Annotated in this window: 89 protein-coding genes and 11 pseudogenes (1 of these 100 running past the window's edge); 59 read left to right on the top strand and 41 right to left on the bottom strand. The window is 44.1% G+C overall.

The features are described 5' to 3' along the window. On the bottom strand, positions 1 to 727 hold the 5' portion of the coding sequence (locus NBH14_RS15005; RefSeq protein ID WP_004312659.1) for an IS1380-like element ISBfi1 family transposase. 560 nt of this gene lie to the left of the window's left edge; the window shows 727 of its 1287 coding nt (coding positions 1-727); it begins with the start codon at positions 725 to 727; its stop codon lies off the left edge, out of view. Between the two features lie 177 nt (positions 728 to 904). Here NBH14_RS15005 and NBH14_RS15000 point away from each other — a divergent pair, with 177 nt between their 5' ends. The 13 genes and pseudogenes from NBH14_RS15000 to NBH14_RS14940 all read left to right on the top strand — a co-directional run bounded on the left by NBH14_RS15000 (position 905) and on the right by NBH14_RS14940 (position 20044). Continuing rightward, positions 905 to 2032: an AraC family transcriptional regulator gene (locus NBH14_RS15000; RefSeq protein ID WP_004312658.1), complete on the top strand. Its 1128-nt coding sequence runs from the start codon at positions 905 to 907 to the stop codon at positions 2030 to 2032. 629 nt (positions 2033 to 2661) lie between these two features. Beyond that, positions 2662 to 4710, top strand: a complete 2049-nt coding sequence (locus tag NBH14_RS14995; protein ID WP_004318649.1) for a hypothetical protein — start codon at positions 2662 to 2664, stop codon at positions 4708 to 4710. Between the two features lie 72 nt (positions 4711 to 4782). Next, the gene (locus NBH14_RS14990; RefSeq protein WP_250817609.1) at positions 4783 to 8751 is read left to right on the top strand and encodes a two-component regulator propeller domain-containing protein; all 3969 of its coding nucleotides are present in this window, start codon (positions 4783 to 4785) and stop codon (positions 8749 to 8751) included. 391 nt (positions 8752 to 9142) lie between these two features. Then, on the top strand, positions 9143 to 12301 hold the full coding sequence (locus NBH14_RS14985; protein WP_250817607.1) for a SusC/RagA family TonB-linked outer membrane protein: 3159 nt from the start codon (positions 9143 to 9145) through the stop codon (positions 12299 to 12301). 18 nt (positions 12302 to 12319) lie between these two features. Continuing rightward, positions 12320 to 14212: a RagB/SusD family nutrient uptake outer membrane protein gene (locus tag NBH14_RS14980; RefSeq protein WP_004318653.1), complete on the top strand. Its 1893-nt coding sequence runs from the start codon at positions 12320 to 12322 to the stop codon at positions 14210 to 14212. Between the two features lie 43 nt (positions 14213 to 14255). Beyond that, positions 14256 to 15017, top strand: a complete 762-nt coding sequence (locus NBH14_RS14975) for a glycerophosphodiester phosphodiesterase family protein (protein WP_004308129.1) — start codon at positions 14256 to 14258, stop codon at positions 15015 to 15017. A gap of 971 nt (positions 15018 to 15988) precedes the next feature. After that, positions 15989 to 16339, top strand: a complete 351-nt coding sequence (locus NBH14_RS14970) for a reverse transcriptase N-terminal domain-containing protein (protein WP_250817605.1) — start codon at positions 15989 to 15991, stop codon at positions 16337 to 16339. Next, positions 16317 to 16514, top strand: coding sequence for a reverse transcriptase domain-containing protein (locus NBH14_RS14965; protein ID WP_008775183.1), 198 nt, complete (start codon positions 16317 to 16319; stop codon positions 16512 to 16514). Before NBH14_RS14970 ends, NBH14_RS14965 begins: the two co-directional genes overlap by 23 nt. Positions 16515 to 16634: 120 nt before the next feature. Beyond that, positions 16635 to 16998 (top strand): annotated as a pseudogene (locus NBH14_RS14960) (helix-turn-helix domain-containing protein); the annotation flags it as partial. A gap of 263 nt (positions 16999 to 17261) precedes the next feature. Continuing rightward, a complete protein-coding gene (locus NBH14_RS14955; RefSeq protein WP_004308132.1) occupies positions 17262 to 18542 on the top strand; it encodes a fimbrillin family protein in 1281 nt (426 codons plus the stop codon). A 189-nt stretch (positions 18543 to 18731) separates the two neighbouring features. Further along, positions 18732 to 19076, top strand: a complete 345-nt coding sequence (locus NBH14_RS14950) for a fimbrillin family protein (RefSeq protein ID WP_224262686.1) — start codon at positions 18732 to 18734, stop codon at positions 19074 to 19076. A 92-nt stretch (positions 19077 to 19168) separates the two neighbouring features. Beyond that, on the top strand, positions 19169 to 19570 hold the full coding sequence (locus NBH14_RS14945) for an Lcl C-terminal domain-containing protein (protein ID WP_225483526.1): 402 nt from the start codon (positions 19169 to 19171) through the stop codon (positions 19568 to 19570). 270 nt (positions 19571 to 19840) lie between these two features. Next, positions 19841 to 20044, top strand: coding sequence for a hypothetical protein (locus NBH14_RS14940; RefSeq protein ID WP_157998589.1), 204 nt, complete (start codon positions 19841 to 19843; stop codon positions 20042 to 20044). Positions 20045 to 20141: 97 nt separating this feature from the next. Here NBH14_RS14940 and NBH14_RS14935 read toward each other — a convergent pair whose 3' ends face one another. Next, positions 20142 to 24107 (bottom strand): hybrid sensor histidine kinase/response regulator transcription factor, encoded by a 3966-nt coding sequence (locus tag NBH14_RS14935; protein ID WP_055173489.1) that lies wholly within the window; start codon positions 24105 to 24107, stop codon positions 20142 to 20144. A gap of 195 nt (positions 24108 to 24302) precedes the next feature. Continuing rightward, a complete protein-coding gene (locus NBH14_RS14930) occupies positions 24303 to 24473 on the bottom strand; it encodes a hypothetical protein (RefSeq protein ID WP_008643590.1) in 171 nt (56 codons plus the stop codon). 536 nt (positions 24474 to 25009) lie between these two features. Between NBH14_RS14930 and tnpA the strand changes: the two genes are divergently transcribed. From tnpA to tnpC, 3 genes and pseudogenes are all read left to right on the top strand, one after another. After that, positions 25010 to 25444 carry an IS66 family insertion sequence element accessory protein TnpA gene (gene tnpA / locus NBH14_RS14925; protein WP_004308135.1) on the top strand — a complete coding sequence of 145 codons (435 nt, stop codon included), beginning with the start codon at positions 25010 to 25012 and terminating at the stop codon, positions 25442 to 25444. Between the two features lie 4 nt (positions 25445 to 25448). Further along, complete coding sequence (tnpB, locus tag NBH14_RS14920) at positions 25449 to 25793, top strand: IS66 family insertion sequence element accessory protein TnpB (protein WP_074759520.1); 345 nt, start codon at positions 25449 to 25451, stop codon at positions 25791 to 25793. A gap of 82 nt (positions 25794 to 25875) precedes the next feature. Next, positions 25876 to 27461 (top strand): annotated as a pseudogene (tnpC, locus tag NBH14_RS28940) (IS66 family transposase). 274 nt (positions 27462 to 27735) lie between these two features. Here the strand turns inward: tnpC and NBH14_RS14905 are convergent. Continuing rightward, positions 27736 to 27897, bottom strand: coding sequence for a hypothetical protein (locus NBH14_RS14905; RefSeq protein WP_004314566.1), 162 nt, complete (start codon positions 27895 to 27897; stop codon positions 27736 to 27738). Positions 27898 to 27907: 10 nt separating this feature from the next. Here NBH14_RS14905 and NBH14_RS14900 point away from each other — a divergent pair. From NBH14_RS14900 to NBH14_RS28820, 5 genes and pseudogenes are all read left to right on the top strand, one after another. Continuing rightward, positions 27908 to 28357, top strand: a pseudogene (locus tag NBH14_RS14900) (hypothetical protein); the annotation flags it as partial. Positions 28358 to 28564: 207 nt separating this feature from the next. After that, positions 28565 to 29689, top strand: a complete 1125-nt coding sequence (locus tag NBH14_RS14895) for a helix-turn-helix transcriptional regulator (protein ID WP_004318663.1) — start codon at positions 28565 to 28567, stop codon at positions 29687 to 29689. Between the two features lie 346 nt (positions 29690 to 30035). Then, positions 30036 to 31241, top strand: a complete 1206-nt coding sequence (locus tag NBH14_RS14890) for a hypothetical protein (protein WP_250817600.1) — start codon at positions 30036 to 30038, stop codon at positions 31239 to 31241. Positions 31242 to 31337: 96 nt separating this feature from the next. Beyond that, a complete protein-coding gene (locus NBH14_RS14885) occupies positions 31338 to 31544 on the top strand; it encodes a hypothetical protein (RefSeq protein WP_224202417.1) in 207 nt (68 codons plus the stop codon). 65 nt (positions 31545 to 31609) lie between these two features. Continuing rightward, positions 31610 to 32738, top strand: a pseudogene (locus NBH14_RS28820) (transposase); the annotation flags it as partial. Between the two features lie 154 nt (positions 32739 to 32892). Here the strand turns inward: NBH14_RS28820 and NBH14_RS14870 are convergent. From NBH14_RS14870 to NBH14_RS14840, 7 genes are all read right to left on the bottom strand, one after another. Then, positions 32893 to 35052: a BACON domain-containing protein gene (locus tag NBH14_RS14870; RefSeq protein WP_004308145.1), complete on the bottom strand. Its 2160-nt coding sequence runs from the start codon at positions 35050 to 35052 to the stop codon at positions 32893 to 32895. 83 nt (positions 35053 to 35135) lie between these two features. After that, on the bottom strand, positions 35136 to 36026 hold the full coding sequence (locus NBH14_RS14865; protein ID WP_004308146.1) for an Lcl C-terminal domain-containing protein: 891 nt from the start codon (positions 36024 to 36026) through the stop codon (positions 35136 to 35138). Between the two features lie 54 nt (positions 36027 to 36080). Continuing rightward, a complete protein-coding gene (locus NBH14_RS14860; protein ID WP_224202419.1) occupies positions 36081 to 36524 on the bottom strand; it encodes a hypothetical protein in 444 nt (147 codons plus the stop codon). Between the two features lie 63 nt (positions 36525 to 36587). Further along, positions 36588 to 37496 (bottom strand): fimbrial protein, encoded by a 909-nt coding sequence (locus NBH14_RS14855; protein ID WP_004308148.1) that lies wholly within the window; start codon positions 37494 to 37496, stop codon positions 36588 to 36590. Positions 37497 to 37543: 47 nt separating this feature from the next. Continuing rightward, positions 37544 to 38437, bottom strand: coding sequence for a FimB/Mfa2 family fimbrial subunit (locus tag NBH14_RS14850; RefSeq protein ID WP_232304475.1), 894 nt, complete (start codon positions 38435 to 38437; stop codon positions 37544 to 37546). 268 nt (positions 38438 to 38705) lie between these two features. Next, positions 38706 to 39866 carry a hypothetical protein gene (locus NBH14_RS14845; RefSeq protein WP_004318672.1) on the bottom strand — a complete coding sequence of 387 codons (1161 nt, stop codon included), beginning with the start codon at positions 39864 to 39866 and terminating at the stop codon, positions 38706 to 38708. A 108-nt stretch (positions 39867 to 39974) separates the two neighbouring features. Continuing rightward, positions 39975 to 40802 (bottom strand): hypothetical protein, encoded by an 828-nt coding sequence (locus tag NBH14_RS14840; RefSeq protein ID WP_225693909.1) that lies wholly within the window; start codon positions 40800 to 40802, stop codon positions 39975 to 39977. A 419-nt stretch (positions 40803 to 41221) separates the two neighbouring features. Between NBH14_RS14840 and NBH14_RS14835 the strand changes: the two genes are divergently transcribed. Next, the gene (locus tag NBH14_RS14835) at positions 41222 to 41734 is read left to right on the top strand and encodes a hypothetical protein (RefSeq protein ID WP_171033839.1); all 513 of its coding nucleotides are present in this window, start codon (positions 41222 to 41224) and stop codon (positions 41732 to 41734) included. 7 nt (positions 41735 to 41741) lie between these two features. Here the strand turns inward: NBH14_RS14835 and NBH14_RS14830 are convergent, their stop codons facing one another. From NBH14_RS14830 to NBH14_RS14770, 12 genes and pseudogenes are all read right to left on the bottom strand, one after another. Further along, on the bottom strand, positions 41742 to 42308 hold the full coding sequence (locus NBH14_RS14830) for a DUF3575 domain-containing protein (protein ID WP_055173484.1): 567 nt from the start codon (positions 42306 to 42308) through the stop codon (positions 41742 to 41744). Positions 42309 to 42889: 581 nt separating this feature from the next. Further along, entirely contained in the window at positions 42890 to 44542 is a 1653-nt protein-coding gene (locus NBH14_RS14825) for a tetratricopeptide repeat protein (RefSeq protein WP_138343251.1), read from the bottom strand. 236 nt (positions 44543 to 44778) lie between these two features. Beyond that, positions 44779 to 45966 carry a clostripain-related cysteine peptidase gene (locus NBH14_RS14820; protein WP_008771494.1) on the bottom strand — a complete coding sequence of 396 codons (1188 nt, stop codon included), beginning with the start codon at positions 45964 to 45966 and terminating at the stop codon, positions 44779 to 44781. A gap of 399 nt (positions 45967 to 46365) precedes the next feature. Beyond that, a complete protein-coding gene (locus NBH14_RS14815; RefSeq protein WP_004313753.1) occupies positions 46366 to 47382 on the bottom strand; it encodes a hypothetical protein in 1017 nt (338 codons plus the stop codon). A gap of 35 nt (positions 47383 to 47417) precedes the next feature. Beyond that, complete coding sequence (locus tag NBH14_RS14810; protein ID WP_004318683.1) at positions 47418 to 49757, bottom strand: TonB-dependent receptor; 2340 nt, start codon at positions 49755 to 49757, stop codon at positions 47418 to 47420. Positions 49758 to 49830: 73 nt separating this feature from the next. Next, positions 49831 to 50196 carry a hypothetical protein gene (locus NBH14_RS14805; protein ID WP_008017067.1) on the bottom strand — a complete coding sequence of 122 codons (366 nt, stop codon included), beginning with the start codon at positions 50194 to 50196 and terminating at the stop codon, positions 49831 to 49833. Positions 50197 to 50482: 286 nt separating this feature from the next. After that, positions 50483 to 50782 (bottom strand): annotated as a pseudogene (locus NBH14_RS14800) (hypothetical protein); the annotation flags it as partial. Positions 50783 to 50986: 204 nt separating this feature from the next. Next, positions 50987 to 52390, bottom strand: coding sequence for a hypothetical protein (locus NBH14_RS14795; protein WP_172681121.1), 1404 nt, complete (start codon positions 52388 to 52390; stop codon positions 50987 to 50989). Next, positions 52390 to 52827: a copper resistance protein NlpE gene (locus NBH14_RS14790; RefSeq protein WP_004318689.1), complete on the bottom strand. Its 438-nt coding sequence runs from the start codon at positions 52825 to 52827 to the stop codon at positions 52390 to 52392. The genes NBH14_RS14795 and NBH14_RS14790 overlap by 1 nt, the downstream gene beginning before the upstream one ends. A 151-nt stretch (positions 52828 to 52978) precedes the next feature. After that, positions 52979 to 53563 carry a pilus assembly protein N-terminal domain-containing protein gene (locus NBH14_RS14785; protein ID WP_004318691.1) on the bottom strand — a complete coding sequence of 195 codons (585 nt, stop codon included), beginning with the start codon at positions 53561 to 53563 and terminating at the stop codon, positions 52979 to 52981. Between the two features lie 2788 nt (positions 53564 to 56351). After that, positions 56352 to 57293, bottom strand: a complete 942-nt coding sequence (locus tag NBH14_RS14775; RefSeq protein WP_004311519.1) for a SecDF P1 head subdomain-containing protein — start codon at positions 57291 to 57293, stop codon at positions 56352 to 56354. A 299-nt stretch (positions 57294 to 57592) separates the two neighbouring features. Further along, positions 57593 to 59245: a tetratricopeptide repeat protein gene (locus NBH14_RS14770; RefSeq protein ID WP_062694790.1), complete on the bottom strand. Its 1653-nt coding sequence runs from the start codon at positions 59243 to 59245 to the stop codon at positions 57593 to 57595. Between the two features lie 458 nt (positions 59246 to 59703). On the opposite strand from NBH14_RS14770, the pseudogene NBH14_RS14760 reads away from it, so the two are divergent. Then, a pseudogene (locus NBH14_RS14760) lies at positions 59704 to 60832 on the top strand (OmpA family protein). Between the two features lie 182 nt (positions 60833 to 61014). Here the strand turns inward: NBH14_RS14760 and NBH14_RS14755 are convergent. Next, a complete protein-coding gene (locus NBH14_RS14755) occupies positions 61015 to 61176 on the bottom strand; it encodes a hypothetical protein (protein WP_004318703.1) in 162 nt (53 codons plus the stop codon). Between the two features lie 259 nt (positions 61177 to 61435). Between NBH14_RS14755 and NBH14_RS14750 the strand changes: the two genes are divergently transcribed. The 12 genes from NBH14_RS14750 (at position 61436) to NBH14_RS14695 (ending at position 75991) form a co-directional block, all read left to right on the top strand. Continuing rightward, positions 61436 to 62062: a TetR/AcrR family transcriptional regulator gene (locus NBH14_RS14750; protein ID WP_055173482.1), complete on the top strand. Its 627-nt coding sequence runs from the start codon at positions 61436 to 61438 to the stop codon at positions 62060 to 62062. Next, the gene (locus tag NBH14_RS14745) at positions 62059 to 62292 is read left to right on the top strand and encodes a hypothetical protein (RefSeq protein ID WP_004318707.1); all 234 of its coding nucleotides are present in this window, start codon (positions 62059 to 62061) and stop codon (positions 62290 to 62292) included. Before NBH14_RS14750 ends, NBH14_RS14745 begins: the two co-directional genes overlap by 4 nt. 56 nt (positions 62293 to 62348) lie before the next feature. After that, a complete protein-coding gene (locus NBH14_RS14740; protein WP_004309916.1) occupies positions 62349 to 62579 on the top strand; it encodes a hypothetical protein in 231 nt (76 codons plus the stop codon). Positions 62580 to 62693: 114 nt separating this feature from the next. Further along, the gene (gene zupT, locus NBH14_RS14735) at positions 62694 to 63509 is read left to right on the top strand and encodes a zinc transporter ZupT (protein ID WP_004309915.1); all 816 of its coding nucleotides are present in this window, start codon (positions 62694 to 62696) and stop codon (positions 63507 to 63509) included. Between the two features lie 213 nt (positions 63510 to 63722). Further along, positions 63723 to 66089, top strand: coding sequence for an efflux RND transporter permease subunit (locus tag NBH14_RS14730; protein WP_055173478.1), 2367 nt, complete (start codon positions 63723 to 63725; stop codon positions 66087 to 66089). 1 nt (position 66090) lies between these two features. Then, positions 66091 to 67845, top strand: a complete 1755-nt coding sequence (locus NBH14_RS14725; RefSeq protein ID WP_004309913.1) for an ABC transporter ATP-binding protein — start codon at positions 66091 to 66093, stop codon at positions 67843 to 67845. Between the two features lie 18 nt (positions 67846 to 67863). Further along, the gene (locus NBH14_RS14720; protein ID WP_004309912.1) at positions 67864 to 69606 is read left to right on the top strand and encodes an ABC transporter ATP-binding protein; all 1743 of its coding nucleotides are present in this window, start codon (positions 67864 to 67866) and stop codon (positions 69604 to 69606) included. A 39-nt stretch (positions 69607 to 69645) separates the two neighbouring features. Next, a complete protein-coding gene (locus tag NBH14_RS14715) occupies positions 69646 to 70431 on the top strand; it encodes an outer membrane lipoprotein-sorting protein (protein ID WP_250817598.1) in 786 nt (261 codons plus the stop codon). After that, the gene (locus NBH14_RS14710; RefSeq protein WP_004309910.1) at positions 70431 to 71690 is read left to right on the top strand and encodes a DUF1302 family protein; all 1260 of its coding nucleotides are present in this window, start codon (positions 70431 to 70433) and stop codon (positions 71688 to 71690) included. Before NBH14_RS14715 ends, NBH14_RS14710 begins: the two co-directional genes overlap by 1 nt. Positions 71691 to 71905: 215 nt before the next feature. Further along, the gene (locus NBH14_RS14705) at positions 71906 to 72361 is read left to right on the top strand and encodes an HU family DNA-binding protein (protein WP_004318713.1); all 456 of its coding nucleotides are present in this window, start codon (positions 71906 to 71908) and stop codon (positions 72359 to 72361) included. An 18-nt stretch (positions 72362 to 72379) separates the two neighbouring features. Beyond that, the gene (locus NBH14_RS14700) at positions 72380 to 74722 is read left to right on the top strand and encodes a TonB-dependent receptor (RefSeq protein WP_004309908.1); all 2343 of its coding nucleotides are present in this window, start codon (positions 72380 to 72382) and stop codon (positions 74720 to 74722) included. Between the two features lie 30 nt (positions 74723 to 74752). After that, the gene (locus NBH14_RS14695) at positions 74753 to 75991 is read left to right on the top strand and encodes a DUF4374 domain-containing protein (RefSeq protein ID WP_007761592.1); all 1239 of its coding nucleotides are present in this window, start codon (positions 74753 to 74755) and stop codon (positions 75989 to 75991) included. A gap of 92 nt (positions 75992 to 76083) precedes the next feature. On the opposite strand, the gene NBH14_RS28935 is transcribed toward NBH14_RS14695, so the two are convergent. Then, positions 76084 to 76263 carry an IS3 family transposase gene (locus NBH14_RS28935; RefSeq protein ID WP_029425493.1) on the bottom strand — a complete coding sequence of 60 codons (180 nt, stop codon included), beginning with the start codon at positions 76261 to 76263 and terminating at the stop codon, positions 76084 to 76086. A gap of 983 nt (positions 76264 to 77246) precedes the next feature. Here NBH14_RS28935 and NBH14_RS14685 point away from each other — a divergent pair. Further along, on the top strand, positions 77247 to 78086 hold the full coding sequence (locus NBH14_RS14685; protein ID WP_004309905.1) for a hypothetical protein: 840 nt from the start codon (positions 77247 to 77249) through the stop codon (positions 78084 to 78086). 303 nt (positions 78087 to 78389) lie between these two features. Here NBH14_RS14685 and NBH14_RS14680 read toward each other — a convergent pair whose 3' ends face one another. Next, positions 78390 to 78545, bottom strand: a complete 156-nt coding sequence (locus NBH14_RS14680) for a hypothetical protein (RefSeq protein ID WP_004309904.1) — start codon at positions 78543 to 78545, stop codon at positions 78390 to 78392. Between the two features lie 1491 nt (positions 78546 to 80036). Continuing rightward, positions 80037 to 80576: a phosphodiesterase gene (yfcE, locus tag NBH14_RS14675; protein WP_007217342.1), complete on the bottom strand. Its 540-nt coding sequence runs from the start codon at positions 80574 to 80576 to the stop codon at positions 80037 to 80039. Between the two features lie 285 nt (positions 80577 to 80861). On the opposite strand from yfcE, the gene NBH14_RS14670 reads away from it, so the two are divergent. The 21 genes and pseudogenes from NBH14_RS14670 to NBH14_RS14570 all read left to right on the top strand — a co-directional run bounded on the left by NBH14_RS14670 (position 80862) and on the right by NBH14_RS14570 (position 97220). Next, entirely contained in the window at positions 80862 to 81797 is a 936-nt protein-coding gene (locus NBH14_RS14670; RefSeq protein WP_005680110.1) for an amidoligase family protein, read from the top strand. Further along, a complete protein-coding gene (locus tag NBH14_RS14665) occupies positions 81794 to 82021 on the top strand; it encodes a hypothetical protein (protein ID WP_004309901.1) in 228 nt (75 codons plus the stop codon). Before NBH14_RS14670 ends, NBH14_RS14665 begins: the two co-directional genes overlap by 4 nt. A 250-nt stretch (positions 82022 to 82271) precedes the next feature. Further along, on the top strand, positions 82272 to 83051 hold the full coding sequence (locus tag NBH14_RS14660) for a ParA family protein (RefSeq protein WP_004309900.1): 780 nt from the start codon (positions 82272 to 82274) through the stop codon (positions 83049 to 83051). 11 nt (positions 83052 to 83062) lie between these two features. Further along, the gene (locus NBH14_RS14655) at positions 83063 to 83476 is read left to right on the top strand and encodes a DUF3408 domain-containing protein (protein ID WP_004309899.1); all 414 of its coding nucleotides are present in this window, start codon (positions 83063 to 83065) and stop codon (positions 83474 to 83476) included. A gap of 4 nt (positions 83477 to 83480) precedes the next feature. Then, entirely contained in the window at positions 83481 to 84233 is a 753-nt protein-coding gene (locus NBH14_RS14650; RefSeq protein ID WP_004309898.1) for a hypothetical protein, read from the top strand. A gap of 451 nt (positions 84234 to 84684) precedes the next feature. Beyond that, entirely contained in the window at positions 84685 to 84951 is a 267-nt protein-coding gene (locus NBH14_RS14645; RefSeq protein ID WP_029425492.1) for a DUF4134 domain-containing protein, read from the top strand. Positions 84952 to 84962: 11 nt separating this feature from the next. Beyond that, complete coding sequence (locus NBH14_RS14640) at positions 84963 to 85313, top strand: DUF4133 domain-containing protein (RefSeq protein WP_007761616.1); 351 nt, start codon at positions 84963 to 84965, stop codon at positions 85311 to 85313. Beyond that, positions 85276 to 87360 (top strand): annotated as a pseudogene (locus NBH14_RS14635) (TraG family conjugative transposon ATPase); the annotation flags it as partial. The gene NBH14_RS14640 and the pseudogene NBH14_RS14635, both read left to right, overlap by 38 nt. Positions 87361 to 87918: 558 nt before the next feature. Further along, positions 87919 to 89730: a reverse transcriptase/maturase family protein gene (locus tag NBH14_RS14630; protein WP_004318718.1), complete on the top strand. Its 1812-nt coding sequence runs from the start codon at positions 87919 to 87921 to the stop codon at positions 89728 to 89730. A gap of 89 nt (positions 89731 to 89819) precedes the next feature. After that, positions 89820 to 90266, top strand: a pseudogene (locus NBH14_RS14625) (TraG/VirB4 family ATPase); the annotation flags it as partial. A 20-nt stretch (positions 90267 to 90286) separates the two neighbouring features. After that, positions 90287 to 90919, top strand: coding sequence for a DUF4141 domain-containing protein (locus NBH14_RS14620; RefSeq protein ID WP_004318720.1), 633 nt, complete (start codon positions 90287 to 90289; stop codon positions 90917 to 90919). Positions 90920 to 90943: 24 nt separating this feature from the next. After that, positions 90944 to 91963, top strand: coding sequence for a conjugative transposon protein TraJ (traJ, locus tag NBH14_RS14615; protein ID WP_004308042.1), 1020 nt, complete (start codon positions 90944 to 90946; stop codon positions 91961 to 91963). Between the two features lie 21 nt (positions 91964 to 91984). Next, positions 91985 to 92608 (top strand): annotated as a pseudogene (gene traK, locus NBH14_RS14610) (conjugative transposon protein TraK). A 12-nt stretch (positions 92609 to 92620) separates the two neighbouring features. Then, positions 92621 to 92881 carry a hypothetical protein gene (locus NBH14_RS14605; RefSeq protein WP_004318726.1) on the top strand — a complete coding sequence of 87 codons (261 nt, stop codon included), beginning with the start codon at positions 92621 to 92623 and terminating at the stop codon, positions 92879 to 92881. Next, entirely contained in the window at positions 92881 to 93069 is a 189-nt protein-coding gene (locus NBH14_RS14600; protein ID WP_004308045.1) for a hypothetical protein, read from the top strand. Before NBH14_RS14605 ends, NBH14_RS14600 begins: the two co-directional genes overlap by 1 nt. Next, positions 93070 to 94188, top strand: coding sequence for a conjugative transposon protein TraM (gene traM, locus NBH14_RS14595; protein WP_072067469.1), 1119 nt, complete (start codon positions 93070 to 93072; stop codon positions 94186 to 94188). Between the two features lie 33 nt (positions 94189 to 94221). Further along, positions 94222 to 95121, top strand: a complete 900-nt coding sequence (gene traN / locus NBH14_RS14590; RefSeq protein WP_004308047.1) for a conjugative transposon protein TraN — start codon at positions 94222 to 94224, stop codon at positions 95119 to 95121. Positions 95122 to 95123: 2 nt separating this feature from the next. Continuing rightward, the gene (locus NBH14_RS14585) at positions 95124 to 95708 is read left to right on the top strand and encodes a conjugal transfer protein TraO (protein WP_004308048.1); all 585 of its coding nucleotides are present in this window, start codon (positions 95124 to 95126) and stop codon (positions 95706 to 95708) included. 10 nt (positions 95709 to 95718) lie between these two features. Next, on the top strand, positions 95719 to 96207 hold the full coding sequence (locus NBH14_RS14580; protein WP_004308049.1) for a hypothetical protein: 489 nt from the start codon (positions 95719 to 95721) through the stop codon (positions 96205 to 96207). Between the two features lie 51 nt (positions 96208 to 96258). Beyond that, positions 96259 to 96723, top strand: coding sequence for a TraQ conjugal transfer family protein (locus NBH14_RS14575; RefSeq protein ID WP_004308050.1), 465 nt, complete (start codon positions 96259 to 96261; stop codon positions 96721 to 96723). Between the two features lie 11 nt (positions 96724 to 96734). Continuing rightward, positions 96735 to 97220: a hypothetical protein gene (locus tag NBH14_RS14570; protein WP_007217340.1), complete on the top strand. Its 486-nt coding sequence runs from the start codon at positions 96735 to 96737 to the stop codon at positions 97218 to 97220. 78 nt (positions 97221 to 97298) lie between these two features. On the opposite strand, the gene NBH14_RS14565 is transcribed toward NBH14_RS14570, so the two are convergent. Continuing rightward, positions 97299 to 98072: a phage antirepressor KilAC domain-containing protein gene (locus NBH14_RS14565; RefSeq protein WP_004308051.1), complete on the bottom strand. Its 774-nt coding sequence runs from the start codon at positions 98070 to 98072 to the stop codon at positions 97299 to 97301. 48 nt (positions 98073 to 98120) lie between these two features. After that, positions 98121 to 98696, bottom strand: a pseudogene (locus NBH14_RS14560) (hypothetical protein); the annotation flags it as partial. Between the two features lie 369 nt (positions 98697 to 99065). Between NBH14_RS14560 and NBH14_RS14555 the strand changes: the two are divergent. Both NBH14_RS14555 and NBH14_RS14550 read left to right on the top strand, forming a co-directional pair. Continuing rightward, on the top strand, positions 99066 to 99524 hold the full coding sequence (locus NBH14_RS14555; RefSeq protein WP_250817596.1) for a hypothetical protein: 459 nt from the start codon (positions 99066 to 99068) through the stop codon (positions 99522 to 99524). Further along, positions 99521 to 100648, top strand: a complete 1128-nt coding sequence (locus tag NBH14_RS14550; protein WP_032591945.1) for a DUF6575 domain-containing protein — start codon at positions 99521 to 99523, stop codon at positions 100646 to 100648. Before NBH14_RS14555 ends, NBH14_RS14550 begins: the two co-directional genes overlap by 4 nt. Positions 100649 to 100776: 128 nt before the next feature. Here NBH14_RS14550 and NBH14_RS14545 read toward each other — a convergent pair. The 12 genes and pseudogenes from NBH14_RS14545 to NBH14_RS14490 form a co-directional block, all read right to left on the bottom strand. Further along, positions 100777 to 105798 (bottom strand): annotated as a pseudogene (locus NBH14_RS14545) (DEAD/DEAH box helicase). A gap of 229 nt (positions 105799 to 106027) precedes the next feature. Continuing rightward, positions 106028 to 107239, bottom strand: coding sequence for a tyrosine-type recombinase/integrase (locus tag NBH14_RS14540; protein WP_032584239.1), 1212 nt, complete (start codon positions 107237 to 107239; stop codon positions 106028 to 106030). A 5-nt stretch (positions 107240 to 107244) separates the two neighbouring features. Further along, on the bottom strand, positions 107245 to 108033 hold the full coding sequence (locus tag NBH14_RS14535; RefSeq protein ID WP_055170330.1) for a hypothetical protein: 789 nt from the start codon (positions 108031 to 108033) through the stop codon (positions 107245 to 107247). Continuing rightward, entirely contained in the window at positions 108030 to 109082 is a 1053-nt protein-coding gene (locus NBH14_RS14530) for a relaxase/mobilization nuclease domain-containing protein (protein WP_032584234.1), read from the bottom strand. The genes NBH14_RS14535 and NBH14_RS14530 overlap by 4 nt, the downstream gene beginning before the upstream one ends. Continuing rightward, complete coding sequence (locus tag NBH14_RS14525) at positions 109079 to 109429, bottom strand: plasmid mobilization protein (RefSeq protein ID WP_032584232.1); 351 nt, start codon at positions 109427 to 109429, stop codon at positions 109079 to 109081. Before NBH14_RS14525 ends, NBH14_RS14530 begins: the two co-directional genes overlap by 4 nt. Positions 109430 to 109605: 176 nt before the next feature. Next, complete coding sequence (locus NBH14_RS14520; RefSeq protein ID WP_062694783.1) at positions 109606 to 110325, bottom strand: hypothetical protein; 720 nt, start codon at positions 110323 to 110325, stop codon at positions 109606 to 109608. 34 nt (positions 110326 to 110359) lie between these two features. Further along, positions 110360 to 110605 carry a helix-turn-helix domain-containing protein gene (locus NBH14_RS14515; protein ID WP_230583851.1) on the bottom strand — a complete coding sequence of 82 codons (246 nt, stop codon included), beginning with the start codon at positions 110603 to 110605 and terminating at the stop codon, positions 110360 to 110362. A 239-nt stretch (positions 110606 to 110844) separates the two neighbouring features. Beyond that, a complete protein-coding gene (locus NBH14_RS14510) occupies positions 110845 to 112035 on the bottom strand; it encodes a hypothetical protein (protein ID WP_032584224.1) in 1191 nt (396 codons plus the stop codon). A gap of 10 nt (positions 112036 to 112045) precedes the next feature. Beyond that, positions 112046 to 113416, bottom strand: coding sequence for a site-specific integrase (locus NBH14_RS14505; protein WP_055170335.1), 1371 nt, complete (start codon positions 113414 to 113416; stop codon positions 112046 to 112048). Between the two features lie 79 nt (positions 113417 to 113495). After that, positions 113496 to 114107 (bottom strand): DNA cytosine methyltransferase, encoded by a 612-nt coding sequence (locus tag NBH14_RS14500; protein ID WP_234093466.1) that lies wholly within the window; start codon positions 114105 to 114107, stop codon positions 113496 to 113498. A gap of 99 nt (positions 114108 to 114206) precedes the next feature. After that, positions 114207 to 114554 (bottom strand): hypothetical protein, encoded by a 348-nt coding sequence (locus tag NBH14_RS14495; protein WP_004313787.1) that lies wholly within the window; start codon positions 114552 to 114554, stop codon positions 114207 to 114209. 12 nt (positions 114555 to 114566) lie between these two features. Further along, the gene (locus tag NBH14_RS14490) at positions 114567 to 114887 is read right to left on the bottom strand and encodes a helix-turn-helix domain-containing protein (RefSeq protein ID WP_004308054.1); all 321 of its coding nucleotides are present in this window, start codon (positions 114885 to 114887) and stop codon (positions 114567 to 114569) included. Positions 114888 to 115343: the final 456 nt, after the last annotated feature.

The following is a 115343-nucleotide window of genomic DNA, read 5'->3' as shown; positions in this document are numbered from 1 at the left end:
ACCTGTTTGCGCGGATATAAAAATGCCGACTGTGCTTCTCCACCATTTCCACCATAGCCTCAGAGCATGAGCCACAATCCATCCTCGCACGGTTTATATGTATTCTGGCATTCTCCAAACGCTCAAAAATACGTTTTAGAGTGTCTTCCTGATGGAAACGGACATTGGTATTGCCGTCGCGGTTCTCTATCCCGACGATGACATCGCCGACCGTTGCTATTCCTGGACTGTAACCGGTAAACTTCTTGTAGGTTATTTTTGCGTCAAATTTCTCCGTCTCAATGAACTGGTGGTCAAAATCAAAGTCATATTCATTGTCTGGCAGCAACTGTCCAGTTGCCAGCAATGCATTGACAAGCAGATTGTTAAGGTCGGAAGCCACGTTGAAGTCGTAGCTTTTGCCCGAATCAGACCTGTAGGTCAGATTCGGTGTGGTCAATTCACGAATGGCCCTAAGTATTGTGTCTGCGCTGCATGTACGGAGGGGTGGATGCAAGCAAAGTGCTTCCATAAGGTGTGAGGTCACGTCTTCGACACATGACCCTCCACAGAAATATACGCACATCAGAGAACGTATTATCTCGCTATATTGATAGCCATACACTTTGCTACGCAAACCTAAAGTAGAGTCTATTGTACAAGACAACATCCTGTCGAATTTCTCCATAATTGGAAATATACCACCAAAAGATGTGAGTTTCTCGGATTTTATTTGTACTTTTACCATGCTTGATGAGGTTTTGTTTGACTATTTTTGCAACACTAAGTTAAGTGAATCCTTTGACATGACAAAATCCTGAGCCGCTCGGCTTTGCCGCTTGGCTTGTCCAAGAACTTTTTGTTGTTCAGGATATTATAAAAGTTAAAATTTATAGTGTTGCGGAATTAAGGTAATAACAATACTATGAAATCGTTATTCATATTACAACTTGTATGTTGCGTCATTACAGCCATGCTAGCATTGCAATTAGCCATGGCAAGTTTGCAGGTGAGATGGAAGGTGTGGCGCTACGAAATATCAAGATGGATTCTCGTTGCATCCATGCTATTCTTCTCCGTCCACTACCTCTTACAGATGATTCATGGACTCCGTGCACAAGGTACCGATGTGGGCGCAGCATTCAACATATTGTTCTATACTCCAGTGGCATTTGCCATCACTCTCTCCATAATCAACATAGAGAGCACAGGCAACAAAGTGCGACGGTATTGTTTACGTGGTATGATGGCATACATACTCATCGCCATAGTTTTCGTCATTGGCATGTTCAAAAGTCAAAGTTTACACATTGGCAATATGCTCTATGTGATGCTCGGTCTTTTTGTGGCTAGCATGGCATATTTTATTCTTATCATTCGCAAAGAAACAAAAGCCCGAAAGCAGAAGCTCATGGAGAATTTCGGAATCGACTTGATTCCATACGTGCGCTATTCGCAAGCCAGCATCATTTTGCTATACTTTGCTGCTGGACTCCTTCCTGTAGCAATCCTCTTCAATACCTTATTATATATAATAGGTCCCTTGATATTACTCTCTGTCATCTTTTTCGTCCACACTTTCATTGCTATGGGCTATTACATCACACCCAAAGAAGTCATTCCTGAGGAAAATGACGCAGAAGCAAAAGTCACGGAAGCAGAAGACATGAAAGACGGCAAGAACACTCATGGCACAAATATCTTGACAGCTAATAGAAAGATGGAAATAGAATTAGCCCTCAAGAAATGGTGTGAAGAGGGATTTTATAAGGACTATGAAGTTAACATCTATTCGCTAGCTACCAAGTTGGGATACAAGAAAAACGAACTGACAGAATACTTCAATCAGTCAGAATACACCAATTTTAGAACCTGGCTTAGCGACATTCGTTTTAATGAGGCTGTTCGCATGATGAAAGCCAACCCCGAATATAGCATTGACGCTATTTCCACAGAGTGCGGTTTCTCATCCCACACATGGATTTATCGTATATTCAAACAAAAAACGGGCATGTCACCTAGCCAATGGCGCAAACAGTTTGCCTCCATCTAAATGCGTATTTTTGTAATTTCGCATTAAATAGCATTTAAAAGAGGTGTGTCAGCGTTTTGACACAACCTCTACTTAAAAGATTTAATTTACAATAGTATTGCGGAATTAAGGTACATGAAACCGATAACCTGTCATAGTGGCATTGGGAAAAGCCGTTCAGACGATCCGCATCATGGTCGGCAAAAGATCTAAAGTGACCTCTTTGGCTGTCTTGCGCTTGGAGACATGAATCATTTCAAGCACCTTTATGACGTCTTCAGACTTCGTGCCACGTATCATGGTCACAAGTGTACCTCTGCCACCACGTCCCGCACGATTAGTGACAACAGTATATAATTCTCCGCAGCTTAAAGAAGTCTCGTCAATACAAAGGCTAGGGACCTGAGGTTGTGCCCGCATTCTGACACATTTACATTTGTAGTATTAAATATCCCAATAAAAATATAAGTGTATATTGTAATGGGATCTTAATAGAGGATTAAAAAATAAATACTTAATGGGCTGTTTCTTATGAATTCTACTGAAATCTTATAATAATTGCTCAAAAAATCACATTCTTTGTATACGTAATATCCTAATTTTGGAACGCAAATTAAAAGAATATTAATAAACTAAATTATCTGATTTATATGACAAAATTAAGATGTATGCTTTGTTGCCTGATGATCTGTACTATTACTATTGATGCTAGGACTGTTAATGATATATATAAAAGAATATCTGCACAAGTCTCCTTGAAGGTTCCCGGTAATCAATCACGAAACTATTCCCTTGCTTTTCAAGGAGCCGTTGATGATAAGGGAATCTATCTGTTAGAGTCTGAAGAAAAAATACCATTAATCATTACAGAGAGAATAGAACGTGACAATGTTAAATGTGTAATGGTAGTAAGTATTACGGCATTGGAAGACGTGTACTTTAATTATCAACAACAGTTGAAAACAGGCTTCCGACATAATGACTGTATGTTTTATCTACCAGGATTCTGGTATAGTCGCAATTTACGTTCTCCTAAAGGTGCTCCTTCATTTCATATATCAGAGAGTTGGCTGGTACGTGAGGATCGTCTGAGCTCACCCCTTACCGGTATCTTCAATCAGAAAGATGGACGTTATATGACTGTGGCACGCAAGGACGATTTTCAATGGGATGCCCTTGCTACCCACCAAACAGGCGAAATCATCCTCTCGGGCAAAACGTCCCTAGGGTTCACCGGCTTTGAGAGCCATGACGGAACATCAACACTATCTTTTGGATTTCCTTACCGAGAAGCTCCTAAAACCTATATTCGTAAGTTGACGCTGGCTCCGGAGGTTACATCTTTCCAATATCTAAAAAAAGGAGAAACAGTACTCCTGACCTGGGAATTTATCGAGGGGCAGGCTACAGACTACTCAGATTTTATTTGCCATACTTGGGAATATTGTTATGATACATACCGTCCCCAACCTGTGAAAATACCTTTTTCTCCAGAAGAGATAAAAGGAGTGCTGAGCAATTATTTTGTGGAAAGTTTTGTTGGGGACAAAGCTCTTGCCTATTACTCCAGCCCTGAAATGAAAGTGGCAGCCTGTGCCAACATGAATGTAGCAGAGATAGGTTTTGTCGGTCGCGTACTTCTAAACGCTTTCAATGCATGGGAGTTTGGCAATGAGAATGGACGTGATGACCTTGCAGCTAGCAGTAAAAAGATATTTGATAGTTACTTAGAAAATGGCTTTACGGAAACCGGTTATTTGCGTGAATGGGTAAATCTGGAAAATGATAGTGATGTGAAAGAAGAACGCCCAGTGCATAGCATACGTCGTCAGTCGGAAGGAATTTATGCCATGTTTCATTATCTGAATTATGAACAGAAGTATAAACGTCACCATCCTGATTGGGAACAACGCTTAAAGAAAATGCTCGATATGTTCTTGCAACTGCAAAATCCAGATGGAAGTTTTCCACGTAAATTCCATGATGACTTTACAGTTGTTGACGGAAGTGGAGGAAGTACTCCATCCGCTACATTACCTCTGGTTATGGGATATAAATATTTTAAGGACAAACGCTATCTGTCCGCTGCCCGGCGTACTGCGGAATATCTGGAAAAAGAGCTTATATCAAAGGCTGACTATTTCTCCTCTACGCTGGATGCAAACTGTGAGGATAAGGAAGCTTCCCTCTATACCGCTACGGCAACTTACTATTTATCATTGATAACAAATGGTACGGAACATAACCACTATGCCTCTCTGACACGAAAAGCGGCTTATTTTGCCTTGTCCTGGTATTACGTCTGGGACGTTCCGTTTGCTCCCGGGCAGATGTTGGGTGATATCGGTCTGAAAACTCGCGGCTGGGGAAATGTCTCGGTGGAGAATAATCATATTGATGTATTTATTTTTGAATTTGCCGATGTGCTCCGTTGGCTTTCCAAAGAGTATAATGAACCTCGTTTCTCTGATTTTGCTGAAGTCATTTCTACTTCCATGTGCCAGTTACTTCCTTATAAAGGACATATGTGTGGAGTGATAAAAGTTGGTTATTATCCGGAAGTGATCCAGCACACCAACTGGGATTATGGAAGGAATGGAAAAGGATATTATAATGACATGTTTGCTCCCGGTTGGACGGTAGCATCCCTTTGGGAATTGCTGACACCGGGACGTACTGAGAATATACTGTTGAAATAGCTCTGATATCCACTTTTCAGGATATTCTTATATCCTGTTGTATGTTAATTAATGAAACTAACAATTAAGACAATGCAGAGACTACGTATTTTAGTTATATTAATACTTCTTTCTTTGATGCCTCTTTATTCCCTTGCCGTTCTGAATGAAGGACAATATGCATTCCGTTCACTTGATATCAATAATGGATTATCCCAGAATACGGTCCATGCCATCCTTCAGGATAAACAAGGATTTATGTGGTTTGGGACGAAGGATGGTCTTGACCGGTATGATGGTATCTCTTTTCGGACTTTCATGAAAGAATCCGGAACCTTGGGCAATAATTTCATCACTTCTTTGTATGAAGACAATCTTGGGCAAATATGGATTGGGACAGACGTAGGCCTATATGTCTATTGCCCACAAATGGAAAAGGTCAGGCATTTTACTCTGATAAGTAATCCAAACATAGATATAGACTGTACGGTCAATCTGATAACTGGGGACCAGAAAGGAGGTATCTGGGTTGTAACTCAGACGCGGGGAATCTTCTATTACAATCCCCAGGATAGCCAGTTGGTTAATTATCAGTCGGACGGGTCCGGTACTCTGAACCTTAAAACTTCCGGCCAACTCTATTTTGATTCGGACGATGTCTGCTGGTTGGACATACGTGATGGAAATCTGTATTATTCAAAAGACAAGCTTAAAACTTTAACTCCGATTTTTCCAGAAGATTCAAAAGTGTCTTTCAGAGATGAATACATCTATAAATTGCTCCCCGGACCCTATAATTGCATGTATGTGGGAACTGTATTCGGACTGAAAGAAGTGAACCTAACTAATAAGACTATCCGTACCCTTCTTTCCAAGGATGAATTGGGAGGTGATATTTATATCAGGGAACTTGCATTTTATTCAGATGACGAATTATGGATAGGAACCGAATCGGGACTTTATATCTATAATCTGCACACGGCAAAAATCATCCACTTGCAGAACGTCAACGGTGATCCCTATTCAATCTCTGACAATGCCATCTATTCGATTCTCAAAGACCGTGAAGGCGGAATGTGGATAGGGACTTATTTTGGGGGTGTGAATTATTACCCCCGGCAATATACCTACTTTGATAAAGTCTATCCCCAGAAAGAATCAAACAAAATGGGAAAAAGGGTGCGGGAGTTTTGTGCCGCCCATGACGGCACACTCTGGATAGGTACAGAAGATAAGGGGCTTTTCCATTATTATCCTAGTACTGGAAAAATCGAACCGTTCATTCATCCGGATATTTATCATAATGTTCACGGATTGTATTTGGACGGAGATTATCTGTGGGTTGGGAATTTTGCAAAAGGATTGAAGCGTATTGATTTGAGGACATACGCTGTAAAGCACTATGATAATATTGCAAGTGATATCTTTTCTATCTGCCGGATAACTGCGGGCGATCTGTATCTTGGAACAACAATAGGATTGTTTCGGTACAACCCAGATACGGAACGTTTTAAACGCGTCCCCGAACTTGGGTGGACGTTTGTTTATTATATAAAGGAGGATAAGCAGGGGAATTTATGGCTGGCAACTTATGCCGATGGCGTCTATAAAAAGAATGTCCGTACAGGTGGTTGGGAACATTTCGTACATGAGGAAGCAGACTCGTCCACCCTTCCATCCAATAAGGTGCTGAGTATTTTTGAAGACAGTCAAAATCAGCTATGGTTTACCACACAAGGAGGTGGCTTCTGCCGCTTTGTGCCTTCCGCCAACACCTTTGTCCGTTATGACGGTATCGGTCTGCCAAGCAACGTCATTTATCGGATTGAAGAAGATGAAAAGGGATTGTTCTGGGTTTCAACCAATAAAGGGCTGGTGCATTTTAACCCGAAGAATTCCAGTTTTAAAGTGTATACAGTTGCTAATGGGTTGCTGAGTAACCAGTTTAATTACCAGTCCAGCTATAAGGATAAGAATGGACGGATTTATTTTGGCTGTATTAACGGTTTCATCTCCTTTGCCCCCTCCTCCTTTATTGATAATGATTTTTTACCCTCTGTTTTGATTACCGATTTTATGCTCTTTAATAAAAAGGTGGTAGTCGGAGAAAAAGGCTCTCCATTGAAACAAAGTATCACTTTGTCAAACCATATCGAACTTCAGTCAAATCAGAATTCGTTCTCCTTCAGGATAGCTGCGACAAGTTATCAGTCACCGAGCATGAATACACTGCTATATAGACTGGAAGGGTATGATTCCGAATGGCATACAGCGGGTAAGGGCCCTATTACGTATTCCAATTTACCTTATGGGACATACATGTTACGCGTGAAAGGTGCGAATAGTGATGGTGTATGGAATCCAGATGTACGCACATTGGGGATCAGGATATTGCCCCCGTTTTATTTATCCGTATGGGCATACCTGATTTATATCCTATTGATACTCGGTACATTTTTCGCCCTCTTCTTTTATTTAAGGAAGCGTACTATTGAAAAGCAGCGTAAAGAGATGGAGAAGTTCGAACAGGAAAAGGAGCAGGAACTCTACACCACTAAGATAGATTTCTTTACAAATGTGGCACACGAAATCCGTACTCCTTTAACACTGATAAAGTGCCCATTGGAGAATGTACTTGCTGATAGGGAACTCTCCGAAAATGTAAGGATGGAATTGGAAATTATGGATCAGAACGTGGAGAGGTTACTGAACCTGATAAACCAATTACTTGATTTCCGTAAAGCGGAAAATAAAGGTTTTAAATTGAATCCGAAAGAATATAATATCGGTACTATCGTCCACTCTGTTTATAAGTATTTCACCACTTTGGCAAAGCAAAGGGGAATTAAATTTGAAGTAGAAGTTCCAGAGGAAGAATTGTTGGCTTCTGTTGACAAAGAGGCTTTGACCAAAATTCTCAGTAATCTGTTTGCTAATGCATTGAAATATGCCCGGACATACGTTTATCTCCATTTGTCTGTTGATGAGAAGAATGAGGTGTTCACTATCTCTATGAGTAATGATGGGAATATAGTCCCTATCGAAATGCGTGAAAATATTTTTAAAGCCTTTGTCCAATACCGGGACGGGAAAGATATTGTCTCGGGCACAGGCATCGGATTAGCTATGGCTCGTTACTTGGCAGAGTTGCATCAAGGTATGCTGGTGATGGACCGGGAGCTAGATTGTAACCGTTTCATTCTTTCCATTCCAATATTACACCAGACACTTCCGGATGATTCGGAAGAACAACATAAGAAACCTGGGTATGATGATGAAGATCGTGAAGTTTCTGATAAAGATAAAAGAGAGGTTGCTTCCATATTGGTTGTAGAAGATAATAAGGATATGCTTGCTTTTGTGTTCAGGCAATTGTCTTCATTGTATCATGTACTGATTGCGGAAAATGGGGTCGAGGCGTTGGACGTTCTTGAACAGAAATCTGTGGATCTGATAATAAGTGACATTATGATGCCTCTGATGGACGGGGTTGAATTATGCAAGCATCTGAAACAAAATCTGGACTATAGTCATATTCCTGTAATATTATTGACAGCTAAAACTAATCTGGAATCAAGAATCGAAGGACTTGAAGAAGGGGCGGATGCGTATATTGAAAAGCCGTTTTCTATGGAGTATCTTCGTGCCAATGTAGCAAATCTGTTGAGTAATCGGGAAAGATTACGCCGTCACTTTATTGAATTTCCTTTTATCAAAGCAGATGCAATGGCGCAGACAAAGGCCGATGAGATGTTTATTAGCAAGTTAAATGAGTATGTATTACGCCATCTTGATAATACGGACCTGCAAATTGATGATATAGCGGATGCAATGAATATGGGACGTTCCAACTTTTACCGGAAATTGAAAGGAATCCTAAATATGAGTCCGAACGAATATCTCCGCCTTTTCCGTTTGAAGCAGGCAGCTTCCATACTGAAAGAAGGAACCTATGGAGTGGTGGAAGTCTCTTACATGGTAGGGTTCAGTACCCCCTCCTATTTTTCAAGCTGTTTTAAAAAACAGTTCGGAGTACTGCCTAAAGATTTCATATCGCACTAGTAATATGTATTTTGCTTTAAATTTTATAATATCAGGTCATTTTCTGATATTTTATCCGAGTTGTTCCGGGTAATTTTGCAAATATATTAACAACTAAATTTGATGTATGACAAGGTATTTACTTTTTTTTGCCAGCCAGCCTTCGGGCGGAAGAGAGAGTTGTTTTCCTATCGTATATATAAACGATTCTTAGTTTGAGAATTTGTACTGTAATTTATATAAAGTCAAAGAAATAATTATAAAATAAATTGCACACACAATGAATAATAGAAAAGAAAATGAACAGAGTTGTATAGTAATGAATAAAAAAGAGGGTACATCGTGCATTACGACACACCTCCCTGTATTTCAGAGAAAAATCTACACTACTAATCAAAAAATCTATTGATATATGAACTGTAAAGTAAAACAAGGATGCCTTACCAGCGAAAGCTGTTGCATCCTGTTATGGTTAGCCTTCACATTATTTCCCGTTTCCGTTGTAACGGCGGCAGATAATAGAAAGATCGACGAGAGCCAGCAAAAAGAAGTAAAAGCAGAAATGAAAGGATATGTGGGAGACGAAAACGGAGAGCCTGTTATTGGAGCTACCGTATTGGAAAGTGGAACGCAGAACGGGGTTATAACAGATGTGGACGGTATATTCACTATACAGTTGGCAAAGAACGCATCATTGACCATTTCATATGTTGGGTACCAGAAGAAAACGGTAGTGGTAAAAGATAAGAAGTTCATTTCCGTTAATTTGACTCCGGACAGGAGTATGATGCTGGATGAAGTGGTCGTGGTCGGTTTTGGCAAACAAAAGAAAGAATCCCTCGTGGGAGCTGTGCAGGCAGTGAAGCCGGAAGACCTGAAGATGACATCCAGTAATCTTAGTACTTCATTTGCCGGGAACGTTCCAGGTATCATCGCCGTACAAACACAGGGTGAACCAGGCTCTGATGAGGCGAAATTCTATATACGTGGTATATCAACTTTTGGTTCGAATACCTCACCGCTGATCATACTTGACGGTGTGGAAATCAACGCTACGATGATGAACAATATTCCTCCAGAATCTATCGCGTCGTTTTCTGTGCTGAAAGATGCTACGGCAACGTCCCTATACGGCTCACGGGGGGCTAACGGAGTTATCATCGTTACTACCAAGCAAGGACAGCTTTCCGAGAAAATGTCTGTAGATATCCGCTTTGATAATACTTTCTCCATGCCTACCTATGTGCAGAAAATGGCAGATGGCCCGACTTACATGGATATGTATAATGAAGCCGTTTATAATCAGGCTATTGCCAATAACCAAGAGTATGAGCCTTTCTATAGCCGGGATAAGATAGATAAAACACGTGCCAATGCAAATCCCTACCTGTTCCCAAACAATGACTGGTACAGTATGTTGTTCAAAGACTTCGCCGTTAATCAGAATTTGAATATCTCCATCAAGGGCGGAAGCAAAAATGTGGATTACTTCCTGAATGCTGGAATCTTCTATGAAAATGGTATCATCCGGCAACCCAAGGAAGATAAGCTTGATGTGGGTATGCGCAACAAGAAATACCTGTTTCAGAGTAATGTGACAGCCCGTGTTACCTCTACGACGAAAGTGGGGCTAAATATGAATACGCAGTTGTTCTACCACCATGCCCCCAAAACAAGTACCCGGAATTTGTTCGCCTATTCCATGCATGGGAATCCCGTACGTTTTCCTGCTACACTTCCTGCTGAACCAGGGGATACATACATCCGCTACGGTAGCAATGATCCGTGGGATGTGGGAAAATCAGAGCCGAATCCTTACGCCAAATTGAGTGAAGGTTATACGGAACGAAATTATGTCTATATGACGACCGCTTTCAATCTCGAACAGGACTTGAAGTTTGTCACACCAGGGTTAAAACTCACCGGACTGGCATCTTTCTATAATTACAGTTTTAACTGGCTGGATCATTGGATTGTACCTTTCTACTATAAAGTATCTGATGACTATACGATGGATGATCAGGGAAACTACCTTTATAAGACTTCGACTATCGGTGAGCCGGGAGAACCTTATCTGAAGAGCAATTCCGGGCGTGATCCGACAGAGAGTGTCTGGTCTTTACAGGGAGCGCTGGACTACTCACGCCAGTTTGGTGGACATGATGTGGGAGCTACCCTTGTTTACCACATGAAAGAAACCAAGAAAGTGAAGGACGGCGGAGCTGAAAAAGATCTTCTTCCTTACCGTGAGCAAGGGATGGCCGGACGTCTGACCTACAGTTTTGGTCAGCGTTACCTGCTTGAGGCTACCTTTGGTTATAATGGCTCGGAGAATTTCAGAAGCGGGCATCGTTTCGGATTCTTCCCTGCGATTGCCCTAGGATGGACTATTTCTAATGAAAAGTTTTTCCAACCGTTAAAAAAAACAGTTTCCACTCTGAAAATCCGAGCTACTTATGGATTGACCGGAAATGATGCGCTTGCCACTCGCTTTCCCTATGTAACAGAAGTCAGTATGAATAATAATTTGGATTGGTGGACTGGTAGCGGTACCCGCGTGAATGGGCCGCTTGTAAATATTTATGGTAATGCGAACGCTACATGGGAGAAATCGAAAAAGCTGAATTTAGGTGTCGATATGACCCTTCTTGAATCTATGGATATAACCATTGATTATTTCAAGGAAGACCGTAGTGGAATTTTTATGCAACGTTCGTCCGTCCCTTCAACAATGGGAGTGACAAGTATGCTGCCTTATGCCAACATTGGCTCGGTAAAGAATAAGGGTGTGGATATGAGTGTAGCATACAGCAAAGTAATTGGCAAAGATTGGGTGCTCCGCCTGAACGGTAGTCTGACCTATGCACATAATGAGATTACAGAGATAGACGAACCGGTGAATGTAGAACCCTATTCTTCAAGAATCGGACACCCGATAAACAGTATTATGGGATATGTGTCTGACGGATTGTTTACTTCTCAGGAGGAAATAGACAGATCTCCCAAACAGTCGTTCGGAAATTATACGGTGGGAGATATTAAATATAAAGATCTGAATGGTGATAACGTGGTGAATGGTTATGACAGGACGATTATCGGCAATCCTGAAATTCCGGAGATTATCTATGGTTTTGGAGGAACGTTGAAGTATAAAAAGTGGGATTTGTCTCTGTTTTTCCAGGGAGTGGCCAAAGTCAGTTTAATGATGAGCGATATTCATCCGTTCAGCGAAGCGGGCCATAAAGGATATAACATTGCACAGTATATCGTTGATGACCACTGGTCGGAAAGCAATAATGTAGCCGGTGCCGCCTATCCCCGATTATCACCCGAATTTATCACGAACAATGCGCAAACCAGCACTTATTACCTACGTAACGCAGCTTTCCTGCGCCTGAAGAATGCCGAACTGGGCTATTCCTTCTTCCCGTGGCTGCGTGTGTATGCAGCAGGTACTAATTTGCTGACATTCTCTCCGTTCAGTACCTGGGATCCTGAAATGGGAAGTGGGAATGGTTTGAAATATCCGCTACAGCGCACGGCCAAGATCGGGATTCAGTTTCATTATTAATTAAGAACAGAATAAGTTATGAAAAATATATATACAAAGTTATGCCTGTCGGCAATCGGCTGTTTAATGATGGCATCATGTGATTTTCTTGATGTGGTTCCGCAAGGTACTGCTACCGTGGATGATATCTACCGGACACAATATCAGGCTGAAGGAATGGTACTGTCTTGCTACGCGAATATCCCTAACTATTTCCATCCCCAACAATTTCCTGATTTTACCGGAGGAAACGAAATCATAACGAGCAAAGGAGGAACAACGCGCTGGTTTCATTTCCGCAGTCTGGTTTATGGGGAAGAATCCCCAACAACGACTTATTACTCATTATGGAGCAATACAGCAAAATCTTATCCGCAGGGTGCTGTGAAGAAAGCAGTATGGGAAAGTATCCGCAATTGCTATAATGTGCTTAATAATCTGGATAGGGTATCGGACATTACCCCCGAAAACCTGAGCTGGTGGAAAGGTGAAGCGCTGTTTTTGATCGGGTATTATCATCAGATCATGCTGGAGTACTATGGACCGATAGTTATTATTGACAAGGAAATACCAATGGAAAGTTCTCCGGCCGAGATGATGACCTCCCGTTCTCCTTATGATACATGTGTCGATTTCATTGCCAATAAATATTCGGAAGCAGCTAGATTACTTCCTGGCGTATGGGATTCAAGTAAGAGAAACAGGGCTACCTCTTCTGCTGCCTTGGCTTTCAAGGCTCGGCTGTTGCTTTATGCCGCCTCGCCGTTAGTCAATGGGAATAGTGAGTTTTATTCCGACTTTAAAAACCCCGACGGCACTTTTCTGATTAACCAGACTTATGACCGGGAAAAGTGGAAGAGAGCGATGGATGCTGCCAAAGAGGCCATAGACCTTTGCGAAGAGAACGGTTACAAACTTTATGGAAATTCGACCAATGACTTGGAGCAAGGGAAGAAAAACTATCATGAAGCCTTTGTCGGTGATGGGATCAGTGGTAGCGGATTTAACTGGAATGAAGTCCTGTTTGGCTTTGCTGAACAGGGAACTATTTCCTACTGTATCAAGAATATGGCTCCTCGTGTTGAATTTACAAGTTATTCGACCAAAGGTTTTAGAGGGTCCTTATTCCCGACGTGGGATTGTGTGAGTAGGTATTATACCAAGAACGGTCTACCTTGGGCAGATGATCCCGAGACTAAGAAGCTTGATCCGTATTCCATTGCACCAGGTGATAGTACGGTACGTTTTCACAGGAATCGTGATCCGCGCTTTTATGCCTCTATTGGCTTTGATCGTGGAAATTATGACGTGCAGGGAAAGACAATAGTGCTCAAATGCAGACGTGGTGAAATGCAGCAGAATAATGGCAATGCCAAGGATGAGTATCAAACGGACAACGGTTATTATTGTCAGAAATGGGTGTCTAAATATGATACCTATAATAGGACTACCGATCAAATAACCTACAACCGTTGGTGCTTTCCTTATATGCGTCTGGCCGAACTCTATCTGAGTTATGCAGAAGCGGATTTCGAATATAGCGGCACACTGAGTACTGCCAGTCTGTCCTATTTGAATAAAGTACGTGAACGTTGCGGATTACCTACCTTTGCAGATTCATGGGCAAAAGCCGGTGGTATTCCTTCAGGAGAGAAGTTGCGCGAAATATTACATGATGAACGCTCCATTGAATTGGCTATGGAAGGCAGACGTTTCCATGATATGCGCCGTTGGAAAATTGCCCATACTGAAATGATGCGTTATCAGAAATCCTGGACATTATCCGGAAAAACCGCTGATAGTTTTTATAAACTTACGGACATGAAAGAAACCGGCGTTCGTAATTTTACCGCTCCCAAGAACTATTGGCTTGCTATTCCACAAGATCAGATAGAAGTAAATCCCAATCTAGTGCAGAATCCGGGATACTAGAGAATCAGCTCTTATATAACTAACAATTAGAGGAAAGGACAAAATGAAAAAGGTAATGTGTTTATTGGCAATTATGTTTATGATTGCCAATACTTCGGCACAAACACGGGTGATTGCCCATCGTGGTTTCTGGAAAACCCAAGGATCAGCACAGAATAGCATTACATCTTTGTTGAAAGCGGATTCTATAGGATGTTATGGTTCGGAGTTTGATGTCTGGCTGACAAAAGATAATGGTTTGGTGGTTAGCCATGATGGGATTATTCAAGGGCATAAGGTTGAAGAGTCCACTCTGAAGGAATTAACCGGGTTATGGTTAGCGAATGGAGAATGCGTACCCTCCTTAAAAGAGCTTCTGGAAACAGCTAAGCGGAAAACATCTTTGAAGCTGGTGCTGGAGTTGAAAGCTCATAGTAAACCCGAACGGGAGATAAAAGCTGTTGAAGAGATCGTTTCGATGATAAAGAAGATGGGACTCGAACCCCGGATGATATATATCACCTTTTCGTCTCACGCATTAAAGGAACTGATCCGTCAGGCTCCCACAAGCACTCCTGTATATTATCTGAAAGGGGACTTATCTCCACAACAACTGAAAGAATTGGGTAGTGCCGGACCGGATTATCACTTCTCTGAATTTTACCGTTATACCGATTGGATTGAAAGTTGCCATGCCTTGGGGCTAAAAGTGAATGTATGGACGGTTAATAAAAAAGAGGACATGCAATACTTTTGGGATAAAGTCGACTTTATCACTACAGATGAGCCGTTGGGACTGTTGAAAGATATAATGAAGGTCAAATAGATATATTTTCTGAGATAATGTATAGTCCAACTGATTACCTTTAATAATCTGTTGATTATTTATGTTTTTGGAAAATGAGTTTCAAGTTTTCAAACGACTGTTCATGTTGATACAGTTGAATGCTGATTGAAAACAAAACAATAGCGGAAACAATGAATGTCAATCTTGTATAAGAAGGCAAACGTCCAAATTTATAGTTCAGCTCCATTAATCGAACTGAATAGGGGTATTTATTAAATAATATAAAATTAGCCAACTAATTCATAGCCAAATTATTGCGAATTAGTTGGCCTTTTTGTATCTTTAGGTATTCCGTGCGACAAGAAGTCGTACAAGTAATTGTTCAGCACTGTGCCTGAACCTATTGTTCTGTCAATAGTAGTCTAAAGAGGCGTGCTTTACCAGTCATGGTTTAGTGCGAAGCCCTCTTGACAATGCAGTCCTTTACAGAAATATCCAATGTATAGGCTGTTAGGCTGACTGATATGAGTAACATATGTGAATCGCTACACCATCGTAATAAAGAAATAGCTTACGGATATTTATAAGCTATAGCCAAAAGGTGGGTAGTCAGGATAGTCTTTTGGGAATGTAAGGCTACACGGACATCATACTGGCGGTGGAGGGGCGGGCTCTAAGTCGGGCGTCAGTTACTTGTACGGAACTTGGTAAACCCGTATTTCTCCTGTCTATGTCAGGCAGGTAAGCCAATTGCAAGAAAAGCCGAATGTGGTGCGGGTAAAGGATTGCGGAGAAAGTGAATGATTCTGTGTAATGCGGAGGATAGAGGTTTAAACATCACCCCATGCGAAATCAGGCAGACTTCCGCAGGGTAATTCTTTATGAAACGATTGTAGAACTTTAATAAAATGAAGAAACTGCAAATGAGCAAGGCAAAAGCCGAGTGTGCATCTTTAACCGTACGAAACACGACATGAAAAGATATCGATTCTTCCAAATATGAGCGTAAGGTGAGAAAACTGCAGGTCCGAATAGCAAAGGCCCACAAAGAAAAGAGGTACAACAAGGTAAAGGCCTTACGGTACCTACTTGCCACTTCCTACGAAGCCAAGGCATTGGCGATAAGGAAAGTAACTTCCAATAAAGGTAAACGTACGGCAGGGGTTGACCATATGAAGTGGGACACTGATGCCAAGAAAATAGAAGCTATATGTTTATTGAGAAGGAGAGGATATAAGGCCTTCCCGCTGAGGAAGGTCAACATAGCCAAAGCAAATGGCAAGACAAGATCTTTGGGAATACCAACCATGAAGGACAGAGCCGTGCAGGATATATCTTATGGCTTTAGAACTTATAACTGAAAGTGAAGCGGATGCGAACTCATATGGGTTCAGAAAGTTTAGAAGTACTGCGGATGCAATAGACGCACTTCATAGATGGTTGAGTAGAGACTGTTTACCACAATGGATACTGGAAGGTGACATTAAGGGTTGTTTTGATCATATTAATCATGAATGGCTTCTCAACAATGTGTAGATTGACAGGCTGGTATTAAGGAGATGGCTGAAAAGCGGAGTAGTATTTAATTGCAAAGTATCAATAGATACGCTACACTTTTTCTTTTCGTTGGCAAATCTTAATCCGTATCTTCGTAGCATGAAAGAAGATATACGGATGCGCCAAAAATGGCTTGAGCTATACGTCGAAACGGGTTCTGTGACAAAAACTGCCCTTCGGTGCGGGATTACCCGTTCCACGTTATACCGTTGGATAAATTGCGAGAAAGAACAAGGCAAGTCGGAATTGTCCGATAAGTCTAAACGTTCATCAAGACTTGCCAATATGAAGATAACACCTGAAATTGAAACCATTATCCTTAATCTGTGCGTGAGACAAGAAGATGGGGAGCGCAACGGATTGCCAACTATCTGCTTAGGAAGAGAATAAAGCTCTCAGGCATGACGGTGTGGCGTGTGTTGAAAAGCATCAGGTCAAAGCTGTTGTGAAACGTTGCGAGAAATTTATTTCTTCTTCCAGCCGATTTTTTCCATCGGCAACATCCGGATAACCATATACCCCCGCCGTTGTTCATAGCGGCAGGAAAAACATGCCTGACGGCGATACGTGACGCGCGGCACTCAAACCCTCTATTCCAACGTGAAACTGACCGCAGAGAGGGATGCCGCCACGGGCGACCTCGTGTGGAAGTCCAAGGACAACACGACACTTGTGGGGGGATTGTCGGATGAGCACTACTACCTCTACTATCCCTACTAAACGGATATGAGCGGAAAGACTGCCACTCCCACAGGCTCAGCCTTGACCGACACGGAATTCTTCGCCCCGTTGGTTTCCGCTTGGCAGCCTCAGGACGACCAAAGTACTCATGCGGCATATACCGCCTCCGACTTGATGACTGCCGAAGGCTCCGCAACGACAGGGGAAGACAACACCCTCCACCTCTCTTTCACCATGAACCATCGTATGGCATTGGCCGTCATCGAGATGCCGAATACCGTTAAATACAAGTTTACCGACGAGAGGATTCCTGATTACGCCGTGTCACCCGCCACTACATTCTCTGGCATTGCCCAGCCGCTGCGCGTGAACGATGGTACATACCGCTACTTGGTGAATCACGCGACTCCCGCACCGACTATCGAAGGACATTATGACGAGGGAAGCAAGGAGTTCACCATAACCCCGTCCGGCCTTTCTACCGGCAGTTACAAGAGATACAAGGTGGACGGCGCGGTGACAACTGTAAAGGACTACACGATGCAACGGGGAGATTACCTGCTCGCCGACGGCAACCTGCTGCCTAAGGGTACTACCCTGACCGAGGAGCAGAAGGCAAGCGTGGCGGCCATCGTCTTCTGGACACCGGCAGAGACCAATCCTGAAGGACGGATCACGCCGGCGTCTCTGGATTTCGACAAGATTATGGTGAAAGAACATCCCAATTGCACCCATGGCCTTGCCGTGTCGATTAAAGATGCTCCGGGCAACGTCTCGTGGCAAAACGTTAACGACTGGGTGGCGGATTTTCAAAGAGGAACAGATTTCAATCCTGTCGATAAGGATGAGTACGTAAACATTGCCACTGGTTTCGATGCGACCGGCAACATAAACAGGATACTCGGTTACCAGAACACGAAAGTGCTGTGGGCGTATAACGGATATTGCAAGACAAACGGCAAAACCGATGCCTTGGTCAATCCTGCTGAGGTCCTGAAAACATTTATCGCAAATAATCCAGCCCCGGCAAACAGCACCGGATGGTTCTTGCCGTCGGTAAAGGAACTGCACATGCTATGTTATAAGGATGTCGATAATATTGCGTACACACGGGACAACACAGAGACGAGGGATATAGTCGAAGTCTCCATCTCCGCCGTTGGCGGTGACGCATTGTCACCGCGCAATAACCATAAACGTTTCTGGTCTTCTTCGGAGAGCCCCAGTAATAAGAATGGCGCTTTTAGCGTGTATTTCTACAATGCCTTCGCACAGCTCAGCGAAAAGGACGGCGCACTCAATGTGCGTGCCGTGTGCGCTTTCTAACCACATAAAACAAAGAAAAATAACGATGTGAAAGGAACAGGATATTCCGGACGATGGATGCGCATCAGCGGCTGGTAGCCGATGTTGATGCTCGCGGGCGGGCTACTCGTCTCTTGCGGCAAGATGGAAACGGGAGAATCTACTACACGTTTACCCGATGGCAAGTACCCATTGCGACTGACAGCGGAGGTGGCGCAACCGCACCCCCGTGCCGGCGGCAAGGAGATAGGAGTGATGCTGGATGGCATGCTCAGCCTCCAAAGGTACGTAATGGACGCCTCGGGCAATACTGTCCCAAAGGATGCTGAAAACACCATTTACCGGAAGAGCACTACCGAGACATGTGTCACGGCACGGACTCCGAATGCCGATATCGACCAAAGTGGTGGGTATGCCGGCTTCGGCCTTCTATACGTCACCGTAGTGGGAGGTTATGACCAAGCCGTCAGCCTCCGTTTCAACCACCGCATGGCAAAAGTAGAGTTCACGCTCATGGCGGGCGAAGGTGTCACGGAGGAAAAACGAATGAAATAGACGTGGTGCAGACGGTGCCGGGCAACACCTGGATTGATGGCGGCGAGGAGAATGTGGCGGTAGCCAAAACAATACACTACACTGCCGATGAAGTGAAGGCTGGGGACTACATCTATTCGGGCAGGAGCACTTCGGACGGCGGACTGCGCAAACGCTATCCCAATGGGAAAGCTCAGGTCATCGCAGACCCGAAGCCGCAATCCGTAGCGGGCAAGACGGTCGCCGGTGTCGTCTTCTGTATACCGAAAGACACTGACCCCACAGGCAGACTAACCCCAGCCCGACTTACTGATGATAAGATTATGATGAAAGATTTTCCGAATGCCGAAATTTGGAATTATATAGTCAACCCATCCCTCGTCGCTGCCGGCGGTCCGACACCAATTTATACCACCTCTTACTGGTCGTCTACGGAGGCATATTATAGCCCTAACAATGCATATGCCATACACTTTCCAGATGCCACTCTGGAAAGTAATGATAAGTACTTATAAAGTTAGGTTTCTGGCCGTGTGCGCTTTTTAATCACATTAAAAAGAAAGAAACTGTAGCAAAGCATTCTACATTCGATTCCGGCGGCGGTGCTCCTATCGCTTGCCGCCTGTACGCAAGAAGAGCTCCCGGGCAACCAAGACAAGGCGCAGCAACTTACTTTCTCCGTTACCGATGGTGGATATACGTCGGCTGTTCGCAAAACCACCCGTACTGTGGAGAATGGCTGCCAAACCAAGTTTTCCGAAGGCGGGGCCTGCGGCCTATACGTGGTGCGGGGCACTCAAACAGTCTATTCCAACGTGAAACTGACAGCCGAGAGGGATGCCGACACGGGCGGTCTCGTATGGAAAACTGAAAGTCCGACACCGCTCACAGGCGGGCTGTTGGACGAACACTATTATTTCTACTATCCCTATCAGGCACGAGCCTCAATACTGGGGCAGGGCGGCTGTTCGCCTTCATCATTACGGTGAACGAGTTAACCGTGCCCGGCTTGTCGGTGCGGAGCGAAACATACACCATCTCCGACAATAAGACCTGCCATATCCTGGAGTCTGTCTGCCCGTGATGTTATCCTCTCATCGAATTCCTGTACTCACTCGGGCTCATTCCATAGTACTTCCTGAACACCTCCCTGAAATATCTGACATCGGAGAACCCCGAGTCATCCGAGATTTCCGTTATCGAACAGTCTTTTTCCCTAAGCAGTTGTGCCGCATATTGCAGCCGCATGGAGCGGATATAGTCAGCCGGGGCATGGCCGGTGAGCGCCTTCAACTTGTTGAAAAATCCGGTGCGGCTCATGTTCTGCATGCCACAGAGCATGTCCACACAGAAACCGGGGTTGTCGATATTCTTCATGACGCATTCCCTTACGGAGGCCATGAATTTCCAGTCCCGGGTATTGTGGCAGTCCGGCGGAACCTGTCCGACTCCGTCCTCAAGACCGGCGTATGCCCGTTTGAGCAGTGCCCGGTTTGCCAGTATGTTCCTGATATTCGTCCTGAGCACGTTTATGCTAAACGGTTTGGTGATATAGGCGTCAGCTCCGTTTTCCAGCCCCTCCAGCATGTCCTTCTCATCTCCCAAGGCGGTCAGCAGCATGACCGGGATATGGGATGTCTCAATATCGGATTTGACGGACGCGCAAAGTTCGTCCCCTCCCATTTCAGGCATCATAACGTCCGAAAGTATCAGGTCCGGATTGTATTCTCTCGCCACAAGCAGCGCGTCCCGTCCGTTGGAACAGGTTTGGACCAGGTATTCCTCTTTCAGCAGCCCCTCAAGGTAGGTCCGCAAATCGTCATTGTCCTCCACAATAAGAATACGCTGCCGGTCCCCGCCGGTCATTGTTGGAAGGATCTCACGCATGGGGCCGCAATCCGGTCCCATGCGGGTTTTCCCGGTATCCTGTTTCCTGGGCGAAGCAACGGGGCATGCCTTGTCAAGGCGTCTGCTCCTCAGGGGAAAAATAACACATACCATGGTCCCCTTCCCCTCGGTACTGGTAACGCGGACCCTGCCTCCGTGCAGCCTTACCAGCCTATGTACCATCATCAGTCCGACACCGTTTCCCGCCACTTGCAGATTGACGGCATTACTGCCCCTGAAATGGTTCCTGAACAGTTTCTTCCGTTCCTCAGGTGGAATGCCAATCCCCGTGTCTTCCACTTCCACACCCCATACATGCCGGTCCGCGAAGGCACGGACCTGGATACTCCCGCCCCGTGGAGTGTACTTCAGTGCGTTGGACAGTATATTCTTCAATATAGAGTCCATTTTGTCCTTGTCAAACCGGACATTCAGGTAAGGGAAGCCGCTCTCACGGGTGATATCGATGTCCCTGATGGAGGCATATGTGCGGAATGCCTCACAGGTCGTCTCCAGATAACTGTTGAGCTCATATTCCGAGACATGAAGTCTCAAGGTGTAGTTGTCCGTACTCTCGAAATCTATCAGGCTGGTGACCAATCCCAGAAGTCCGTCCACGCTTTTCAGGGCCATCCGTACATTGTCCATCCCCTCCGCCTTCACCATGTCTTTCTCCACCACCTCTTCCAGCGGAGCCTTGATCAGCGTAAGCGGAGTACGGACATCATGGGCAGTATGTATGAAGAAGCACGTCTTTTCGTCTGATATCCTTTTCTGCCTGCGCAACATGGCAACGCGAAAAGACACCACCCCAGCCAACACACACAATGACGCATATCCGGCAATGGCCCATGTACCCGCCCACAGCGGCCGGGCGACACTCAGACCGAGGCTTCTTTCCTCATACACCTTGTATTTCTCCTCATTGGAGACGGCACGGATACGCAGGGTGTAGTTGCCTGGGGGCAGGCTCGTGAACTGTATCCGCCCGCTCTGGACCGGATGGCTCCAGCCCTCGTAGAGCCCCTCCAATTTCCATGAATATAGGATGTTCGAGGGATAGTCGTAGTTGATGGAGACAGCTTCCAGGGAGAAGGTATTCTGGTCATATGCAAGTTCCAGCCTGACGGTATTGTCAATATCCTCCCTCAAGGGGGATCCCTTGTCCCCGGGATAGACGGGGCGGTAGGAGATCATGAAATCCCGCAGGAGCATCCGAGAAAAATGCGGGGCGGGTATCCTCATGTCGGAGGGGAACATGACGGCTCCGGTGTTACTCCCGAACACGAAGCTTTCCCCGTGCCGGAAAGTGGATACCCCGGCATTGAGGCATACGCTTGCCAGCCCTTGTTCTGCCGTCCAGTTTCTGAAAGTGCCGCTCTCACGCCGGAACAGGGCCACGCTGTTTTCGGTCCCCAGTAGCAGGGTGCCGTCCGCACGGGGGACAATGGTATGGATGTTATTGGATATCAGGGCGCAGTTCTCGGTCTGGTATTGGCGGACGAACCTGTCCTCCACGCTGTCATAGACGAGAAGTCCCGCCCCGCCGGTGCCGATATACAGGAGCCCGTCCGGTGCCTGGTACAGTGCATAGACATGAACCGCCTCGACTGGAAAGGCGATATGTCTGCAGGTCCCCCCGTGCCCGTCAAGCAGGTACAACCCCATGCCGGTACCGATCCACATCCATTCCGGAGCCTTCTCCAGTATGGCGGTGATGGGGCCCGGGACCGGGTACAGGCGTACTGTGCCGTCATGGGGATCGAAACGTTTGAGATTGTGGCAGCCCCCTGTCCATATACATCCTCCGGAATCTTTTCCGATGTCATTGATATACTGGTCTGGACGCCCCTCTGCTGCAAAGGAGGGGGGAAAGTATTCCACCCTCCCGGTTTTCTTTTCGATCCTGTACAGGCCCGAAGCGTACCCGCCGGCGCAGATGACACCCGGCGAGACCTCGCAGAGCGTCAGGAAGATATGGTTCCCGCCATCCTGTATCCCATCGGACCGGCTGAGAAAGGAGCGCCACCGTCCTACCGCAGGCTGCAGCAGGCTGATCCCGTTGCTGGTGGCGAACCACAAGTCGCCTTCGCTGTCTTCGATGACATCATGCACCTGATCGTTAACCAGCGACCGGCTGTTGCCCGGTGAGTGCCGGAACCATTCATAGCTCTGGTAGCGGTTATTCCGGATTGTGACTCCGGCGGGGTAGTTGGCAAGCCAGATACGGTCCCCGCCATCCACATAAATGTCATTGATATTGTCTCCGTTCATGCCGTTGTGGCTGGCGTAGTCGGCGGTTATATAGGGTTTGGGCACTAGCGAGTCCATATCCATCCTGTATACCCCCCTTCCGCCCGTGGCTATCAGCAGCTCCCGGTCATTGAGAGGGGTGATCCGGTTGACGGCCACATTCCGCAGCGTACTGCCTGCGGACACTCCGTATACAAGTATGCCCTTCCTGAAGGTTCCCACGAACAGTTTCTTCGAACCGGGGTGGTAGTAGAGTTCGCTGACCGGCGTCCGGATGCTGTCCGTGTCCGCAAGCGCCTCAAGGACACCGTCCCTTTCCCGTACCGGAAAAAGTCCGTTCACGGTACCGATGAAAAGGTTTGTACCGTCCGTCTCGCTGATAGCGGTTATATCACCTCTTAAACGGGAGACCAGCCGCTGCGCAATGCCTGTGCGGGTGTCATAGCGGATGATATGGTCACCCTGACAGAGCCATATGCGGTCTCCACGGTCCATATAGGCGTAACAGAGCATGCCCGTGGCGAAGTCATCCTGAAGACCGGGTATCCTGTATACCATCCGGAAACGGTCATGGAGGGTGTCGTAATGGAAAATACGGCCTTTCCTTCCCACAACCCACAGCGTGTTCTCCGTGTCGGTGTAGAGCCAGTTCAGATTGACTTGCGGGGCCACCTTCAGATTGCCGTCAAGAACAGTGTAATGCCTGATCCGCTTGCCGTCATAACGGTCCATCCCCTCCTGGGTGAGGAACCACATGTATCCCCTCCCGTCTTTTTGGATACGGTAAATCCTCCGGTTACTCAATCCGTCCTCTATTCCCAAGTATTTATATATCTGGGCTCCGCACATGGAGGAAATTCCCAGCATGAGGAATGCGGACAGTATTCTTCCCATATTCCGAACACGTGTCATTCTGATGTAAATTAGACAACAACTGTTGCAAATATATAAAAATATAAATTAATATACAAATTTAAACATAACCTCGGATGTCGGCATCAGGCGGTATGTCCTCAATGTCATGTACCCCGGAAAATAGCTGCATACGGGACCGGCCCATGATATGAACATATTCCGAGAGGCGGTTGTTCAATTGACCCGACGGAATTATGGCTTGCCGGGCTCGGGACTGTCCGCAAGGGTACGTTGGTCCGGTGTGCGGAATACCATCCATACCTCCGGTCCGAATTTATATCCGCGGGTGGTACAGGTGCCGGTCGAGGTTTGGCAGCCCCCAATAAAGCGGGCCGAATTGTTTGTAAGCACTCTTACCCTCATGCCCGATTTATAGATAATCTTCCAACAGTAAGAAGTTATAATTCGCATTTAAGAACAATGGCGGGCATTTCTTGTTAATATTATAATCATATAAAAGAGGCGCATCCGTTAGTGCCAGATTTGTTCACCACTTTCATCGTTGCGTATCGTATTGCGAGTTGTCCGTATCAGATGTTTATCCCCTCTTTCTTAAGACTTCCTGAGAACTGCCTGGGAAAGGACGGCTTTCCGCATTGCGACTTCATCCACAGCCCTTGGCGGTATAGCCATGCCTTTCACGGGGACTACGGTTGATTCATGCGACACAGCAGATTCCGGTGCTATAACAGGGTTGCCTACATACTTGTGCCTCTTTTCAGCTTGCTGTCCAGATCCGAGTTGCGCACTTTACCCGCAGGTTGGACGGTTGTACATAACAATATTGATCTTTTTGGGGGCTAAAAGTCGAATATCCCCTTAAAGTAAGCGCCTGAGTAAGTACATCTTCTACAGTTCATTTTCCCTCCTTACTTTTGCTGCAAAAAAAATAATATCCTATGATGCAGCGACGTAAACACATGATGAGCAGAGAAAAATTTATCTCCGTTCTTTTCCGTCAGCAGCAGAGTGGTTTGTCCATTGCTGATTTTTGTGAGAATGAAGGTTATAGCCGTAGTAGATTCTATCTTTGGAAACAAAAATACGGTATAACGGAGCGGGAGTTATTGGCAGAAGCCTCCCGCTTAGGGGTTAAAGACAGCTTTGTCCCCATAGTAATCAATGGCGACACGCCATCCCCCGGTATATCTCACGAGGCTCCCCTGCCATCTCCCCAGCCTAGCGTCCCCTTTCCCTTGAAAGGAAAGGACAGCTCTGAAATATCCTTGGAATTACCCAACGGATTGAAGTTGAAGTTTAAAGGGTCTTCCGGCTGTGAAGCTGCCCTGAATCTGATCTCTAAAATATATAATGCCAATGTTCTGCCTAAATGACAGCATGAGATATTTCCTGTGCCCCGGTTATACGGACATGAGGAAAGGTATGTTCACTCTTTGCGGCCTTGTGCATGAGAGGATGGGAGGCGACATCAGAAGTGGGGAGGTATTCATTTTCTACAACCGTTTCCGGACCAAGATAAAATTGCTCCATGCCGAACCGGGCGGTCTGGTCCTTTATGAGAAACTGCTTGAAGAAGGCACCTTCAAGATACCCGCCTATAATCCTGCCACCCGTTCTTACCCCATGACCTGGAGTGACCTGGTCGTTATGGTGGAAGGCATCAATGAAGATGTCAGCAAAGGCAGGCAAAGACGGCTTTCCAATTTGAAAAAGCATTGGTAAAACAGTTGTAAACAAACAGCTTGAAGGCTTGTTTTTCTTGTTGTTTTTGACTATCTTTATATCATCAAAAAAAAGATATTGAATGGCAAAAGAAGATGCAACCGGACAAGCTGTGGAACCCTCAATGGAGCAGCTGCTGGATATCAACCGTAAACAGAGTGAGATCATCTCAGCCCAGGCAAGGACCATAGAAGAACTCCGGGGTACGATAGTTGAGTTGAACGCCTCCCTGGCATGGCTGAAGAGGAAGGTGTTCGGAAAGATGAGTGAGAAATGCAAGCCTGTCGATAACGGAGACCCGAAGCTCCCTTTTGACTATGGCGACCTGGAACAGATAGAGGCGGAAATCGAAGATGCCCGGAGCAGGGCGGCTGAACAGATTACCGTCCCCAAGTCCCGAGCCGCCAATAAAACGCCGCGCCGTAACCGGGTCGTCATGGATAACCTTCCGGTTGTAACAGTCGTCATCGAACCGGAGAATGTCGATTTAAGCAGATACGTCAAGATAGGCGAGGAACATACCAGGACCCTTGAGATGAAACCCGGCTACCTCTATGTGAAAGACACGGTACGTCCCACATACGCCCTGAAAAATGAAATGGAGGCCGTTGATAACGGAGAAAAGGCTGTAATAACCGCTCCCATGCCACTGATGCCCATATATAAAGGTATGCCAGGGGCTTCCATGCTCGCTGAGGTCCTTTTACAGAAATACGAATATCATGTCCCGTTCTACCGACAAGTGAAACAGCTGGAACATCTGGGTGTGAAACTGTCCAAAAACACATTGGACGGCTGGTTCAGACCGGTCTGCGAGCTTCTCAGGCCACTTTATCTGGAACTCAGGAAGAAAGTACTGGCCGCAGATTACTTCCAGGTTGACGAGACCACGCTTCCGGTTATAAACCACGACAGGCATAAAGCCGTAAAAGAATACATCTGGATAGTCCGAGCGGCTGTGCCGCGTCTGCCTTCTTCCATTACGACAACGGATCGCGTTCACAAAAAGTTGCGGTCAGGCTTTTGAAAAACTTCAAAGGATATCTCCAAAGTGACGGCCATCCCATTTATGACGCCTTTGAGGATGGGGAGGACGTATGTCTGTGTGGGTGTCTCGCGCATATCCGCAGACATATAGAGCTGTGCAAGGAAGAAAATCTGGAATATGCCATGCAGGGACTCAAATTTATCCAGGATATGTATAATGTGGAATACATGGCGGATAAACAGGAACTCCCGTATGAAGGACGTGCTGAATTACGCCAACGTCTATCCAAGCCGATGCTTGACAGCTTTGAACTCTGGCTTAAAAACACATACCCTAAAGTTCTAAAACGAAGTCTTATGGGAAAAGCCATAGCCTATGCCTACTCCCTGCTGCCAAGAATGAAACCGTATCTCCATGACGGAAGAATTTTCATTGACAACAATCGCTGTGAGAATGCCCTGAGGCCACTGGTCATATCAAGAAAGAACATGCTGTTCTGCGGAAACCACGAAGCGGCTGAGAATACGGCTATAATCTGTTCCTTGCTTGGCTCATGTAAGGAACGTGGTGTCAACCCCAGAGAGTGGCTGAATGATGTGATCAGTAAACTCCCCTATTATCTGGCTCCCAAATCAGACAGAGACCTGAAGGAACTGCTACCGGATGTATGGAGAAAATAATCAGGACAGTTCCGGGAAAATGCAGGAAAAAACGGGAAAAAGCGAGACTGACACTCAATGACAACCCTGAGATAAGTTGGTATATGGAAATTGAGATGCACTTACAATGGAGTGCATCCCACTGAAAAATTGAATGCACAAGATGTAGTTGAGCAGTCGCTTACCCCTTAAAAACAAGGAGCTGACGCATGTGTACAGCCCCTTATTTTTTGTATAGCCCGGCCTCCTCTGGCATATTGCCGTTGCTTCCATCTGTAACAAGCAAAATCAGAATCTATATGCGGAACTTTTTGTTCCCGTAGCTGAGAAAGTCCTTCGTGGCATATTTCACACTGAATGGTCCGTAGTCACCGAGAGCCGAATGCGCAATTTGCTTGTCCGGTTCTGTCACATGCTCGACAGGTTCTCCCGTAGTATCAGTATCCTTGTATGACATAGGCTGCATGCTGGCGATGGCTGACCCGGTAGCCGCCGCACGCAATTTCCTGAACGCATTGGAGAGGATTCCGTCCATCATTGACCAGTACAAGGCGAAGAACGAGGTGCAGGAAAAGGAGGTCTCACAGTTGTAGGAGATAGCCGGGAAGGTATGGAAGAAGGAGGACGAACTGAAACAGTTGAAGTCCGAACTTGCAGCACTCGACCGAAAGATACAGTTGGAGCTTGAGCCGCCTACGCCCGAAGTCGCCGAAAAGGAGAATGACGGACAGGAGGTCAAACCGGATGCGGAAGGTGTACGAAACGTATCTCCACAACACACCGAAGATGTGCCGCAGATACGCAGCTCGGTGAATGAACGCAGTCCGTCTGGCAATTTTATTGCCGACCACATCATCATCGGGCGGCCGGGATTCAACGTCCGTGACGAGTGCAAACCGAAAGGTATAAAAATGTGAACGAGTGTGCGGATATATATGGCAGGATTGGGAACATACCATTCCTTTTCCTGCTTTTTCCATCAATATGACATAATGGCAAGGATACCATACAACAAGCCCTCGATTATATCAAAATAGGGTGTTGAAAGTAAATCGTCATGGCAAATCCGCCATATATTCAGTATTTTCGCTAATTTTGCATTCAAAATAGTTAGGCATAATAAAATGGAACCATCTATATACAGTTATTCACTTTGTATTGCGCTACCGTTGATGTTGTTCTTCGGCTTTTATTTTTTGTTGGCTCCAACCTCGGAAAAAGCCATTTTCAATAATTATCTGCGTTCCCGGCGAATTATGGGGGTAGCCATACTGTTACTCGCCGCCAACTATTCGGTACATTTCTTTTTTGGAATCAGGTTCAAGAATACCGATGCCGCCATCCTGATGAACCTGTCCACCTATTTTTTGTGCTACTGGTTGTTCAGTTCGGCCCTCACCACTCTGCTTGACCGCTTTTATATCACCAAACGTCGGTTACGGACGCATATCTGTCTATGGATACTGTTTTCCATCCTTTCCGGCATCGTTCTGCTGTTGTTACCAAAAGGTGGTTTACAGACAACGGTGATGTTTGCCTTGGCCGCATGGTTGGTTATCTATGGGCTGTTCTTGACCCGTAGGCTTCTCCGAGCCTATCACAGGGTCATCCGCATTTTCGATGACACCCGTGCGGACGACATCGGTGCCTATATCAAATGGCTTTCCATTTTCACCTACTGGGCTGTCACATTCGGGGTGGGATGCGGACTGCTGACATTCCTGCCTGATGAATACGTCTATATCTGGATTCTGTCATCGGTACCGTTTTACATTTATCTCTTCCTTTGCTATCTGAACTATCTGCTGTTTTACGAACAGGTGGAAAACGCGATGGAAGATGGCATGACTTCTGAAGAGGAAGACCTGTGTGACACCACAAACCGGGAACAGGCACAGAGGCAGGATACTCCTTTTTTCCATGCCGAAATAGCGAAAAAAATCAAAGGTTGTATCGATGCGGACGGTTATATCCGGCCCGGCCTTACCATAAAGGAGCTTTCAGATGTGCTTCATACCAACCGTACCTACCTGTCCGGGTACATCAAAACTACGTATGACATGTCGTTCCGCGATTGGATTATCGGACTTCGTATAGAATATGCGAAACGTCTGCTTGCGCGATATCCGAGGTTGACGGTTGCCGACATCTCCGAGAAATCCGGTTTTTTGTCACCAAGCCATTTTATAAGGCTGTTCAAGGAAAATGCGGGCTGTACCCCTAAATGGAGGAAAACAGAGGCGGAATAATACGGTGTGTTATGGATGGAGGAATAGCCCAAACGACAAAAAATAGCCTAAACTACAAAACTAAAATGTTCTAAACCACAAAGATGTGCGATTCTGACAATTGAGACAATTTTTATAGGCAAGAATCGGGCTGAATTTAAATCTTTTCGCTTATTTTGCACTTGTCGGTTGAGCCTGCGTCATCTCCAAAAAGAGTAAAACAGGGTTTTATGGGTGATTTTAACGTGTGTAAAAGAAAATGCTACCCAAATAACTTCAAATAAAGACAACTCTATTTCAAGCGGCAAATGAGTTCTACAGCTTGAATTTGAATAATACAAACAATAGGATTCTCCTTTAAAAAGTCATGAAAAAGATTCATTTACTTCATTACTTATTGTTGTGCTACATGGTTCTTGCGGTAGCTACATCGTGCGGCGATGACGAGGATGACTACGCCCCCGACAATGTAAATGATCCCGAGAAACTAACTGATCCTTTGCCTACTACCGACCAGTTAGGCGTAACACACAACAACACGCTTTATTACCTTTCGTTCTGGAGCAAAGAAGACCATATGATATCCGAGAACATGATAAACCGTTACAAGGAGGCGGTTCCTTATGCTCCGGGAAAGAAGATGGAGGTTGGCGACACGTTCTTCTTTACCCGGCAGGACATTGACCGGATTCAGTCGGATACCGATTTGCTGGCTGACATCAAGGATATGTTCCATAAGCGGAGCATCGTGATGATGATGGAGGGAGGAACGAACGAGGATTTTAATACCGTCTGCACGTTGCTGGATTGCTATAATCCTTATGCGAAGGAAGATGAGTCTTATTCGGACGAACTGCCGCTGTGGGTATTTTCTGGACCGCTTCCGTCGGCGAGCGGATTCTATTCCAAGCTCAATGCGCTCAGTACTGCTACCGGAGCTGATGGCAAAGAATCTGTACAGACGATTAATGAATACGGGCAGGGATTTCATTGCGACATGACAAGTCAAAGTTTACAAAGAGCCCTGGAACCGAAAGCTCCGTCAAACGGTTCGTCGGATTTGAAAAACTTGATATCTGCCTATATCGTTATCGGTCAAAATAGCTATACCGCACCTCCTGTTCATGGACATGAAGGTAAAGGGACAACCGATAATTTTCAAGTAGAAGCTAAGATATGGACCGCTTATAGCAAAGAGCGGAAAGAACATTTTTATTTGGTAAATCTGGGTTTTATAGCCTATGTAGAACCTTCTTTTTATGGAGAATGGCATACCAAGGTCAGTACTCTGAAAATGAAAGGGTATGGCTTTTGCCTGACTGACGTAAATTTGGAATTCGCTCCGGTTCACCCGAATGGTGCCATTATTCATGCACATTCCCCGCAAACTACGGAACGCCAGAGCTCTTATACCAGCAGTGTCTCTTTCGAGTTAGGAGGAAGTGTCAGTGTCACTGGACCAGAGATTTCAGGAGGAATAAGCATTTCCAATAGCCATACGGAAACAATAAATGATATTGAAGTTATCAATAGAACCAATCCGGCCCAAGGAAGCCCACAGCTTAGGTGGTAGTTTAATTTACGCGAACCTTCTTCACATTTTAATATGTTTTGTTACGCGTCGAGTGCTGTCAATGGAGGTGCTAAGGCCGGGATAACCACTTGTAGCTTGTCCACAGATTTTATTATTTCTGTACCTGATGGAGCTGACAACGAATGGAAAGTAAGCATGTATCCAACACTGAAAACATATTTCTTTAGTGACCTTTTTGGATTCCATGATCAATATGAAACGCTATTTGATGATGCGGCAGAAAGCTGGATTGGCATCGAAAAAGTTTTTAACTTGCCGACTGTCGATCTGAAAGATGAATGATTTGTTACGTTGATATTAATAATTTCTAAAGTTATTGGATTATGAGAAAAACATTCTTGGTGATGAGCAGGCTTATCGATTTATTTGTGGATATCTTGCCTATAGATGAGCTTGGGTTTAAACATGTCAAACTTCAATCAGAAGGGAGACCACCGTATAATCCTGCAACATTACTAAAATTGTATTTATATGGTTATAAGCACTCAATAAGATCATCAAGAAAGTTGGAACACTTCCTGTAAAGTAAATGTGGAATTATGGTGGCTATTAGGAGGCTTAATGCCCTCTTTTCGGACAATTGCTTATTTAAAAAAAAATAATGCGGAGGCTTTTAGAAAAGTCTTTAGGCAGTTTGTCCTTATGCTAAAGGATATGGGTCTGATAGAAGGCGAAACCATAGGTATAGATTCTTTCAAGATATTTGCCCAAAATAGTCTCAGAAACAATTATACACAAAAGAAGATAGACAGACATCTTGAATATATAGATAACCGTATTGAAGAATTTGAAGTAGCTTTAGATAAGACTGATAAAGAAGAAGAAAAAGAACTTCTTAAATCTAAGATTAAATTACAACAAGACAGGCGTAAGAAATACGAAACTCTTGATACGGAATTGAAGAATAGTAATGATACTCAAATAAGTCTAACAGACAAAGATTCAAGAGCATTAATGTTAACCAATAATGTATCAGGAGTTGAATATGCGGTTCAAGCAGCCTTTGATAGTAAACACAAATTATTGGTTCACTCTCATATTGGAGCATCAACTGATAAAAGAGAACTATCAACAGCGGCATTGACCGTCCAGGAACTACTACAATTAGATTCGTTCAACACACTTAGCGATGCCGGTTATACTAGCGGCGACCAACTACAAGCCTGTAAATATTCAGGAATATGTACTTATTCATCGCCTATGCCATCAACATCACCTAATTCGAATTCCATACCACTGGCTGAATTTCATTATATAAATGACGGAGATTATTATATCTGCCCTTGTGGAGAACAAATGACAACAACAGGGAAATGGAGAATCCGTCCCAATTATAGATCAAAAGTATATAAAACATCAGCTTGTGTAAATTGCTCAATAAGAGAAAAATGTACTCAAAATCAAAATGGCAGAGTAATAGAAAGAAGTGAATATCAAGATGTAATAGATGAAAATAACGCCAGAGTTATGAATCATCTGTTGCAAGGGCGCGCAGCAGACATTCGTAATGTCGCACAACTTCCGCCTCTTCACCGCCCTGACGGGAACTGCCACAGCCCCCCAAAAACAGTCCAAACAAAAAGACTAAAACAGTTGATCGTTTCATGGTGCTGTTTGTTTAATGGTTAAATTACTGGTCATGCACACAACGGACACTACCGCCCAGCAGATAATGATAACCATAATATTCATTAAACCCTGCAGGTAACCCGGCCGGACTATGAATGTCATTACCGGCACCATGCATTAAGGCCCATCTATTACGATTAACCCTATATGTGGGCGCTGTTTTTCCAGCTCCGATATCAGGATTCCAATATATTCCTGTATGTAATACAGAGGCAGGAGAATGTCGTTGAGGTGATGAATATATCATTGGAGTTTGTGTCCAGATAGCTAAAACGCCTTCTTCATATCCACCATCGGGGGCAGATATGGCTGGAAAAGACTTAGCTATTCCCGCACCGCTTTCTATCAATCGAGTAAATACAACAGGATAAGAGCCTGTTATAGACTGTATCAGATTAATAACCTCCCAAGCCGTAGGGAGTCGCCAGCCATCGGGGCAGGCACGTTGGGGAATACTGCCATAATAAATGGGTCCGACCATAGCTGGTGCCAAAGAATATGAACGAGGACGAGCAGCCATATTAGGACCTCCTTCCCTACTGGCGTCTATCATCCAACAAACACCACCATTACCCATACGGGTAGTCTGATAGTTACTGCCACCGATACGCATAAGTTTCATGGAATTTCCGAAACCACAAGCCGGTTGCTGGCTTACATGCAAACGATATTCCAATTCGTTAGCAGAATTTCCTGTTCGTATGGAAAGGACAGCACTACGCATATTCTGGGTAAAGTTCTTACTGTTTGCCGAAATAGTAACCGTGGCTGGTACTCCCGCTGTACCCGAGGTTTGGCTGAGTGAAATCCATGAAGGTTTTCCGGTTATTTGCCAATTGGTATTCTCTGTAGTTATATTTACGGGTAATGAAGCGACACCTATTTGGATATCACCGTCAAAAGCAAACACCCGTTTGTCCACCGTCAGCCGTTTGTTCCCTCGTACTATTACTTCTTCTTGTACCTCGTTCCACGGCACGATACGGCATTTAAGGGTATGGTTTCCTTTGAAAGCTTCCTCGGGAGTTTGGGCCGGCAACCCGTCCACACTTTCCACTTGTACTTTATATTCATGATTACGCAGAATATCCATCGGCACTCCCGAACCGTAGTCCTTGAAGTCGAGGCGGTAGTAACCGTCTACCGACGGCTTAGAGCCGGTGAGATACGGCTTCACGTGCATAACCAGACAAAGGTCGTCCAGCGCATTCCCGCCCGAGGGGCGGTTCTTGTTGTCCACCTCGCACAGGTAGAACGTCTTTTGTGAGCCGTTGAAAATACCGATATTCCCGGGTGACACATCGCTGTTCAATGAGGTGAATGTACCCCGTGTCTGCCGTGCCCCGACGGGTACGGTGGGAGTATTCACTTGCTTGCCCGTCACATTATAGTTGTCCGGTGCAATGCGTCCTTTTGCCCGGTAATTGTACAGCCGCAGATCGTTGTAATAATAGAAAAAGCCTTTTAGGTCGGATTCAAGAGGATTGATAAGCGTGAACTTAGCTACCGCACGTATCATCGTCACCTCTTGGGGAGCGCCAGAGGGAGAGAAACCTTCGCCCACCGCTTGGTTGGGAAGCTCGCCCCACATGGGTATGCCATTCGTAAAGTCGGGTGCGGCATCCGTTCCGACATCGAATGCCAGGCGGTTCATTACCCCCTCTTTCTGTTCTCCGAATGCAGCAGCAAGGGTATTCACCTGCTCACGGACATTGGCAAGCACCACGAGTGTCTGATGTTCGGGAGCTCCCATCAGCTGTACACGTACGGTTTGTGTGCCGATATCGTATGTACCCTGTGCACGGTAGAAGAATGTACCTTTCTTTATATTCGTAGGATCTGCAGGATCAACCTTGAATGAAAGTACATCTACAGTATTGATTCCATTTTCATCTATAGCACGTGTCAGCGGCGCACGCGTTTCGGAACTTTGCGAGGTGTTCATTTCAGCAGCCTGTTTTGAAGCACCGGTTTTAAAGTTCAGGTAAATAACGGCTGTATGTCCGTTCGCTTGCGGCACCGACTGCTCCGCATCATCACTGCAAGCGGTCGGAAGGAGCGCCGCCATTGCAATCCACAGCACAGCTGAGGCATGTCGCCTCCACAGATATGCCACACGGGTGAAACCGGATAAACCGGAAGTCTGAAATCCTATATTCATTTTTCTTCTTTTTTTAGTAATATATCTATTTTTTATATCAACTTTCTTACAAACTAAATTGCATCGGTCATATACCGTCTTACTTATTTATCGGCGAACAGACGAACGGAAAACCCGTGGTGTTTAACGTCTCTGTAGTTCGCGAACGCAGAGTACGAGTAGAAAGACACGTTCCAAGCATTGCCGAGGAGGCTGGGAAACTCCGTGCTCGACCAATACCGACCATATTCGCCTCGGGCTTCGAGCAAACCACTCGAAATGAACGTTGGGAAGGAGATATAACCGGCAGCCGGAAAAATACGAACGACAGCCTCGGAAGTATGGCTATCCCACCAAGAATCATTATTGATAGTGCTAATGTTTCCTGTAAATGCGCTGCCCAAGTAAACACAATCCACTTTCAATAGGGAAGTAAAGTCATGGTTGGCAAACGAACCCACGCGGGTGTAACGGTAAGCACAAACCATATTATTATCAGTAGCAAGAGGGAAATCGGATAGGGAAGAATCATCGATAGGATTACCGGTACCTTGTTTGAAACGCAGAGCGTAACAAACACCGTTACCCGAAGAGAAATAATCGTTGGCGAAAGTTTTTTTGATGCCACCGAACTCAATAGCCTCGTTGACATTAGAAGTATTAGTAGGGGAATCATATTGGGTATTACCGCTGTAGGAGAAAACGCCCGTCAACTCCCAGCGGGAAGGCAGGTGGTAACCATAACCGGGATGCCCCAGTTTAAAAAAGACATCATCAAAGAGCTTCTTGGCATTTGGATTGTAAGTATCATTATTCTCTCCTGTGAGCACGTACCAATTATAATAACCGGATTGGTCATTGCTATGGCTCGAAGCCCAATGAAGATTAGGGTCAGTCTGGGCTGCAGTGGGAGAAATACCCGGAGGAACGGAAGAAATGAAAGGAGAATTATAGATAGAGCCACCGGCGAGGTTATATTCGGCAACATAATCCAAAGGCGTACCGATCTGCTTAATATTGATTTTAGTATAAAGTCGTCCAGCCCGTATCTACAGATAACCATCCTTGAATCCCTTGCCATTCGTGATGGCCTGCAATTCCTCCGTAACCGGATTGGTGAGAGTGGCGCCAGCCGCCCCACTGTTTTGACTGGGTTTCAGCCATGAATTAGAAACTGAAATTGTTGTTCCGTCGGCATTATAGGCACCGACCTTCCACCCACTGGGGTAATTGGTGCGCACAGAAAATTTGTTCTGTGTGCTTGTGGCATCGTGCTTGCCTTGAAGTGTCATCGCCGTTCGGGTCACTGCCAAGAAATGCCCCGATTCATTGAACGTTATATCTGTGAATGCGTCTATCACGATGGGCACTACTACGATGTTATGGTTGGTAAAGTTGTCCGGGCTGGTTACAGCCTCGTTCAAAGTGGCAAACCCCGGCCCTTTCACTTCCTTGATGGTGAAAATATAGCGGTGGTTGCGCAGAATGGGCATGTATTTACCCTTTTCGTAAGGACTCGTGCCACCGCCCTTGATACCGTCCCATGTATAATCCATTCAGTAGTAGTATTCTCTTCCTTGATAGGCAAGATTTATAACTATACAAGGACGGCTGCCGCCGGAGATAGCCGACTGTTCATTCAAATAATAAGTGATGACATTCGGAGATGCGGTGTTTGCAGTTCCCTCAAGCGGGTGCCCGCCACTGACTGCTGGCTGCGATGTGGCAGGCAGTGTGGGAGTCATGTATCCCGACTGTGAAGCGGTGGTATTGTATGTAGCAAGATCTACCCAAACGCGTCCGTTGCCTACGGAATTGACGAAGTAAACCTTTCCCGCAGCTGTCGTGGCTCCCGAAGTTGTAGGATTGATGATATCCACCTTCGCCAGCATGCGGATAAGCGGTATTTCCTGCGCAATGGTTTGCGACACACCGGCTTTCAGTTCAAAGCCTCCCGCCGGGGCATGCTCGCCGTACATGGGTATGTATGTGCCCGTACCTTCTTGTCCGAACCTACCCACGACTTCCACTTGCTTAAGAGCATCATAGGTGGAACCGGCTGTTATATTTGCCAGTTCTGTTTGGGCATTAGCTATGAGAGCTATACGTTTGTATCTGCCCGCAATAACGGGCACAGAGAAGTATTTCGTATCCGAAGAGCCTGAAAGTGTATGCAACGAGCTGCCCAGAATATCATATTTCACCTTGACTTTCTCCGTACCGCCTTCATCGGCAAACATCAGTACGGTAATCTCTGTTATCCCTTTCTCGTCTACACCACGAGTATTCGCCGCCCGGAAATCGGGAATCCTGACAGAAAGTGTCACTTCGGCCGTCTCACCTTTGCCGGACACGGGCGGAACAGGAAGAATGAGTTCGTCTTGCCGGCACGAAAGTACGAGCGGCAGTAATAACAGGACCGACAGCAGGTTGCGGAACGGTATGATGATTGAACTACTTGGCATAATATATTGTTTTATGATTTGCATTTCATGATTGACCGGTGCGTTTTTTACACTCCTCCGGGTTTTACATTCTGATTTTCCCAATTCCTGATCGTTATTTTCGCATGACCGTTTGTAAAGGTAATCTCGATAGGAATGGTTACTTCAATATCTTCCTCCATCGGTATGTGGTAGCGGGCAATAAGCCCTGCCAACGAAATCGGGGGCACGATATGGTTTCCCGTGGTGGGATCGATAATTTCCACCATGCCGGGGGTATCGGCCTTGAAACGGGGGATGTCAGTCGTGGCATTAGCATGGCGGTTGGTGACATCATATGCTACGGCAGGCTGGAATGTCTTGTTCCGGCTTACGGACTGGAGACGCCATGTGCCCGAGGTTTCGTCGAACACCGGTCGCAAGGCTGACTCCATGCCCGTGATGTGTACCACAGGCTGCACGCTCACACCATCAAGGTGAAGACTTACACGGATAGTGCCGGGGCTGAAATTGACAGTATGGTCTCCAGTCTCGTGCTCACTGACCGTAAGTGGCGTGACAGCGAAAAGAAGCCGATCAAGCGTGGGGATGGAAGCGGAAGTCTCCGCATGCGGGTGTGAGGCGGAAAGGTTCCTTATGGTTTCTCCTTCGGAAAAGCCGCCGAGCTTGGTCTGTGCATCCGAAGCATTCGCCCAGAGCACGACAGTGTAGTTTCCCTGCGGCAGATACATCTCAACACCCTGCAAACGGTCAAGTTCACTCTTCTCCAGCGTCTGCATATGCTCAATACTGCCATCGGGACGGTACACACACAGCCTCACCCTCTGAACACGCTCTCCGAAAAGGTCAGCGGCAGAGCCGCGAGGCTTGTAGGTAAATCGTAACAGGGTATCCAGAGGGCAGCCCTCCAGGGACTCCCTGATGCACCCCGACAAGACTAAGGTTAAAATACCGGAAAGCATCAGGAAGCGTATAGCTTTATACAATTTCATGCGTAGTATCTTTTAGGTGAATAACTGTGGTTATGACTTTATATGAATATACGTGTTATGATTTAACAGGTTATAGAAATACAGGTCGTGAGGTCAGGGCAAAAGACACCCACGACCTGCTTACATTCCGCCGTGCGAGAGGAACTGGTGAACTAGTAAAATGAGCTAAAAATCTCCTCTACGCAAACGGACTTGTAAAAGAAACAAACAAATACAATATACCTTGATGGTATGACAGTTAGAGATTAGGCTTGACAGGAACGACCGTCCAGGCTTTTACCGTCACCTTCAACCAAACGCTGACAGCACTGGTATTAGGTATTGTGGAAAGGTTGCTCTCGTCAAATGTAAAGTCGGCTTTCGAGATAGTATAAATCTTTCCTTTTTCCAGTTCTACAATATTGCCACTGCCATCTTTGAATCCTCTCACGGTGATAAACTGGTCACCTGTGCCGAAATTCACGCTGCTGCCGGCCTTAGCAGCCAAATTACTCAACTTAAATACGAGCTGGAGTTGCTCGTTCGCGTCAGTACTGTTACCGTTAGGAACAACCTGATATGCCCAACGTTGCCCTGCAGTTGGCGGAATGACTTCCTTTGGGATACCTGTAGCAGCGACGGCAGACTGGTCAAAGAGTTTTCCAGCGTTAGCAGGGGTGTAAAGCCCCTGTCCTTGAGCATAGGCAGCAGGAGTAGCACCATATTGTACTTTCGTTCCCACAACGGTACCGGCCAGGTTGAACTTTTCAAAGAAGTTATTCACATAGATTCCTTCCAGCGTAAAACCATCCACCGCACTGGAGGCCGTAGTCGCCAGACCTTCGATTTCGACACGTGCCACGGCAGGACCGATTTCCACTTCGGCATACTTGTCACCGTCCGTTATTCCAGGGGCATAAGGCAGGGCCGGACTACCGGTAGTCCATGTCTGCAGGGGTTTGTCATCGCCGCTCAACACCACATCCGCAACTGCAGACTGGCTTGTGATTTCCAGTTGTACAGCTTTCAATGCAGCTACGGTTCCACCTGTAGGCAATGAAGTTCCGGCAGGAATATTACCACATACCGTTACAGTGGTAGCCGCCGCGGGTACATCCGTTATTTGGGTACCGGTAGTCAGATTCGCAATCGTGATGGGAGTGGTTGTAGTCGCGTTCACATATTTCAGAATGCTGGTCCCGTCATGGAAGTATACATGCAGATTACTTACCGTAGCAACCGTTCCCGAGGCTACAGGAGGCTCGGTCGATCTCGTCAGCGTCGGCAACTCCAGCTTCATGAATACGCTTCTCGCTTCCCCGTTCTTTACGTCAGGCACTTCGATGTCATCGTTACTGCACGCGGTGAATGCTGCAGCCATAGCAACCATTGTAAACACGCTTAACAAACTTTTTTTCATAATCATTGTAATTAAATTGTTAATAAAAAAATAAACACTAATAAAACACTTGTTAATATTTAATTCGTACTTATACTTTTTTTCCTGTTTTGTTCTTTCTACTTTTTACTATTTCCCTTCCGCTATCCTGTCCAGTTCCATACGGAGCCCGAAGAACTTGGGAATGAGGTCCGACAGTTCCGGATCCAGGGGAATACGCAGGACAAGATTGGGATTCATGCGGCAGGCCGCAAGCATATGTTCCACTGCTAAGTAATCATCGCCCTGCCGGGCGCTTACCACAGCATGCAGGTATTCCTTGCGGGAATCTACGGGTAACTGGTCTAAAAGAGCGGAAGCCTCTTTATGATAACCGAGCTGTGTCAGGCAAAGGGCGGTGTTATAGTCAGGCCGTTTTTCCAATATCGGCAAGGCTTGCCGGTATTGTCGCTCTGAAAGGAGCCGCAAGGCTTCGGCATACTCTTCTCCCTGCGGAGTATATACGGGACCGCTTGCCGCAAGAGAGTCTGTCTCCGCAGAAGCTATGACATATTGGTCCAGAGCGGAACGGTCAACCAGGTCGCTAAGCGAGGCCACAATGAAGAGCAGCGTGTCCGAGGCGGCAGGCCGCCATGTGCTGCGGTCGGTGGCTTCCACGATAGACTCTAGCCGCACACGGAGCTTTTTCATTCCATCGGTGACGGGCAGAGAATATACATAGTTGTAGATATAATCATGTCCGGAAACTGAATCCGAATTCTGGCGGACCATCACGGAGTCGATATAGGGGAAGGGAATCATACGCCGGCGGATTTCATCACGGTTACGGTCATTCATCTCATTTTCGGCAATCCGGTCGTAGAAATAACGGTGGCGGGAGATGTCCATCGAATCGGTGGCGGTGAGGACATAGTTGTGTATGTTGGACAGGCTGCGCCCCCCCGTTATAAAGGTCACGGAATTTCGAAGGTACACGATCGGCGGTAAGCTCGCGTTCCAGCCGGTACATCGGCCAAAAGGAGGCCGTACGATGATATTTACGGTCATAGGAGGCCCACAACCCGAGCGTGTCACGACCAGCCACATAGCGCCGTACGCTTTCTTCGATCTGCTTGCGTTCCAGGCGGTGACGGAGTGTCGCACGGTTGGCCTGCGTACGCGTGTTCCAGAAATTCTGGCGTTCAAGGGCAAGGCGTTTCCACTTCTCGTAGGCAAGCTGACGGTCGCGCTCCTTGCCGTAAAGTTCATAGAAGAACCTCTGCCGGCAGGCGATATCCTTATTGATGCCTTTACGGTCAAGATACACACTATCATAAGCCGAAGGATCGACAATTCCATTAAGAAACAGCCTGTACGCCTTATAGTCCGCTTCCTGCATGCGGGTAAAGGAAGAACCGGAAAGCACAACAGGTGGTAGCGGGAAGCCTGAACTGTCAGAGGTGCAGAGCATCGGGGTGAGTGTGACACGCCAGCAACTGTCAATCAGGAGGGAAGGGACATGGATATTGAATTCCAAACGCACGGAACCTTCCCGCATGGTGACCTGCTTGACGACCGTGCGTGCAGCGACGATGTCAACACCGCCCAGGTGTATGGTTTTCCATACGTCATCCGTACTGTCGGAGACCTCTTCGAACTCACCGGGAAGAGTGTCCGAAGAAGTGGTGAACCCCACCTGTTCGGCAAGCACTCCGGAAGGTGCGCTCTCCTCGTGGGGAAGAAAAATATTAGGACGGCCGGACTGCATAAACAGCCGCATAGTCCGCGGTTCGCGGGAAGTGGAACAGGACACGGCCAGTAACACTCCCGCGCAGAAAGCGGCGGCCGTTATGTGGGATTTGAGATACTTATTCATCATTCAACTTTTTATATCTTGTTTCAACAGATAAGATGGTTTCAGAAAAGATAAACCAGATTAACGGCGGTACGTGTGGGTGTCACATAGACACCGGAGCCCTTGCCGGTACGCTTACCGCAGTTCACGCAACGGTAACGTTCCCAGTCGGCCCAGACAACACCGAGACCCAGTTCGAACTCCAGATTCCAGCGACGCGAAAGGGGGCGCACCAGCCCCGCAGAAAGCCCGCCGCCGAAAGCTGTGCCTTCGTAACGGTAGCGATGTCCGAACAGACCACCCGCATTATATATGGAGAACACACCGTGGAGCCCGATAAAACAACCCCTTCCGTAAGTTTCGCGCATCCAATAACGCACACCAGGCTGGACTGTGAAGTTTTTAAGCTTGCCGTCATCCCAAAGACGGAAAGGATTGTACTGTACGGGAAGATAGGCGGACCAATGCGTGGAAAAAGCCATGGAACCCTCCACATTCAGATTCCCCGTACCTAAACCCACCAGATTGGTTCTGACAGAATAAAACTGCGCGGAAACCTTGTCTGAATACACAAGGCAGGCCAAGACACAGGCAAAACATAAAAAGTACTTTTTTCTATTCAAATTCATAATTCAAACTAGGATAACTCAAACTTTAAGTGGATAAACAAAACATGCACCCAAAGTAAACGGATGAAAAGCTGTGTCATCATAATAAGACTGTTCTTATTCTACGTGCAACCTGTAAAAATGAAGTATTTTAATGAACAAGAAACAGTTTTATATTATCACATCTGTTTTGTTTTTCCTGGTTGCAAAAGTAATAACACATAAATCACGAGTTACAAAATGAAACCACAAATCTAACGTCCGCATTGCATAAAACATTATAATACAGAAACATAAAGACTTCGTTCTTCTTATTTTTCTAACACGACGCTAACAGATGATTTACAACCTTAAAAAATATAGGGCAATCAATAAGTTTCTGACAATTGACTGGAATAGTAACAGATATTATAATGAAAGCATCTTCATACTTTCCGGACATACCTCCCAGGAGAATTAAACCTGTTATGGCTTACCTCCATGACAAAACCATTCTACAATTACATCATTCCGGTATTATGGCAAAAACAATCTGAACATATTCTAGATTTAATTACCGGATGATGCATTAGTCATTGGAACCTAGTATAAAGTTGAAATACCTATCCCAGAAGGCTTAAGAATAATTCTTTATTAGCTGTTTCCGTAGATTTAATACGTGATTTGAGCCGTGACTTGCGAGCGTATACATTAGCCACCGTATCCTTCATGAATAAGCTAATTACTTGCGGTGAAAATCCTACAAAAATATAGCATAATAACCTGGTGTCGGAAGCTTTCATAGTTGGAAAATCTTCCTTGAGCTTGTACATGGCATTGTCATGACAAGTGTTTACGATTTTTTCCAGTTCTTGCAGTATGCCATTGTTTTCTGCAAAATCTGTAATTATCTGCTTTACTTCATTAAATATGACTGACTGTTGCGATGTTGTATTTTCACGTTCATAGTAGGTCTTTCCAAGTTTATCGACAATGTCAAAGCGTGAAGCAGCCAATCCTCTTAAATAACTTTCCGTAGTCTGCTGTTTTTTCACGCGTTCAGTAAGAGCCTTGTACTCGGAATTGGCTTTCTCTGTCAATAACAAATAATGGTTGGTACGATCACGTTGCATGCGTAAACGTTGGCGGACGATATACCAGGCAATTCCAATAATAAAAAAGGTAGCGGCTGCTATAGCTATTTCCCAGACAGTCCGGTTTTTCATTCTGTATTGGGCGAATTTTGTTCGCTCTTTAAAATAGTCCCGCTCGACCATACCGGCGGAGAATTGCATGTTTGAGCGCATTATTGAATCGTTCAAGTAGATATAGCGATGTACATTGTCCGTTGCTTTTTCAAAATTTTTAGCCTGCACTTCGATATGGTATGCAGTGTATTGTAGTTCTGCCATGTCGCAAATATCAGTAGTGTGCGCCTTTGCAAGCTCCAGATAATACCGTGCACTGTCTATATGATTCTTCAAAAGACTTACATCTGTCAATGTGTGATATCCATATACCGTATCCTGTCGGGCGGAAAGTTCGATTCGCTGTAACAGGTCATTGGATATATGCCGTTTGGATATCACATATAGTGATGCAAGATTAGTAAGGCTGACTTCTATCAGATTACTGTTATTATGTTCATCGGCCAAGTCAAGAGCCGCCGAATACAGCCTTATTGCTTTTTCTATATCTTTTGAGTGAAAAGTAGCGGCTGCCATGTCAAGGGTTGCCTTTGTCTCCTCCTGGATATCACCCGATTGGCGGAAATTATTTCTGGCTTCGTGGAAATAATGATATGCCCGGCTGTAGTTCATTTGTTTATAATATACTTCACCGATCTGTCTGTATAAAAGCCCTTTGTAATAAGATTCATCGGTATCTGTCAGTTTCTTTTCTATTTTGAGAAAAAGACGTAATGCTCCCGGTTTATCACCTGTGCGTAATTTAATTCTTCCCCAATAATATAGAGTTTTACACTGGTGACGTAAATCTTTGGGGTAATGTTTATAATATTGCCAAGCCTGGCGGATCAATGAATCGTCAGTAACTTTCATTTGTTTTTTTTCCAAAGCTTCGGAATAGAGCAATGCATATCTGGCCTGTTCAGCCCGGTTGCCTTCTGGTTTGAGTTTTTGTAGTATTGCTAATGCACTATCCGGGTTGTTCTGCATTAGCTTTTCAGCCTCACTAAGGCGAGGGGTCTGTTCCCTGTTATAACAACCTGTAAAATAGAGAATAGCTGATAGTCCAATTATAATTTTATATTTCATATTGCGAATATTAGGAGTAACAAACACATTTCGATGCGGAAAGCTTTTATTAGAAGAAATATAATTATTATTACATTCTTTGTATCTCAACAGAAACCATAAATACTTTTTTTGCATGATTCCCTGCATGATAGTTCTCAATTCCTATATATACCATTTCCAAAAACAGACAATAACCAAAAAGTTATAAAATATGCAGGCTTGGGAGTTTAGTATTCTTCATCTTATTATCAACTTTAATTATGCGCTGCTTTATACCATAATGTATTTTCTTTCAGCACAGTCATAGGATTGTCACTCGGATCGGATGTTGTTATACCGGAAAATGTATTGATAGGAATAATACCTTTGGCCATAGTGTAGAAATTTTTTGTATGGGTTTTATATGGAACAAGATGATTTAGCTGCTCTCTAAATTGGTTTAATAATATAGGATCGTTACAGAGTGAGGTTATATAATCTGCAAAATCATAAAATATTACAGGAGTATAACCATCTAAACGTTGGATTGTTCCCCTCAGGGATTTGTCAAAAGAATATTTACTATTGATACTTTTTATGATGGCTGCCATATTCTCCAGTTCTGAACAGTCCGTTACTGCTAATGTCCCACAAGGCATTATTTCATAGGTTGAATAAAAATTGTAAAATTCTTCACATCCCGATTGATAATCGGGATTCCCCAGTAAATATTCCCCAATAGCGGCATAAGGCATTCCGTATGCCATCATCTCACTGGTAGAACCAATCAAATATTTTGTAACATCCTTTAATTCATAGGCAACCTCTATAGATGACATATAACAGTCATCAAATAGAATATATTCCATTTTCATGCCTGCATTAGCAATACCGGAGGCTAGAGATTTTATATCTGTTTGGTATTCGGCGGTCAGTCCTCCAAAATAACGTGTCAATGGAACACCCTGATATTCCCAATGCATTTTCATGTGAGGTGCGGAACGCACTTTCATCTCATAAACAGGAAGCCATCCCATACCGTGACATCCTATAATCATGGTATAAACAGAAGCCGGAGCAAATGCCTTTACATCATTTAAAATTGCTGTTATCCCATCGATTGTCGTAAAAGGCGGAGACTTATATTTTTTAAGTATTTCACGTTTACATCTCCCGTGAGAAGACACAATTTCAAACATCATGGCCTCCGTACTACCGGTAGAAATAAAAACAATTACTTTCTCATTGTTCAGCCCTATTTTCGTTATACATTTTTCCAGGTCAGATATGTTATTATAAAAATAGTTCGTCAAATTTGAGGACCATGGCAAATACATGAATAATGTTTTCCGGTTGGCTTCTATCTTTTGATTTTCCTCCTTCTCGCATGAAGAAAAAAGTAAAATTCCTCCCAATAAAAAGATAATGCTAACCTTTACGTAGATTTTTTTCGTTGTTTTCATCCTGCAAATTGTCCAATAACTCATTATTACTTTTTTATTATAGCCTTCCATTGTAAAATCTCTATTTTATCTTAAATGTGAATTGTAAATAACCATTTCCTGATATTCATAGAATCAAATCCTCTTATAATCTTACAATATTATGACTCATTATCTCACAATATATTGAATATTCTAATAAACAGCATGAATTTAATCGTTTATAACACGAGATGATTTTCTTTTCAATGCCCTATGGCAGTTCTCATTGGAGACACTGCCGAATGGCACTTGTTTCCGTTTCATTCTTGCAAAAAAAGATGAAACGGTTTAACAGGAACAACTGCCTGTTGAAACAATACCGGCACCAATGTCACAACAGGCAGTTTTATGGTTACTTATGGCAGTCCAAACCGATTTTCAAAGCCAAATCGCTCCGGCTTCCACATCCCCTGACTTATAAGTGTAAATTATAAACTCTTCAAGCGCTTCTTTCCATGTAAGATTGAAGGTTCCCATAATTGAATGTATGGCACGATTACTTTTTTCATCAAGCCCGTCTTCTTCCACCCCTTCGGGGTTCGTGTCTTCGTCTACCCCCACAGTCTCTTCACGGCTCCAGAACACCACTACCGGAATGTTTAGGTTGATATCCCATGTACCACGCTGGATCAATATTCCGGAAGGTTTATAGAACGGATCAAAAGTACCTGTTTCCGGATTGCCCTTGGATTTGTAGCCGTGATAAAGACGAATTTTCAGGTCGAATTCCTTACGGTCTTTCAAAAAACGGATAACTCCTTTCAAACCTATCGGGTTACTGTCTCCTGTTATTTCAGCTTCCTTGCTATGTTTGGTCTTGTCCCAGGGGGTAGTGTCCACATAAAGATAATCCACCAATTTCTGCGGTTCATTGTCATCGGCTTCCGGCTGACCGTCAAATGTGGGTTTTACATTTTCAGGCGTGAAGAAATGTTGATGAATATTATCCTGCCCGTTTTCTATAAACTGGCTGTTCATCAAATCTCCTTTGGCGTTATAGTAATAGATGAACATCAAATAAACGGGAGCCGGGGTGTATTTCCCATAAGTATAGTAGTCTCCATTTTTCTGCACGTAGAACTTGCTTTGACTGCCTTCGGCAAGCCTCCAACCCTTGCCGGCTTTCAGCTCATAAGTTATTTCCTGAATACGTTTCATGTGCTTGGCCGGAGATTCCGGATTCTGGTGAGGTCCACCGACTTTCTGTATTTCATTCCAGTCTGCATGCAGGTGACATTCCACAAGACGGATAGTCATTTTGGAAGGATCTTCATGCAATTTATTATCTGTCTCATTTTCAGGAATTACAGGATCTTTACTGCATGAATTGAACAACAACGAAAGAGCTGTTCCTATCAGGAACATCAATGCGATTTTACATACATTTGTTTTCATTTTTTATTTATTTGGTTAATAATAATTGTTATAAATCAAAAACTCCAGTTCACTACACAACGTACATCAGATCCCATGTCATGTGCATAGTAGCGTGAACGGTTAGTGTATTCTTTATATTCTTTGTTCAAGATATTGTCTGCCGCTATCATGAATTGTAGTTTGTATCCGTATTTTACAGGACACTCAAAGCTAGCAGCGAACCCCAAGAGGTGGTATGCCGGAGGGGTATAGGGAATAAGATCCGTATTCGAGTCAAACCGGGTCTGTTTTGCCACGAATCGATGTCTGATACTCAAACGTAATTTGGAATGCGATTTGGTTTCGTGAAGCCATGAGAGGTCATGGCTGAAACGGGAAGAGGGGATATAAGGAAGGTAATTTCCTGTCGTCTGTTCATTTGCCCGTATAAAAGAAGCAATCAGGTGATAATCCCATGAATTTATGGGCATGAAGTGAAAGTCAAAATCCATTCCGCGAAAGAAAGCCGGGGTCTGTTTGTATTGGAATACAGGGTATACCCCCGAAATAACAGTGATGGTTTCTTTCTTCGGTTCATCATAGATATAGCCGCTTATCCATTGCAGGTAACCGTCCATTCGGGCACTGAATACCTTATTGCTGTAACTGATGGAAGATATCCATTTATAGCTCCTTTCGGAGTGCATGGTAGAATCTCCTTTGACAAACATTCCGGATCCGAGTTCATTTCCGTTGCTATATAATTCATACACGTGAGGAGCTCTCCAGGCCAGCCCGAAATTAGTGGTGAGCTTCCATTGGTCAGAGAAATGATGATGACCTCCCAGACTGTATGATACGTTATTGAACTTTCTTGTTCCTCCATAGAGACTTCCTGTCCAGTCATAACCACTGGCACGGGTTTCCTGTCCGTCAAAACGAATACCTGCTTCAATTCCTCCTTTACTGTAATTATACTTCCCGATACCATATATTCCCATCTGTGTCTCCGTATAGTTGGGAATAACGGGAACAATACCTGTTCCTGCCTGACTGTGATTATCAATGAACATAATTTGTCCCCCAACCTCTGTTTGCCATGAATTATAATTCAATTTCCAGCAGAGAGAGTTTTGTAATGAGTTTAAGTGCAGGGAAACAGCTGGAATGTCGGAACCCAGACGCCGGATGCGGTTTTCCTGTCGGTCGTCCTTCTGCCAGGAACTTTGCCAGTAAAGATTTCCTGCGTTCCGCATACTGAACTTCATTTTACCAATGGCTGTCTGATGGGTAACTTTTTGATATGGGTATGCGATACTTCGCGTGAAAGGATCTGTGTACAGGGGACGTCCCAATCGGATACGTTCTGCCAGCAGATCTTCACTTCCCATCTGGGCACTGAACATTACTCCCGTCCGGTTGTAAAAGTGACTGTAGAATCCTTCTATTCTTAAACGTCCACGGTCATAGCCGAGTAAAGCGGAGGTATGATGTTCTCTGGCTCCAGTGTTATTTAGAAGATAGTTTGCGGTGGAACGGTCTCCGGAATTTGAATATGTCCCCTGTACTCGCCAGGCAAGGTCACGGAGAAAAGGGAAAGTGCCTTCCAACTGTCCGGTCAGCACATAACGGTGACCATTACTTCCATAAAGTATGGAAGTCTTTCCTTTCAAGGCCTTCTTCCGGAAGGGTAAGGGAGCCTGTTCCATGACAATAATTCCTCCCAAAGCTTCTGAACCATATCGTACCGCGTCAGAACCTTTTATCACCCGAATGGAAGCGTTTCCGTTCATATCCACTTCAGGAGCATGATCAACTCCCCATTGTTGGCCTGTCTGGCGGGAACCATTGTTTATGATTAATATCCGGTTGCCATACATTCCTTGGATGACAGGTTTGGCAACTGTCGTCCCCGTACTGATGGAACTTACGCCACTGACCTGTTCAAGCAGAGAGGTGAGAGAAGTTCCCAATGCGCGATTGATTGCGAAGGAAGTAAGGTTGTTGCTTACCGTATTCCGAGTCACTCCGGAGCACTCACCGGTAATAATGACTTCTTCCAGAATTTTTATCTCCGGATAAAGATATACTGTTTGAATATTCACCTTTTTGAATGCCTCACTCAAATATATATATTGAGATTTGTAGCCCAAACTCTGTACAAGAACTGTATCCTTGGAATTTGTCTTCCAAGGGATAATGATTCTTCCTCCGGTTGAACTGGCAAGGGGTTGATTCTCCAATAAGATGTAAGCTCCTTCAATCGGACGTCCGGTTTCCTTATCTACAACCAACAGTGTCCTATGTGTATCTGATTGCTGTCGGTATTTCTGTGCATACATCCTTGTAGGAGATATTGCACACAGCCAGACAATGAATAGACACACATATTGGAAATATGCATGAAATGTCATACTTTACGAAAATTGTAATGAAGTTATAAATTGTTTAAGATAACCAAAGGGCACAGCATCCCTCTTTCACATGTCATCTTATAATGCATGCAACCCATGAGAGGGATTGTAATAGTTGGACAGGAGGAGCGCGGAGAGACAATAGGGGAAAAGTAACAGTAATGTCCTTCTCCTTTTGGATAAGATATTCAACGGGGTTCTCTGTCTGAACGCAATTGTACTCAAAGCTCTCGGCTTCGGTAAATGAAGATAAAGTGAACAGGCAGATAGCACATTTATCGGCAGAATCATGATGGGAAGATTGTTGCTCATCATGAGATATACATAAATCTTCTTTGTGAACATGAAAGGCTTTCACAAAGAAGAAAGGCATCATAGTCAGCAACAATAAGCATGCCACTATGGCTCTGTATTTCCGCTTTTTTCTTGCATTATCCATTAGGTTGTAAAGATAGCAGATTGCATAATTGTACGCAATACCTATAAATGATGATTTTACGATCAAGTACGATTAAATATATTGTCCCGATTATTTTGATATGGGAATCAAATAAATCGACACATCGTTACCGGCTGTATGATAACAGGCTATAATAAATCTTCCTATTTTTATTCCTGTTCATATTGGAGGGCCTGTGTAAGATGCCCCCTAAAACCAAAATGATTCTTCTCCCAGAAAATATTCAGTAATGATCTCTTGATAAGTTTTGACCGATGAGCATTATTATTTTAAAATCAAGTACTTCGATTCTCATATAATTGTTTTTAAATTCGTTTAAAATTGAACGGTGTCCAATTGTTACGATAATACTTCAGTTCACGTTGATATTTCGAGGACGCAAAGTACGGCTCATTCCCAAAGCATAAGAGAAAGGATTGATGTCGAAATCGCGTTCAAATGTTCCGGTTACCATATTCTTTCTTTGCGGAAGTGTACCTGGAAAGTTTTGGTTACGCCAATTTCCTTGTACAGATATGCCAGCTTTTATCTTGTCTTCATTCCAATAGAAAGATTTTTTTATATTTATTGGTCGAGAGAGGCTACTACTACCCTCCTGAAGTTAGTAAACGGAATCATTTTTTACTTCCTCTTTTTTTCTTATTGTTGTGCATTAATAAATAAAGCTCTTGCAAGAAAAAAAAGGAATATTTTTGTCTTAGATATCATTGTGAATTTCAATTTAAATATAAACACAATATTGGACCGGATCAATTTGTCACAAATCATTTTATAACGAAGAAGGTATGTGTATGGACATATTAAAAAGAATAGCGTCACTCGTCAATACCAAATCATTAGCACCAATCATTTGAAAAACAATATACAAAAAACGCTTTCCGCCAATCTCCTTTAATTGGGCGGAGTTAAGTTCAAATCTTACATTATCCAAATATATATCCTTTACAGAAGAAAAGAGACCATTCAAGACGTTCTTGCTCCATTTATTCTTTTCCCATTGCAATGAATCATGATCCTTAATTACAAATTCCACATACTGTATCCATCTATCTATAGAATTGGAAAACTTATTTTTCACATCACCATAATTACTATTCTTAAGTTTATTTTTCACAAACTCATGCAAATCCGGTGTTGAGTAGGCTATCAACTCATTCTTCAATTCACTTAAGGGTTTAAAACCGGTGAATATTTTATCAAATTCTGCAAGCAACAAGCCACCATTACCCTTTGCATACATGCTTAAATGTAGTGTAAGCATGTTGCCTGTGTCGCTTTTTTCTTTCAGAGTTGTACTGATTTCCACAGCATACGCACTTTCATCATATGAAAAAATGTGACCATTAAATAGAGATGGATTTTCATATATCCCTCTCATATACTTCTGTTTTATAAAATCTGTATTTACAGTAGCCTTTCCTTCATAGTATTTATTCTTGTCAAACAGAAGTGATATTCTTTTTTTAGACCTACTATTATTGTACCTAAGATAGAAAGAAAGCTGATTTTGCTCATATTTTATATCTTCAAGAACCGTCTTCTCAAGATCTTCCAGAGTAAAAAGATATTTTTCTCCCCCTACATTTATAGAATAAAAGTCCACTAACCGGCCTAAATTCTCAATTGTAAACATGTTCACTTTATGTAATCTGTAAAAGCTATCAAAATCAAGCTTTGCATAATAATCAGCATTTGCTTTCCACTCAGCTTGTGCACCATTAACCATTTGATAATCGTCAGGTTTGCTCACAAAGCCGGTAAAAGTGAATTCATTCTTAAAAGGTGAACCATTTACCGTGCCTGTAACATATAGCACAAATGAGCCTTTTTGATAATCTTTCCTTTTCACTACAGCCTCAGTTATTTTTATCATTTTCCCGTTTATCTGCAGCGTCTCTTTCTGTGCTTCAACAAGTCCTAACGCAACATTTATATCTCTAGACATATCAAATCTAAAATAAGCTGCAACATCCTCTTTAGCCACAGCGGGAACTGATCCGGATTGTTCACTATGAGATTCTTCCTGTTGCCTGGGATGTCGATTCCGGGATTCAATCGGATCATTCTCACCACAAGCAACTAATAACATTATACAGACAAGAAATAATAGGCACCTTTTTATGTTAAAATTTCCTACCTTAAACAAATCACATGTCCTATCACACATAAACATTACTGTCTTTTCAATATATATTGTGCTGCGAGCCGCCCGCTATTGTTGAAGATTTCCGTACTGTCAGACAAGACCACTGCGTCGTCGAGAACTTTATAATATGTTTTGGCACCCGATGAAGGAGTAACCAGTTCAATGATGTTTTCGCCTATCATATTATATACACCGCTCTCTTCAAAAATACCATTCTCCTCACCCAGATACTCACTCCGCAAATCATAAGTTGCATCACTATTAATTTTCAATGTCGTTTTGATGCCACCACAGTCGGCACAAGGTAATATGCCTTCATAGGTGCCATAACAATCTTTGTTTTTGCTATCCACTACTCCGGCAGCACTATTTTCTTGTTGTTTATATTTCTTCCCAGATCCAACACAGCCTGATGTTACTATTATCATGGCTGCTACCAATAAATGCAATTTAATCAATTTCATAATTTAAAATATTTAACATATAATTTGAGGTTAATTATAACTCGCAAGATCATTATATACAAAGACTTATTGTAAATGCATAGCAGTATATAACGAAATTATCTTCGTCTCACTCGCTATGCATTACAATAAAATTAGAAAAAAAAGAAAACTATTTAACCGTCACATTGATAGTTCCCGTTTTCTTATCCTTATCTGTAACTGTAATAGTAGTTTTTCCTGCCTTAACTCCTCTTATGTTGACTTTATTTTCCTTGACTGATACCGTAGCAATATTGACATCTTTCGCAACGGCAGAATATGGCTGTGCACCACCTTTTACTGTTACTATACCATCTTTTCCAACACTCACAGTAATAGATTGTTTATCAAAATCCAGTCCTTTTGGAGTTTTTGGGGTCTCTTTTACAGTTCTTACAGTTACAGCAACTTTTCCTGTAACTCCCTTCCGGTCCGTAATAGTTATCATTGCTGAACCATCTTTTACACCGGTAATTACAATCGCATTTTTATCTGATTTCGCAACTGCGATTTTTGCATCACTTGATTTCGTCGTATATGGTGCAGTACCATTACTAACAGACACAGTAACCGTTTTACCAACTGCAACTTCTACTTTATTAGGACTGATTTTTAAATTGGGCTTATCATCATCCTTATCACATGATACCAATACAAAAGAAGTTAAGCAACAAATCACTAATGCCATCGATTTTAAAAAAGGTTTAGTTTTCATTTTTGATAAATTTAAATTAATAGATAAAATGCTAATGAGTACTCATAAATAAAAAAGTCAGATTTTTCTTACTTTTTCTTTGTCAGCAAAAATAATAAAGCGAAATTGTATTTGAATTATAAAATGATTTTAAAAATCTAACACCTCAATTCATATACATCTAACAATCAACACCTTAGTGTTATGAAACATTATTTTATCTCACATTGAACTAACATCTGTTCGAAAAGCATAAAAAAACAATATTATTCCAATATCAAACTTAAAAAAATATGTTTCACATTGCTAATTCTGATTATATGGTCAATCTTCATAATAGAGTGATACACTATTATAACACCAACTGTTACAGTATCCCTAACAGTGTTTGAAAAAGACCCTTTTTATGATATTTCACAAATACCATATATTCCCTATAATATTATTCTTAATTAGTGAATGAGCCATTCAAAGTAAAAATTGAATGTATTTTTAGCATATTCTATAAAAATCAAGAAAGGATGGCCAATTCAAAAAGTATTTTATCCAACAAACGGAACATTCTTTTTACAAGTTGAAGGTGGTATCACTCAACTATAATTGTGGATGATCAAAAACGTGTGTTCAAACCATACACAATAAATCTTCTATAGCACAAGATTTCTTGAACAGCAAGAGATAGGTACTCGCAAGTCCACGACAAAACGTTTTCCGAGGGGATACTGACGAACTTAAGGATATTGAAATGAGGTACCATACAAAAGTCGGTTGTTGTCACCAATATTATCTTAAAATAACTCATCTACAAAAGCTATGTGTTGTGACATCGTATTGTTAAAAAAACATTGTCATAAACGTCTGACGTCTCTTGATAGATTTACTTTTAGAGGGTATCATATAGCTATCTTCCATATCGTTTCGAGTCGCTTTCTGTACTCATTTGATATCATTCAGGCCATACTCTTGAACATTCACTCATGCAATAGGGGCACTTAAGTTCTAATAAATAGATTATCTCGCTAGCAGTCTCATCTCTCACCACACAGCTAGATTTATTATAAAGTTAAATTCAATGCTCGTGCAAACGGCTGTTTGTTCTGATTTAATGTACTCTTTGTTTGAAGGCACAAAGATATAATGAGTATCTAATATTCAAATAAACTTTGTTTTAAGACTTTTTATGACACAAACAAATACGAATGATTTGAAAAATAAATTGATTCTCTTTCATAAGATGTTCTTTCCTATAAGTTAATAAAAAAAACACTTTATATAATTTTTTTTCTCTTCATTTTTTCGAAAAGCCCCAGTCTTCCATTTTTTATAGAATATCATTTACATATTCCTATTTTTTCCATCCATGCATTATATACCTCATTTTTAGGTGAAGTTCACCCACTCTCTCCTCTTATTTTAGTCAGATTATGCTGCCGTTCTTTTTTTTTCTTCGTGACCTTTTCAATCATACATACCGCATTGAACGTATGTACTCCAAAGAAAATCCAAAATATTTCCACTTCCCTGTTTCTGGCTTTTTATTCTGGTCTGTAAATAATATTATTTCTACATTTTAAAACTTCCTTTCAATCTGGTAGCACTTTCATGGCTGAGTTCTGACCATCAAATCTTACGAAATGGAGCAATTTAGATAGCTCAGACCTTGTACTTAAAGAAGTGTTTTGTAAAACTTTTTAAATTGATATTATTAGTGTAGCTTGAATCCGCAGCAAGTACCTTAATCCTAACTTTGATCAGTTGTTGTAAATGAATACAGTCTTTCAAATGTATTACTTCGTTAAAAGCCGTAAAGGAGATATGTTCTATAAAGGAGATTTCATCTATCTGTATACTGTTGACTTTGCCTCCGAATTAAACGGATTTGTTTTTTCTTGCCTTAATAATAGTCTGGAGGGACTAAATATTAAGGAAATTTGCTAATTACTGACGAATCACATTAACGATTTAGGATTGGTTAGTGAATGAAGAGGGGCAATCTGAACACCACTAAATAACTGGTAACGAATATTACTAGTTAAATATTTAATCAGTTATGAATATGAAAAGTTGATATAGGACTTCAAGACTACCAAGGCCATTTTATTTTCAGGAGAAAAAAATAACTTTTACCCCCCCCAAAAAAAGGAGAGGATGTCAAGCATCTGTTGGGTTATTCCCAAGAAAGTGAACAGAGTATGGAAGCTGCTGATTTATTCGTTACAACTTTGACGATAATTTTTAAGCATATCGAGCGGTGTAAAATCTACCTAAACAAAACACGATTTCTTTTATATCTTTATCGTGTATTTTTATTTTAGATTTTCATCGGTTGGATTTAACCGATTGAAGAATAAACTTTTAGCAGAGTATTTGAGAAATAGAGGTAACGAATTAGCAACCGTGCAAATTTCAGCGATTTGCGGTGCTATGTTGTCAAATAACTCTTTGTAAATACAAATAAAATATTTAGTACAATTTTGAAGACATCATTAATAACCTTATTTATATCCATACACCTTTGGTTTGTTTCCCTATATTTATTGATAATCTTTTATTCACATATTTGGTAAATATTTCAATCTACGTAGATTTTATAACTAATAGAGTATAAACAATACAAGCTATTCCAACAAATAAAGCTACGGCAGAGCATTTGGTAAATATTGTATCTTTATTTTTAATACCATACATAAGCCCAATAATAGCACATAAAGGAATACCGACAGGAATAATCGTCAGAAACCAAATGAGTATTTTATGATACCCATTGCTGTTAATACTTTGTTTTTCAAATTACTCATAGCTACCATTCTCATTGCTTGTTACTCTTCGCATCTCTTTCTTTATTCATCAACCGCCAAATAGCTTTCTGATATTTCAACTTGGCGAACATCTCGTCATCTTGGTTATCTATCTTTAAGGTCATTACCCGAATACTTGGGGCAGTGGGATATCGGCTTCTCACTATATCATCCACTAGAAACCCGCATAGTCCGGTAGCCGGTTCTGTAAACAAGAAACCTTGAAACATGAGATTAATATAGTCTGCATTTTCGCAAAGATACGCCTTGTACCTCTTATATGTATCCAACTTCATATAATCTTCTGCACGGCTGCTGAAATTTGGCTTGGCAATTTCTTCGCATAAGGCAGATTCTAATTTGCTGTAGGTGGCAGTATCTAAATCTCCCCACCAATAATGATCTTCGGGATTGACCGACATATCCACCCATTCAGAAGCCTCCCAGTAGTCTATCGCAAACACAATTGAATCGGCTTTCTCTTTGGATGAGTAATAGATGGAATCTTTCTCCCAACCTTTGAATATACTTTCAATAGAATCTATTTTCTCTTTCCTAATTTTATTATATATGTTTTTTAAATCGTAGCCATGAGGTAACGATATTTGAAAAACACCGTTTTCAATTCTTGCATTCACCTTTGGATTTGTGATTACCGTATCGTCAAGTACAAAAGCTATATGTTTGCCAATTGCCTTTTCTGTTTCTTTTGCCCATTTTTTTAGTTTATGCTTGCTTATTTGCCCCACAATTACGCATGTCCCATTTTCATCAGAATCCATTCGTAACGAAACAAAATCTTTTACTGTTACAATAGACTCTTTAGCAATACTGTCTTTTTGCTGTGATAGGATGTGATACCATCCATTCTCATAGTGGGTTTTATGTATTTGATTACAGGAAGCGAAATAAGCAATTAAAATAAGTATTCCGAATAAATTCTTTTTTTGCATGTTCTTATATAATAAAAAAATAAACTGTTATCTGTTCCTGAATTGTATCCGTCAGATATATTTAAAGCATTATGTTTCAAATTAGCTACTTCTCCAAATATATAAGCAAAAGTAGATTGTTTGCCTTTTTAAGAAGACTGTTCAAATCTGTTTTGATATTGTTTTTCTTGATCACAACTTATAAGATGGATTGTGTATAGTTATTTCATCTCGCCAAGCATATTCCTTGTTTTATCCATATAATTACTGAAATGCGCCTTTACCTGTCAAAAATATATTACCGTAAATAATGTACCGTTTTATCCCAAAAGATTTAAAAACAGTTCTTTATTTACTATTTTTGCAGATTTGATACGTGATTTGAGCCGTGATTTTCGAGCATATACGTTAGCCACCGTATCCTTCATGAATAAGCTAATTACTTGTGGTGAGAATCCTACAAAAATATAGCATAACAGCCTGGTGTCAGAAGTTTTCATGGTCGGAAAATCTTCCTTGAGCTTGTACATGGCATTGTCATGACAAGTGTTTACGATTTTTTCCAATTCTTGCAGTATTTCATTGCTTTCTGCAAAATCTGTAATTATCTGCTTTACTTCATTAAATATGACTGACTGTTGCGATGTTGTATTTTCACGTTCATAGTAGGTCTTTCCAAGTTTATCGACAATGTCAAAGCGTGAAGCAGCCAATCCTCTTAAATAACTTTCCGTAGTCTGCTGTTCTTTCACGCGTTCAGTAAGAGCCTTGTACTCGGAATTGGCTTTCTCTGTCAATAACAAATAATGGTTGGTACGATCACGTTGCATGCGTAAACGTTGGCGGACGATATACCAGGCAATTCCAATAATAAAAAAGGTAGCGGCTGCTATAGCTATTTCCCAGACAGTCCGGTTTTTCATTCTGTATTGGGCGAATTTTGTTCGCTCTTTAAAATAGTCCCGCTCGACCATACCGGCGGAGAATTGCATGTTTGAGCGCATTATTGAATCGTTCAAGTAGATATAGCGATGTACATTGTCCGTTGCTTTTTCAAAATTTTTAGCCTGCGCTTCGATATGGTATGCAGTGTATTGTAGTTCTGCCATGTCGCAAATATCAGTAGTGTGCGCCTTTGCAAGCTCCAGATAATACCGTGCACTGTCTATATGATTCTTCAAAAGACTTACATCTGTCAATGTGTGATATCCATATACCGTATCCTGTCGGGCGGAAAGTTCGATTCGCTGTAACAGGTCATTGGATATATGCCGTTTGGATATCACATATAGTGATGCAAGATTAGTAAGGCTGACTTCTATCAGATTACTGTTATTATGTTCATCGGCCAAGTCAAGAGCCGCCGAATACAGCCTTATTGCTTTTTCTATATCTTTTGAGTGAAAAGTAGCGGCTGCCATGTCAAGGGTTGCCTTTGTCTCCTCCTGGATATCACCCGATTGGCGGAAATTATTTCTGGCTTCGTGGAAATAATGATATGCCCGGCTGTAGTTCATTTGTTTATAATATACTTCACCGATCTGTCTGTATAAAAGCCCTTTGTAATAAGATTCATCGGTATCTGTCAGTTTCTCTTCTATTTTGAGAAAAAGACGTAATGCTCCCGGTTTATCACCTGTGCGTAATTTAATTCTTCCCCAATAATATAGAGTTTTACACTGGTGACGTAAATCTTTGGGGTAATGTTTATAATATTGCCAAGCCTGGCGGATCAATGAATCGTCAGTAACTTTCATTTGTTTTTTTTCCAAAGCTTCGGAATAGAGCAATGCATATCTGGCCTGTTCAGCCCGGTTGCCTTCTGGTTTGAGTTTTTGTAGTATTGCTAATGCACTATCCGGGTTGTTCTGCATTAGCTTTTCAGCCTCACTAAGGCGAGGGGTCTGTTCCCTGTTATAACAACCTGTAAAATAGAGAATAGCTGATAGTCCAATTATAATCTTACATTTCATATTGCGAATATAATAATGTGTTTTATTTTTTGCATGGGCGATTAGGAATATTTTACCAATATAAATTATTCTTTAACTTATATGATTATCGCTCGCTATTTATATATATTTTTTATTGGGCCTAACAATATATAATTGCTTATTAGCATATTATATAATATGTATAATCGTAATAGTACAAAATAGCAGTAAGTTATTGCTATTCAGAGTAAAAGTATCAGTTCACTCGTTGTTGTTAAAAAATAAACTTGACTACCCTAAAGGTGTAAGTGTAAGTGCTTTTTTGAATTTTATCAAGGGTGTTAGATATGTGTTAGATTATTAATTGAACCATTTTTGCAAACTACTGATTATAAGTAAAATAAAAATCAATGTATTAGATTTATTCTTTTGTCCTACAACTAAAAAGCTCTGCAATCTTTTTACTTTTGCATTCGAAAAAAATAAAACAATAGATTATGAAGAAAATTGCTATTTTATTAGTTTTTACTTTGGGAACATTTATTGTAAATGCCCAATCAGTTGTAGAAGGAACAAAGTTTATGGACAATTGGTCTGTAGGAGTGAATGCAGGAGCAGTTACCCCTCTCACTCACGCCTCTTTCTTTAAAGGGATGCGTCCCGGTTTCGGAGTTGGAATATCCAAACAATTAACTCCTAGTTTTCGGTTTGGAATTTCAGGGAATGGGATATATCAATACAACTCCGAGTAAAACAGCTTTTGATGTTTTAGATGTCAGCTTGTTAAGTAAAATTAACTTAATAAATCTATTTGCAAGCTATCGGGGCAAACCTCGTTTGTTTGAGATAGAAGCTATTGCCGGAATGGGGTGGTTGCATTATTATGTAAATGGTAAAGGAGATGACAATTCATGGTCTACCCGTCTCGGATTGAATCTTAATTTCAACCTCGGTGAAACAAAAGCATGGACATTGGGAATTAAGCCCGCTATCGTATATGATATGCAAGGTGATTTTAATCAGGCAAAGAGTCGTTTCAATGCAAACAATGCAACATTTGAACTGACTGCCGGATTGACTTATCACTTCAAGATGAGTACTGGGAATCATTACTTTACTAAAGTAAAAGTCTACAATCAGAGCGAAATTGATGATTTGAATGTTGCTATTAATGCACTTCGCGAACAGGTGGGCAGTCGTGACAGAGAACTAAACAATGCTAACCAAAGAATTAGCGGTTTGCATAAAGAGTTGGAAGAATGTCGTACAAAGGTCGTTCCCATTGAAACAGTAGTCAAGACTGCCCGCGTTCCGGAATCTATCATTACTTTCAGACAAGGTCGCTCATCAGTGGATGCATCACAGCTACCGAATGTGGAACGTGTAGCCTCCTACATGAAGAAATATCCCGATTCAAAAGTCATTATTAAAGGGTACGCTTCTCCAGAAGGCAATGTTGAGATCAACGCAAAAATTGCTACCGCACGTGCAGAAGCTGTAAAAACAATCCTTGTTAATAAATACAAGATTAATACGTCTCGTATTACTGCCGAAGATCAGGGAGTAGGTGACATGTTTACCGAACCGGATTGGAACCGTGTAAGTGTATGTACTATCGAAGATTGATGTAATAAGAATATTTGGAGTTGTTGAAGGTAAATAAAAAAGGAAGCCCGAAATCTGAGGGCACTGAAAAAGTTCTTTTTCTCCGTTAGCTCCTCTTCTTATGAATTGGCTCCAAAGTTGCATGGCGTATGATAAATTTCATTTGCATGCAACTTTTCCTTATATTGGTAGTGAGTAATCGTCTATTGGTATACATGCACGCTGGCAACGACACTCTCAAAGGAGACTTTGAAAGAATGCAACTTCAGTCCGCTTTTCCCATCTGCTCCGACTACGGCTCGGAGGCTATCGTCCTTCTGATCTTTGACCAAAAGAACTTCTTGGTCTTTGATTTTTTTGCTCATATTACTATGTATTTAATGACGTCAGTAGCGGTTTACAGACAAAAGTAAACAAAAAAAAGTGAGTGCTAGAGATTGTAAATAAGTGAGTATTTGTAGCTTTGATATGATTAGGAGTAGCATATTGAAAGTTATAAATTTCATTTGCTGAATTACCATAAATGGGGAATGGTAAGTAAAAAAATCATCATTTTAAGGTATTGCAACCGAAAAAATATGTGACTAATTTTGCGTTATAAAATAAAGAATTATGTTCTGACCTATGCAAACAACGAAGGATTATATACGTAAGCTATTGCTGGAAACAGCGCAGAAAGCTTTTTTCGAAAAGGGCTTCAAGTCGGTGTCTATGCGTGAGATTTCTAAGTTGTCGGGCATTGGTCTGAGCAATATATACAATTACTATCCCTGTAAGGACGATTTACTGGTTGATGTGTTGCGTCCTCTTTTGGCTGCTATGTACAGGATGCTGGAAGATCACAACCGACTGGAGAATTTCTCCCTTGACATATTTATCTCAGATGAATATCATCGTGCATCTTTGCAGGAGCTTATGGGCATTATAACTCGTTACCGAAGTGAATTAAATTTGCTGTTTTTCTCTACGCAGCATTCTCGCCTCAAAGATTATTTGGAAGAGTGGATTGAGAAGAGTGCCACAATAGGGATGGAATATATGGAAAAGATGAGAAGACTCCATCCGGAACTACATACCGATATTTCTCCGTTCTTCATGCACTTCACCTGCTCTTGGTGGATTAATATGATGAAAGAGGTGGTGCAACATAAGGAACTTTCCTGCGAAGAGATAGAGTGTTTCATCAGTGAGTATATTCGCTTTAGCACGGGAGGATGGAAGAAACTCATGAATGTAAAGAATGAAAGATGAAGGCAGAACTATTGAAACATCCTGTCTGTCAAGAGATAACTAATCAAAACATCCGTTTCTCGTCTTGTCTGCAATGCAAGCCTTGCGGAAATGATTGTACGATTGTAAACAATCGAATCTCTTTTGTATTTGATTCCGAGACAATAGGCATCAGCTACCTTCTGCTCGACTCCACACCTATAGCCTGCATGGACAGATGCTGCAATCTTGTCAGGCAGCGTTTCGTTTGATGCAGGAGTTGGAACGCCGAGTCATTCCAGAAGAATCACTAAATAATAATCAGCATATGAGTATCATCAACATCATCAGCAACGACGAATTAACACTCGTACAAGGAGTCAACGGGCTTTTCTTCTGCGAGGAGTCATGGGTTACGCAAAGCAGGGCAGTCTCCCGTATCGGAAAGGTTTTGCCCAAAGAAATTATTGGGACGAAAGATCAAAGTACCAACATCGTACATCCGCAGACTGACCGAACTAAACTTAGTTGCCAAAAGCATGAAACGTCTTATTTCTAAATCTAACTGTTTCTCCTACCGAGCGAGCCGCCTGCAAAGAGCGGCTCGCTTTGCTTCTGAACAAAACAAACTTTTGTTCTCTTTTGACGCACTAACTTCCAATCCATCATAGCCATGTCTCAACCAGTACTTATAGCATTTTTCCTAACATCGTTTGCCGGTATATCCACAGGGATAGGCAGTGCGATTGCATTTTTTGCTAAGCGCACCAATACTTCATTCCTTTCTCTTTCATTGGGATTTTCAACAGCAGTAATGATTTATATGTCTTTCGCCAATCTGTTTGCCTCTTCTTTGCAGACTCTTGCCAATATACATGGCAAGGACGACGGAACTCTTCATTCCACACTTTCTTTTTTCGGGGGAATCGTATTGATTCTACTTATTGATAAGCTAATTCCTCACTACGAAAATCCACACGAAATGCATCGGGTGGAAGAAATGAGCTTAAAGGAAGAACGAAAGACTGAAATAAAGCCTCAATTATTACGCGTCGATGTAGTGACAGCCTTGGTGCTGGCAATACACAATTTCCCGGAAGGTATGGTTACGTTTCTTGCAGCATTGAAGGATATAAACATTGCTATACCTATTGCCTGTGCCATCGCCATACATAATATACCCGAAGGCATTTCCGTCTCCGTTCCGATCTATTATGCTACAGGTAATCGTAAACGGGCCTTTTGGCTTTCATTTCTATCGGGATTGGCCGAGCCGGTAGGAGCCGTCATCGGCTATCTTATCTTGGCACCATTCCTCAATGACCATGTTTTCGGCGTTATTTTCGGGATGATTGCCGGTATCATGGTATTTATCTCGCTTGATGAGTTACTACCCGCTGCCGAAGAATACGGTAAGCACCATCATACTATCTATGGTTTGGTAGCAGGCATGGCGGTTATGGCACTCAACCTGCTGATGTTGTGTTAGCAAGACTAAGTAATATAAAAAACATAAGTAAAAAAAAGAAAGAATATGAACACTTCTCACTCCTGCCGTTGTCACGTGCATGATGCCCACAAAGAGCATTCTTGTGTCCACGCACATTGTCACCATTATCATATGTAGCCCCAAAGTGGAAAGCTATTTCTCGTCACGCTGCTGAATGTGTTGAAATGAATGAACTTACCAATAACAAACGATATGAAAATAGAAAGAATCAATGACTGGTTTGCCCGTCAGGGCAGATGGATGGTACAAAAACGATGGCTTGTACTAAGCTTGTTTATCCTCGTCTTCGCCATAGGATTTACAGGGTTAAGATATTTCAAGGTGAGTGCTTCGTGGGAAAACTACTTCCTCGAAGACGACCCGATGCTTGTCAAGACCAAAGAATTCAAGGATATATTCGGCAATGACAATTTTGCCGCCGTACTGACCCAATGCGACAATTCGTTTATGAAAGAGAACTTAGAGCTCATCCGCGAACTCACGAACGAAATGATGGATAGCATTTCATACGCCGACAAAATCACTTCGCTCACTGACATCGAATTTATGGTAGGGAATGAAGAAGGAATGACTATCGAGCAGATAGTGCCTGACCTTATTCCCACTGATGCGGCAAGTCTGGAAACGATACGTCGCAAAGCCTATATGAAGCCACATATTGCCGAGCGGCTTGTCTCCAAAGATGGTACGCTCTCGTGGATTATTCTCAAGTTGCGTACCTTTCCTAAAGATTCAGTGTGGAATAAAGGTAAGAATGCCGTTTCTCCTGAAGTGCTAACGGGGAATGAGCTGGAGCATATCATCACTAAAGACAAATACCAAAAGCTCCATCCCAAAGGCACAGGCTTGCCCTACGTTACCGCCATGAAGATGAAATGGATTGGCAAAGAGATGCCCCGTGTGATGGGCATTGCCGCACTCGTTTCCATTCTTATTTTGTTACTCATAACACGCTCCCTACGGGGCGTTGTCGTTCCACTTATCACGGCGGCAGGCTCAATTGTGATTGTGTATGGACTGTTGGGATATGTCGGCATGACGATAGACAGCGGTATGATGATGATACCTATGCTGTTGGCGTTTGCCGTCTCGATAGCCTATAACATACATATCTTTTCCTATTTCAAACGGCAATTCCTTCTACACGGAGAACGTCGACGAGCCGTAGAAGAGACCGTGGGTGAAATGGGCTGGCCTGTGTTGTTCAGTGCACTCACCACCTTTGCCGCCCTGCTGTCGTTTCTCGCTATTCCGATGCAGCCCATGCGGTTCATTGGTATCGCTACCTCCTCGTGCGTGATGCTGGCTTTCTTCATTGCCATTACACTGATGCCCGTGCTGTTGAGTTTTGGCAAGAACGGCAAACCTCATCCCAAAGTGCAGGAAACCGGCGGACGGTGGCTCGACCATCAACTGGGGCGTTTGGGAGAAAGCGTACTCCGGCATGGCACATTGATCCTATGGATTGCAGGGCTGCTTACCGCAGCACTCATTTATCAATTCACCAAGATAGAGACCGCCTTTGACATAGAACGCACCATGGGACGTAAAATAGCCTATGTAAACAATCTGCTGGAAGTAGGTGAAAGCGAACTGGGATCCATCTACACCTACGACGTCATGATAGACCTGCCCGAAGACGGCTTGACAAAATCGCCGGCAATGCTTGTACGCTTAGACTCTCTGGCACAAAAGGCCGAAAGCTATAAGCTAACCAAGCGAACGACTACAGTGCTGAATATCCTAAAAGACCTGAATCAAACCCTGCACGAAGGAGATGCGGCTTATTATCGTATTCCGACGAATCCGGAAGAGGTGGCACAACTGCTGCTCCTTTACGAGAATGCAGGCGGTAGCGAAGCGGAATATTGGATCGATTACGACTATCGACGTTTGCGCCTGATGGTGGAGATCAGCAGTTTTGACTCCGGCGAGGTAGAACGAGAGTTGAACGATATTGCAGCCAATGCCGCCAGGCTCTTCCCCGAAGCTTCTGTCACTACAGTGGGTAGTATTCCGCAATTTACCGTGATGATGCAGTACGTGGCTCGCGGGCAGATGGTTTCATTTGCCATCTCTCTCCTTATTATCGGCATCCTAATGATGTTGGTCTTTGGCAGTGTACGCATCGGGCTTATCGGTTTGATACCCAATATCACTCCGGCTTTGGTGGTCGGCGGACTGATGGGATGGCTGGGCTACCCGTTGGATATGATGACCGCAACCATTATGCCGATGATCCTCGGTTTGGCTGTCGACGACACCATTCACTTCATCAACCACGGGCATTTGGAGTTCGACCGTCGAGGTAATTATCGGGATGCCATTCTCCGCTCGTTCCGTACGATCGGGACACCAATCATTCTGACCAGTGTCGTGATATGTGCGAACTTCGCTATTTACATGACTTCCGAAGGCCTCTCTTTTATACACATGGGTCTGCTCTCCGTAGCGGGTATCGTATCGGCACTCGTGGCCGACCTCTGCGTTACACCCGTGTTATTCCAAAAGTTCCGGTTATTCGGGAAAGAGATAGAAACCAATGAAACAATCAATTAATATGAATACATTAAAGAAACTTCAATTTTACATGGGCAAACGCAAGGTGCTTATGCCCATAGCCCTGACACTGTCGGGATTAAGCGGTCTGCTCTCGCTTATGCCGTTCATCTTCATTTGGCTTATCGTACGCTCGCTACTATTGACTGGCAGCGTTGCCTCAGGAATCCCTATCAACGTCTATGCATGGTGGGCGGTAGGCACAGCCGTTGCCGGCCTTGTCATTTACTTTGCCGGGCTGATGCTTTTGCACTTAGCGGCGTTCCGGGTAGAAACCAATATGCGACGTACGGCTATGAGAAAAATCATGCAGATGCCGCTTGGCTTCTTCGACCGGAATACCAGCGGACAGATGCGTAAGATTATTGATGAAAATGCTTCTGAAACCCACACGTTTGTCGCACATCTCTTGCCCGACCTGGCGGGGAGTTTTATAGCCCCGCTGTCGGTTATAATATTGATCTTCGTCTTCAACTGGCAACTTGGTCTGGCGTGCCTGATCCCCCTCACGGCGGCTGTCTTCATCATGACACGGATGAATACAACTGCTCAGAAGGCGTTCCAAAATGAATACCTCGGAGCACAAGAGCATATGAGCAGCGAAGCGGTGGAATACGTACGTGGTATTTCGGTGGTGAAAGTGTTCCAGCAAACGATATTCTCTTTCAAACGTTTTTACGACAGCATCATCGCCTACCGGGATTTAGTTACCAAATACACGCTGGGTTGGCAAAAGCCGATGTCACTCTACACGGTGGCCATCAATAGCTTTGCTTTCCTACTTGTCCCCGTAGTCATATTGCTTATCGGCAACAAAAGCGAAAACATTGCCCCCATCATCACCGATATGTTCCTGTATGTGCTGATTACTCCGGTGATAGCAACCAATGTGATGAAAGTGATGTATCTGCAACAAGATATGTTTCTGGCAGATCAAGCCATAAGCCGGGTGGAAAACCTGACGAGTAGCGAACCACTCCCAATAGCCGAAAATCCGGAGAAAATCACCGCTTGCGATGTGACATTCGAGAACGTTTCGTTTGCCTATCCCAATGCCGGTCAAAATGCCGTAGACGGTATCAGCTTCCACCTCCCCGAAGGGAAGACTTTTGCCCTTGTGGGGCAATCGGGAGGAGGGAAGACCACCATTGCCCAACTCATTCCCCGCTTTTGGGACGTATCAGCAGGTAGTGTGACGATTGGCGGAATAAATGTGAAAAACATTGCCAAAGACAACCTGATGAACCACATCGCTTTCGTCTTCCAGAATACAAAACTCTTCAAGACCTCTTTGCTGGAGAACATCAAATACGGTAATCCGGCAGCGAGTGATGAAGCCGTGCAACGTGCCATAGACCTTTCCCAAAGTCGGGAGATCATCGACCGGCTACCCAACGGATTGAACACGAAGATAGGAGTAGATGGAACATTCCTTTCGGGAGGGGAACAGCAACGCATTGTCTTGGCCCGGGCCATCTTGAAAGATGCGCCGATTGTTGTCCTGGACGAAGCAACAGCTTTTGCCGACCCCGAAAACGAACACCTGATACAAAAAGCCCTGCACGAGCTGAGAAAAGGAAAGACAGTGTTGATGATCGCCCATCATCTGACTAGCGTACAGGATGCCGACAAGATACTGGTGATAGCACAAGGCAAGATTGCCGAAGAAGGCACACACAGCGAGTTGATAGCCCGAAACGGCATCTATAACAGCATGTGGAATGAATATCAACGAACCGTGACATGGACGGTATAAACCTCAGGAGACAACATTATGAATATTAGTAAATATTTTCAACACAGATTCACCTTATCGGAAGACGGGGCAAAGACCTTTATAAAAGGGGTTATAGCTTCTCTTTTTCTCAACCTGGCACTGATGCTGCCGGTAATCTTCATCTTTCTGTTCATCACCGATTACCTGCACCCTGTTATCCAAGCCGGGAACAGCACGACGCACGGGCTCTGGTACTACGTGCTGACGGCTCTCTGTTTTATGACGGTACTCTTTGTGATTGCGATGATACAGTACAAGAGCACCTACACGAAAATCTATACCGAGAGTGCCAACCGTCGTATTGGCATTGCCGAGAAGCTGCGTAAATTGCCTTTGGCTTTCTTCGGAGAAAAGAATCTTTCGGATCTCACCGCTACGATGATGGAGGATTGTAACATGTTGGAAACCCTCTTCTCTCACACAGTTCCACAACTCTTCGCCTCTGTCATCAGCATTATCTTGATTGCCACCGGGATGTTCTTCTACAACTGGCAACTGGCCCTTGCTCTCTTTGGGGTCGTACCGGTAGCGACAACGGTCATCTTCTTAGGAAAAAGGCTTATGGATAAAGCTAATAAGGAGTACTATCACGTAAGGCGTGATACGACCGAGCAGATACAGGAAGGGCTTGAAGCGGCGCAGGAGATTAAATCGTACAACGGAGAGGCAGCCTATTGCGACCGTTTAGACAAACAGCTCGAGATATATGAAGCCACTCTGCAGCGAGGCGAATTTCTCGGAGCGGGGCTTGTGGGCAGTGCACAGTCTATCCTGAAACTTGGTTTGGCAAGCGTTATCATTGCGGGAGCTTATTTACTTGGTTTGGGCAGCATCGACATGTTCACTTACTTGGTCTTCCTGCTCGTTGTAGCCAGCATCTACAACCCCATCATGGACGTGTTCAACCATATGGCGACACTGATACTACTCGATGTGCGTATCGACCGCATACGTGAGATGAACGACATGCCCGCACAGCAAGGCGATGAGGATTGCACGGTAGAGGGTTACGACATCTGTTTTGACAAGGTCGATTTTGCTTACGAGACAAGCAAGCAGGTGCTGCGCAACGTCTCTTTCACTGCCAAGCAAGGCAAAGTAACGGCACTTGTGGGACCTTCGGGGGGAGGCAAAAGCACTTCGGCAAAATTAGCTGCCCGCTTTTGGGATATTCATGGCGGAAAGATCACACTTGGCGGACGGGACATCTCAAAAATAGATCCCGAAATGCTCTTGAAAAACTATGCCGTAGTCTTTCAGGACGTGTTGCTTTTCAACGCTTCCGTCATGGACAACATCAAAATCGGGAAGAAAGACGCTACCGAGGAAGAGGTGAAAGCGGTAGCACGTCTTGCCCGTTGCGATGAGTTCATCGCCCGGCTGCCCAACGGTTACGACACCTTGATAGGCGAAAACGGAGAATCGCTATCGGGAGGCGAACGCCAACGCATATCCATTGCCCGTGCGCTTCTCAAAGATGCTCCTGTCATCCTCTTGGACGAAGCAACGGCAAGTCTGGACGTAGAGAACGAAACGTTGATACAGGCCGGTATATCGGAGTTGATCAAGAACAAGACCGTCGTCATCATCGCACACCGTATGCGCACCGTTGCCAACGCTCATCATATCGTGGTGCTGAAAGACGGAACCGTCGCAGAACAAGGAGCACCCGACGAACTGCTTGCCCGAAACGGCGAATTTGCCCGCATGGTAGCACGGCAGAAGGAGACCGGAATATAAATCGAATCAATCAGAATCAATTATAAAGAAAAAGGACAAATGAAGAGATCAATCGCAGTAGTAGCCATGCTTGTGGTGGGGTTCGCTGCCACAACATGCGCACAAACGGGCAGAGAGATTGCCCAAAAGGTAAAAGACCGTCCCGACGGCGATACCCGTCGGTCTGAAATGGTTATGACGTTAATCAACAAACGCGGAGCGGTGCGCGAACGCAAGCTCATTTCCTACTCCATCGATGTGGGCAAAGAAAAGAAAGACCGCAAGAGCATCATGTTCTTCCAATATCCCGGCGATGTAAAGGGGACGGGCTTCTTGACGTGGGATTATGATGAGCTAAACAAGGACGATGACAAATGGCTCTATCTGCCCGCCATAAAGAAAACGCGCCGTATCAGCGGTTCGTCTGCCAAGCAAGACTACTTTATGGGTAGCGACTTTACCTACGACGACATGGACAGCCGCAACGTGGACGAGGATACGCACACGCTCCTGGGCGAAGAAACCGTCGACGGACAGAAGTGCTGGAAACTGGAATCCTTGCCTAAGGACAAGCGTGATATTTACTCCAGGAAAACGGCCCTGATACGTCAGGACTGTCTGATACCTGTCAGGGTGGAATATTACGACAAGATGGGCAAGCTGCACCGTCGTCTCGAGATGTCGGATATTGCCAAGGTAGAGGGCTTCTGGGTAGCCCGGAAGATGCACATGACCAACGTGCAAACCGAGCATCAGACGGTTCTCGAAATCAAGAATCCGACGTACAACATTCCCATGGAGGAGAGCAAGTTTAACGTGACCACGTTAGAGAAAGGCAGGTTCTGATGAAAGCGTTCAATCGTCTTTCCGCGGGGCTTTGCCTCTCGGTCTTTCTGTTTTGCCCCGTGCATGGAGTTTGGGGACAAGGAGCGGGCGAATCGTCGTGGCAGCTCAAAGGCCTTGTCGACACCTACCACGCCTTCCGCTCCGAAAAGCCGAACGATTGGATGTCTTCCCGTACCCGACTCAGGGGCGAGGTCGGCAAAAACTTCGCAGGCTCTTCGCTCTTCGTCTCGTTCAACGCTACCTACAACGCCTTGCTGAAAGAGCGCACCGGCTTTGAACTGCGGGAAGCATACCTTGACCATCGGCAGGAGCACTGGGGCTTTCGTCTCGGGCGACAACTTGTCATCTGGGGTGCGGCCGACGGCGTACGTATCACCGACCTCGTCTCACCCATGGATATGACCGAGTTCTTGGCGCAAGACTACGACGACATCCGCATGCCCGTCAATGCCCTGCGGTTCTTCGTCTTCAACGACAAGATAAAGCTCGAACTGCTTGCCGTTCCCACTTTCGAAGGATACAAGCTGCCCACCGATGCCGCCAATCCGTGGAGCGTGTTGCCTAAAGAAACACCCCGGTCCCTTGTCTGGGACGCGGAGGGAAGCCGCCCCGAGCTACGCCTCTCCAACGTAGAATACGGGGGCAGGCTCTCTTTCGCCCTGCCGGGGGTAGACTTCTCGCTTGCCGCGCTGCATACGTGGAACAAGATGCCCGTCATCGAGTACAAACCATCGGGCTCCCAACTTACGGTTTCGCCCCGATACTACCGCATGGGATTCGTCGGAGGCGATGTCTCAAAGCCCTTGGGACAGTTCGTGCTGCGCGGCGAAGCGGCCTTCAACCTCGGGAAGCATTTCAGCTACATACAGCAAGCCGCCTCCACCCCTCAAAAAGGATTCAACACCATCAATTGGTTGGTGGGGGCCGACTGGTATGCCCCTCATGAATGGACAGTGATGGCTCAGTTCTCTTCCGAGAGTATTTTCAAGTACGAAAGCTACGTCGCACAGCCCCGCCATAATTCGCTCCTTACGCTCTGCGTGTCGAAGAAGTTACTGGACAGCAACTTACAGCTTTCCGACTTCACCTATTTCGACCTCAACCACAAGGGCTGGTTCAGCCGTTTCACGGCTGACTATGCCCTGAACGACCACATCCACCTCTTGGCAGGCTACGACTGGTTCGGAGGAAGCGAGGGTATGTTCGGCCCGTATAAGCACAATTCGGAAGTATGGGCAAAGGCTAAATACTGCTTTTGAGATCCACACCATTTTAATAACCATAAACAAAATTTGAAAAGATTATGAAGAAGACATACGACAGCAGTTAAAGAGAATGCGGACTTAAGCAATCGGAATCGTTTAAGTTAAACGGTGAAAGACGTTCCAATGGAGCGATCAAAGCCGTTTACTGAAGCTGTTTAAGTAGAACAGCAAAATTATTCAAAGTATAACCATCAAAAACATCAAAAGTCATGTTACTATACAACGTAAAAAAAGAAGAGATGCGCATCGGTAAACACAAGGGCAAAACCATGTATTACGCCTCTCCCATTGCACAAGACAAGATTACCACCAAGCAGCTAGAGGATCGGATTGTCAATGCCACAGCCCTGAGCCGTGCCGACGTGCGGTCAGCCATCACCGCCTTGGCGAAAATCGTACGTGAAGAGATGCTCAGCGGCAGAACCGTTGACCTGGCCAACCTCGGGTCATTTAAGGTTGTATCCAACGGGAAACGCGTGGAAACGGAAAAAGCCGTTACCGCCGAAACTCTCAAAACACCACGCATTCAGTTTTTTCCCAAACTCGAAATGCGCAATCAGGCAAAAAACGTACAGCATGTGGTGATACGTGAAAGCGAGGCCGGATCGGCTAAACCGAGTCCGAATCCCGGAGATTTGCCCGAAGCACCCGATTCTGCTCTTTAATATTCATAACAAGAAACAATGAAGCAGCAAGTATTATTTTTCTTTTTCACGCTGATGCTCACAGGTATCAGCGTGTCCGCCCAAACAGGTGGAGGACGGATTGCAGGCGTGGTCATCGACAATGCAGGCGAAGAACCACTGCCCGGCGCAACCATCTTCATCGAAGAGCTGAAAAAGGGCATTGTGACAGACGGGCATGGCGAGTTCTTACTTTCCGATGTTCCCGCAGCCACTTATACGCTTACTGTAAGGTTTATAGGCTACCACACGCAAACCCGCAAGCTCACGGTGGGTAAAGAGAGAGGGAAAAAAATCATCATCCGCCTAAAAGCCGAAGCAAAATCGTTGGACGAGGTGGTAGTGATGGGTAAGAGCGAAGCCCGTAAGTTACGGGAGCAGGCCATGCCCATATCCGTTATCAGCATGAACCAGATACAAGGAACGGTTAACAATGTACAAGACATTCTGGCAAAAACCGCCGGAATCACCGTGCGTGCCACGGGTGGAACGGGCAGTACCTCTCGCATATCGGTGCGCGGACTGGAAGGCAAACGCATCGGGCTTTTCATTGACGGGAATCCGATGAACGACAATTCCGATTTTATCGACATCAATGATATTCCGGTCGAAATGATCGACCGCATCGAGATATACAAAGGAGTTGTCCCTGCCAAGTTCGGAGGTTCTGCCGTAGGTGGTGCGGTCAATATTGTCATCAAAGAGTATCCGCCTAAATATTTGGACGTGAACTATTCTTACGGCAGTTTCAATACGCACAATGCATCCGTTGTGAGCAAGATGAACATTGCCCCAAAAGGAATCGAGTTCGGGCTGGGAGGTTTTTATACCTATGCCGACAACGACTACAAGATGAAGTCTCCTTTTCAAGAGGGGCTTACTATAACCCGCGATCACGACAAGTTTAAAAAAACAGTCATCGGCGGTAGCTTTAAGGCACGGAAGTGGTGGTTTGACTTGGTGGAGTTTGAACCCGTTTTCATACATACTTACAAAGATATACAGGGGATAGAATCGAACATCCGGCATGCACACAGCCATTCCAACGCCTTTATTTTCGCCAATAAGATGGAGAAAGAAAACTTCCTCTTAGACGGCCTGGACTTGGACTGGCAGCTGGGGTATATCTATACCGACTATCATTTTGCCGATACCGCCTCGCACCGCACACATTGGGATGGAACGCATTATCCGGCAGTTTCCGAATTCGGCGGCGAAATCGGCAAATGGGCTTCATTATTGACGAATGAAAAGCATCAATTGCAGCACAAATTGAATCTCAACTATCTTGTCAATGAGAACCATTCGGTAAACTTCAACTCTTTGCTGAAATACGCTCATGCCAACCCTCGTGATGGGATGAAGGACAAGGTCATAGGTTATCGTACCGACTTTCCAAGCAATATGTTCAGTTGGGTGGCAGGCTTGAATTACGACTATCGCACCTCGAACGATAAGTTCCTTAACTCTTTCAACGTCAAGTATTACTACTACTCGATGAAAACGCGGATGGCAAGTGTCCTGGTAAAGACAGCAGAGGATATAGACACACACAAGAATGATTTCGGCATCAGCAATGCACTTCGCTACCGCATCACACCCAGTCTGATGGCAAAAGCTTCGTTCGGATATGATGTAAGGCTTCCATCGGAAGAGGAACTGTTGGGTGATGGATACGTGATAGCTCCTGCCGGCAATCTCACTCCCGAACGCAATATAAGTGTCAACATAGGAATGTTATTCGATTTAACTGGAAAAGCCTCCTCTAACTTACAGATTGAACTGAACGGATACTATATGCATCTCAAAGACATGATTCGCTTTACGGGCGGATTCTTGCAGTCGCAGTATCAGAACTTCGGCGAGATGCGGACTCTTGGTATGGAAGCAGAGGTGAAAGCCGACATGACACGGTGGCTCTATGGCTATGTGAACGCCACTTACCAAGATCTGCGAGATGTGCGTAAGTATGAACAAAATACAACTGTTGCCAACCCTACCAAAGGTAGCCGTATGCCCAATATACCCTATCTGATGGCAAACGCAGGATTGGAGTTTCACAAAGAAAATCTGTTCGGAGGCAGCGGGATGAATACGCGCATATTCACCGATGCTTCATTTGTGGAAGAATATCTGTACGACTTCGAACAAAGCCAATTCCAGCAGCATCGCATACCTCGAGCCCTCTCGTGCAATATAGGCTTTGAGCAAAGCTTTGGCAATGGGCGCTACTTCATTATGGGAAAAATAAACAACCTGACCGATACAAAAATGATCAGCGAGTTTAACCGTCCTTTACCCGGACGTAGCTTCACTATCAGATTCAGATACGTATTTAAGTAACAAATTAACAATCATTAAACAAAAAAAGAAATGAAAAAGAATGTATTTTTTGTAGCAGCGATATTCGCTGCATTGTGCCTTAACTCATGTGACAAGAATGATCCGGACAATCCTATTGCAGGAGGTTCGGGAAAGATTCTCCTAACAACAGCCCTACCCAATGCAACAGGTATGGATGGAACGGTTTATATGCAACTCATTGATGAGCCTGTATTAGGCAAGACGATGGCTACCAATAACAACAATGGTATAAATGTTCCCTTTGGCAGTTCTTATCCTATGATAATAGGTCAGGAAGTCTATGTCTTCCCAAGCTATCATTTGACAATGGACAAAAACGAACTGATTAAATACCGTCGCACGAATGGAATTTTACAAAGAGAGGGAAGCTTGCAATTGCCTGCCAATAACAGTGCCAACAATCTTGTCAAACTATCTTCCACAAAAGCCTATCTATCGCTTGCCGGACTAGGACTGATTTACATATTTAATCCCGAAACGATGCAGAAGACAGGAGAGATCAACCTGACCTCTTTGGGTATTCAAGATAATAATCCGGACATCGGAATCATGATTGAGCGTGACGGATATGTGTTTGCTGGTCTAAGCCAGATGGTGGGAGGTTGGACAAGCCCTGAGAATTACAAACAAGCAGATGTAGCCGTCATTGACACCAAGACGGACAAGTTGGTCAAGATGATTTCAGAGAAAACCAGTGGTTTTTCTCAAGCCACACGTCCGATCGACCCCAGGTCTTTATTCATGGATGAAAAAGGCGATATATACATTTCTTGTCTCGGGAACTTCGGAATGGTGGCAGGTCATAAGGCCGGCATACTTCGGATTAAGAAAGGAGAAACAGACTTTGATCCAACATACCATTGGACGATAACCGGAGCTTCTATCGAAGGAGAAGAGAAAGTAGCTGGTTTTGCCGCTTCAATTTGTTATGCAGCCAATGGCAAAGCCTACGGATACATTGATATTCCCGGTTATTACAAACCAGGAGAAACGGGACATGGCGCTATAGCGAGCCGAGCTGTAGTCTTTGATTTATACAATCAGAAGATGAAGAAAATAGAAGGATTGGATTTGTCCAATGGCTATGGCGTGTTAGTGTCTAAATATAAAGACGGTTTGGCAATCGCCAATGCTTCAACGACAACAAAAGGCATCTATTATCTCAATCCTCAGACAGATAAGATTAATCCTATTCCTATGATAACCACCATAGGAAATCCCATGGCTATAGAGTGGTTCGGCAACTAAACTTATAACGCGAGTTCGGGATAGCCTCCTTCCAAAAATAAAGAGGGTGTCCGACTGATGAAGTGACCCCAAAAATTTGGACTGGTTAAACACTATCCAGTTATAGAAAGAGTTCGGTATTGTACTGGACTCTTTCCTTTTAACCGGGACTTAATTCTTTTATTATTATAATAATCTATATATCCTTCCAAAGCCTTTGTGAAGTCTTCCGGAGACTCGAACTTTTCAGCGTATAGAAGTTCAGATTTCATAATTCTGAAAAAATTCTCCATCATAGAGTTGTCCAGACAGTTTCCCTTTCTCGACATACTTTGAATTATATGATGCTCTTCAAGCCTTTTCCGATATCCGAAGTGTTGGTATTGCTAACCTTGATCAGAATGAAGTACGAGTCCGTCAAGGTTATCACACTTATCAAATGCTTTATCGAGCATGTCATATACTTGTTCAAGATGAAGTGCACCCTCTTACATTTTATTTTTTTAGGAATATCCCCAAATAACTTGATGTCTGCTTTAACGATAGAACCTGTTAGGTGTTTGCAGCGGACATCACCATAACCCATTGCCATTACCACTACTTCTTGCAGTTGTTGTGAGCCCTCTCTTAAGTTGATGAAAAACTTCCGCTAATTGTTTACCGGAACTTCTTGTGTTTGATAACCAATGAATGAAATGACCAAGGTTTCTTCGGAAGATACATTGGCTAATGCAGTCGGTGATACAACCGTTGCTTGTACCTTTTACGAAGACTGACGCACCGGTAACCAGACCGAAATCATCATTCACGGTACCGGAAATGCTTAGCTAGAAATAGCTTGTGAGCTGATTCTATTTTAAAATATAAATGTTAGTTTTATGTTAGATAATTCCGGATACTTTAATCTTAAGAATTTGATTATAATACATATATAAATTTATTTGTTAGATTTAAAGTTTTTTTTTATAACTGTAAAATACAGATTTAGCCTTATATTTACAATATGATATTATTGATTTTATCTAGTAAAAAAGCTTTTGCATTATAAGGACATTCAATTCTTCTTCCAGAATTGTAGTATATGTTTTATAATCATACCAATAAGATAAAAAAGATAATGGTCAAAATAAAGCTCTCAAAACAAAATACTTGTTGTTCAATTATCTTATAATAGTAAAAATGAATTTGTTGATTCCGCAAAAGAGTTTGTATCAGATGTTGAGGTTTCAACAATATTAAATATTACTTTTATTTATAGTAACTAATTTGCATTAATATGAGAAAGGTATTTATTCTTTTGTTTATTTCTTTAGCATTGTTATCCTGTCAAAAAGAGGAAAACAATAGAAAAACAGAGTATCAAGTATTAACAAGTAAGGACGCATCCAAACCGTTTAGCTGTCTTGGAGAGAAACGTATTATTACGATTACGATTATAAAAAAAACATTAATAGATGATGTTTTAAGTTCAGAGGTTCCGATTATTCCCAGGGATGTTTCGGTAGAATTTGATAAAACTCTTTTTTCTGATATAGAAACAAAAGTGGAGGGCGATCAGGTAGTATTAAATATAACCTCAAATATTAATAAAGAAGATAAAATTTTGAATGCTGATTTACAGATTTCTTACTCTACTATTAATGGCATAAAAGTAGAAAAAATTCCACTAATTATAGATAAAGGAAAGTTGACATTTGTGTATAAAATCCATTCGGAACAGAATCCTTTTATTCTACCAGCTGAAGGTGGTAGATTTGAGTCACCTTTTACTTGTAAAAAACAGACATATTTGAATGGCCAGTTTATAGAGGAAACTTATTCATCATTAAACGGATTGAGATTTAAAACGATAAGTAGTGGTAATGTCTGGTTCCTTACAGTCAGAAAAGACGGAGAAAAAATTGGTTTTTACAAATTTTCTTTTGTGGGAGAAGGACCATATAACCAAAAAACAGATCCAGAGTGCTATTTTAACATATATACCCATGATGCAGATTTAATTACAGATAATCCTACAGAAATATTCAGACAAGATTTTATACAACCCCAGACCCCGGGTGAGGATTATTATAAACCTTCCCGGTCCTCTTATAAACATGGCACTTTTGACTTTTAACGTATTCAGTATTAACCTTAATTATATTAATTATAAAACAGTATACACGTTTGTTGATTTTGACAATTATGTTTTTAACTTCATATTTCGATGACAGAGAAGTAATGAAACAAGAATCTTCGCCACCATCTTTAGTAAAAAAAACTCGGCTTATCGTAACTAGTGTATATTCACTACTTTCTATATACTAATGCACTTCTTAATGTAGGTTATGTAGTAATTCATTATTTGAAAGCTGATAAAATATTTTTTTTTGAATATTTTATCAGCTTTGTATATTGCATAATATGATATAAATGAGATTTATTTTTGCTGCCTCTTGGCACGCAGCATTTCTGCCGCCTTCATTTCCGTCCAACGCTCGAAGTCCTCCACCTCTTTCCTTATTTTCCGTATCAGTTTCCTGTCCCTGTTCCACTCGAAGCAGTTCTCCAGTATGTCAAGCACCTTAGCGTCCATTCCCCCGTCACAGACAGCTTCCCCAACAAAACCCGTTAAATCATTGTGTTAATATATATTTCATGTATCTTTGCGGCATAGATATCTGTTGTGAAACAGGAATCTGCTTATATTATTCTTGCTTGTGACAAGCCGGAATCTTATAACTTAGTACAAAATAAAAAAATAAAAGAGGAGAGCTTCCGTTCTATGGAGCTCCTCTCACTTTTTATCTCTAGTGCCCGACTGCCTTTTATCTTTCTACTTTCCCAAAAGGAGTATCCTTCCCGCCAGCATACAGCACAGCGAAAACAGTATAGCCACTAAATTCTTCTCATTTGTGCAACCCCTTCTGTATTCATCTTCCAACCTTGTATATCGCTACCGAGATAGAAAATGGACAGATGCACAGCTGGTACGTCAATTATCAATACCAATATATACCAGTTCATACGTTCTCCCCAATAAAAAGATCCCCTAATTTATTTCTAGTTCACAGTCCAAATTTATACTTTCCTGTAAAATACAGGATATAGTCAAGTCTTCAAAGTTTTTCCCCTAAAGACACAGAAATATTACAAAAATCAATTATCACATTATATCTTATTTCTGATGATACAAAAGGAGATGGCAATCTATTTTTTAATTCTTTAGATGACATAAAGAATGCCTTTAAAATTAATTATTCAGAATCTAATTTGGGACTTCCTATTTTTTGTAAGGGATATTACAAAAAACAATTCCGTTTTTACTTTAACTATAAGTTCTGGTAGGGACCATCCAAACATGTTACCAGACCAACAAGACCAAGGGGAAGAGTTTAGAAGGATGTATTACAGCTACTAAAGATGATAAATGCCAAAACCAAATTCATTGCAATTGGAATTGGGGTAACAGTTATTTTTTATTTTTAGTTCAATCAAGCCGGGAAGAATGATTAATAATAAAAGAATCAAGTCTTTAAAGGAAGATATCAATAAATAACTCTTGCAACATGCAGTTTCTTTCTGGCTGAATTTGCGACTCTGGAGCTATATTCTGAGGAACGGTTTGGCGGCGGAATATGCCGTTAAACCGTCCGGTTTTCGTTAAACGAAAACACAACTTGCTGTCCCCTCTACGGGGACAACGTTTTTAAGTAGAACTGTAGATTGCCCCGACTGGTGCCTCCCTCCCGATGGCAACCTCTCCCGATTTCGGTCTGCTTCTTCAGGAAAGTTGGCGTTTTTTACCAATATTCCGGAGGCGGAATAGGCTGTAGCTTCCTGTAATAGTAGAGCATTCTACGATTATCCGACACATCAGATGGCTTCTTTTTCGTGATAATTGAATATTCAGAGAACTGAATATTTTGATAATCGGATAATCCGAATACTATTATATCTGTAGTCTCTTGGAATGTTACACAGTGACAACTGAATAATTGGCGTTTTGGATATTGCTATATTTGTATAATGGATAAGCAATTATAAAAGACTACAATTATAATAGGCTGTTATTATACATTCCCCATCAGAGAGAAAGTTCCTTGAGCCTGCTGCCGTCCAGCCGGTGAACGGATACCGTATCGTCACAGTAAATAGCGAATGTTGGCATGTTCCCGTCCTTCGGGAAAGTGATGGAGCCGGTATTGCAGACCGCTGTATGCTCAGTCCGTTCAAGTTTCCACCGGTGGGTGTGACCATAAAAAAGACAATCGAACCTTCCCTTCGGCAGTCTGTCCTCATTGTAGATATGTCCGTGGGTGAGAAAGAAACGTTTTCCATTATCCACCAACAGGGTGTAATCGGACAGGATGGGAAAGTCCAGCAGCATCTGGTCCACCTCCGAATCACAGTTTCCACGGATGGCGACAATCTCACCGGCCATCGCATTGAGACGTTCTGCGATCCCTTTCGGGTCAAGTCCTTGAGGTATCCCGTTCCGGGGACCATAATTCAGGATATCTCCCAAAATACAAAGCATTCCGCATTGCTGCTCCCTGTAAAATGCCAGCACTTGTTCCAGTGCCGGTAACGAGCCATGTATGTCGGACACAATCAGGTATTTCATCATAATCTATTCGTTACGGGTTAAGTTTTCAATGCACAAAAATAAGCATAATTATCTAATCTCCCTAACCGGGGAAACGATGAGAAAAAAAGACAGGTTCCCTGAACTGTAGATTGCTGTATTGCTGTCCTTGTAGATTGCTGCAATGTTATAATCGGATACATAAAATAAGGGTATTTAGCCTTAGCTAAACTAAGCTAACAGTCTGACAATAAGGCTTCTAATACTATGACATGTGGGTTTATTATGCTACCTTAGTGGTATAATAATAAAGGATAAAAAGCTATGAACGAACAAGTTAGAAATATCTTAGAACAGAGTACCACCAAGACGAGCAAGATTGAGCAGCTGCTCCGTCTGGGCCTGATGCGCAGGGAAATTGCCGATTTGGTGACACGTGGCAACTATGGTTTTGTATATAATGTTGAGAAGAAAATGCTTGAAAGAGAAGGTGGAGTCTTGCTGAACAGGGCAGCAACCACCCTGATGGATTACACCTTCACCCACAAGTTCGGTATTGAGATTGAAGCCTATAACTGTAATATGGAAAGACTGGCACGCGAATTGAGGGAGGCCGGTATCCATGTTGCCGTTGAGGGTTATAACCACACGACCAGGGATCATTGGAAGCTGGTGACGGACAGCAGCCTGCAGGGAAATAATACTTTCGAGCTGGTCAGCCCGATACTGGTGGGTGAGAATGGCCTGAAAGAGCTGGAAACGGTATGCTGGGTGCTTGACATCTGTAATGCAAAAGTGAATGACAGTTGCGGGTTCCATGTCCATATGGATGCGGCTGGTTTCAATCTGGACACCTGGAAGAATCTGACTTTGACCTACAAGCATCTCGAACACCTGATTGATGCCTTTATGCCAAGGACACGCCGGAACAATACCTACTGCAAAACCCTCTCCGGTGTTTCCGACGAGAGAATCAAATCGGTAAGGACGATAGACGGCCTGCGGGAGGTCTTTAATAATGACCGATACCACAAGGTCAATTTTGAGGCTTATTCTAGGCACCGGACCGTTGAGTTCCGCCAGCATTCCGGTACGACCAATTTCACAAAGATGGAGAATTGGATCCGGTTCTTGAACGGATTAATTACCTTTGCGAAAAGATCCAGCCTTCCCAGCCGGATGACATTGGAGGAGTTACCCTTCCTGGACGGGAAACAGAAATTATTTTTTAAACTTAGAACTAAAAAGTTAGCGGTATGATACAGACTTATCATTTGCTGGATGGCGGTCAGATAACCGCCGCCAGCCCGGAAGAGTTCGTCCGGCTGCTCCGTGAGGGGAGCCGGTTCGACTATGATTGCACGGATCAGGAGTATATGGAGAACTTTGCCCGGCGTTACGGGGAGCTGCATGGCGTGTCAGTTGCCACCGATACCCCTGAACATTTCCTGACGGACTTGCAAGCCGCCGGTTACGTCCGGTAACCGGTATCGCTCCTTTATTATTAGTCCCTGCTTCAAAGATGAGGCAGGGATTTTTCTTTTTTCATTGCAACCTTTCCTGTCTGCCTGACGGCGTTTCCTCCTGTCAATTCCTGACTATCCATGACTATCCGTGACAGGGTATTTCATCTTTTCCCGGCATTCCTTTCTTTTGCAGTGTAGAACGATATACAATTATAAGCATTACAGTTTTACAGCATTATATTTTTATCTGATTATATAAAGAAAGCGTATGAAAAAAGAACCGTTATTAATTGCCTTTGCCAGCCAGAAAGGAGGAGTCGGAAAGTCTGCCTTCACAGTTCTGGTGGCCAGTATCCTTCACTACCAGAAAGGTTTGAAGGTGGGTGTCGTGGATTGCGACTCCCCCCAGCACAGCATCTCCCGGATGCGTGACCGGGACATAGAAAGCGTGCAGGAAAGTGATTTTCTCAAAGTGGTCCTCTACCGGCAGCATGAACAAATCCGGAAACGTTCCTATCCGGTAATCAAAAGCAATCCGGAGAAAGCGATAGAAGACCTGTACCGCTACATCGAAGAGCAGGATGCCGTCTTTGATGTCGTACTGTTCGACCTTCCGGGAACCCTCCGCAGCGAAGGGGTTGTCCATACCATTTCCGCAATAGATTACATTTTCATCCCCCTAAAGGCCGATAATGTCGTCATGCAGAGTTCCCTCCAGTTTGCCGAGGTGGTGGAGGAAGAACTGATTGCCAGGCACAACTGTAACCTGAAAGGCATCTATCTTTTCTGGAACATGGTCGACAAGCGTGAACGGACAGAAAGCTACGAGTCCTGGAACCGTGTCATACAAAAAGCGGAGTTACACCTGCTGGAGTCACGGATACCGGATACCAAACGCTATAACAAGGAGTTGAGCTCCCTGAAGAACAGTATCTTCCGTTCCACACTGTTCCCTCCCGACAACCGCCAGATAAAAGGTTCGGGTCTCTGTGAACTGATAGAGGAGTTATGTGCCGTAACACATCTGGATGCCTCCCATACCTTATAATAAAAGGAATTATGGACAGCGGAAAAAAGAAATTTGACCCTCGGAGCATTGATGAGAAGGCCATATTGGATATTGTCGCCAGGAAAGGGACGATACGACCGGACTCCCCTGCAACGAGTGTATCCCCTAAGCCGGAGGATACGGCAGAGGAGATTGCCGGGAGTAGCGAAGCTCCGGTCTTTACCACCGGGGAAATCGACGCTTACAGGGCATCCTTCCTGAATACGGTCAGGACCAAATCCCGTAAATCATTGCATATCGATGCCGACCTGCATCGCCGCATCTCTTCCTTGGTATGGGCGGTGGGACGTGGCGAGGTGACCGTAGCCGGTTTTGTAAACCAGGTGCTGGCACATCATTTCGAAGAGAACGGCGGATTGATAAACGCTGTGCTGGAGAAGTATTACCAATCACTAAAATCATAAGGACATGGAATACCTTTTTATTATCCTGTTCATCTATGCCTCTTACCTGAGCATTGAAAAGTATGTGCATACAGGCAGCATTTTCACATGGAGAGGCAGAAAGGACAAGAAGGAACGTCGGACTGCACCTGCCGCCATCCATCCGGCAATTGCTCCGTCTCAGGCGGGAATAATAGGCAAAAGCCGATACCAAATGCGACATTCACTGACAATAGATGACAATAGCGGACAGCCTGAATCAGGCATAGAAAAGAGTGATACCTTTACTCCCGAAAAGAAAACAGAGCCGGTTCTCCGAGTACACGAACCCCTTGATAAGAATACGAAATTCCCGGAAGTTCCGGCTCTTTTTCAAAAACTGAATTATCCTGAAATTGATTATATGCAGGAGCCCTCTCCTTCTTCCGGTGAAGAAAAAGAGGAGATTCCCGAACGCTACGAGATTACGGGATACGTACAGCGGAGCAATCCCCACCGGGCAACCGGTGTCACCTTTGACGATATGGATATGATTGAGAAAGCAATGGCATCGGACGAACTTACGGAAGCGGAACAGGAACAGGCCCGGCAGACTTTCCAAAAGCTGGAAGGCACGAACATGGAAAGGGTACTGCAGGCGAGCGTCTTGGGAAGCAGCGATAAACTGAAACGCTATATGCGTTTGTATGTAGACCGGGGTGAACCCCATTTATTGACTGGAAAGAATAGGGACGACATTCTCCGGGAATTTGATATTACGGAGCATGTGCCCCAATAAAATAGAACAAGTAAGGAATATGAGACAGTATTATGATTCCGGTTGATCCGGGTGCAGCGAGTTTTAAAACAGAATGTATAACCTAAAAAGACGAAAAAGCATGATAGATTTCTTTGACTCCGGTTGATCCGGGCAGGACGGGTTCTTGAAACGTAGTGTATAACCTGTTAAAAGGAAGATATAGATATATGAGAGGCTTCTATGATTCCGGTTGATCCTTACCCTTTACCGGAGCGAACATTAAAAGAGTGATTAACCCCTTAAAAACGGAGGTATCTATGATTGGTTACTATGACTCAGGTTGATCCTAAAAAGACATCGTGGTTGCAAGGACAAATCCGCAGGCAGGAAACTTCCTGCGGTTTGTTTGAAACAAGGTTTTTATTCACATTAAAAAATTAGATTGTATATGAAAAGACATTTTAAAAAGACGGTTGCTCTTATCGCATGAATAGCTGTTTCCACCCTGAGTGCCTATGCCGAAGGGGACGGAAGTGCCGGTATAACAAAGGCCACATCCATGCTTACCGGTTATTTTGACCCCGCCACCAAGTTGATATATGCGGCAGGGGCTATTGTGGGGCTGATAGGTGCCATTAAGGTATATTCGAAGTTCAGTAGCGGCGACCCCGACACCGGTAAAACCGCCGGGAGCTGGTTTGGAGCCTGCGTCTTCCTCATCGTCGCGGCGACAGTCCTTCGTTCCTTCTTCCTGTAATATAGCAGGCTATGGAATACAATATCAACAAGGGAATCGGACGCAACGTGGAATTCAACGGCTTGCAGGCACAATACCTGTACTTTTTTGTCGGGGGCTTGCTGGCCATTTTCCTGCTGTTCGTCATCTTCTATATGATAGGTATTGACCGGTGGTTCTGTATCGGTTTCGGTGTCCTCTCCGCTTTCTCTCTGCTCTTCGGGGTGTTCCACCTGAACAAGAAGTATGGTCCCAACGGCTTGATGAAGCTGGCCGCAGTCAAGTACCACCCGTCCTATATCATCAATCGCAAACGTATATCTTCCTTATTTAAAAAACGCATTCATGAGAAATATATTAAAAGCCGCAACGCTGGAAAGTAAGTTTCCAATCCTGTCCGTGGAGGAAGGGTGCATTCTCTCCAAAGACGCGGACGTGACCATCGGCTTCAAGGTCTTTCTTCCGGAGCTGTTCACGGTCACTTCCGCAGATTATGCATCCATGCACGGCACATGAACAAAGGCAGTCAAGGTACTGCCGAATTATACGATAGTACACCGCCAGGACTGGTTTCTGAAAGAAAATTACAAGGCCGACACGCAGAAAGACGGGATGAGTTTTTTGGACCGTTCTTTCGAACTTCATTTTAATGAACGGCCTTTCCTAAATCATTTCTCTTACCTGTTTATCACCAAGACGACTAAGGAACGCAGCCGCAGCCAGAGCAATTTCTCCATCCTCTGCCGGGGGAATATAATTCCGAAGGAAGTCCGGGACAAAGAAACGGTCAGCCTGTTTTTGGAGAGTGTCGACCAGTTCGAGCGCATCCTGAATGACTCGGCCTTTATCCGTCTGGAGCGGTTGACCACCGATGAGATAGTCGGCACACCGCAGCAGGCCGGATTGATTGAAAAGTATTTTTCTCTTTCGCAGCAGGACACGACCACACTGAAGGATATACAGATGAGCGCGTCGGAGATGCGCATCGGGGATGATATCCTCTGCGTACATACGCTTTCCGATGTGGATGATCTTCCCGGTTCCGTCCAGACGGATACCCGGTATGAGAAATACTCCACCGACCGCAGCGACTGCCGTCTAAGTTTTGCCGCTCCGGTGGGGCTAATGCTCTCCTGTAACCATATTTACAACCAGTTCCTGTTCATCGATGATTCGGCAGAAATCCTGCAACGCTTTGAGAAGACGGCACGCAACATGCACTCGCTTTCCAAATACAGCCGAGCCAACCAACTTAACAAGCAGTGGATTGATGCCTACCTGGACGAGGCGCATTCCTTCGGGCTGACCGCCATCCGTTGCCATTGCAATGTCATGGCATGGTCGGACAGCCGGGAGAAGCTCAAGGTGATAAAGAACGATACCGGTTCTGCTCTGGCCCTGATGGGATGCAAGCCCCGTTATAATACCATTGACGCACCTGCCTTGTATTGGGCAGGTATTCCGGGAGGCGAGGGCGATTTCCCTTCCGAGGAGTCCTTTTTCACTTTCGTCGAACAGGGAGTCTGCTTCTTTACGGAAGAGACGAACTATGCGGATTCCCTGTCGCCATTCGGTATCAAGATGGCAGACCGGACAAACGGGAAGCCCCTGCATCTGGATATTTCGGACGAACCGATGCGTCGTGGTATTACAACCAACCGTAACAAGCTGGTCATCGGGCCTTCCGGTTCGGGCAAGTCATTTTTTATGAACCATCTTGTGAGACAGTATTGGGAACAGAATACCCACATTATATTGATCGACATCGGTAACAGTTACAAGGGATTATGTGACCTGATTCACCAGCGCACAAACGGTGGGGATGGCATATATTATACGTATAGTGAAAAACATCCGATAGCTTTTAATCCATTTTTCACCGAAGACAAGGTCTTTGACCTGGAAAAGAAAGAGTCCATTAAAACGCTGATCATGTCGCTCTGGAAAAGGGATACGGAAGTCATTACCCGTGCCGAGGAAGTAGCACTCTCAATGGCGGTTAACCTGTTCCTTGAAAAGATAAAGGAGGACAATGAGCTGGTTCCTTCCTTTAATACTTTCTACGAGTTCGTACAGGGAGAGTTCCGTGGAATACTGGAGGAGAAGCATTACCGCGAGAAGGATTTCGATCTCACTAACTTTCTGAATGTATTGGCTCCTTATTATCGTGGTGGAGAGTACGATTATCTGCTGAACTCCGACGAGCAGCTCGACCTCTTGAACAAGCGTTTTGTGGTATTTGAAATTGACGAAATTAAGGAGCATAAAATTCTTTTTCCGGTAGTCACTGTCATCATTATGGAGGCTTTCATAAACAAAATGAGACGTTTGCATGGGGTGCGAAAGATGATAGTTGTAGAGGAGGCTTGGAAGGCAATCGCACGTGAAGGCATGGCTGACTATATAAAGTTTTTATGTGCGCCCGTAAAGGTTGCATCGTAAATATCTCTTTGGCAAGAGATTAGGAAAGTGTTCTTTGAAAATGACCTATCATCAGCCGACTTATTTGTTTAGGGAAAACTTAACCGAGCAGGGAGTGTAGCATGTCGGAAAAGTCATAAGTCAGTTAGTTACCAAACTGCGACTGAATGGCGAGATGAAAAGATAGATATGAGGATAAAGTCCGAATTGATTGAACGATAGTCCGAATGGTCCCCCTTGAGGCTATGGCGTAAGGTAACTATCAATCGCCATATCGTGATACTACTTCAGTGTATAGGAATGAAGGTAGCAAGAACTTATCACGACACAACCGCAGTAAGCGAGTAAAGGACGGAAGTCGTATCCGACAATCTATCATGCCAACAGTTACGATGTAATAAACGGGGATTACCTATCCCGAAGTGCCGAAAGGCTATTAGGTTCGACCTATGAAAATTCGGAGTGGTAACGGAGCTTCCATAGTAGTTTGAGCAAGGTAACGCCTTGTACATGGCGAAGGGAAGCAGCTAATTATTAATACAATTAACGGAAAATGTGAGAGACATTATGAGAAGTCCAGAAAGAGTATTAAACAGTCTATCAGAACACAGTAAGGATGCAAGCTATAAGTTTGAACGTCTTTACAGAATTTTGTTCAATGAGGAAATGTTCTACGTTGCCTATCAGCGTATCTACGCTAAAGAGGGTAACATGACTAAAGGTTCAGACGGTCAGACCATTGACAACATGAGCCTGAAACGAATTGAAAAGTTGATTGATACGTTAAAAGATGAAACGTACCAGCCCCAACCGTCAAAGAGGGTGTACATACCGAAGAAAAACGGTAAGAAAAGACCTCTTGGCGTGCCGACTTTCAATGACAAGTTGATACAAGAAGTAGTAAGAATGGTACTGGAAGCCATATACGAGGGAAATTTTGAATACACCTCGCATGGTTTCCGTCCCAATCGAAGCTGCCATACTGCATTAACTCATATCCAAAAGGAGTTTAATGGTGCAAAATGGTTTGTGGAGGGAGACATAAAAGGCTTCTTTGATAATATAAACCATGATGTATTGATAAACATTCTCTTGGAGCGTATTGCGGATGAACGCTTCATCCGATTGATACGCAAGTTTATGAAAGCGGGATATATCGAAGACTGGCAATTCCACAATACTTACAGTGGCACACCGCAAGGGGGTATCATCAGCCCGATATTGGCTAATATATACCTTGACAAGCTGGATAAGTATATAAAGGAATACACAGCCAAATTCGACAAAGGGAAGAAACGAAAATTCAGTAGAGAAAGTATGGACTTTGGCAATGCAAGAAAACGTATTGTGCGAAGATTGAAGTTCGTAAAAGACGAAAGGCAAAGGACAAAGCTAATCCTTGAACTGAAAGCAATAGAACAAGGACGGGCTAAATATCCCAACGGCGAAGAAATGGATGCCGATTACAGAAGAATGAAATATGCAAGATATGCAGATGATTTTCTTGTGGGAATTATCGGAAGCAAGCAGGATGCGCAACAGATAAAAGAAGATATTAAAAACTTCCTTGCTGACAGACTGGCATTGGAGCTGTCCGATGAAAAGACACTTGTCACTCACACGGAAAGACCGGCCAAGTTTCTCGGATATGAAATCACTGTAAGAAAGTCCAATGACCAAAGACGGGATAAACGGGGTAGATTGAGAAGAACCTATGGTAAAAGGGTCTGCTTGAATGTCAGTACGGAAACAGTCCGTAAAAAACTTTTCGATTGGGGAGTATTGGAACTGACAAACCGTAACGGAAAGGAAATATGGAAACCGAAATGTAAATCGGGACTGATATTCAATGACGACCTTGAAATCCTTGATAGTTATAATCGGGAAATCGTGGGGTTCTATAATTACTACTCCATAGCCAACAACTGCGCCCATGCCTTGAATAATTTCAAGTACATCATGGAATACAGCATGTACAAAACGTTTGCAGGCAAATATAAGTGCCGAACACGTAAGGTAAACAAGAAATATCGTAAGAACGGTAGGTTTATCGTAACGCACATGACTAAAACTGGTGTAAAGGAAAGATACTTTTACGACGGTGGCTTCAAACGAAAGAAGCCCACCTATAAATCGGAATGTGACATTATGCCACGAACAATTTATACTGCGGGGCGGACAAGCCTTGTTGAAAGGCTGAAAGCCCGTGAGTGTGAATTATGTGGAGCGACAGACGACCTTGTTATGCACCATGTAAGGAAACTAAAGAACTTGCAGGGAAAGGAAAGCTGGGAACGACACATGATTGCCCGTAAACGCAAGACGATTGCCGTGTGCAGGAGTTGTCACAAGAAGATACATGACGGAAAGATAGACTGAAATTAGTGGAGAGCCGGATACGCTGAGAGGTGTAAGTCCGGTTCGGGGGCGAGCATTTGGAAACCTACCATAGAAATATGATAAGGCGCTGGGTGCTTAGCCTACACAAAACGGTTAGAAAGTATTTTGGTGAGGCCGTTGTCGTCACTCAAGAACTGGACGATATTGTATCAAGTCCCATTATCAAAGACACCATTATCAACAATGCCGATTGTAAGATTCTGCTGGATCAGCGAAAGTATATTAACAAGTTTGACTCCGTACAGTCCCTGCTCGGATTGACCGACAAAGAGAAAGGGCAGATATTGTCTATCAATCAGTCCAACGATCCGGCACGGAAGTATAAGGAGGTTTGAATAGGCTTGGGAGGTGTCCGGTCCGCTGTCTATGCCACAGAAACCTCTGTCGAGGAGTATCTCACCTATACCACGGAAGAAACCGAAAAACTGGAAGTCACACAAATGACAGAGAAGCTGGGCGGCAATATGGAGCAGGCTATCCGAATGTTGGCAAGTGAGAAGAAAAAGAAAAAATAAACGATTAAAATAAAGAAGCAATGAGAAAGAGAATTATAAGCATGTTGTTTGTCCTGTCGGCCTTTATAGTACCGGCAAGCGTACAGGCACAGTGGGTGGTGTCCGATCCGGGCAACCTCGTCCAGGGTATCGTGAACAGTGTCAACGAAATAGTGGAGACCTCGGAAACGGCGCAGAATGCCCTCTCCACATGGAAGGAGACCTCAAAGATTTTCGAGCAGGGGCGTGAGTATTACGACAAGCTGCGCAAAGTGAACGACCTGATCAGCGGCAGCGAGAAAGTCAAGGAGTCCGTCCTGATGCTCGGTGATATCTCCGAGATTTACGTGAACAATTTCGGCAAGATGCTAACCGACAAGAATTTCAGCCAGCGGGAGCTGAATGCGATAGCTGCCGGTTATAACACCATCATGAAGAAGAGCAGCCGCAGCATTACCGAGCTGAAGAATATCATCAATCCCACCGGCATGTCCATGAACGACAAGGAACGCATTGACCTGGTGAACCGGGTATACAGGGAAATGACACATTACAAGGAATTGGCCAACTACTACACCCGCAAGAACCTGCATGTATCCTACCTGCGTGCCAAGGAGAAGAACGAGCAGCAACAGGTATTTGACCTGTACGGCAAGGATGAGCGTTATTGGTAGTCTACAATTTTAAAAGAATCAATTATGGTATTATTATCCATTTCATTTGAAAATATGCACCAGATTCTTCGGAATCTCTATGATACGATGACCAAACTCTGCCACCCGATGATGGACATGGCGATGGCACTCGCTGCATTAGGAGCTTTGTTCTATATCGCTTACCGTGTCTGGCAGTCGCTCTCCCGTGCGGAGCCCATCGATGTCTTTTCGATGTTACGGCCTTTTGTCCTGGGCATGTGTATCCTTTTCTTTGACGTGATGGTGCTGGGAACTCTCAACGGTATCTTTAGCCCCATCGTTCAGGGAACCGGAATGCTGCTCCGTGACCAGACCTTCGACTTGCAGAAGTACCAGCAGGAGAAGGACAAGCTCCGTGCGGACATGATGGCTAAGACGATGATGACCGGACGTGTCTTTGCTTCCAATGAGGAGCTGGATGCGGAACTGGATAACATGGGCTGGAGTGAGGAGGAGCATACGGCCTTGCAGACCATGTATGAGGTTTCGTATGCCTTCTCCCTGCAAGGTATTGTCCAGATGGTCATGCGCAAATTGCTGGAGATTCTCTTCCAGTCCGCTTCGCTGGTCATCGACACGATCCGTACCTTTTTCCTGATAGTCCTAAGCATTTTGGGACCGATAGCCTTTGCCCTGAGTGTTTTTGACGGACTGCAGAACACGCTTGTCCAATGGCTGGCACGCTATATCAGTGTCTATCTCTGGCTACCGGTGGCTGATCTCTTCGGGGCGATGCTTGCCAAGATACAGACGCTAATCCTGCAGGAAGAGATGAACCTGATGGCCGATCCGATGAGTGTCATTGACGTGGACGGTTCCTCGGCCATCTATCTGATATTCATGGTCATCGGCATTATCGGATATTTTTGTGTGCCCACTGTTTCGAACTGGATTGTCCAAGCGGGAGGTATGAGTGCCTATAACCGGAATGTCAACAATACGACATCCAAGGTGACCAATGTAGCCGGTGCTGCGGCGGGTGCTTCGACGGGAAATGTCGGTGCCGTATTATTGAAAAAGTAGAAATTGAAAAAACATAAAATTATGGAATTTAAAAGTTTTAAAAACATCGAATCCTCGTTCAGGCAGATCCGCCTGTTCACGTTGGTCTTTCTGGGTATTTGTGCCTCACTGACTACGTATGCCATCTGAAAGTCCTACCTCTTTGCTAACCAGCAACGGGAGAAAGTATATGTATTGGATCAGGGCAAGTCACTCATAGTGGCGTTATCCCAAGATGCGGCATTGAACCGTCCGGTGGAGGCCCGCGAGCATGTGCGCCGCATGCATGAACTGTTCTTTACGCTGGCTCCCGATAAGGCCGCTATCGAATCCAATATCAACCGGGCCATGTATCTGGCGGACAAGAGTCTTTATAGTTATTACCGGGATTGGAACGAGAAAGGCTATTATAATCGTCTGATCAGCGGTAATATTAACCAGACTGTCCTGGTAGACAGCATGCAGTGTGATTTCGATAACTATCCGTACCGGATCACCACCTTTGCCCGGCAGATGATTATCCGAAACAGCAATATCACCGAGCGTTCCCTGGTCACCCGTTGCTTCCTGCAGAGTACGGTCAGGTCGGATAATAATCCGCAAGGCTTCATGGCGGAACGCTTTGAGATTTTGGAAAACAGGGATATAAGGACCGTTGAACGCTAATATATTAAGGTAATGAAAAGCAGGAAGATAAAGACAGAGATCAGCGAAAAACTGAAGAACGTTTGCGAGGAGCTGTCCGAAAAAGAGCGTAAGGGAGTGCTTGTGGGCATGCTGGTTACCAGTACCGTTCTATGTGGTATCACCGTAGCACGCGCTTTCGGGCGTTTTCTCTCTCACGGCACACAAAAGGAGTTGCCGTTTGTCCATCCGGTGGACTCCCTCCACCGGGCGGATAAAGACAGTATAATGTATCACCCTAAAACCAACGAGTAATGGAAGATAAAGATTTGGAAAAGCCCGAAGCGGCAGAAGAAACGGCGGTACAGCCGGAAAACGGCAGAGCCTTGAAGGAAGAACCTGAAAAAGAGAAGAAGGTGCTCACACCGGAAGAGATGGAAAAAAGAAGGAAGTTCATTGTGATTCCGGCCTTTGTGCTGGTCTTCCTGGGAGTCATGTACTGAATATTTGCCCCCTCCGGCAAGGAAAACGAGACGGAAGCCCCCGGAAATTCAGGATTCAATGTGAACGTACCCGAACCTACCACTGCCAAACTGGTGGATAAGAAGACCGCTGCCTATGAGAAGCAACAGGCGGAAGTGGAGGAAGAAAGCCGGATGAAGTCGTTGGAGCAGCTTGCCGGGACATTAATGAACGAAGGAAAGGGGGCATCCGATACCGGTGAAAAAGAAAAGGACGGAGACCGGTTGCAACAGTCCGTTAATACCTACGAGCAAATCTCCGGGCAGTTGAATGACTTCTATGAGACTCCCAAAGAGACGGCAAACAGCGATTTGGAAAGAAAAGTAGATGAACTGAACAAAAAGCTGGAAGAGGCGGAAAAGGAGAAGAACAAGGCGGCTACCCGAGAAGAACTGATGGAGCGGTCCTACAAGATGGCGGCAAAGTATCTGAACCCGGATAAGGATACGGTCCAGGAGAAAGCTGTCGGAAAAGAACCCACGGAAACTGTTCCGGTTCAGCGGGCGGAGTATCAGACGACCTCCGGCCTTTCACAACCTGTTACGGATTCCGCCTATATCGCTTCGCTTACTGTCGAGAGGAATTACGGTTTTAATACTGCTGTCGGGAACAGCTACCAAATGGGGACGAATACCATCGCCGCCTGCATTTCGGAGAACCAGATCATTGAACAGGGAGGCAGGGTAAAACTCCGGTTGCTGCAACCTCTACAAGCCGGCAACATTACCGTTCCGGAGAACAGTCTGGTAACAGGTGCGGCGGTCATACAGGGAGAGCGTCTGGATATCCTGATCAGCAGCATCGAGTATGCCGGGAATATCATTCCTGTTCAGTTGGCGACTTACGATATAGACGGGCAGAAAGGTATTTTCGTTCCCGGATCGGAAACCCGCAATGCGGCAAAGGATGCGGCTGGAACGGTCAGCGAGAGCATGGGAAACAGCGTTTCGTTTGCACGTTCTGCCGGACAGCAGGTGGTCATGGACCTGACGCGCGGAGTCATGCAGGGCGGCACGCGGTTGATCGCCGGACGGGTTCGCGCGGTCAAGGTGACACTGAAAGCCGGATATAAGGTGCTGCTGGTCACAAAGAGACAATAACGGATTATTCACTTTAATAAAAAAGACAAGACAATGAAAATAGTTATAGCATTCTTGATGGCTGTTCTGGCCTCGGTATCCGGTTTTTCACAGGAGGAAAGGCCGGTAAATCCCGTCAGGATTCTGACGGCGGGCCAGCATATCATCCCTTATAAAATAGAGGTCACTTTTGGGAAGACGGTGCATATCCTCTTCCCTTCGGAAGTGCGCTACGTGGATTTGGGCAGTAACAATATCATCGCAGGCAAGGCTGACGGAGTCGAGAACGTGGTACGTGTCAAAGCGGCGGTGAAGGAGTTTCCGGGAGAGACGAACTTCTCCGTGATTACAGGAGACGGCTCTTTCTTTTCCTTCAATGTCGTTTATAAGGAAGAGCCTTCCACACTGAATATCAATATGGACCAGTGGATGAACCCGGACGAGGGAGAAAAGAAAGGAGGCAGCTCCATCCGTGTCACGGAACTGGGCGAGGAAGATCCGACGGTCATTGCCAGCGTGATGTACACCATCCACCGGCTGGACCGTAGGGACGTGAAGCATATCGGATGCAGGCAGTTCGGGATGCAGGCTCTTTTAAAGGGCATTTATGTGCATAAGGACCTGATCTTCTTCCATGTTTCCCTGACGAACAATTCCAATGTGCCTTTCGATGTGGATTTCGTGCGATTTAAGATAGTGGATAAGAAGATAGCCAAAAGGACGGCTCAGCAGGAAACTTATATTGAACCGGTACGCACGCTCAATGCCCTGACACGCATCGAAGGAAAGAGCACGGGACGGATCGTGTATGCCTTTCCGAAAATTGTCATTCCTGACGACAAGTTGCTGGAAGTGGAAATTTACGAGAAAGGGGGAGGCCGTCACCAGCGGTTCTATATTGAGAACAGTGACCTGGTGGACGCGCGTATTGTGAATGAATTAATCGGTGAGTAATCATGAAAAGAGTTTTATTTATTTTGTTATGCATTTGTCTGCCCTTTGTGGCAGGCAAATCTTTTGCCCAGCGTTACCTGCCGGGGCAGAAAGGTATCCAGCTTACGTTAGGCGGTGTAGACGACTTCGGTTCAAATGTGAAGCATCTGCATGGTAATTTCCAGGTCGGACTGGCTCTGAGTCGGTATAACCGGAACCATTCCCGCTGGCTGTTCGGGGCGGATTATGTGAAAAAGCACTATTCCTATAAGGATGTTGCGATCCCCAAAGCGCAGTTTACCGGGGAGGTAGGTTATTTCGTGCCGTTCATCTCGGACCGTGGTAAGAACGTGTTCTTCTCTGCCGGTCTTTCCGCTCTGGCGGGTTATGAGACGACCAACTGGAACTGCAAGCTGCTCTATGACGGGGCGACTTTAAAGAATGACGGATGCTTCATTTATGGTTTTGCCCCGGCTTTCGAGATGGAGGCGTTCCTTTCCGACAGGCTGGTTTTTCTTTTCAATGTCCGCCAGAGGATATTCTTCGGATCATCCGTGGGGAATTTCCACACGGTGGCAGCTGTCGGTGTCAAGTACATTTTCAATTAGCAGCAACAGTATGGAACAAGGCAATTGGAACGTGGATGAGATGCTTCATTGGCTGGATATGAAAATAAACCGGGAAGACCGGAACATACGTGAACAAAGCAAGAAGATGAATGAGAATTTCCTACACTTTTTCGAATGGAATGCGGAGAGCCTGTATAAGTCTCATTTTATGTCCGGGTGTTATAAGATACTCCGGCAGGCGGTGGACGGGGCAAAGGGCATGGATACGGTTTGGAATATTGTTGAGGACAACATTGCTTACTGTGAGAACAAACTGTTGAACGGTCAGGTGGATTGTAACAGTTCCAGCCGGACAACGAATGTTGCCCATTTCCTGAAGTTGGAGTGTATGCAGCAGTTAGTTAGGGATTACCGGGAATTCGCGAATATCCTTGCGCAAACGCCTCCCGAAGAGAATTTGCAACAGACGGCTAATAAAACAGAAAAGAAGAGAGAAGAGCCGCCTGAAAGAAAGATAAAAACGGGCATCAGGCGTTAGCCGACAACGGACTCAATCAAGTAAATTATTCATTTAGTAATACGTAAAATCATGAAGATGAAATTAATAATAAGTGGTATCATGCTCACATTGCTTTGCCTGCTGGGTGGCTGTGATGATAAATTGGAAGTACAGCAGGCTTATGATTTCTCGCTAACGTCCTGGTATCTCCAGAAGACCATTTCCCCGGATGAGACCGTGGAGATTCGTCTGACACTCAATCGTAGCGGAAACTATGAGGAAGCCGGCTATCAAATCGGTTATATACAGATGGAGGGTAGCGGCGAGGTGTACGACAAGAAGAAGGTCTATCTGGTGAACCGGGAGATGCAACCGTTGGATTCGATAGCGGAGTTGGATGACAGCGATCCCTGCCGCCAGGTATTCACGCTCTTCTATCATAACCGAAGCAGCAAGAATGCGGAAATTAAATTCGTGATAGCGGATAATTTCCATCAGGAAAGAGAACTGGATATATCCTTTCAGAGCGAAACTGAAACGGACATGGAACTATAAATCGGACAACAATGGATAAAAGTGATTTAAGGATCGAACAATTGCAGCAATATCTTGACAAGAAGAAAGGGGTTGTGGAAAGCGATATAAAAGAGTATAACCAGCAACTGGGAAAAAACTATCTTCATTTCTTTGACTGGCATGCCGATGACTTGTATAAGGCCTGTTATATGGATAAGAATTATAAGGCCATTCAGGAGGCGATTGATACCGCTGAAACGCCGAAGGACATTGAAGGCTATTTGAAGCGTTGTACCCTGTATGTAGAAGAAGATCTCCTGAACGGTCCGCTTGTCAAGAAAAGTACCAACCCGATGTCGAATATGGCCCATTCCCTGGAGATGGAATGCAAACAGGAGTTACTGAAGGACCTCCGGTATTTAAACAGGCTTCTTCAGAGTGAGACTGTAAGTGAAAGAATAAGGCCGCAAGAAGCACCCCGACAAGAAATTGTGCCTGTGAAAGAAAAGAAGAAAACGGGACCACGGTTGAGATAGTATCAATTGAAAGCAATAAAAAAGCTACTGAATTTTTGTTTCAGTAGCTTTTTTATTTATCCCGGTCTTATATTCCGGCTATACCAGATAAGCCTCAAAAAGATAATGTATGAATAACCGGCCCTTTTCCGTCCAGACCGTCAACATGGCCGTGCCTGTTTCTCCTGTGCGGCTTTCCCATACATGGGTCCGGGTTGCTGTATAGCCTTGATTCTGGTAAGGAGCTTTGAGCAGCCACTGACCGGATTGACGGAACTGGATGCCTGCCCATCGGAGCCGCTTGTTCAACATTCCGGCAGTCATTCCCAATTCTTTCGCTATCTGTGTGGTCGTGTAGGTGCTTTGGGATTGCAGGACTTTGTCGTAATACTGAACTTTTGGGGCCTGTAGCTTGAGTTTCAGGATAGCATAGTTGTTCTCCTTCTCCAATGCTGAAATACGGCTGTCTCGCTCTTTTATACGGTTCTGTGCGAGCAATATGGCACGCGCAAGCAGTTCATTATCCGTTTCGCCATTCTTCTTAAGAAGATAGCCACCGTTCTTTAGTGTTTCGGGAACCAGTTCATCAAATATCCAGCTTTCGAATTTCTCAGCGGAAGGCAGCTTGCTACCGGCAATCAGCCGGTATACGTTTCCTTCGCTGATGTACTTGATTTTCTGGACGGCACTGCGTGTAGGGGTGTCGTAAACCACGACACCCATTGGTTTACAATGTCTTACGACGGCATCTCTCGGATTGGAGTAGCCAAGTGCGGCGGCAACATCCGAGGCGCAGAACCATATTTTCCCGTCAATTTCCAGTGTCCGGATGCGTCCGAACTCGGGATGTTCAAATATCGATACTTTATTCATGACTGTTTAATTTATAGGTTTCTTCTATTGCTTTAAATATCTCGTAGACTACCTGGGGGACGATAGCGTTCCCGTATCCTTTAATGGATGCCTGTCTTCACCGAGAAAAGGAGATACCGTCCAATCGGGTGGAAAGCCCATCATCTCGGCTACAAACAGGGGATTGAGTTGGAAACTCTTTCCAGTCCGGGCGAAGAAATCCGGAAGGCTGTTCTTCTGTGGTATCTTTCCCCGTTTCTTCAGGTTCTCCAGTGAAGGTGCGCCTTTCCAATCCCGCGCTGTCGGTGTCGGCATCACTTGTCCTTCTGCCAGCCATTGTAGGATCGATTCTTCCAGATTGTTCCCGTCCGTGTTTTCCAGCTCAGTATTGTCCGGTATCGGTTCCGGTAGTATCCCGTAAAAGTCCAGAAAATCCGTCAGGCCGTTGGGATTCTTCTCTCCGGCTATCTGGGCATGGGGTGAGGATAAATTCATCGATTTCCATTTCCTGACTCTTTCGGCATGGTGTATCTCTGTTGCCACTGGCGTTGGCAGAAGCATTCCATGGATTATCTCCGGTAGTCCCTGCTGCCTGCTGCCCGGCCCCCTGCGCTTGTAGTCCTGTGCCGTCACGGTGGGCAACAAGATATGTAATTTTATAACATATTGGTTTACTGTAACTTATAATGTATATCAAAGAGCAGTTTTAAATTTAGTATCATTTTGGTATCACTATATCACTTTTGTGATAATTTCCTTAAACTTTATCTCATACATTTTTCTGCTGTACTTTTAACCATCATAAAATCTGATTTCTTTTCATCAGCACATTAAAAACGTTTTTTTAGCGGTACAATGAAAATAATTCGCTAATTTTGCAAAAACATTTGAGTGTTGTAGGCTTGATTCGCCTCAGACACATTCAGTAAAACGCCACTTTAAAATTTAATAATAGTGGAGTTCAATGCTAAATTAAATATGCAAATGTATAATTGAGACTATAATATATGATATATGTACACTCCAACGAAATTGACAGAGTATCTTGATAAGTATGGTGTATCTTGGGCTAAAACACTTCCCGAGAACACTCCTCCTGAAGATATTGTAGTGGCATATAATAAGGAACCATTGTTTCGTCTTATACAAAAGGAGGAAATAATGACAGAAAACGACCTAAAAACTCATTCAGAATTATATCCTAATAGAAATTTTGGGAATAATTTGTGGAAAGCTTCTGGGTTGTCTTCACTTTGCACATTAGAAGATGCCCGTTCTATGGCTAAGCTGCCATATTTAAAACACCTACATGGCATAGCAGAAATAACAATGAGTCCTAAATATGGTGTGATGCTCAAAACTCCGAGTAATAATTGTGCAAATCATTATACTTGGTGGCATACTACATTGTTTGATTTAAACAATGCAGAAATCCAATATAGAGAAATAACCCTTCAACCGAAAGCAATATGATTCGATTAAATTTTATAGAGGTTATTGTTTTCTATGAAGTACCACAAATCTTCATAGCGACAGATATTTTTGACACAAAATATTTGTGTCTGTTATATCCGCATGATGATGAATTATGTTACAAGTATCTTGCTGTTAGGATTAGCGAGAAACGTTTAAACTTATTCAAGGGTCAAATCATTGATTTATTGTCCATATATCAAGATCCTGAGGATGGTTGCTATTTTGATGTAGTGGTAAAAGATGCAAATGATATTATTGCTACGCCTCTACCTGCAAATCAGATTCAACCTTTTATGCTGCCAGATGATGGATTCTATTGTAATTATGATGCAATTGATAATGAAGAACTCATATCACGCTCTTTACAAAGTGGTAAAATAATGTCTTGTATTGCATTCAGTGATATTGAAAACTCTCATAATATAGATGTTAACGTTTTAACAAATGCTTTAGATAGATACCAAGCCATGGTACGTAATTGTCATATTAAAAGGTTTGGCAAACAATATGCTTCAGAAGCAAATATGAGAGCTTGTGCATTACAGGCAGCGTCTTTTGATGTGCATTTTATTTTAAATGAAACATTTGATATGTTTGGAGAAGCATCAAGGATTTCATCTACCCTACAGAAAATAGACGAAATTTTCTCAATAGACTCGTCAGACGAATTGAAAGAAAAGATTGAAGAGTTACAGGGACATACACTAAGTAGTATGCGTTCTTTTCTACAGGTTATGGAAAAAAACAAGTTGTCATTTAAACATAAATGGGTTAAATCAACATTAGAAAAAAGTACATCTGGTTCTACAATATCTTTAAATGCGATTTCAAGAGTCTATGATTATTTAAACACTCATACAGAATTGGAAGAAGTAACAACTGAATTTGTTGGTTACTTCGCTTCTGGCACTGTCTTGAACAAAGGAAAATGGATTTTTATTTGCGATAAAAAAAGAATAACAGGAACAACTGATGAATCTAATATGTTCAATGGTATAACATTAGGAGAACGCCATCAATATAAAATAAAATGTATGGAATATCAAGATACAAATCCTGTTACGGCAAAGCCTAAAACGACATACAAACTTATTGAATGTACAAGATTGAATAGTCTATAATTATGAGGATATAGAAACGGAAATGACTACTCCGAAAATTGGTGGCATATAAGTCAACCAAAATAATTTTAAGTGTCGTATCAAATCTATTTTTAGAATGATACGACACTTTATTTTGTTTTTGATGTTCAAATTTTTAATATGGGTAAAGTATTTATCACATCTACTGTTTGACAAGAGAGCATAATTACCGACAGAAGCAGGTCAAGGATATAACGGGGTTGTTCATGTTCTCGTGACCAGTCGTTTGGATCATTTTTGATTTGGGACGCTTTATCAATGGTGATGGCATAGCGTTCCATTATCCATTCAATTACGGATTTGCCATTAACGACATATTCGTATGCTTTGAGTGGAATGTTCTCAATGGCAATATGGTCATTATAGATAATGCGTGTTTTATCAGCAACGAGCTTTCCATTTTCGTCACGAACTTTGGCAAACTTTATTTTATCAACGGCAAAGTATTGGTAGTTTTCGTTTGTCCAGTTGTTTTGCCAAATGTCCATATCGCCATTTACTCTGACACCACAAGTACGATGGGCAATCATTGGCATTGCAGCGAAAAACAGATAATCTCCATCTTGTCTAACAGCCTGCTCGTTTATGTTTTGTTCGTAATTTAGATGCAGGTCGGCAAGTTCTTTGCCTGCTTTATAAAAAGACATAAAGTCTTGCACATTATCTACAATGGGGATGCGAGGCAAAGATTTCTTCAAGTCATCGACAAATCGTTCACGATATTGCCGGGAATGAAGTAGTCCATACACATAGTAAAAGATGTGTTCTTTAGTAATGGCTTTTGAACCTCCGAAACGACTACGGACTTCTTTCAGAATCCAGTCGGTTATTCCGTCCCGACGAATATATTTATCTGTTTCTGCATCATCAAAAAGTGTAGCTTGGGGATTCTTATTTTCTTCATACCAATAAAGAGGGAAACATTGACCAGCACCAATGGAACTCCTATCTACAATATGAGAAGTAATTGATACAGAAAACTCTTTTTGCCCAGCACTTCCATTTACACATATTGCAATATTATCATGACCTTTTGGAAAGAATGATGGCATCAAATACCTACTCCAGTTAAGTTCTTTATTGAAATAAAGATGTTGCTTAAAATAGGGACGGTATATTGCATCCACTATTGTTTTTGGCTCAAATTGTAGTTCTTTACCTTTTTGCGCATACTTAAATAAAGCTTCATCCCACTTTATTTTAGTTTCGTCTTTATCTACAAAATGTGACGCAACAAGATTATTATTTTGTCCTAACGCATTTATAAGGCGATTTGTTTCAGAATTATAAAATGATATGAGCTTTAGACAATTATCGGTTAATGTATTCAAATTTGAGTTGTACACCCATGACTCTCGATTTGTTATGACACCTGTTGAATAATTTGAAAATACAGAATTAGCATTTATATTCTTTTTCTTTTCAGGAACAAATGGAATCAGAGTGTCATATAGTCCACCTCTTTGATTTATCCAGTCTGCCTTTTCGTTAGGTGTGATAATTTGCCATTCCAATTTCTGCGAAGAAATGGAACGGAAGTCTTTTACCATTTTGAGTTTTTGTTCACGAGTAAGGTAATCACCTATATCGTGATAATGAATAACAGCTTTCTGTCCTTTCTTTACCGGATTCTTAACAAGGAAAGTAATCGTAATGGGAGTACGAGAACCGCTTCCAAAGATTTTTCCTCCTTCTTTACGCGATAGTTCGCCAGATGTACGTTGATTCCCCCGAAGATTTAGTACATATATGGAGGTAAATTCCTCCTCAAAGCAGCGGCGAATACCAGAACCTGCACTGCTATCAAGCCACGCACCATTACTAATAAATGCTACAACACCGCCTTCGTCCTGTGAAATACGGTCAGAGGCCCAACGAAAAGCCTTAATATAACTATCATACAAAGATTTCTTTAATGAAGCCTCGGTAAATTTTACATACGTATCTGCTATTCTTTTATCAAGATTTGGATATTGAAGGTTTTGAGCATCATCATGTGCAGATTTTTGTCCAATGGAATACGGCGGATTCCCTACAATCACCCTCACATGCGTTGCCATCTGTTTTTTCACTCGTTTGGAATTGTCTTGAAAGAACTCCGTGAAAAGTTCGTTGTGTTTCTTCTCTGCCAACTGGAACGTATCGGTCAGGCAGATACCACTGTATGGTAGGTAAGTTTTCCGATGGGTAATGTCATGGAATACCGATTCAATATTCACATCGGCAATATAATAGGCCAGCAACACAATTTCATTGCAATGGATTTCATTCTGATACTTACGCTCCATATCCTCAGAACGGATAAGGCCGGATTGCAACAAACGAGTAATGAAGGTGCCGGTTCCGGTAAACGGGTCGAGGATATGTACATTCTGTTCGGTTAAAGATGTCTTGAACTCTGCTTTAAGAATGTCATCCACTGAACGGATGATGAAGTCCACGCATTCCACCGGTGTATAAACAATGCCCAGTTTCTCTACGGTAAGTGGGAATGCACCTTTGAAAAACTTTTCGTACAGATTCTTTATAATGGTCTGTTTGCTTTCCAAATTGTCAATCCCTCCTACATTGGTCTTTACCGAACGATAGAATCTTTCCAGTACCTCGGTATCCTTTTCAAAAGCCTGTTCTTGCAAGAGGTCTATCATGCGTTGCATGGAACGGCTCACGGTGTTGTTATTGACAAACTGGTAATCTGAAAACAGAGCATCAAATACAGGTCGGGTGATGATGTGTTGAGCCAGCATTTCAATGGCTTGGGCAGCATCTACCGATGGATTAAGGTCTCGCTGTAATCCCTTTAAATACTCATTGAAAGCCTTTTTGTGTACGCCGGACTGAATAAGTTTGGAAATACGCTCAATAAATTTGTGCGCAATAAGACCGACCTCTTTTGCCCAATTCTCCCAATAAAGACGGTCACCGCATTTTTCTACCAGTTTGGCATACATACCATCCTGTATCTCACCAAAACGAAGTTCCAACTGTCTGGCAATTTCTGCATTCTCAATTTGTTGCGCTTCCGCTTCTCCGTCATTTGTACCCAATCCCGGTCGGCCTATGGTAACAGACGGTGTGTCTGTCTGCTTGTTCGGCTTCTGCTTGTTGAGAGCTATCTTGTTTACCATTGCGTTGAAACGGTCATCGTGTGAACGGAGCGCGTTCAAGATAGCCCACACCACATCGAATGTCTTGTTGTTGTCAAGAGCTTCCTCCGCCGAAATATCGGATGGCACTACAATAGGGATGATGATATATCCATACTTCTTTTCATCGGATTGCCCTTTGTGAAATGTACGCATCACGCGGCCAACCGACTGCACCACATCCACCTGCGAATTACGGGCAGAAAGAAACAATACGGCATCGAGAGACGGCACATCCACACCCTCGGACAGACAACGCACGTTGGTTACAACACGGCATTCACGTTCATTGTCCGACTCTTCCGCCAGCCATTGCAGGATTCCATTACGCTCCTGCGAGTTCATAGAGCCATCTATATGCCGTGTCGTTACTGAAACGGTATGCGAAAGGTTTTCTGAATCAAGATTTTCTTCGTATTTCCCGGATATTCTTGGAAGCACCGAAGCTACATATTTTGACGTTCCGGCTTTTGTTTCGTTGCCTATGGCTGAACAGAACGCCACGGCACGGCGCATCATGCGTGGGTCGGCATCCCATGTGCGATGGTCGTCGCCATGTATCATTTTTGACAATCCGTTTATTACCCCAATGAGCTTGGATGTGTCGTCAAAATTCAGTTCGGTGGTAGAATTGGTGATGTCTTGTTTTATGTTGGCAGGTACATCATCTTCGCTAACAGTAAGGACAAGCACCTTGTAATCCGTCAATAAGCCATTTTGAACGGCGTATGAGAAATTCACACGATAAAATTCCTCTCCATAAATGGCTTTATCATCCATCGAGCAGAGAATGCAATCCTTTTCCGATGCCTTTATCTTGGCAGATTCCCCATACAAACGCGGTGTGGCAGTCATATAAAGGCGTTTCCGACCTTGTACATTCTCATTGGAATGTATCTTGATAAAGTTGCTCTCATCCTTATCGGCTATTTTTACGCCGGTAGTGCGGTGTGCCTCGTCACAAATAATGAAATCAAACACGCCGTATTCTCCGTTTGTCTCGGATAAAATCTCCTGTTGAGCTGCAGAAACGGCATCTATGGATTGGTAGGTGGAGAACACGACTACCAAGCCGTCATGATCCCGATATTTCTTTAATTGGGATGCAATGGATTGTGGATTGGTGGATGCTGGTACGGCAAGGTCAACCACGCTGTCGTCCGTATCGTCAGATCCCTTGGTGGTTTTGCGTGAGGCTTTGGAATCGGAACAGATGCAGACAGCCTTAATGGGCTTCTTCGCATCTGCCGACCATGCGTTGAGCGACTGCCCCAACAAGGCGATGGACGGAACCATGAACAGCACCAAGCCTTTGTTGTCAAACAACTGTTCTGCAATGAGCAGCGAAGTGTAGGTTTTACCTGTACCGCAAGCCATAATGAGCTTGCCCCTCTCGTTGCCATCTGCCATATAATGAACGTATGCTTTTGATATGGCATTCAATTGGTGTTCACGAGGCTTCTTGCCCTCCACCAGTGCAGAATTTCCGGTTAGACCGTCCATCAGCTTTTGCCAGTCCACAGGAGATGAATCAAGGTCTGCCATACCGATGCGCGTAACAGGCGGTTCCTGGTTTCGGATAGCCTCTTCTGCATTAGTTCCCCAATGGTTTGTGGTTGAAATCCAAATACGATTTGAAAAACGGACTGTTTGGAATGTTACCTCGTTTGTGAACGTGCGGCTGGAAGTGGCGAGAAATGAATCTACAGCAGGTTTATCTATGATTGTATTCTCAGCATAGCATTTACACTGGATAGCCCAATAGTCACCCAATTCAGTTTTGGCCACAAGGTCGATACCTGTGTCATTACCTCCAAAATCGTTTCGCCCCGGAAAATCTTCCCATAGTCAGACCGATTCAAGCTCATTGTAGCGTGGGTCTGTTAATAACCATGAGCGCATCAGTCGCTCGAACTTTGTACCTTTTTCCTTTTCTGTGAATGATTCGGTACGAAATTTATGTAGTATTTCCTTGAAATTCATCTCTTGATAAGAGATATATTTCAAAGGAACGGGCTCTAATAATCAGTGTTATACTGGCAAAATCTGACGCATTTGCAAAACAGATTCTCACAAAATACCTCTCATATATCATTATAAATGAGGAATGAACACGGTATTTGAAATATTATGCGTACCTTTGCAATATCAACTATAACTCTTATCAAGAGATTCGTCTTTTCGCTCAACACATTTCACCATAAATATCCGGTCAAAAATCTTTCAGGATAAGGCTGTTTGCCTTGTCCACCACGCTTGTGTCAAGCGATGCGAGATAGATGCGCGTAGTCTCTTCCGAATCATGTCCCATGCCCTCGCTGATGACAGAAAGAGGGATGTTCTTGCTCTTGGCAACGCTCGCCCAACAATGGCGGGCAACGTGCATGGTCAGCGGTATGTTCAATCCTGCCAGACCGACAACTTCCTTCAACGCCACATTGATGCGGCAGATGGCATTACGGTATTGTGTCCGTTCATCGGAACAGGGGTTTGTAATTATCGGCAGGAGGTAACGGGTGGCCGTATTCTCTCTATACTTGGCGATGATGTCTTCCATGCACTTCTCCCACTTGACGGTGAGCTGCTGCCCGGTCTTTCTTCTCCGGTACGTGATGGTTCCGTTCTTCAAGTCCGATTTTTTCAGATAGGCCATATCAATGAATGACATGCCACGGGTATAAAAGGAGAAGAGGAACATATCCCTTGCATAATCCAGATGCGGTTTCAGAGTCAAATCAAGTTCCTTAATGTGCTTGATGGACTTCAATGGGATGGCGCGTTTTACCGTCTTCCCGATGCCCGTGTAAACGTGCTTGAAAGGATGCTTCTGTTCCGTCAGTTCCTCTTCCACGGCACGGTTGTAAACGGCACGGAGTATGCGCATATAAAAGGAAACCGTGTTGGGGCAGATGCCCTTGCCTTTGAGCCAGGCCTCGTAAAGCATCATGGTGTTGCCGTCTATCTCGCACAAGAGTATGTCCTGCCCCTCACGGAACTTCATAAAACTAGCCAATGCCGCCGTATAGGTTTCTGATGTGCGGACTTTGCCAAGCTGCTTCAACTGTCCTATGATGCCCTGCATGAAGCGGAACAGCGATTGTTCGCCCGTTTGCCTGTTGAATTTCTCGATGATACTGTCAGCGGAATAAATTCCTCCCTGCCTGTCGCATTGGGCGACTATGGCTTTCAACCGTCTGGTGTCCCAGTCGATATGTTCCGTCACTTCTCGGAGATACCGTTTCCTGTTTTCGCCGATTTCGGACAGGATTTTCACAGAGGAAGTTCTCTTGTCCCATTCCGTGTCAAATATGCGGTAGTCCGTCTTAACTTGGCGGACTATGCGCCCGTGGATTACCTGATAATAGATGCTGCCCTCCCTGCCGCTTGCGGTGGAAGGACGAAATTTCACTTTTATGGATGCCATTCACTTTATTTTTGTTGTTTGGATTGTTTTTCTTCTTCTCTCACTGTCTTGACCTGCCTGTTGAATATGACTAAAGTGGAATCCGCACCGACAACATCCACCAGTTTCTCGTAAGCTCCGACGGTCACAGCCAGTCCTGGGTGCAACTCGTTAAGCATGATTGTAGTCACATGGTGTTTGTCTGCAACCGTTCTCAACCGCCTGTTTTCTTCCCGGTACTCATGCCATTGTACCCAACTTACGGCAAACAGGGCAAAGAATACGAGCATACAACCAATACCAGCCCATGCGTAAGGGTTCTTGTGCCAGCCATCGGGAACTTTGCTCCATAACAGCCTTATTGTGCTTATTGCCTTGTCCGGGCGGATTATCTGCCATAGTTCCGATATGGAACTTTGCTTTTGGCGTGACTTTTCCGAAGTCAGTTTGTCATTCTCAATGTGGCTTGTCAGCCTTTCCAATATTTTGTTGAGCTGTTCCTTGATGGTGAGAACACCATGTTTGCGCATATCCTTCTCGTTGGCTTCGGTGTATAACCGCAGACTTGCTACCGCTTCATCACCTATTGATTGCTTGTATTTCTCGATGGCTTCCTTGCTTCCGAAAATGGCATTGACATTTTCCGGTGCATTGCCATTGAAGAACCGTATAACAGGCTCCAACTTCGCTTCCAGTCTTTTCAATGCCTCGTTCTTGTCCGGGCTATCCTTTGCGTCCAGTTTTTTCTTGATTTCCTCGATGTCCACTGCCAATGCCCCGATAAGGTCGGTTAAGTTCTGCTTGTTGTCCTTCATCTTTTTCTCCTCCTTGGTTTATGTTTGTCCTTTTCGTTGTCATTGTCTCCCCAGCCGCTTTCGTTTCCTCCACCTCCGCCACTGGATGAGACCTTGGCTTGGTGCGGTTGTACGCACAACTCCATGAGTGTGCCGATGGTCACTTGAACGATGTTTGAACCGGGTTCAGTAGGGATGCTTCCGTTGCCGTCCGCTTCCGCTTTGGCCGGTGACGGCTCTCTTATAAAAGTATCAGCCGTATTGTTGTGGAATCCCACATCCTGCCGAGTCGGTTGTGGCTGTTCTTGCACACGGGGCTGCCATTCCATGCCCTCGGCAATGTGGCTTCCGAACAGCTTGTCTAACTTATAAAAGCTCATGCTCCGGTCTATCCGTGAGCCGCTGAATGAGATTTCATTCTTCGTGAACGACACACCGATTATTTTACCTTCGTTCCTATTGTATTTGAAATTCACCCCGATACCCTGTTTTGCCAGCATGTCACACAAATCCGACCAGCAGTTACAACAGGGTAATGCCGCCTTGATAGCGTCATAGATTTGGTATTTCACCTTGTCCTTACCACGCAGGCGGTCACGTTTCACGTTCATCTTGCCCTTGGAGAAGTACAGTCCGTATTCCCTCGTGAGAGCTTTGCATACTTTTACATTACGCACATTATCGTTGCTGTCACTGATGGTGTTCCCGTCATTGTCCACCCTGTTGGCCACGATATGCAGATGCTGGTGTTCCCTGTCGGTATGGCGGCACACGATATACTGGGTGTTCGTTATACCCATGCGCCGCATATACTCACGGGCGATTTCGACCATCAGGGCATCCGTCAGCTTGGGTGTGTCCTCGTGTGCGAAGTCCAGCGAGATATGGTACACCGGATTTTTCAGCTTGCGTCCCGGTTTGTCGTCCGCCTGTCCCTGCATACTTCTTGCGATGGTGGCGTTGTCATCAAGCCTCACGTCCTTGCTGTCGATGAGCCTTGCCTTTTTCGGGTTGTTCACGTAGTTCACCACTCTGGCGAAACTTGCCCGTTTTTTCAAGTCGCCCATCATATCTTCCCGATGATTTTATTGAACTCGTCCAGCAAGTCCATGATTTTGCCTTTCAAAAGAGAAAAGCCCTGCTGGTGCGCCATCTTCGCTAGCTGGTTCAGGTTGTTGCATCCTCCCTCCAGCATCCTTATCTGTTGCCTGTCCTCCTGTGTCCGTGCCGCCTCGACTTTGCCATGTAACAACAGTTCGCGCAGGAAGTGTGACGGCTTCTTGCCTGCATCTGTTATCCGTTTCATGACCGCTTTCCATTCGGCAAGCGTGAGCCGTGTGGATATGGTTTTTGTCCGCGCCTTGCCTTTCACCGCCTTGGGGCGGCCACCCTTGTTTCTGTTCTCCTGATATGTCATATCCGTTTTCCTTTATCCGTTAAACCGTTCTGTTTTTTAGGGCTGTAATCCGGGCTTGCCGTTTCCCGTGTGGCCGGGTCGCCATTGGTGGCGTGGTTTTCGTGGACGAAAACATTAACTTGCCAGCCCTAAAAAATATCCCTTCTAAAACGCTGTCGCTTGCCATTTCTGCCGCTTCATTCCTGTGGATGTTTCCATTTCTGTGAGCCGGACAGAGTATTGCCATCCTCTAAAACAGGTGTGTTGCCGGCATCCACAACGGCATTTTCCACAGTGCTTTCCACTTCGCTTTCGGTTGTTGCTGCCGTTTCGGTTTCCGCTGTTCCTGTACCTTCTATAATAGGATTGGAACCGGTCAGATTCATGGACGGTAAGCCATCCGTTCCCTCTGCCGTTTCTTCTATCGGTTTTTTTTTCTTCTTCCTTGCCGAACTGCGGCGCAAGGTCTCTAATTGTTGCCCGTTGAAAAGGAAAATCCGTACCCCTTCGTATGCCTTGATTGTCTGGCGGTATGCCGGATTCTCGATGAGCCGCCCTGCTATCATCCACGACTTCACGCACACCATGTCTATGATGGAAGTCACGGGATTGGAATCAACACGGATTAGCCCGCGTTCCGAGAAATCCTCCAACAGGCGGGACACCGCCTTGCGCCAGATGCCCCATTCCTTGGCCAGTACCAGCATGGAGCTGTCCACCTGTCCGGGATGGACGGCATAGCCCAATCCCCGTTTGGTGCTCTGTACTTCCGATACTGTCATCTTCGACAAAAGGGAAAGAAGATAGGTAAGGTTGCATATCCCGTCCGTGCTCCCGTGCAGGAAGTACCATGCCTCCACGGACATTGCCATCTCCAATTTGTAGCACGGCAAAACAAGCTGCTTCAAATTCTTCATAAGCCTTGACGTTTTTTGTTGTGCGTCTTGTAAATTATCCCTTGGAGTTCTTGTCAGCCTTCCTGTTGGTCGCTTTCAGGCTCTTGATGCGGTCTATCTGTTCCTTGGGAAACAGGACACGCCGTCCAATCCGCTGTCCTTTGATGTGTCCTAACTTCTCGTGCCGCCAGATGGTCGCTATGCTCACACCCCATTTCTCCGCCAGTTGCCGGATGGTGTAATACTCCGACGTGTCCTGTGGTGCCCGTTCCTGCCGGTATTCCTCAAACGCACACCTCACGCTTGCGCCGATAAGCTGTTGAAGCTCGTCGCGCGATACCAGTACCATTTCTGTCTTATCTGTCATAATTCTCTGATTTTAAGTTCATGGCGGCAAAGGTAGAGCAATAATAAAACCTGTGAATTTGTGGTATTCTGTGAAATGACACCGCATGAAAAAAGCCGTCAAACAACTGGTGCTTAACGGCTTGTGGAAGTCTGTGGGTTGTGGTGAATTGTAGCCACCTGTGGGTTATGTCACTATTTTATCATGGGAAGCAGCTCTTTGAGCTTCGCTATAAAGGTTTTCTCCACGTTATACTTGGCGAGGCTTTCGGGTGTCAGCCCCATGGAACGGGCAGCGGATGCCCTGTAACCTTTCCAGTCCTTGAAGTATGCTTTGGACAGCAGGATGGCGACACAGCGCATCTTGCCCTTCACGCAACTGCCGTATATCATGGAATAGTCGGCACGCATGACGGCACGGAGGAAGTCCCGGTCGGAAACGGCATTGCCGTCCAATAGAGGCTTGCCTTTGTCGGAGCCGCTCTGTACGGTGAAAGTGGTAAGGAAACGGTACAGCCTTAAAACGGGAACCTGCGCGGTCGTACTGAACGCGCCGCCTTGCATTGTATCTGTGGCGGTAAAACCGGATGACGCTTCTTCCGTACAAGAGGGTATTGTTTGTGATGTTGCCGACTTGGACTCGTTCTCATGCAGCACGTTCCTCTTGACATATCCCATCGTCATTGCGATATGGAACATCTTTATTCCTGCGGACTGCGCTTTCACATCATCATTTTGGGGCAGCATGGAAAGGTGGACGGCTTCCGTAAAATATTCCGTGAAGAGTTGTGCCAAATCCTTGTCGTTGGCATTGACAATATACTCCTTGACGGCTTGGATTTTCGCCTTGTCCACTTTGGCAAGCATGGCATACATTTCTTTCCCTCTGTTCCCGTCTGAATCCTTTGCACACTTCCGTATGGTGGCACGGATGGTGTCGATGCAGTCGGTGGCTTCGGTACGTGTCATTGATTTGGGAGAAATATCAGAACCTTCCGGCGATACTTGCTCCTGTTCTTTTTCGGGAAAGAAGTATTGACTTATGACTTCCATACTCAGGTAAGCCACCCCTGTGCGGAAAGCCGCCTTGTTCAAGTCCGCATATTTGGAGCAGATACCGTGAAGCCTTTTCGTGTCATCGTGAAGTTCGACAAACTTCCGTGCCAACTCCTTATCCTCGTGCTCGGTGACATATTCCCTGATGCCGGCCAAAAGAAAAGACAGGGGCTTTAAGTTGTATCTGATGTTCCGGCAAATATCCTTGCAATCCGTTTCGTCACTGCCGGAAGACTTGTCGGCAAGCGATTCCGCAAGCTTCAGGCTCCCACTGATTACGTTGGACAGCTTGAACAGGTCGCTAATGATGTCAAACCTTGATTTTTTCATAAGCACCTTCTTATATTTTGATGATACCCTTGAAGTCCTTTAATGCTATGACGGCCTTTTCCTCCGCGTCCAGTTTCAGGTAGCGGCGCAGTTGCGCCTCGCTGCTGTGTCCGGTGATGGCTTGGATGGAAGGCAGAGGGACACCAGCCTTGTACGCGTTGGTGGCGAAACTTCTCCGGGCTGTATGGGAAAGGAGCATGTCGCAGAACCTCCTTCCCCGTTTGGGGTTGAGACGCTTCTCGTCAAAGCCGCAGTCGTGTGTCCAGCCGAGCAACAGGCCGATGGTCTTCACCAGCTTGTTCATTTCATTGGGATGAACCGGTGGCAGCTTGCCGTCATATTTGGCAAGTATGGCTCTCACGCGCCTGTCAACGGGGATATAGACTTTCTTCTCCGTCTTCTGTTGGGTGATGAGTATGAACTCCGTGCCGCCTATTTCCGTTATCACGTCCTCACATATCCTTGAATAGTCGGAAACGCGCTGCCCGGTCAGGCAGCCCACGATGAAAATGTCCCTCACGTGCTCCAGTGTCCTGATATGGGTGATGCGGCATTTGGAAAGTTGTGCCAATTTCTCGTCCTCGCTGATGTCAAGTGATTCCAGTCTCTTTTTCACAGCTTCCTTGGTGGAAAGGTCAAGGTTGAGCATTTCCTGTATCTGTTCCGGCGTGAGGTAGATGTTGTCCACCTCCTCCTTTTTCGGCACGAAGTCGGAATGACGGAAATCATCGCATTTGGTCAGCTTGTCCTCATAGGCCGCCTTTGCCACTGTGCGGACATCGGTCATGTACGAGTTGATGGCGTTGGGCATCAAGCCTCGTTCTTTCCAGTAACCGACAAGGCTGTTGCGTGTCTCCATCGTCATGTCATCCAATCCGAGTTTGCGGTGTGTTTCCTTTTGGTAGTTGCGAATCTGTTTTTGGATAATGCGCAGACCTTTTATATAGGCAGGTGATACTTTCACGGTACGGCCTTTCTTGGTGCGCCGTCCGGTTTCCATGTCTTCTATATAAGAGGTAAGGAAATCCTCGAACAGCATCCTGCCTTTGGGCTTGACCTCCACAATCTGCATCATTCCGTTGAGCACGTCGTGTTTCACGCTCTCGATGATGTTCTTGGCCTCCTTGGGGTTGAACCCGTCCGCTTCGAATGCCGCCTTTATCCTCGCGAGGACTTGGGCGAACTGCCCGTACTTTATTCCGATGCTTGACATCAGGGCTGACGAGGTGTATTGCAGGCTGCGATACTTTTCCCATTCAAGCTGCTTGATGGTGAAGCCCGTCACGACTTTCATGTTCGCCTTTCCGGTGCGCACACGGGCATAGATGGAACCGTAGTCCTCCTTTCCTGCCTTGGATGATTTGATGAAGATGAAATCCATACGCGATATATCTTGGTTACTGTGATGCAAAGGTACAAAATATATCCCGAAATATGGTATCAAATAGTACCAATATTTTCTAAAACAGTGAAATTTCGTGAGTATTCAAACCAAATGAAAACATCTGCAAATAACTGATATACAAAGATAACCTATAAAATGGAATTTCACTGAATATATTTAGTGGATAGTGGGCGATAAACCAAACTCTATCCCGTCTGTGAGGTGCACCGACGGAACAAGCCGGTATAAGTACCGGCTGGACGGAATATCCTTCGCGTTCAAGATCACGGCAAATGGTTTCAACAACATATTGCTGTCGTCTTTTAAATACAGGCTCACTCTCTCCGAATAGAGTGGATTGACTTCCCACTTCAGTCTCCTGACCGGGCTGTACCATCGTGAGGATGCCAGCAACGTTCTCACCAATGACCCAATCGGGCCTGATCTCATGTATGGCCCTGAGCATGTGAGGCCAGAGATAGCGGTTATCATCCGCTCCCTTTCTTTGGCCTGCGACGGAGAATGGTTGACAAGGAAAACCTCCTGTAAGGACATTGATTTTTCCTCTCCATTCCCTGAAATCTGTCGTTGTGACATCTGTATAACTTTTCGCATCTTTAAACCAGTAATTTAGAATGGTATTACAAAAATCGTCTATCTCGCAATGGAAGGCATTCTGCCATCCCATTCATTCGGCAGCCAGGTCTGGGGCGCCGAATCCACTAAACAGGGAAGCGTGTACCAGACGCTTCCGCTGTTTCTTGTCTTGCTCTTCTTCTTTCATTGTTTATTCATTATTTAGAGGTTCGAGGTTCATTACTTTTTTGTCGATCTTACGATAGATGCTCCCCATCTCCAGCATATTTTCCAATCGGAGCAGGTCCGTGATTTCATAGACGGTCATCCCTTTCTGTGTCGTGAAGCGGATATATCCTTTCTGTCGCTGTATCTCCACTTCTTCGGGAGTCATGTGCAGGACTTCACAGATTTCCTGCAAGGTCAGGGTAAGGCTTACTTCCTTAACTGTGTAGATGTAAGTCAGGATGTTCAGCATCTGGAGGCATTTGCGGTGTGATTTGACGAGTGCTGCGAATTTGTTTCGTTCTATGACGATTACTTTACTTTGATTTTCCATGTGAATTTTTATTTATGAGTTAATAGAATCGGATATGAAATCTTCGTTTAGACATTCTTCTCTCAGGAATTTATATACGTCAGAAGCCCAGAAGTAAATCTTGCCGCTGAGTTTGAAAAATGGGAGTTTCCCGGAATTACGCCAGCGGATCAGTGTCCGGTCGCATACTTTCAGCATCAGGCGCATATCCCGGCTGTCCAGCATTTGCTTACCGTTGAAACTGGTTACTGCTTCCAGAGCCGTTTCCAGCTTGGCAATCAGTTTTCGTTGTTCCTCAAAGTTGTCCTTTATCATTGCTTTGAGTATCTCAATATCATTTCTGTTCTCTTCCATACAATATTCCTTTGTTCTAATGGGTTATTTTTCTTTCTTCGGTTGCAAAGTTTTCAAAATTAGGCATGAAAAAATAGGGCTGACGGTAACCGCCAGCCCCACATTTTCCTTGTAACTCACTTGGTATCAATGTGAATTTTCAGAATATTTTTTCTTCATCAGGATAGAAAGGGGAATACACGCAATTCTCCTTCTTAAAAAAGAGACTGATAGAATGACAGAGGATATCGGATAAAAAAAGGGCTGACAATTAATTGTCAACCCTTCTATAAATATGCTATGATTAACTTGGAAGCATCAAAAACATTGCTTACCTTTGTGTTACAGAGATATTTGAAATTATGCAGAGCAATGCAATGTGTAGCTGAACTTCCACTACTATATCGTTACCTGCATCTTTATAAAAACACTTTTAATCGCTGATTTATAAAAGATTAAAACGAACTACACTCTTTT

The sequence above is a fragment of the Parabacteroides caecihominis genome (assembly GCF_023656785.1).
GTDB lineage: Bacteria > Bacteroidota > Bacteroidia > Bacteroidales > Tannerellaceae > Parabacteroides > Parabacteroides segnis.
Note: the sequence above shows the minus strand (reverse complement) of the source record. Positions and strands in the feature narration are given on the sequence as shown.

Excerpts from the sequence above, each read along its gene's own strand:
- NBH14_RS14825 (WP_138343251.1), bottom strand. The coding sequence starts at position 44,542 with ATGAAATATAAAATTATAATTGGACTATCAGCTATTCTCTATTTTACA.
- NBH14_RS14720 (WP_004309912.1), top strand. The coding sequence starts at position 67,864 with ATGAATATTAGTAAATATTTTCAACACAGATTCACCTTATCGGAAGAC.
- NBH14_RS14985 (WP_250817607.1), top strand. The coding sequence starts at position 9,143 with ATGAACTGTAAAGTAAAACAAGGATGCCTTACCAGCGAAAGCTGTTGC.
- NBH14_RS14890 (WP_250817600.1), top strand. The coding sequence starts at position 30,036 with ATGAAAAAGATTCATTTACTTCATTACTTATTGTTGTGCTACATGGTT.
- NBH14_RS14770 (WP_062694790.1), bottom strand. The coding sequence starts at position 59,245 with ATGAAATGTAAGATTATAATTGGACTATCAGCTATTCTCTATTTTACA.
- NBH14_RS14730 (WP_055173478.1), top strand. The coding sequence starts at position 63,723 with ATGAAAATAGAAAGAATCAATGACTGGTTTGCCCGTCAGGGCAGATGG.
- NBH14_RS14815 (WP_004313753.1), bottom strand. The coding sequence starts at position 47,382 with ATGAAAACAAATGTATGTAAAATCGCATTGATGTTCCTGATAGGAACA.
- NBH14_RS14795 (WP_172681121.1), bottom strand. The coding sequence starts at position 52,390 with ATGTTTATGTGTGATAGGACATGTGATTTGTTTAAGGTAGGAAATTTT.
- NBH14_RS14570 (WP_007217340.1), top strand. The coding sequence starts at position 96,735 with ATGGATAAAAGTGATTTAAGGATCGAACAATTGCAGCAATATCTTGAC.
- NBH14_RS14585 (WP_004308048.1), top strand. The coding sequence starts at position 95,124 with ATGAAAAGAGTTTTATTTATTTTGTTATGCATTTGTCTGCCCTTTGTG.
- NBH14_RS14995 (WP_004318649.1), top strand. The coding sequence starts at position 2,662 with ATGACAAAATTAAGATGTATGCTTTGTTGCCTGATGATCTGTACTATT.
- NBH14_RS14650 (WP_004309898.1), top strand. The coding sequence starts at position 83,481 with ATGGAATACCTTTTTATTATCCTGTTCATCTATGCCTCTTACCTGAGC.
- NBH14_RS14660 (WP_004309900.1), top strand. The coding sequence starts at position 82,272 with ATGAAAAAAGAACCGTTATTAATTGCCTTTGCCAGCCAGAAAGGAGGA.
- NBH14_RS14835 (WP_171033839.1), top strand. The coding sequence starts at position 41,222 with ATGCGGGTAAAGGAAGAACCGGAAAGCACAACAGGTGGTAGCGGGAAG.
- NBH14_RS14750 (WP_055173482.1), top strand. The coding sequence starts at position 61,436 with ATGCAAACAACGAAGGATTATATACGTAAGCTATTGCTGGAAACAGCG.
- NBH14_RS28935 (WP_029425493.1), bottom strand. The coding sequence starts at position 76,263 with ATGGAGAATTTTTTCAGAATTATGAAATCTGAACTTCTATACGCTGAA.
- NBH14_RS14530 (WP_032584234.1), bottom strand. The coding sequence starts at position 109,082 with ATGATGGGCGACTTGAAAAAACGGGCAAGTTTCGCCAGAGTGGTGAAC.
- NBH14_RS14490 (WP_004308054.1), bottom strand. The coding sequence starts at position 114,887 with ATGGAAGAGAACAGAAATGATATTGAGATACTCAAAGCAATGATAAAG.
- NBH14_RS14850 (WP_232304475.1), bottom strand. The coding sequence starts at position 38,437 with ATGCTTTCCGGTATTTTAACCTTAGTCTTGTCGGGGTGCATCAGGGAG.
- NBH14_RS14600 (WP_004308045.1), top strand. The coding sequence starts at position 92,881 with ATGGAAGATAAAGATTTGGAAAAGCCCGAAGCGGCAGAAGAAACGGCG.
- NBH14_RS14605 (WP_004318726.1), top strand. The coding sequence starts at position 92,621 with ATGAAAAGCAGGAAGATAAAGACAGAGATCAGCGAAAAACTGAAGAAC.
- NBH14_RS14630 (WP_004318718.1), top strand. The coding sequence starts at position 87,919 with ATGAGAAGTCCAGAAAGAGTATTAAACAGTCTATCAGAACACAGTAAG.
- NBH14_RS14505 (WP_055170335.1), bottom strand. The coding sequence starts at position 113,416 with ATGGATTTCATCTTCATCAAATCATCCAAGGCAGGAAAGGAGGACTAC.
- NBH14_RS14555 (WP_250817596.1), top strand. The coding sequence starts at position 99,066 with ATGTACACTCCAACGAAATTGACAGAGTATCTTGATAAGTATGGTGTA.
- NBH14_RS14705 (WP_004318713.1), top strand. The coding sequence starts at position 71,906 with ATGTTACTATACAACGTAAAAAAAGAAGAGATGCGCATCGGTAAACAC.
- NBH14_RS14955 (WP_004308132.1), top strand. The coding sequence starts at position 17,262 with ATGAGCGGAAAGACTGCCACTCCCACAGGCTCAGCCTTGACCGACACG.
- NBH14_RS14870 (WP_004308145.1), bottom strand. The coding sequence starts at position 35,052 with ATGAATATAGGATTTCAGACTTCCGGTTTATCCGGTTTCACCCGTGTG.
- NBH14_RS14930 (WP_008643590.1), bottom strand. The coding sequence starts at position 24,473 with ATGAGGGTAAGAGTGCTTACAAACAATTCGGCCCGCTTTATTGGGGGC.
- NBH14_RS14540 (WP_032584239.1), bottom strand. The coding sequence starts at position 107,239 with ATGGCATCCATAAAAGTGAAATTTCGTCCTTCCACCGCAAGCGGCAGG.
- tnpB (WP_074759520.1), top strand. The coding sequence starts at position 25,449 with ATGAGATATTTCCTGTGCCCCGGTTATACGGACATGAGGAAAGGTATG.
- NBH14_RS14575 (WP_004308050.1), top strand. The coding sequence starts at position 96,259 with ATGAAGATGAAATTAATAATAAGTGGTATCATGCTCACATTGCTTTGC.
- NBH14_RS14665 (WP_004309901.1), top strand. The coding sequence starts at position 81,794 with ATGATACAGACTTATCATTTGCTGGATGGCGGTCAGATAACCGCCGCC.
- NBH14_RS14670 (WP_005680110.1), top strand. The coding sequence starts at position 80,862 with ATGAACGAACAAGTTAGAAATATCTTAGAACAGAGTACCACCAAGACG.
- NBH14_RS14620 (WP_004318720.1), top strand. The coding sequence starts at position 90,287 with ATGAGAAAGAGAATTATAAGCATGTTGTTTGTCCTGTCGGCCTTTATA.
- NBH14_RS14810 (WP_004318683.1), bottom strand. The coding sequence starts at position 49,757 with ATGACATTTCATGCATATTTCCAATATGTGTGTCTATTCATTGTCTGG.
- NBH14_RS14550 (WP_032591945.1), top strand. The coding sequence starts at position 99,521 with ATGATTCGATTAAATTTTATAGAGGTTATTGTTTTCTATGAAGTACCA.
- traJ (WP_004308042.1), top strand. The coding sequence starts at position 90,944 with ATGGTATTATTATCCATTTCATTTGAAAATATGCACCAGATTCTTCGG.
- NBH14_RS14500 (WP_234093466.1), bottom strand. The coding sequence starts at position 114,107 with ATGGGATGGCAGAATGCCTTCCATTGCGAGATAGACGATTTTTGTAAT.
- NBH14_RS14580 (WP_004308049.1), top strand. The coding sequence starts at position 95,719 with ATGGAACAAGGCAATTGGAACGTGGATGAGATGCTTCATTGGCTGGAT.
- NBH14_RS14715 (WP_250817598.1), top strand. The coding sequence starts at position 69,646 with ATGAAGAGATCAATCGCAGTAGTAGCCATGCTTGTGGTGGGGTTCGCT.
- yfcE (WP_007217342.1), bottom strand. The coding sequence starts at position 80,576 with ATGAAATACCTGATTGTGTCCGACATACATGGCTCGTTACCGGCACTG.
- NBH14_RS14565 (WP_004308051.1), bottom strand. The coding sequence starts at position 98,072 with ATGAATAAAGTATCGATATTTGAACATCCCGAGTTCGGACGCATCCGG.
- NBH14_RS14685 (WP_004309905.1), top strand. The coding sequence starts at position 77,247 with ATGAGAAAGGTATTTATTCTTTTGTTTATTTCTTTAGCATTGTTATCC.
- zupT (WP_004309915.1), top strand. The coding sequence starts at position 62,694 with ATGTCTCAACCAGTACTTATAGCATTTTTCCTAACATCGTTTGCCGGT.
- traN (WP_004308047.1), top strand. The coding sequence starts at position 94,222 with ATGAAAATAGTTATAGCATTCTTGATGGCTGTTCTGGCCTCGGTATCC.
- NBH14_RS14785 (WP_004318691.1), bottom strand. The coding sequence starts at position 53,563 with ATGAAAACTAAACCTTTTTTAAAATCGATGGCATTAGTGATTTGTTGC.
- NBH14_RS14680 (WP_004309904.1), bottom strand. The coding sequence starts at position 78,545 with ATGGACGCTAAGGTGCTTGACATACTGGAGAACTGCTTCGAGTGGAAC.
- NBH14_RS14495 (WP_004313787.1), bottom strand. The coding sequence starts at position 114,554 with ATGGAAAATCAAAGTAAAGTAATCGTCATAGAACGAAACAAATTCGCA.
- NBH14_RS14845 (WP_004318672.1), bottom strand. The coding sequence starts at position 39,866 with ATGAAAAAAAGTTTGTTAAGCGTGTTTACAATGGTTGCTATGGCTGCA.
- NBH14_RS14895 (WP_004318663.1), top strand. The coding sequence starts at position 28,565 with ATGGAACCATCTATATACAGTTATTCACTTTGTATTGCGCTACCGTTG.
- NBH14_RS14525 (WP_032584232.1), bottom strand. The coding sequence starts at position 109,429 with ATGACATATCAGGAGAACAGAAACAAGGGTGGCCGCCCCAAGGCGGTG.
- NBH14_RS14725 (WP_004309913.1), top strand. The coding sequence starts at position 66,091 with ATGAATACATTAAAGAAACTTCAATTTTACATGGGCAAACGCAAGGTG.
- NBH14_RS14830 (WP_055173484.1), bottom strand. The coding sequence starts at position 42,308 with ATGAATTTGAATAGAAAAAAGTACTTTTTATGTTTTGCCTGTGTCTTG.
- NBH14_RS14655 (WP_004309899.1), top strand. The coding sequence starts at position 83,063 with ATGGACAGCGGAAAAAAGAAATTTGACCCTCGGAGCATTGATGAGAAG.
- NBH14_RS14520 (WP_062694783.1), bottom strand. The coding sequence starts at position 110,325 with ATGAAGAATTTGAAGCAGCTTGTTTTGCCGTGCTACAAATTGGAGATG.
- NBH14_RS14640 (WP_007761616.1), top strand. The coding sequence starts at position 84,963 with ATGGAATACAATATCAACAAGGGAATCGGACGCAACGTGGAATTCAAC.
- NBH14_RS14820 (WP_008771494.1), bottom strand. The coding sequence starts at position 45,966 with ATGAAAACAACGAAAAAAATCTACGTAAAGGTTAGCATTATCTTTTTA.
- NBH14_RS14790 (WP_004318689.1), bottom strand. The coding sequence starts at position 52,827 with ATGAAATTGATTAAATTGCATTTATTGGTAGCAGCCATGATAATAGTA.
- NBH14_RS14990 (WP_250817609.1), top strand. The coding sequence starts at position 4,783 with ATGCAGAGACTACGTATTTTAGTTATATTAATACTTCTTTCTTTGATG.
- NBH14_RS14860 (WP_224202419.1), bottom strand. The coding sequence starts at position 36,524 with ATGCCCATTCTGCGCAACCACCGCTATATTTTCACCATCAAGGAAGTG.
- NBH14_RS14695 (WP_007761592.1), top strand. The coding sequence starts at position 74,753 with ATGAAAAAGAATGTATTTTTTGTAGCAGCGATATTCGCTGCATTGTGC.
- NBH14_RS14855 (WP_004308148.1), bottom strand. The coding sequence starts at position 37,496 with ATGCCAAGTAGTTCAATCATCATACCGTTCCGCAACCTGCTGTCGGTC.
- NBH14_RS14935 (WP_055173489.1), bottom strand. The coding sequence starts at position 24,107 with ATGACACGTGTTCGGAATATGGGAAGAATACTGTCCGCATTCCTCATG.
- NBH14_RS14745 (WP_004318707.1), top strand. The coding sequence starts at position 62,059 with ATGAAGGCAGAACTATTGAAACATCCTGTCTGTCAAGAGATAACTAAT.
- NBH14_RS14710 (WP_004309910.1), top strand. The coding sequence starts at position 70,431 with ATGAAAGCGTTCAATCGTCTTTCCGCGGGGCTTTGCCTCTCGGTCTTT.
- NBH14_RS14965 (WP_008775183.1), top strand. The coding sequence starts at position 16,317 with ATGGCTTTAGAACTTATAACTGAAAGTGAAGCGGATGCGAACTCATAT.
- NBH14_RS14805 (WP_008017067.1), bottom strand. The coding sequence starts at position 50,196 with ATGGATAATGCAAGAAAAAAGCGGAAATACAGAGCCATAGTGGCATGC.
- NBH14_RS14775 (WP_004311519.1), bottom strand. The coding sequence starts at position 57,293 with ATGCAAAAAAAGAATTTATTCGGAATACTTATTTTAATTGCTTATTTC.
- NBH14_RS14700 (WP_004309908.1), top strand. The coding sequence starts at position 72,380 with ATGAAGCAGCAAGTATTATTTTTCTTTTTCACGCTGATGCTCACAGGT.
- NBH14_RS14535 (WP_055170330.1), bottom strand. The coding sequence starts at position 108,033 with ATGAAGGACAACAAGCAGAACTTAACCGACCTTATCGGGGCATTGGCA.
- tnpA (WP_004308135.1), top strand. The coding sequence starts at position 25,010 with ATGATGCAGCGACGTAAACACATGATGAGCAGAGAAAAATTTATCTCC.
- NBH14_RS14905 (WP_004314566.1), bottom strand. The coding sequence starts at position 27,897 with ATGTCATACAAGGATACTGATACTACGGGAGAACCTGTCGAGCATGTG.
- NBH14_RS15000 (WP_004312658.1), top strand. The coding sequence starts at position 905 with ATGAAATCGTTATTCATATTACAACTTGTATGTTGCGTCATTACAGCC.
- NBH14_RS14510 (WP_032584224.1), bottom strand. The coding sequence starts at position 112,035 with ATGAAAAAATCAAGGTTTGACATCATTAGCGACCTGTTCAAGCTGTCC.
- NBH14_RS14980 (WP_004318653.1), top strand. The coding sequence starts at position 12,320 with ATGAAAAATATATATACAAAGTTATGCCTGTCGGCAATCGGCTGTTTA.
- NBH14_RS14975 (WP_004308129.1), top strand. The coding sequence starts at position 14,256 with ATGAAAAAGGTAATGTGTTTATTGGCAATTATGTTTATGATTGCCAAT.
- NBH14_RS14755 (WP_004318703.1), bottom strand. The coding sequence starts at position 61,176 with ATGAGCAAAAAAATCAAAGACCAAGAAGTTCTTTTGGTCAAAGATCAG.
- NBH14_RS14740 (WP_004309916.1), top strand. The coding sequence starts at position 62,349 with ATGAGTATCATCAACATCATCAGCAACGACGAATTAACACTCGTACAA.